Origin of the sequence: Streptomyces sp. NPDC020731, assembly GCF_044334705.1 — a bacterium.
Lineage (GTDB): Bacteria > Actinomycetota > Actinomycetes > Streptomycetales > Streptomycetaceae > Streptomyces.
On sequence record NZ_JBIRTN010000013.1, the window covers coordinates 1 to 82,906 of the forward strand.

Sequence of the window (82,906 nt, forward strand, 5' to 3'; positions counted from 1 at the left end):
GCGTCCACACCTGCGGCCGGCCCGGCTTGATGCCCCGCGGCAGAAGCGGCTCAAGCCGGGCCCACTGGCCGTTCGTCAGATCCCCACGTCCCACGAGACATGATCATGAACGAACAAGATCCACTTTCGCAACAGACCCTAGGGGGTGTCGTTGGATCAGGCCGGCTTCGGGCGACGGCGCCTCACAGCCGAGCCGGGCGGGGTCCGGTGCGTGCGGCCGCAAGGCGGAGGAGGGAGTCGACGCGGAGCGTCGAGGACCGACGACGACGCCGCAGAGGTGCGTGCCGGACCCCGCGACCCCGGCAAGATCCAAACGACATCTCCCAGCTCGGGCCGTTTCGGTTCATCGCGGGCTGCGGGCCGCCGGTGGTCGATCGCGCCCACGCGACGGAGCCGCACGTCGATACAGCCACGCGCCCCTTCGGGGCACGCTTACCGCCCCCGGTGACGGATGTCGCCGGGGGCGGTTCTACTCTGGTGCGGACGGATTGCGTACAACCTGCACGAAACGGGAGCCGGTGGATGGATCACAGCGGGCACGGCATGACCATGGATCTGCCGCCGTTCACGCTGGGGCGAGGACTCGTCTGGTCGGCGGATTCCTTCTTCCTCATCGCCTGCCTGCTGGGGCTGGCCCTGTACGGCTGGGGCGTGGCCCGTCTGGTGCGGCGCGGTGACAAGTGGCCGGTGGGGCGGACCGTCGCGTTCGTCACCGGTGTACTGAGCATCGGGCTCATGATGTGCACCAGGCTGAACGACTACGGCATGGTCATGTTCAGCGTGCACATGGTGCAGCACATGATGATCAGCATGGTGTCGCCGATCCTGATCCTGCTCGGCGCCCCGATCACCCTCGCCCTGCGCGCGCTGCCGCCGGCCGGGCGGGGCCGCAGAGGGCCGCGCGAGCTGCTGCTGATGCTGCTGCACAGCCGCTACATGCGGGTCGTCACCCACCCGGTGTTCACCATCCCGCTGTTCATCGCCAGCCTGTACGGCCTGTACTTCACCCCGCTGTTCGATTTCCTGATGGGTTCCGAGGTGGGGCACATCGCGATGATGGTGCACTTCCTCGCCGTCGGCCTGGTCTTCTTCTGGCCGATCATGGGGGTGGACCCGGGTCCGCACCGGCCGGGGTATCTGATGCGGATGCTGGAGCTGTTCGCGGGCATGCCGTTCCACGCGTTCTTCGGCATCGCGCTGATGATGGCGTCGACCCCGATGGTCACGACGTTCGAGAACCCGCCCGGCTCGCTCGGCATCGACGCGCTGTCCGACCAGAACGCGGCCGGCGGCATCGCCTGGGCGTTCAGCGAGGTCCCCTCCGTACTGGTGCTGCTGGCGCTGCTGTTCCAGTGGTACGCCTCGGACCAGCGGCAGGCGAAGCGCCAGGACCGCGCCGCCGACCGGGACGGGGACAAGGAACTCGAGGCGTACAACGCCTATCTGGCCTCATTGAACGCACGCGGGAACTGAATTCACCGTCTCCCCGGTCCCCTTGAACGGGGAATTTCCACCGGTAACATGAATGCCTCAGGGGGAACCGCCGGGGGGAGCGGTGATGGCACTTCGCGCGTTCACGCACAGGGTGGGAAAAGCAGCGATTCGGAAGATCTCCGTCCTGTCGTTGTTACTTCTCGTCGCCAGTGGGTGCGATTCGGTCACACCTTTGTTCGACGTGAAGGCGGTGGCCGCGGGGGCCGCCTCCCTCGCGCCGTTCTTCGACGAGCGCGGCGGACTCGGACGGGACGCCGACGTGCGCTCGCGGCCCGCTCACGGCGGTCTGCAGCAGGGGGACACGCCCGGCCTGTACGGGGGCACCGGCAAGGCGGCGATCTGCGACGTCGAGCGGTTGAGGCGGTATCTCGCCGAGCCGCGCAACGACCGCAGGGCGCGGGCCTGGGCCGGCGCCCTGGATCTCCGTACGGATGAGATACCGGAGTATCTCGACGGGCTCACCCCCGTTCTCCTGCGTCACGACACTCTGGTGAAGAACCACGACTACAAAAAGGAAAAGGCCGTTCCCTTCGACGCGCTGCTGCAGGCGGGAATCGCGATTCTGGTCGACGAGCATGGACTACCGGCGGTGAAGTGCTCGTGCGGAAATCCACTGCGGCCCTTCGAGGGGGACAAGAGCAGGATTTCCGTCTCGTTCGACGACGAAAACAAGAAGTGGAAGGGGTATGGCCGTTCCGAGGCCGTGGTCGTGCGGCCCGCGTCCCACGAACTGGAGCGGATCGCCCTCGTCAACGTGGAGGATCCCGACCGGGGCGTCGAGCGGCCCGTGGGGACGACGGGTGAGGAGGACACCGCCTTCGACACGCGGAAGCGGCAGGCGGTGCCGTCCCTCATCGGGACCACGTTCGGTGAGGCGAGCCGGCGGCTGGCCGGGCGAGGGCTGGCGGTCGCGTACGACGGGGAGAACGCGCCGCCGGACGGCGCGCGGGTCACGGCGTCCGATCCGGCCGCCGGGGCCGAGCTGCGGTTCGGGACGCACGTCACGCTGAGCGTGGTGGAGGACACGGGTACGTCCGCCGACGGGAGCACTCCCCCGGGTGCGGAGTCGTCTCGGGGGACGAAGGATCCCGGATCGCCGCCGCCGTCATCACCGTCCGCGTCGTCCTCCGGGCCGGCGAAGTCCGAGCGGCCGGGGGCGCGGGGCGGGACACCGGGAGACACGTCCGCACCGGCCGGCTCCGCTCCGCCGCCCCCGCCGAGCACCGGGTCCACCCCGCCTCCCGAGCGCTCCACGCCCCCTCCGACGCCCCCGAAAACCCCCGGGACCGGCTCCCCGCCTCCCGGCTCGGCCGCATCGCCACCACGGACCACCGCCTCCACTCCTCCGACCGGTGACCCCGTCACGACCGGCGCGCCCCCACCACCGACCGGCAGCCCCGCGAGCAGCGCCCCGGCCACGGGCACCCCCGCCGAGCGCCCCCGGCGAACCCGGGAGTGACCGGATGCCCTCATCACCGACGTCGGGAGTGGGCCGGGTCATCGCCGGCCGCTATCTGCTGCTGCACCGGCTGGGCAGCGGTGGCATGGGGCACGTCTGGCTCGCCCAGGACCAGAGACTCGCGTGCGAGGTCGCGCTGAAGGAGATCGTGTTCGGCGACCCGGCCGAGCCCGGCCAGGAGCGGGAGGCCCGGGTCGCCCGGGCGCGCGCGGAGGCCCGGCACGCGGCCGGTCTGCGCGGTCACCCCCATGTGGTGACCGTGCACGACGTGCTCGAGCACGAAGGGCTGCCGTGGATCGTCATGGAGTACGTGGCGGACGCCGTCGATCTGCGGGAGCTGCTCGCGCGGAGCGGTCCGCCCGCCCCCGCCGAGTGCGCCCGGATCGGGCTGGCCGTGCTGGACGCGCTGACCGCCGGGCACGAGCGGGGCGTGATGCACCGGGACGTGAAACCGGCGAACATCCTGCTGGCCCCGGACCGCACCGGATCGCCGTACGGGCGGGTACTGCTCACCGACTACGGCATCTCGGTGCGGCCGGACACCGGGGAGACGCGGTACACGATGGCGTCCGCGCTGGTCGGCACGGCGGGCTATCTGGCGCCGGAGCGGGCCACCGGCGGTCCGCCCACCCCCGCGGCCGACCTGTTCTCGCTGGGCTGCACGCTCTACCACGCGGTGGAGGGCCGCGGCCCCTTCGCGCGGGAGTCCCCGCTGGCGTCGGTCACCGCCGTGGTCATGGAGGACCCGCGTCCACCGGTGCGGGCAGGCGCGCTGGAGCCGGTGCTGCGGGGGCTGCTCACCAAGGATCCGGACCTGCGGGCGACGGCGCGTGAGGTGGAGGCCGAGCTGGCGCGCATCGTGACGCCCCTGACGGAGGCGTACGCACGGACGCGGACGGACCTCGGCTCCCAGCGGCCCTGGGCCGCCTCCGCGCGCCCGGCGCCCGGAGCGGACGCCCGTGGCCCCGTCGGCGGCGGCGCCCGTCGGCGCCCCCGCCCGCACGCGCTGCGCGCGGTCCTCACCGGCGGGCTGGGTCTGGTGCTGGCCCTGGGCGGTGCCTGGTACGCGCTGGCCGACCGCGACAGCGGCGGCGGGACGGCGGTGCCGTACGGGGAGGCCGTCGGGCTGGTCGAGCCGCTGGAAGAGGGCGACTGTGTGCTGGCCGACTGGTCCGGTGGCGTCCGGTTCACCGGCACGCCCCGGCTGGCTCTCGACCCGACCTGTGCGGACCAGGCGCCCGACGGACAGGTCGTGGCGTTCGTCCGGGCCGCCTCGGACGAGGAGGCGCGGGAGCGGGGGCCGGCCCGCTGCGAGGAGCGGACGCGGGAGCTGCGCGGCCGGCTGGCCGACGTCCGCGGCCTGGCCGTCGTACCGACGTCGGACGGGTTCGAGGCGGCCGGGGGGCGTACCGCCTGTCTGGTGCTGGGGGCGCACGGGCCGGTGTACGGACCGCTCGGGGACCGGCGCCGCCTGGGGACGGCGTTCGCCGACACGGCGACGATGCAGCGGCGGGACTGCCTGGACGTGCGGTCCCGCCGGGAGGCGCGGCTGGTGGCGTGCGACGGGACGTACGACGAGCAGGTGCTCGGGTTCACCCGGCTGGGCAAGGACGTCACGCTCGCCGAGGCGCGCACCGGGTCGGACGCGGCGTGTGCGCGCGAGGTGCCGCCGCGTGAGTACGGCTTCGACCCGTCGGTCCACGAACCCGGGTCGTGGACCAGTGAGGGGCCCTGGAAATCGGGCACACATGTCGTCGTGTGCACCGTAAGGAGGCAGAACGGGGGCACCATGGAGGGAGCCGAACCATGAGGAGGGTGCCGCGATGCCCGGTTCCACGAACGGTTCCACGTCGACGAAGACCATGGGGGTGCTCACCGTCGGCGGTCTGGTCGCCGTGACGGCGTACACGGTGGCGCTCGGCAGCAACGGCTGGCTGTGGTTCGGCTGGGTCGTCCTGGGGCTGATCACCTTGGGAATGGTCGCCACCCGCAGCACCTGAGAGGCGTCCGGGGCGGCCGGCCTCACTTCGGGGTGAGCCGCCCCGTCAGGTGCACACCCGGCTGGTACTTCGGCAGCCGGACGGTGATCTTCATGCCCGCGCCGACGGCGGTCTCGATGACGAGGCCGTGGTCGTCGCCGTAGACCTGACGGAGCCGGTCGTCGACGTTGGACAGTCCGATGCCGCCGGTGGGGCTGACCTCGCGGGCGAGGATACGGCGCAGCAGGCCGGGGTCCATTCCGGCGCCGTCGTCCTCGATGACGACGAGCGCCTCGGCTCCGGCGTCCTGCGCGGTGATCTGGATGCGGCACTTGTCGGCCTTGCCCTCCAGGCCGTGCTTGACGGCGTTCTCCACCAGTGGCTGGAGGCAGAGGAAGGGCAGCGCGACCGGCAGTACCTCGGGGGCGATCTGCAGGGTGACGGAGAGGCGGTCGCCGAAGCGTGCCCGCACCAGCGCCAGATAGTGGTCGATGGCGTGGAGTTCGTCGGCGAGGGTGGTGAAGTCGCCGTGACGGCGGAACGAGTAGCGGGTGAAGTCGGCGAACTCCAGGAGCAGTTCGCGGGCCCGCTCGGGGTCGGTGCGCACGAACGAGGCGATCACGGCGAGCGAGTTGAAGATGAAGTGCGGGGAGATCTGGGCGCGCAGGGCCCTGATCTCGGCCTCGATGAGACGGGTGCGGGACTGGTCGAGGTCGGCGAGTTCGAGCTGGACGGAGACCCAGCGGGCGACCTCCCCGGCGGCCCGGACCAGGACCGCGGACTCGCGGGGCGCGCAGGCGACGAGCGTGCCGTGCACCCGGTCGTCGACGGTGAGCGGGGCGACCACCGCCCAGCGCACCGAGCAGTCGGGGGTGTCGCAGGTGAGCGGGAACGCCTCGCCGCGGCCGGTGTCGAGGGGGCCGCCGAGGCGTTCCATGATCTCGGCGCGGTGGTGGGCGCCGGCGCCGTCCCAGACGAGGACCTGGTCGCGGTCGGTGAGGCAGAGGGCGTCCGTGCCGAGCAGGGAGCGCAGCTTGCGGGCGGACTTGCCGGCGGTCTCCTCCGTCAGGCCGGCCCGCAGCGGGGGCGTGGCCAGGGACGCGGTGTGCAGGGTCTCGAAGGTGGCGTGCTCGACGGGGGTGCCGAGTCCGGCGAGGCCGGCGGGGCGGGCGGTGCGCCGGCCGATCCAGAACCCGGCGGCCAGCAGGGGCAGGACGGCGACGAGCAGACCGGCGAGGAAACCGCTCATGCGGACACCTCCGTACGGAGTTCCTCCGGCAGGTGGAAGCGGGCCAGTACCGCCGCCGTGCCGGGCGGCACCCGGCCGGGGGTGGCCAGGGACACCAGGATCATGGTGAGGAAGCCCAGCGGCACCGACCACAGTGCGGGCCAGGCGAACAGCGCGTGCCAGGGCCCCGTGCCCGGGTAGCCGGCCATGGTCGCGGCGACGGCGGCGAACGCGGAGCCACCGCCCACCAGCATCCCGGCGGCCGCGCCGGGCGGGGTCAGCCGGCGCCACCAGATGCCGAGGACGAGCAGCGGGCAGAACGACGAGGCGGAGACGGCGAAGGCGAGTCCCACGGCGTCGGCCACCGGCAGTCCGCCGACCAGGAGGCTCGCCCCGAGGGGTACGGCCATCGCGAGGACGGTGCCGAGCCGGAAGTGCCGTACGCCGCGCGAGGGGAGCACGTCCTGGGTGAGTACGCCGGCCACGGCCATGGTGAGCCCGGAGGCCGTCGACAGGAACGCGGCGAAGGCGCCCCCGGCGACCAGCGCCCCGAGGAGGTCACCGCCCGTCCCGCCGATCATCCGGCCCGGCAGGAGCAGGACGGCGGCGTCCGCGTCGCCGGTGAGGGTGAGTTCGGGCGCGTAGAGCCGGCCGAGGGCCCCGTAGACCGGTGGCAGGAGGTAGAAGGCGCCGATCAGGCCGAGGACCGCGACGGTGGTACGGCGGGCGGCCACGCCGTGCGGGCTGGTGTAGAAGCGGACCACGACGTGCGGCAGTCCCATGGTGCCGAAGAAGGTGGCGAGGATCAGTCCGTACGTGGCGTACAGCGGGCGTTCCTCGCGGGACTCGGCGCGGGAGGGCGACAGGGCGTCGTCGGCACCGCGTCCGGCGGCGGGGACCTCGGCGCCCTCGGCGAAGGTGAGCCGGGTGCCGCCGTCGATGCGGTGGGTGCCGGCGGTCAGGCCGGTCTCGGTGCCGTCGTGGTCACGGCCGTCGACGGTGCCGTCCACCGTGACGGTGAGCGGCCGGTCGAGCCGGAGGTCGAGGGTGTCGTCGATGCGGACCACCCGTTGTTCGCGGAAGGCGGCCGGCTCGTCGAAGGCGTGGCTGGGGGCGCCGTCGCTCTGCCAGGCGGTGATCAGGAAGAGGGCGGGGACGAGCAGGGCGGTGAGTTTCAGCCAGTACTGGAAGGCCTGCACGAAGGTGATGCTGCGCATGCCGCCCGCGCCGACGATGACGGTCACCACCACGGCGACGATCACCCCGCCGAGCCAGTCGGGCGCTCCGGTGAGGACGGTCAGGGTGAGCCCCGCACCCTGGAGCTGGGGCAGCAGGTACAGCCAGCCGACGCCGACGACGGAGGCTCCCGCGAGCCGTCGTACCGTCTGGGAGGCGAGCCGGGCCTCGGCGAAATCGGGCAGGGTGTAGGCGCCGGAGCGGCGCAGCGGGGCGGCGACGAACAGCAGCAGCACCAGATAGCCGGCGGTGTAGCCGACCGGGTACCAGAGCATGTCCGGACCCTGCACGAGGACGAGTCCCGCGATGCCCAGGAAGGAGGCGGCGGAGAGGTACTCGCCGCTGATGGCGGCCGCGTTGAGTCGGGGGCCGACGGTGCGGGAGGCGACGTAGAAGTCGGAGGTGGTGCGGGAGATGCGCAGGCCGAAGGCGCCGACGAGGACGGTCGCGAGAACGACGAGGGCGACGGCGGGAACGGCGTAGGTGGAGTTCACGGCGTGGGACGTCCTGGTCTCAGCGGTCCTCGACGAGCCGCACGAAGTCGCGTTCGTTGCGTTCGGCGCGGCGCACGTACCAGCGGGCGAGCAGGACCAGCGGGGGGTAGAGCCCGAAGCCGAGCACCGCCCACTCCAGGCGGCGGGCGTCCGGGGCGGCGGCGAAGACCAGCGGGAGCGGGCCGACGAGCAGGACGAGGACGGCGAACACGGTGAGTCCGGTGCGCAGCTGGATGCGCATCAGGGAGCGGACGTAGGTGTGGCCGAGGGTGGTCTGCTCGTCGATCTCGGTGCGCGGGCGGTAGTAGCCGGAGGAGCGGCGGGCGCGGCGGGGCGGGCCGGTGACGACCACCCGGCGTTCGGTCGGGTCCTGTGGCATGTGCGCTCCCCCCCGCCTAACTCGTGGTCCGGCGCATCAGCAGGTCCCGCAGTTCGCGGGCGTGCCGCCGGCTGACCTGGAGTTCCTCGGAGCCGATCAGGACGCTCACGGCGCCCGCGTCGAGCCGGAGTTCGCCGATGTGGCGCAGGGCGACCAGATGGCGGCGGTGGATGCGGACGAAGCCGCGGGAGCGCCAGCGCTCCTCCAGGGTGGACAGCGGGATCCGTACGAGGTGGCTGCCCCGGTCGGTGTGCAGGCGGGCGTAGTCGCCCTGGGCCTCGACGTGGGTGATGCCGTCGACGGCGACGAAGCGGGTCACGCCGCCGAGTTCGACGGGTATGTGGTCGGGGTCGGGTTCGTGCACGGGGATGCGCGGGGCGGCGGTGCCGCGCTGCGCGGCGGCGCGCAGTTCGACGACGCGGCGGACCGCCTCGGCCAGCCGTTCCTTGCGCACGGGTTTGAGGACGTAGTCGGCGGCATCGAGGTCGAAGGCCTGGACGGCGAAGTCCTCGTGGGCGGTGACGAACACGATGAACGGCGGCCGGGCGAACCCGGTGAGCAGCCGGGCCAGGTCGAGGCCGTCGAGGCCGGGCATCTGGATGTCGAGGAAGACGACGTCGATGGCCTCGGGCCCGTCGGGTCCCGACTCCAGGGCACGGTTGATGCGGCGCAGCGCCTCGGTGGCGTCACCGGCACCCTCGGCGCTGCCGATGCGGGGGTCGGCGTTCAGCAGGTAGAGCAGTTCCTCCAGTGAGGGGCGTTCGTCGTCGACGGCGAGGGCGCGCAGCATGAAGGTGGAGTGTAGGGGTGATTTCCACGTCTGGACATGCCCCGGACGTGGGCGTTCGCGCTGGATACAGTGCCCGCATGAACAGCAGGCCCGCGTCGTTCGACGAACTCGACCGGAAGATCGTCACCGCGCTGATGGCGAACGCCAGGACGTCCTTCGCCGAGATCGGCGCGGCCGTCGGGCTGTCGTCGACGGCGGTCAAGCGCCGGGTGGACCGGCTGCGCGAGACCGGGGTGATCACCGGCTTCACGGCGACGGTGCGGCCGTCGGCGCTGGGCTGGCGCACCGAGGCGTATGTCGAGGTGTACTGCGAGGGGGCGGCGCCGCCCCGGCGGCTGGCGGAGGTGGTGCGCAACCATCCGGAGATCGCCGCGGCGATGACGGTGACCGGCGGCGCGGACGCGCTGCTGCACGTGCGGGCGCGGGACGTGGAGCACTTCGAGGAGGTGCTGGAGCGGATCCGCCAGGAGCCGTTCATCCGGAAGACGATCAGTGTGATGGTGCTGTCCCATCTGCTGCCGGACAGTCCTGAGGCAGGAGTGAGCCAGCCCGCGCCGGAGGGCGCACCAGACGTGCGCTGAAGGGTGCAACTGCGCAGCATTCCTGCGTGAACACGCAGCTCTTGTTCCTTGTCGCCCGTATCGCTCGCTTCCTACCGTGGTCTCACCCCTGTCGAGACCGCGTGGAAGCGGAGGAACCCCTCTGTGCCCGACTTCCGTGTGGCGTCCCGGCGGCGATACCTCGTCTGCGAACCCAGACACTTCGCCGTCCGGTACGCGATCAATCCCTGGATGCATCCCGACCGCCCCGTCGACGTCGCCCTCGCCCGAGGCCAGTGGCGGACGCTGATCGACGCCTACCGTGACCACGGTCATACCGTGGAGACCGTGAAGCCCGAGCCCGCACTGCCCGACATGGTGTTCGCCGCGAACGCGGCGGTCGTCGTGGAGGGCCGCGTCTTCGGCTCCCTGTTCCTGGCGCCCGAGCGGCGCCCGGAGTCCGTGCCGTACGAGGCCTGGTTCAAGGCCGAGGGGTACGAGGTGCACCATCCCGAGTCGGTGTGCGAGGGCGAGGGCGACCTGGTGCCCGCCGGGCGCTGGATCCTCGCCGGCACCGGCTTCCGCACCACCCGTGAGGCGCACCGCGAGGTGCAGGAGTTCTTCGGGGTGCCGGTGATCGGCCTGACGCTGGTGGATCCGTACTTCTACCACCTGGACACGGCGCTGTTCGTGCTGGACGAGGAGAACGTCGCGTACTACCCGGAGGCGTTCTCTCCGGGCAGCCGCGAGGTGCTCGCCCGGCTGTACCCGGACGCGGTGCTCGCGACCCGTGAGGACGCGACGGCGTTCGGGCTGAACTCCGTGTCCGACGGGCGCCATGTGTTCGTCTCCCCCGGGGCCACGGCCCTCGCCGCCCGGCTCGCCGACCGCGGCTACGTCCCCGTTCCCGTCGACCTGTCCGAGTTCCACAAGGCAGGCGGGGGCATCAAGTGCTGCACACAGGAGATCCGCTCATGACCTCTGTCGTCCCCGCGCGCACGTCCGCCGAGCTGATCGGTGCGGAGGAGCCGGTCCTCGCGCACAACTACCATCCGCTGCCCGTGGTCGTCGCCCGCGCGGAGGGCGCGTGGGTGGAGGACGTGGAGGGCCGGCGGTACCTCGACATGCTGGCCGGCTACTCGGCGCTCAACTTCGGCCACCGGCATCCGGCGCTGATCGAGGCGGCGCACCGCCAGCTGGACCGGCTGACGCTGACCTCGCGCGCGTTCCACAACGACCGGCTCGCCGAGTTCGCGGAGCGGCTGGCCGCGCTGACCGGTCTCGACATGGTGCTGCCCATGAACACCGGTGCGGAGGCGGTGGAGAGCGGGATCAAGGTGGCCCGCAAATGGGCCTACGACGTGAAGGGCGTCCCGGCGGACCGGGCGACGATCGTGGTGGCGGCGGACAACTTCCACGGCCGTACGACGACGATCGTGAGCTTCTCGACGGACGAGGTCGCGCGGGCCGGTTTCGGCCCCTTCACCCCTGGCTTCCGCGTGGTCCCGTACAACGATCTCGCGGCGCTGGAGGCGGCGGTCGACGAGACGACGGCGGCGGTGCTGATCGAGCCCGTCCAGGGCGAGGCGGGTGTGATCATCCCGGACGACGGTTATCTGGCCGGGGTGCGGGAGCTGACGCGCCGCGCGGGATGCCTGTTCATCGCCGACGAGATCCAGTCGGGTCTCGGCCGTACGGGCCGCACGCTCGCCGTGGAGCACGAGTCGGTCGTCCCGGACGTCGTCCTGCTCGGCAAGGCGCTGGGCGGCGGCATCGTCCCGGTGTCCGCGGTGGTGGCCCGGCGGGAGGTGCTCCAGGTGCTCCGTCCGGGTGAGCACGGGTCGACCTTCGGCGGCAATCCGCTGGCCGCGGCGGTCGGTACGGCCGTGGTGGAGCTGCTGGAGACGGGCGAGTTCCAGCGCCGGGCGGCGGAACTGGGCGGGATCCTGCGCGAGGGCCTGGAGTCGCTCCTCGGCAGGGGCGTGGTCGGCTTCCGCTCCCGCGGCCTGTGGGCGGGCGTGGACGTCGACCCGGCGCTCGGCACCGGCCGCGAGGTCAGCGAACACCTGATGCGGGAGGGCATCCTGGTCAAGGACACCCACGGCTCCACCATCCGCCTGGCCCCGCCCCTGACCGTCACGGCGGAGGAGCTGCAGAGCGCCCTGCACACCGTGGAGAAGGTGCTGGCCCGGCAGTCCTGAGCCACCGCCGTCCCCCGCCGAGGGCCCGGCGGGGGACGGCGTATCCCAGGACGTCCTCATCCCGCCCGAAGGGTGAAGATGGGGACAAGAGGGGGTAGACCACTCTCAGCGACAGAGAGGTCGGCCGTGGGCGGACACAAGGAGCAGGACGTTGCCCGGCAGGGGTTCGATGTGGCCGACGCCGTTCCCCTGCTGCTCGATCCGCACGGCATGGTGTCGAGCTGGACCGGCGGGGCCGAGCGGCTGCTGGGGTACCGCGCCTCCGAGGCCGTGGGCCGCAAGTTCGCCGAGCTGCTGGTCCCCGAGGACGCCGAGCGGGTGCCGGACCTGGTCGAGCGGGGCCGGTCGGACGGCGACTGGGCGGGCCTGATGACGGCCCGGCACCGGGACGGGCGGCCGGTCGCGTTGATGGTGCGGGTCACGCCGACCGTGGAGCCGCGAGGCCGTTCGTCGCTGCTGGTCCTGCTGTCGGAGCTGGCCGGCTCGGCCGGCTGGGACATGAGCCGCGCCGTGCTGGAGCAGATGGTCGCCGGTGCTCCGATCGGCATCGCGATCGTGGACACGGAGCTGCGCTTCGTGTGGTCCAACGCCGCGCTCGAACAGTTCGGCGGCGGTCCGGCCGGGCGGCGTCTGGGACTGCGGTTCGCGGACGTCCAGCCGGGTATGGACGCCGAGGCGGTCGAGGAGCGGATGCGGCACGTACTGGACACCGGCGAACAGGTGCTCGACTACGAGCACGTCGGCCAGGTCCGTTCGGCGCCGCTGCGCGAGACCGTGCACATGCTGTCGTTCACCCGCCTCGACGACGACCGGGGCCGTCCGATGGGCGTGTACTACACCGTCGTGGACGTCACCGAACGGCACCGCGCCCGGCAGCGCCTCGCCCTGCTCGACCGGGCCGGCGAGCACATCGGCCGCACCCTGGACATCCTGCGCACCGCGCAGGAACTGGCGGACGTGGCCGTGCCGGAACTCGCGGACTTCGTCGTCGTGGACCTGCTGGAGACGGTGCTGCGCGGCGCCGAGCTCCCGCCGGGTCCGCTCACCGATTCCGACCGGGTGCCGCTGCGCCGCGCGGGCCACCGGTCGCTGTACGAGGACCTGCCGCGGACGGTCGTGGAGACCGGGGCGGCCGTGTCGTACCTGGCGGGTTCGCCGCCGGTGCGCTCTCTGACCACGGGCCGGTCCTGGCGTCAGGAGCAGCTCGACCCGCTCGCCCTGGAGTGGGCCACGACACCGGGCGGCCGGGAGTCCACCTTCCTGGAGCTCGGCCTGCAGAGCGCGCTGATCGTCCCGGTCCGGGCCCGGGGCGTCACCCTGGGCGTCACCACGTTCTTCCGCCGCCGCCGGCAGAACCCCTTCGACGAGGACGACCTCAGTCTGGCCGAGGACCTCGTCTCCCGCGCCGCCGTCTGCGTGGACAACGCCCGGCGCTACACCCGCGAGCGGGACGCCGCGCTCGTCCTGCAGCGCAGTCTGCTGCCCCGGCGGCTGCCCGAGCAGGACGCCGTGGAGGTGTCCGCCTGCTACCGCCCGGCCGACGAGCTGACCGGTCTGGGCGGCGACTGGTACGACCTGATCCCGCTGTCCGGCGCCCGTGTCGCCCTGGTCGTCGGCGAGGTGCCGGGGCACGGCATCGACGCCGCCGCGGCCATGGGTCGGCTGCGCACCGCCGTACGGACGCTGGCCGCGATCGATCTGCCGCCCGAGGAGGTGCTCGCCCATCTGGACGACCTGGCGTCCCGGCTGGCGCAGGACGAGGGCGACGGGGAGGCCGGGGACTTCCCCGGCCGGTCCGTCGGGTCCGGCTGCCTGTACGTCGTCTACGACCCGGTGGACGGGCGGTGCACGATGGCGGCCGCCGGCCATCCCGCGCCCGCCGTGGTGGCACCCGACGGCACGGTCACCTTCGTCGACCTCCCGCAGGGACCCGCGCTCGGCGTGGGCGGCCCGCCGTTCGAGGCGGTGGAGCTGGACCTGGCCGAGGGCAGCACGCTCGCCCTGCACACGGACGGTCTGCTGGCCGGCGGGAAGCCCTCGCCCGACGGGACGGACCGCGAACGGCTGCGGCAGGCGCTGCAGGGCGCCGCGACCGCGCTCGAGCCGAGCTGCCGCGCGGTGGTCGACATGCTGGTCCCGGCCCGGCCGTACGACGACGTGGCCCTGCTGATGGCCCGCACCAAACGTCTCGACCCCGGACAGATCGCGGTCTGGGACCTGCCGGCGGATCCGGCGGTCGTGGCCGAGGCCCGCAGGACCAGCACCCGGCAGCTGGCCCACTGGGGGCTGGACGACCTGGTCTTCACCACGGAGCTGGTCGTCAGTGAACTGGTCACCAACGCCATACGGCACACCGGCGGCCCCGTGCGGCTGCGGCTGATCCGCGAGCGGGCGCTGGTGTGCGAGGTGTTCGACGGCGGCGCCACCGCACCCCATCTGCGGCACCCCCGCGCGATGGACGAGGGCGGGCGCGGGCTGCTGCTGGTCTCCCAGCTGGCTCAGCGGTGGGGCACCCGGTTCGTTCCCGACGGGAAGATCATCTGGGCGGAGCAGTCACTGACCGCGCCGCTGGAGTGAGGCGATGGCCCATGGCGGAGGCGTCGATCGACTACGCGGCGGCCTACCAGGCCCTGCCGGGCATGGTGGCGCTGCTGACCCCTGATCTGGTGTACGCGGACGTCAACGAGGCCTTCGTCCGCGGGACCGGGCGCTCGCGCGAGGCCGTGGTGGGCCGCTTCCTGTTCGACGTGTTCCCGGAGAACCCCGACGACCCGGAGGCCACGGGCGCGCACCGTCTGCGCACCTCGCTGCTGCGGGTCCTGGCCACGGGTGAGCGCGACACCATGGCGGTGCAGCGTTACGACGTGGAGAGCCCGGAACACTCCGGGCACTGGGAGGAGCGCTACTGGAGCCCGGTGAACACGCCGGTGCCCGGCCCCGACGGGCGGATCGCGCTGATCGTGCACCGGGTCGAGGAGGTCACCGAACTGATCCGGACCCGGGGCGGCACGGGTGGCGGCCGGGGGCGGGTGCTGGAGGCCGAGCTGTACGCGCGCGCCCGTGAGCTGCAGGAGCTCAACAACCGGCTGCGCCGGGCGCACGCCCGGGAGCGCGAGGTGGCCCTGGCGCTGCAGGAGGCGATGCTGCCCGCCCGCCGGCAGGTCGGCCACCACCGGGCCGCGGTGCGCTACCGGCCGGCGGTGGGCGCGCTCAACGTCTGCGGTGACTGGTACGACCTGGTCGACCTGGTGGGCGGGCACCGCATCGGCGTGTCCGTGGGCGACGTGGTGGGGCACGGGCTGACGGCGGCCGGGGTGATGGGCCAGCTGCGCAGCGCGCTGACCGCCGCCTCCCGGGTGGCGGACGGGCCCGCGCAGGCGCTGAACGTGGTGGGCCGCTACGCCCATGTGGTGGACGGCGCCGAGTCCGCGACCGCGGTGGCGACCTTCATCGACTTCGACCGGCACACCATCACCTACAGCAGCGCCGGCCATCCGCCGCCGGTGCTGCTCCATCGCGACGGACGCGTGGAGTTCCTCGACCGGGCCACCGACCCGCCGCTCGACGCCCAGCCCGACCCGGCGCCCCGGCCGGAGGCGGCCACCGGGTTCGCGCCGGGGGCGACCCTGGTGCTCTACACCGACGGGCTGATCGAACGACGCCGGGAGGACATCGACAGGGGGCTGCTGCGGCTCGCCGAGGCCCTGCGCCGTCACCGGACGCAGGATCCCGAGACGCTCGCGGACACCGTGCTGCTGGAGCTGCTGCCGCCGGGCGGCGCCACCGACGACACGGCGCTGGTCGTCGTACGGCTGTGACCGGCGGGTCCGGGGCGCGTCAGGAGCCGGTGCGCTCCCGGTCGAGGCGTTCCGTGCGTTCCACGTTGCGCCGGTCCTCCGGGTCGTCGCTGGGCGCGCCGGCGAACCAGGCGTCGAGGATCTCCGTCAGCAGCGGCCCGGACGTCAGCCGCAGGCTGAGCGCCAGCACGTTGGCGTCGTTCCAGCGGCGCGCGCCGTCCGCCGTACAGGCGTCCGTGCACAGGGCGGCCCGGACGCCGGGCACCTTGTTCGCGGCGATCGAGGCGCCCGTGCCGGTCCAGCAGCACACCACCGCCTGGTCCGCCGTCCCGTCGGCGACCTCACGGGCCGCCGCCTCGGAGCAGACGGCCCACTGCGGGTCGTCACCGGGGCTCAGGGCGCCGTGCGCGCGTACCTCGTGGCCGCGCTCGCGGAGTTCGGCGAGGAGGGCGCGGGCCACGGGTTCGTCCATGTCGGAGGAGACCGAGATCCTCATGTGTTCGAGCCTACTCCCCCGCGATGCGTCCCTGACGGGCACTCAACCGCCCCGGCACGGCGCGTTCCGTCGCGTCGAACGTGGTGCCGGGCCACGGCACCCGGTCCTAGACTGGCACCCCACGACGTGCCGGATGGCCTGCCGGGATGCGGCGGCACCGCCCGTCCGCCGGAGTCGAGGAGCGTGCCCTTGTTCTACTACCTGCTCAAGTACGTGCTGCTGGGCCCGTTGCTGCGTCTGGTCTTCCGGCCGCGAATAGAGGGCCTGGAGCACGTGCCGTCGTCCGGCGCCGCCATCGTCGCGGGGAACCATCTGTCGTTCTCGGACCACTTCCTGATGCCGGCCGTACTCAAACGGCGCATCACCTTCCTCGCCAAGGCCGAGTACTTCACCGGCCCCGGCCTCAAGGGCCGGCTGACGGCGTTCTTCTTCCACAGCGCGGGGCAGATCCCCGTCGACCGCTCCGGCAAGGAGGCCGGGCAGGCCGCCATCCGGGAGGGCCTCGGCGTGCTGGGCAAGGGGGAACTGCTCGGCATCTACCCGGAGGGCACGCGCTCGCACGACGGCCGCCTCTACAAGGGCAAGGTCGGCGTCGCGGTGATGGCTCTCAGGGCGGGCGTCCCGGTGATTCCCTGCGCGATGATCGGCACGTTCGAGGCGCAGCCGCCCGGCAGGAAGATTCCCCGGATCCACCCGGTGGTGATCCGTTTCGGCAAGCCGCTGGACTTCTCGCGCTACGCGGGGATGGAACACGAGAAGGCGGTCCTGCGCGCCGCGACCGACGAGCTCATGTACGCCATCCTCACCCTGTCCGAGCAGGAGTACGTCGACCAGTACGCGGCCGTCGCCAAGGCGGAGGACGCCGAGCGCAGGGCGGAGGACAGGCGCCGCTTCCCGCGCATGCCGCTGAACTGATCCTTGCGCGCACACGGCACGAGGGGCGGCCGGAGAGTTCCGGCCGCCCCTCGTGCCGTACGGCGTGGGCTCAGGGCTTCGGTGTGGCGTGCGGTGCGCAGGTCACGTCGGAGCGGTCCAGCTCGCCGGTGAGCAGGTAGGTGTCCACCCGGTCGTTGACGCAGGAGTTGACCAGGCCGGTGACACCGTGGGATCCGGCGTTCCTCTCGGTGATGAGGCGGGAGCCCCTGAGCCGCTGGTGCAGCTCGACGGCGCCCGCGTACGGGGTGGCCGCGTCACGCTCGGACTGGACGATCAGCACCGGCGGCAGGCCCTTGCCGGACGTGACGTCCACGGGCGTCCGCTGCTTGACCGGCCAGGTGGCGCAGGGCAGGTTCATCCAGGCGTTGGCCCAGGTCATGAACGGATGGTCCCGGTGCAGCCGGGTGTTGTCGCGGTCCCACTTGCGCCAGCTGGTGGGCCACTTGGCGTCGGTGCACTCCACGGCCGTGTAAACGGCGTTGCCGTTCTCCGAGGCCGCGTTGCCGGCGATGTCGGAGAGATCGGGGGCGGCGGCGTCGACGAGCGCCTGGGTGTCGCCGGCGACGTACTGGCTGAAGACGGTCGCGACCGGGACCCACGCGGAGTCGTAGTACGGGGCGCTCTGGAAGAAACCGATCAGCTCGGCGGGTCCGACGATCCCGCCGATCGGGTCCTTCTCGGCGGTGGCGCGCAGCTTCAGCCACTGGGCCTGGACGGCGTCGCGGGTGGTGCCCAGGTGGAAGGCGGCGTCGTTCTTCGCGACCCAGTCCTGCCAGTCCTTCCAGCGGCCCTCGAAGGCGACGTCCTGGTCCAGGTTGGCCTGGTACCAGATCTTGTCGCGGGAGGGGTTGACGACGCTGTCGACGACCATGCGGCGGACGTGGCCGGGGAAGAGGGTGGCGTAGACGGCGCCGAGGTAGGTGCCGTAGGAGACGCCGAGGAAGTTGAGCTTCTTCTCGCCGAGAGCGGCGCGGATGACGTCGAGGTCGCGCGCGGTGTTCGGCGTGGTCATGTGCGGCAGCATCTCGCCGCTGCGCTCGTGGCAGCCCTCGGCGTACTCGCGGGCGAGCTTGCGCTGGGCCCGCTTGTCGGCCTCGTCGCGGGGCACCGGGTCCATCTTGGGCGCCTTGACGAACTCCTGCGGGTCGGCGCAGGAGATGGGCGCGGACTTGCCGACGCCGCGCGGGTCGAAGCCCACGAAGTCGTAGGCCTCGGCCGTGTTGGCCCAGACCGGGTTCTTGGCGGTGACCCGGGCCGGGAAGCGCAGACCGGAACCGCCGGGACCGCCCGGGTTGTACAGGAGCGCGCCCTGGCGCTCGCCCTTGGTGCCGGTGTTGCCGATGCGGTCGACGGCGAGCTTGATCTGCTTGCCGTACGGCTTGGCGTAGTCCATCGGCACCGAGACCCAGCCGCACTGGATCGGCTTGGCCAGGTTCCAGTCGGCGGGGCAGTCCTGCCAGTCGACGCCGGTCTTCGCGGCCCGGGCGGCGGCGATCGCCACGCCCCTGGCCTCGCGGTCCTTGCCGTGGTGGGTGTCCGCCGTCGCGCTCGCCGTGGGCGCCGCGACGGCGCCGGCTATGAGCGTCGCCGTGACGAGCACTCCGGCCGAACCGAGCCCCACCGCCCGCCTCTTCGGTCTGCTGTCCCTCAAGTGGGGCCTCCCCGTTCATCGTTGCGATGGGTACGGGGGATCCTCTCTGCTGTGAGGTCACCGGGAACAGGGGCCGAGGCCGTTCTTTGCCAATCCGATAACCGGGTAATGGCACTCCGCCAATCGGACGCACTTTCAGCCCGTCCGGCGTTCGAGGACAGGACCGTCCAGGCCGAAGGGGGCCCGGGGGCGAAGCCCTCGGAGGCGGGGAACGGGAACGGGCGGCGGGGCGATCACCACCCGTCAGGTGTCCGTCCGGGCCGGCCCCATGGTCATCAGCGCCCGCAGGCCCTCGCCCAGCGTCCGCTCGGAGATCCCTCCGAAGAGGGCCATCTGGGCGGCAAAGCCCTGCACGAGCGCGATCATCGCCCGGGCCACCGCGTCGGTGTCGGCGTCGGCCGGCATCAGGCCGGCGTCCTGGTAGCTCTCGACGACCCTCCCCCAGACCGCGCGGACCTTCTGGTACCCGTCGCCCAGCACGGCCGCCAGTTCGGGGCTGCGCGTGGTCTCCGTCCACACCTGGATCATCAGCCGCGGGAACATCCACTCGCCGCCGTCCAGGGTGGCCGGCCGCTGCTCCCTCATCCGGGCCAGGGCGTGCGGGATGAGCACGTCGGGGGTGGGCGGCGGACTTTCCTGGACGGCCCGCTCGAGAATGCCGCGCACCGTGTCGAGCACATCGGTCACGATCGCGGCGATCAGTTCGTCCTTCCCGCGGAAGTACCGGTAGACGGCGCCCGCGGAGAGGTCCACCTCCTTGAGGACGTCCTGCATCGAGGTGGCGTGGAAGCCGTTGCGGGCGAAGCAGGACGCGGCGCCGTCGAGGATCTGGCGGCGGCGGGCGTCGAGGTGTTCCTGGGATACGCGGGCCATGGCCGCAATCTAAAACGAACATTCCTTCTTGACAAGGAGCGGGCGGAGCGGGACGGTGGCGGTGAACTTAAAACGAACGATCCTTCTTTTTGGTCACCGGAGTCCTCATGCCCCTCTCGACACTGTCGCCGCGCCGTCGCGTCGTCGCCGTGACGCTGCTGATCCCCGCCCTGGTGGCGCTGGCACTCTGGGCCTTCGCCTGGCCCGCGGCCCGTACGGCGCCACATGACCTGCCGCTCGGCGTGGCCGGCTCCGCCGCCGCGACCGCACCGGTGGAGCAGCGACTGGAAGGCCAGGAGGGCGCCTTCGACCTCCACCACTACGCCGACGAGGCCGCCGCCCGGGAAGCGGTCGAGGACCGCGAGGTGTACGGCGCGGTCGTCGTCACCGGGCAGGGGCCGAAACTGCTCACCGCGTCCGCCGCGAGCCCGGTCGTGGCCCAGTTGCTGCAGCAGGCGGTGACCCACCATGCCTCCGCCTCCGGCAACCAGGTCGCCACCGTGGACGTGGTGCCCGCCGCCGAGGCGGATCCGCGCGGCGCGGTCCTGAACACCAGCGTGCTGCCCCTGGCCCTGGCCGGGATCGGCGCCGGCTCTGCGGTGACGCTGCTGGGGCTGCGCGGCGTCCGCGCGGTGGCCGCGCTGGCCGGGTCCGCCGCCCTGGTCGGCGCGGTGGCCGCGGCGCTGGCGCACAGCTGGCTGGAGGCCGTTCCGGGGAACTGGTGGACGGTGGCCGGTACGTTCGCGCTGGCCGCGCTGGCCATGGGTGCGGCGGTCGCCGGACTCGCGGCGCTGTTCGGACGGGCGGGCATCGCGCTCGGCGGCTTGGTGATCATGCTGCTCGGCAACCCCTTCTCGGGGGCGTCCTCGGCGCCGGAGATGCTGCCCGAGCCGGCCGGGGCGATCGGCCGGTGGCTGCCGCCGGGGGCGGGCGTGTCGCTGCTGCGCTCGGTGTCCTTCTTCGACGGCGCGGCGGCGGCCGGCCCCGCCCTGACACTGACCTGGTGGGCGGTGCTGGGCCTGGGCGCCGTACTGGCCGGCGGCGCGCCGAGGGAACGCATGAGGGACGCGGAGCCCGCCACCGAGCCGAGTCCGGCTCCCGTCGGCTGACCGGCCGCACGACCACCCGTCTCCGGCGCACGGACCGACCGCGCACCCCGCCGTGGCGGACGGGGGTGCGCGGTCCTGTCGTACGGGCTTACGAGGTGGCCGTCCCCCGGTGCTCCGCCGCGATGCCGAAGCGCTGCCGTTCGCGGGGAGCGGACGTGACCTCGCGGACGCCGGCCACCGCACTGATCACCTGCTCCTCGGCGGGCTCCTGCGCCTCCCTGAGTTCTTCGAGTCGTCGCAGGTCATCGGCGGACACGAGGGCGACGAGGGGCTTTCCGTGCCGGGTCACGACGACGCGCTCACCGCCGTACACCACGCGGTTGATGAGGTCGGCGAGCTCAGCCCTGGCTTGGGTAACCGGAATCTCGTAGGCCATGGACCCATCATAACGTCACGTACGTCCTGTACATTTTTTACAGAGACGACCAGACAGGAGGGGCTCTCATGACCCGACCGTCCGCCCGCCACGTCCTGCCCGAGCTCACCGAACGCACGGCATCGGGGAACCGGACGCCGGACCCCTGCTCGAAGCTGCTCGAGGAACGGATCGTCATCCTCGGGACACAGATCGACGAGACCTCCGCCAACGACGTCATGGCGCAGTTCATGTACCTGGAGCACCACTCCCCCGACCGGGACATCTCGCTCTACGTCAACTCCCCCGGCGGCTCCTTCCACGCCATGTCGGCGATCTACGACACGCTGCGCCACGTCTCCTGCGACGTGGAGACGGTCTGCCTGGGCCGGGCGGAGGGCGCCGCCGCGCTGCTGCTGGCCGCCGGCACCCCGGGCAAGCGACTGCTGCTGCCCGGCTCCCGTCTGGTGCTCCGTCAGCCCTCCCTCCCGGAGCCGGTCGAGGGACAGGCCGGCGATCCGGTGATCCGGGCCGAGGAGTCGACCCGTGTCCGGTCACGGATGGGGGAGATCCTGGTCCGGCACACGGGCCGCACCGCGGAGCGGGTCCGGGCGGACGTCGAGCGGGACAAGGTCCTCGACGCGCAGGCGGCGGTGGAGTACGGCCTGGCGGACCGGATCGTGCCCGGCCGCAGGAGCACCTCCCCCGTCACCGGCACGAGGTGAGCCGCGGATGCTGCCACCGGAGCTGCCGCCGCTGCCCGCGCTGACCCGCGCGGAGGCCGAGCTGATCGACCGTTACCTCGAGGCCGTCGACCTGCTCGGCCGGGTCAACCCGGCCCTGGGCGGTGACACCTACCGCGGACTGCGCGCGGCTCAGGCGCTGGTCGGCAAGGCCGTCGCGCTGCGCGACGCGCTGACCCTGATGCACCGGCGCGGCGAGAGCGAACTGCACTCCGGCACGCTGGCCCGGGCCCTGCGGGCGCTGGACGGCGAACGGCGCACGGCCAGGGTCACACTGCCGCCGGACCCCGGCAGTTGACGCCCGCGGGCGCCGGACAGCGGCCCCGGCCGGCGGTGCACCCCGGCCGGGGTTGAAACGGACCGAACGGCGTACCCCCGTCCGGCGTAGACGAACCTGCTGTTTTCGAGCCCTCGAAGTTGCGCAACGCACGTACCGCACGACCGGAACGGTGCTTTTCATCCCTGGTCCGCGGCTCCTCCGGGCCTCGGCGAAGGTCCGAACAGAGAGGTGTCCACCCGAACGGGTGAGTGGTGAGTAACAACACAAATCCCACGTTCCGTTGGGATTTCGATCGCGTCATGAGCCAAGATCCCTGACTGACGACAAGACCCCGCCGCCGCGGCGGGGCGATCCGGGCGGACGCCGAGTCCTGCCGCCGCCCGGATGACCGGTCGACAGGAGTGGATCGGCAGGAGTGGAGGACCCAATCACGACGGGCCGCCGGGACGTCAGTTCCGAGCAGTCCTTGGGGTGAAGCCGCACGTGTGCGGCCGGGCAACTTCGCCAGCCCGAATCCGACAGGTCATCCTTCACAGGCGGCTGACGAAGGGTTGCGCATGACTGCGCTCAATCGTGTCCCGTCTCTCATGGCCCGGGCCGGCACGGCCTCGGCCCTCACCCTGGCCGCCGTGGGCGGCTCCATCGTGGTCCCCGGAGCCGCCTCGGAGGCGGCCGCCGCGACCTCGGCCACCAAGGCGCTGCACATCGCCGCCTCCAAGAAGGGCTCGCCCTACAAGTGGGGCGCCACGGGGCCGTACAGGTTCGACTGCTCGGGTCTGACGCTGTACTCGTTCAAGAAGGCGGGCAAGAAGCTGCCGCGCACCGCCGCCCAGCAGTACAACAAGACGCGCCACGTCTCCGCCAAGAGCCGCAAGGCGGGAGACCTGGTGTTCTTCCATTCGGGCAGCTACGTCTACCACGTCGGCATCTACGCGGGTAAGGGCAAGATCTGGCACGCCCCGAAGACCGGGGACGTGGTGCGCCTGCAGAAGATCTGGACCCGCAGCGTCTGGTACGGCCGGGTGAGGTGACCGCGGGGGGGGGGGGGGGGGGGGGGGGCCCCCCCCCCCCCCCCCCCCCCCCCCCCCCCCGGAACCCGGTGGTTGTCGGCCCTGCGGCGGACGGGGGCGGGCATGGGGTTTTCGCCCCCGCCGCCCCTTCCCGTCCCTGGGGGCTGCGCCCCCGGACCCCCTTTGTCCTCAAACGCCGGACGGGCCGGCCGAGGGGGCCCGACGGTCTGGATCAGCCCCTCAGGACCGCCCCGGTGCGGTCGCCCGCGAGGGTGACCGCCGATTCGCGGGCCGCCGACGCCTCGTCGACGGTCAGCGTGCGGTCGGTCGCACGGAACCGCAGTGCGTACGCCAGGGACTTGCGGCCCTCGCCGAGCTGCTCGGCGTTCTCGTACACGTCGAACAGGCGGATGGACTCCAGCAGTTCACCGGCGCCCTCGCGCAGCGCCGCCTCGACATCCGAGGCGGGCACGAACGCGTCGACGACCAGCGCGACGTCCTGCGTGGCGACCGGGAAGGTGGAGATGCCCGGCGCCTGCGGGGTGTCGTCGCCGACCTGCTCCAGGGCGTCCAGGTCCAGCTCCATCGCACAGCTGCGCGCGGGCAGGCCCAGGGTCTTCAGGACGCGCGGGTGCAGCTCGCCGGCGTGGCCGATGATCCGGTCCTCGCCGTCGACGGTGACGGTCAGCTCGGCGCAGCGGCCCGGGTGCCACGGCCCGTACTGGCCCTTGCGGACGCCCAGTTCGGCGCCGGCCTCACGGGCGACGGTCCGGGCGGCCTCGACCGCGTCGGCCCAGTCGGCCGCGCGGCCCCTGCCCCACCAGCCGGCCTGCTCGCGGGCGCCGGTCAGCACGACGGCGACGTGCCGCGGCTGGTCGGGCAGCGCGGCGTTCAGCGCGGCGATGTCCGCCTCGCTGGGCCGCCGGTCGACGGGCAGGTTCGCGGCGACCCGCTGCTCCTCGCGCGGCTGGAAGACCAGGCCGGTCTCGAACAGCGCGAGGTCGTGCGAACCCCGGCCGTCGTTGCGGCGCAGCGCGCCGAGCAGGCCCGGCAGCAGCGTGGTGCGCAGCGCGGGCTCCTCGTCGCTGAGCGGGTTGACCAGCTTGACGACACGGCGGGCCGGGTCGTCGGCCTCCAGGCCGAGCTGGTCGAAGACCTGCTCGCCGACGAACGGGTAGTTCAGCGCCTCGACGTAACCGGCCCCGGCCAGGGCCCGGCCGATACGGCGGTGCAGTCGCTGGCGGGCGGTCAGACCCCGGCCGGCGGGCGGCCTGGGCAGGGTGGAGGGCAGGTTCTCGTAGCCCTCGAGCCGGATGACCTCCTCGGCCAGGTCGTTCGGGTCGGTGAGGTCGGGCCGCCAGGACGGCACGGTGACGATCAGCTCGTCCTGCCCGTACACGTCGCAGCCGACCTCCTGGAGGCGGCGTACGACGGTCTCGCGGCCGTACGCCACGCCCGCGACCTTGTCCGGGTGGTCGGCCGGGGCGGTGATGGTGTGCGGCGCGGTCGGGGCGACGACCTCGGTGACGCCGGCCTCGGCGGTGCCGCCCGCGAGCAGCACCAGCAGGTCGACGGTGCGCTGCGCGGCAGCGGCGGCGGCCGCCGGGTCGACGCCGCGCTCGAAGCGGCGGGACGCCTCGGAGGACAGCTTGTGGCGGCGGGCGGTGCGCGCGACGGACACCTGGTCGAAGTGGGCGGCCTCGATGACCACGTCACTCGTCGCGTTCCCGGTGTCGCCGTGGTCCGCGATCTCCGTGTCGGCGCCGCCCATGACGCCGGCGAGGCCGATGGGGCCGCGGTCGTCGGTGATGACGAGGTCCTCGGCGTGCAGCGTGCGCTCGACGCCGTCGAGGGTGACGATCTTCTCGCCCTCGGCGGCCCGGCGCACGCCGATGGTGCCCTGGACCAGGGAGCGGTCGTAGGCGTGCAGCGGCTGGCCGAGCTCCATCATCACGTAGTTGGTGACGTCGACGGCGAGCGAGATCGGGCGCATGCCGACCTTCTGCAGCCGGCGCTTCAGCCAGATCGGGGAGCGCGCCTCGGGGCTGAGGCCGGTCACCGTACGGGCGGTGAAGCGGTCGCAGCCGGCCGGGTCGGACACCTTCACCGGGTAGCCGAACGCGTTCGGGCCGGGCACGTCGAGGAGGGCCGGGTCGCGCAGCGGCAGGCCGTAGGCGATGGCGGTCTCGCGGGCGACGCCACGGAGGGAGAGGCAGTCGCCGCGGTTGGCGGTGACGGCGATGTCCAGGACCTCGTCGACGAGTTCGAGGAGCTCGATGGCGTCCTTGGCGACCTCGGTCTCCGGCGGCAGCACGATGATGCCGTGCGTGCCTCCCCCAGACTCCGTCCGGGGGGACCCCCAGTCGCCCATGCCCAGCTCGTCGGCGGAGCAGATCATGCCGTGGGACGTCCTGCCGTACGTCTTGCGGGCGCTGATCGAGAAGCCGCCGGGCAGGGTGGCGCCGGGGAGGACCACGACGACCTTGTCGCCGACGGCGAAGTTGCGGGCGCCGCAGACGATCTCCTGCGGCTCACCGGTGCCGTTGGCCCGCCCCACGTTCACCGTGCAGAAGCGGATCGGCTTCTTGAAGCCCTCCAGCTCCTCAATGGTCAGTACCTGGCCGACGACGAGGGGGCCCTTGAGGTCGGCGCCGAGGTGCTCGACGGTCTCGACCTCCAGGCCGGCCGAAATGAGCTTGGCCTGTACGTCACGGCCGGTCTCCGTCGCCGGCAGGTCGACGTACTCCCGCAGCCAAGAAAGCGGGATCCGCATCAGATCTCCATCCCGAACGGCCGGGTGAACCGGACGTCACCCTCGACCATGTCTCGCATGTCCTCGACGTTGTGGCGGAACATCAGCATCCGCTCGATGCCGAACCCGAAGGCGAAGCCGCTGTACTTCTCCGGGTCGACGCCGCAGGCGGTGAGCACCCGCGGGTTGACCATGCCGCAGCCGCCGAGCTCGATCCATCCCTCGGACGAGCAGGTGCGGCAGGGCCGGTCGGGGTCGCCGACGGACGCGCCCTTGCAGACGTAGCAGAGCATGTCCATCTCGGCGCTCGGCTCGGTGAAGGGGAAGAAGTTCGGCCGCAGCCGGGTCTTCATCTCCGCGCCGAACAGCGACTGGACCATGTGGTCCAGGGTGCCCTTGAGGTCCGCCATGGTCAGTCCCTCGTCCACGGCGAGCAGCTCGACCTGGTGGAAGACGGGGGTGTGCGTGGCGTCCAGCTCGTCGGTGCGGTACACGCGGCCGGGGCAGATCACGTAGACCGGCAGCTCGCGGTCGAGCGCCGAGCGGATCTGCACGGGCGAGGTGTGGGTGCGCAGCACGACACCGGACTCGGTGCCGCCCTCGGGGCCTTCCACGAAGAACGTGTCGGCCTCGCCGCGGGCCGGGTGGTCCGGGCCGATGTTCAGGGCGTCGAAGTTGAACCACTCGGCCTCGGCCTCGGGGCCCTCGGCGACCTCGTAGCCCATGGCCACGAAGACGTCCTCGATGCGCTCCGACAGTGTGGTGAGCGGGTGGCGGGCGCCGGCCGGGACGCGGTCGTAGGGCAGCGTGACGTCCACGGCCTCCTCGACCAGGACGCGCGCGTCGCGCTCGGCCTCGAGTTCGGTCTGGCGGGCGGCGAGGCCCTTGTTCACGGCACCGCGCGCCTGGCCGACGCGCTTGCCGGCCTCGGCCTTGGCGTGCGGCGGCAACGCGCCGATCTCTCGGTTGGCCAGCGCCAGCGGGGAGGTGCCGCCGGTGTGGGCGACCTTGGCCTCCTGGAGCGCGTCGAGGGAGTCCGCAGCGGCGAAGGCGGCGAGCGCCTCGTCCCGCATGCGCTCGATCTCTTCCGGTTTCAACGTCTCGACCTCGACAGGGTCGTACGACTTATTCGGTGCCGACATCTCTTCCCGTACTTCCGATTGTCCCCCAGCTACCACTGGGAGGTGCCCCCGGGCTGATGGTCCCCGTACCGACTCCTGGACGGTGCGTCCAGGTTTTTGGGACACAAAGGTGCCAAAGGCCGAGTCTAACGGTGTGGTGGTGAGCGAATGCGCCCGTGGGGCCGGGCCCGGATCTCAGGTGAGATACGCGGGTGCCGCCACGGGCAACGTAAATCGGAACTGCGCGCCGCCTTCGGGGGCGCGTCCGACCGTGATGGTGCCGCCGTGGGCCTCGACGATGCCCTTGACGATGTACAGCCCGAGGCCCGTCCCGCCGCGCTTGCTGCCCCGCCAGAAGCGTGTGAAGACGCGGTTCATGGACTCCTCCGGAATGCCGGGCCCCTCGTCGCTCACCGTGACCGACGTAGCTGCGTTCTCGGCGTTCTCCCGTTCACGGGGGGACACCGAGGGCGTGATGTCGATGGTGACGGTTCCCTCGCCGTGCCGCACCGCATTTTCCAGCAGGTTGCTGAGCACCTGGTCGACCTTGTCGGGGTCGGCCCACAGGTCGGGCAGCGGGTGCTGCACCCGCAGCAGGAAGCGGTCGGCCTGCTGCCCGGCGGCGACGTAGGCCTGGATGTGCCGTCCGACGGCGGCCCCGATGTCGACGGGCTGACGGCGCACCTCCAGGCGCCCGGAGTCGATGCGGGATATGTCGAGCAGCTCGGCGATGAGCCGGGTGACCCGGTCGGCGTCGGCGTCGACGGTCTCCAGCATCAGCCGTTTCTGGTCGTCGGTGAACCGCTCCCACTTGGCGAGCAGGGTGGCGGTGAAGCCCTTGACGGAGGTGAGCGGGGAGCGCAGTTCGTGGGCGACGGTGGCGATCAGCTCGGCGTGGCTGCGCTCGGTGCGGCGGCGGGCCTCGGTGTCGCGCAGGGTGACGACGACGCGGCGGACGGGACCGGCGGGCCCGGTGCGGACGTAGCGGGCGGAGACGAGGACTTCCCGGCCTCCGGGGAGCAGCAGGTTGCGTTCGGGCTGGCGGACGCGGATGGCGAGGCCACCGTAGGGGTCGGTGAGCTGCCACCAGCGGCGGCCCTCCAGGTCCTCTAACGGCAGGGCGGTCTCCAGCGGCCGGCCGAGGGCCTGCTCGGCGGAGACGGCCGCGATGCGGACGGCTGCCGCGTTGAAGCAGATCACCCGTCCGTGCTCGTCGGCGACGACCAGTCCGTCGGGCAACTGGTCGGGGTCGATGCCGAGTTCGGCGAGATCACCGGGCCGGGGCGCGGGCGGGCGCGCCGCCCGCTGTGCGCCCGGTGCGCTGCTCGTGCCGACGCTCATCCCCGTACCCCACCTCTCGGAACTTCCCCGGGGCGCCCCGAGCTCGAGCCCTGCCGAGAGCTTGGGGAGGGTCCCCGGGCTGGTCACCCTACTAGTTCCCGGTGACGGAGCGGCACCCTCCGGCGGCGCGCTGTGCACGGGCCGACGCGTAGAGACATACGGCGGCGGCGGTGGCGAGGTTCAGGCTCTCCGCCTTTCCGTGGATCGGTACGCGGACGACGGCATCGGTGAGGGCGCGGGTCTCCTCGGGCAGGCCCCAGGCCTCGTTGCCGAAGACCCAGGCGGTGGGCCCGCCCATGGTGCCCTTGTCGAGCTCGTCGTCGAGGTCGCGGTCCCCGGCGCCGTCGGCGGCGAGCAGCCGCACGCCCGCGTCCCGCAGTCCGGTCACGGCCTGTTCGACGGGGACGCCGACGGCGACGGGCAGATGGAACAGGGAGCCGACGGAGGCGCGGACGGCCTTGGGGTTGTACAGGTCGACGGAGGCGTCGGTGAGGACGACGGCCTCGGCTCCGGCGGCGTCGGCGCACCGCAGCACGGTGCCGGCGTTCCCGGGGTCGCGCACGTGGGCGAGGACGGCGACCAGCCTGGGCCGGGCGGCGAGGATCTCCTCGAACGGCGTGTCCAGGAACCGGCACACCCCGACGAGCCCCTGCGGGGTGACGGTGGTGGAGATGTCGGCGATGACGTCCTCGGAGGCCAGGTGCACCCGGGCCCCGGCATCCCGCGCCGCCCCGACGATGTCGGCGTACCGCTCGGCGGCCTCCACGGTGGCGAACAGTTCGACGAGCGTCGCGGTGTCCTCGCCCCGGTGCGCAGCGGCCTCCCGCACGGCCTGCGGTCCCTCGGCGAGAAACAGCCGCTCCTTTCCCCGGAAGTTCCGCTTACCGAGCCGACGAGCGGCACTCACACGGGTGGAACGGGGAGAAATCAGCTCGGGGCTGACGGGGGGCATCTTCTTGTTCACCTTCGGGAGATCTCAACACGCGGCAGTGCAGTCCCCGGGGGCGGGGCTGTGTCGGCATGCGGCTCCGCCGCGTGGGCGCGGCCGGCCGCAACGGGCCCGCAGCCGGATGACCGACCGGCGAACGGCAACAGCAGGACCCGCAAGCCACGAAGCCTGCGGGTCCTCGAAACTCACGTCGGTCTCAAGCCGACGCAGTGCTCACGCCGCCTTGGGGGCGTTCACGTCCGCCGGCAGCGCCTTCTGCGCAACCTCGACGAGCGCCGCGAAGGCGGTCGCGTCGTTGACGGCCAGCTCGGCCAGGATCTTGCGGTCGACCTCGACGTTCGCGGCCTTCAGACCCTGGATGAAGCGGTTGTACGTGATGCCGTTGGCGCGGGCAGCGGCGTTGATGCGCTGGATCCACAGCTGGCGGAAGTCACCCTTGCGCTTCTTGCGGTCGTTGTAGTTGTAGACCAGCGAGTGGGTGACCTGCTCCTTGGCCTTGCGGTACAGGCGCGAGCGCTGACCGCGGTAGCCGGAGGCCTGCTCGAGGATCGCCCGGCGCTTCTTGTGGGCGTTGACTGCCCGCTTGACGCGTGCCACTTGTTAACTCCTTGTAGCGGGGCCGTGGTTGTCCTCACACGGCCCGGAAACGATTGGGTCCCGGTGGAGGTGGATCAGGCGCTGGGCGCCCGGTCTCACTTGCCGAGAAGCTTCTTGATCTTCGCGGCGTCGCCCGGGGCCATCTCGGCGTTGCCGGTGAGGCGACGCGTCACGCGGGACGACTTGTGCTCGAGCAGGTGGCGCTTGCCGGCGCGCTCACGGAGCACCTTGCCGGAGCCGGTGACCTTGAAGCGCTTGCTGGCACCGCTGTGCGACTTGTTCTTCGGCATAGCGCCGTTCTCTCCTCGTCGGTGGCGCTCCGGTGCCCGGCCATGAGAACCGGGCACGGTGGAGCGTCGTACTTGTATCGGTTACGTCCTGGGGACTCGCGTCCCCCGGGGGTCACGCCTCGGCGGAAGCCTCCGCCGGAGCGTCGACGTTCGCGGCGTCGGCATTCGCGGCGTCGACGTTCGCAGCGTCGGCGTTCGCGGCGTCGGGGTCCGCGGCGTTCATCGAACGGCCGGGGTTGGCCTTCGCCTCCGCCTTGCGGGCTTCCTGCGCCTGGCGAGCCTCGGCCATCGCCTCGGTCTTCTTCTTGTGCGGACCGAGAACCATGATCATGTTGCGGCCGTCCTGCTTCGGGTTCGACTCCACGAACCCGAGGTCGGCCACGTCCTCCGCGAGACGCTGCAGCAGTCGGTAGCCGAGTTCCGGCCGGGACTGCTCGCGACCACGGAACATGATCGTGATCTTGACCTTGTCGCCCTGCTTGAGGAACCGGACGACGTGACCCTTCTTGGTGTCATAGTCGTGCGGGTCGATCTTCGGCCGGAGCTTCATCTCCTTGATGACCGTGTGCGCCTGGTTCTTGCGCGCCTCACGGGCCTTCATGGCCGACTCGTACTTGAACTTCCCGTAGTCCATGAGCTTGCACACGGGCGGACGGGCGGTCGCCGCGACCTCGACGAGGTCGAGGTCGTACTCCTGCGCAAGCTCCAGGGCCTTGGCAAGCGGGACAATCCCGACCTGCTCGCCGCTGGGGCCGACAAGTCGCACCTCGGGAACGCGAATCCGGTCGTTGATGCGGGGCTCGGCGCTGATGGATCCTCCTCGGTAGCACCACGCGACGGTCTGGCGGACAGCCGCGTAACGTCTCTGTTCGTGAGACCTAACCGCACCGGCGCACAAAAAATGCCCCGGACGATCACAGGCGGGGTTCCTCGAACTACCGGAACACCGCCGCGATGACCGCGGGGCGCGCTTTCGGACGGATCGCCGCCTCGGGGACGGGACCGCCTGACCGGTGACCCGCCGCCCTGAGGGCGGTCAGGTGGGAGTTCGAAGCCTCCACTTGTGGGCCGGACACGCGAGCCACGAGGCATACGGGTCCGACCGGTCGTTACACAAGGTTAGCAGCTCCCGGTGAGGCGCACCAACCGGCCGTCCCCGCCTCCTGCCGTCAAGGGGGCGTCCCGCTGCGCCTATCGTGTGGGGCATGAGTGACACCTCCCCCTCGGACACCCCCGAGACCCCCGGCAACCCCGACTTCGACGCCATGGCCCGCGACATCGCCGAGGTCCCGGCCGTCGAGGTGATCGTGACGGTCGCCGTCAACCTGATGAGCGCCGCCGCCGTGAAGCTCGGTCTGACCGAGGAGGGCGACACGTTCAAGGACCTGGACGAGGCCCGCAAGCTGGTGCACGCGCTGGCCGGTCTGCTGGACGCCTCCGCGACCGAGATCAGCTCGTTCCACGCGGCGCCGCTGCGCGACGGCCTGAAGTCGCTCCAGCTGGCGTTCCGCGAGGCCTCCCTGGTTCCGGACGAGCCCGGTCAGGGCCCGGGCGAGAAGTACACCGGGCCGCTCTACGGCTAGGACGTCAGGGACGTACGTACAGGGGCTCGCCCGGAGGCGTGGTCCCGGCCGGCAGGACTGCCAGGTCGAGGCCGCGCACCAGGCGGGCCCTCAGTGTTTCGTCGGCGGCCAGCCGCCGGGCCACGGCGCGGGCGGCTTCCGCGGCGGGCGCCGCCGGGTCGAGGACCAGGGCGAGGGTGCCGTCGGCCTGGCCCGGCCCGAGGTGGGCGCGCAGCACGGCGGGCTCCGCGGCGACGGCGGCCCGTACGGCCTCGACGACGGCCGGGTCGGCGAGCGGGGCGGTGCTCGTGCGGCCCTCGGCGAGTGCGAGCAGCGTGGGACCGGTCAGTTCGAAGGGCACGGGCCCGGCCAGGTCCAGGACGACCGTGTCCGCCTTCTCGTGCGCGGCGGCCTGCAGGGCCTGGTGCAGCGGTACGGCGACGGGGCGGGCCGCCGGATCCCAGCGGGCGAGCGACCCGGTGGACGTGAAGGCGGGCAGGGCGGTGCGCCCACCGGCCTTCAGGGTCGGTACGGCCATGTCGCTGGTCTTCTCCCGGCGCAGCCCGTTCTCGTCCTCCTCCGCCTCGCCGAGCAGGGCCACGACGGGAACGAGCAGCCGGGCGCCCTTGAGGGCCTCCAGGACGGGGCCGACGGCGTTGCCGTCCTCGGCCCAGGCGGCGAGCGCGGCGCTCAGCCGGGGGTCGGCGGAGCCGTCGTCGTCGCGGAACGGGGAGTCGGGAATGTTCTTGTTCGCCACGGTCACCGACCCTATCGGGGGGTGGACGGCGTTCCTCACCGGCCTCTCACCGGAATCTGAGCCGGCTCTCAGCTCCGTCCAACGGTCCGCACAGCCACCGCCCCGACCATCGCGGCCATGGACTCCTGCAGCAGACCGCGGCGGTGCCGTCGTGCCCGTCGGTTCCGGCGTCGTGCCCTGTTGTCCCTCGCCCTCGCCTTGATCACCGTCGGGTGCGGTACGGCGACGGGGATGATGTACATGACCACGTGGGCGCACCCGCGGGCGGAGACCGTATCCTCGTCGGCCTCGCGGGCGGCGGACGGGGAGGAAGCGGTGGAGAGCGCGACGGAGGCGGCGGTGGACCGGGACGCGCTGCTGGCGGCGGCCATGGCGTCGGTGGACGTGGCGGAGGGCGCCGAGGTGTCGGTGGCGGTGCTCGACCCGGACTCCGGGGAGAGCGCCTCGTACGGAGGGGGCGTCTTCGACACGGCGAGCATCGTCAAGGTCGACATCCTGGCGGCGCTGCTGCTCCGGGCGCAGGACGCGGGGCGGACACCGACCGTCGAGGAGAAGACGTACGCCGTCGCCATGATCGAGAACAGTGACAACGACTCCACGTCGGCGCTGTGGCGGGCGATCGGGGCGGCGGACGGGCTCGACGCCGCGAACGAGCGGTTCGGACTGACGGGGACGGCGGGCGGGGACGGCCCGCTGTGGGGGCTGACGCAGACCACGGCCGCCGACCAGCTCACGCTGCTGCGGCAGGTGTTCGACACGACGGGTTCAAAGCTGGACGAGGCCTCGCGGGCGTACGTGCGGGAGCTGATGGAACGGATCGCCGTGGGGCAGCGGTGGGGTGTGTCGGCGGCGGCCGACGGTGCGGCATGGGCGTTGAAGAACGGCTGGCTGCGGCGCAGCACCACCGGACTGTGGGTGATCAACAGCATCGGGCGGGTGACGGCCGGCGGCCACGGCTACCTGGTGGCGGTGCTGTCGCGGGGCAACGCGACCCAGGAGGAGGGGATCGCGCTGACCGAGACCGTGGCGCGGGCGGCGGTGTCCGTGTTCACCGGGGACACCGCGGGCGACGCTGCCGGGGCTCAGCCCTCGTCGTAGCGGGTGCGGCGCCCTCGCCACAGGACCACCGCGGCGACCAGCAGCACACCGCCGGCGCTGCCCGCCAGGGGGGCCGCCCAGTCGGCGGTGTCGTCGTCGGAGTCGGCGGTGTCCGGGCCGGGGCCGAAGTACTTGTCGCCGTACGCCGCCGACTCCAGGCCCTCCGGCTTCAGCCGGGACGCGGCCTCGATCGCGGCGGCCGGGTCGATGAAGCCGAAGCCTCGGGAGTCGTCGCGGCCGTCGGCGGGCGCGTTGCGGGCGGTGTCCTCGAGGAGCCGCTTGATCTGGGCCGGGGCCAGGTCCGGGTGGGCCGCCTTGACCAGGGCGACGGCGCCGGAGACGAACGCGGCGGCGGCGCTGGTGCCCCAGCCCTCGTAGTACTTGTGGTCGGGGTCGGCGATGATCACGTCGACGCCGGGGGCGCTGACCGTGGCGTACCAGCGGCGGGTGGAGAACGGGGCGCGGGTGCCGTAGCGGTCGACGGCGGTGGCGGCGACGACGCCCGGGTAGGCGGCCGGGTAGGAGACGTGGTCACCCTTCTCGCCGCCGTTCCCGGCGGAGGCGACGACGGTCACGCCCTTGCGCAGGGCGTACTGGATGGCCTGGTCCTCGCCGGGTTCGGGGTGCGCGGAGGCGGAGTCGTCGCCCAGGGAGAGGTTGATGACGTCGGCGCCGTGGTCGGCGGCCCAGCGGATGCCTTCGGCGAGGGCGTTGCCGCGGGTGCTGCGGGCCTTGGCGCGGGAGGGGTCGCCGTCCTCCAGGATCACGCGGACGGGGAGGATCTTCGCCTCGGGGGCGATGCCCATGACGCCGTCGGCGCCGCCGGGGCCGTGTCCGTGGCCGGCGATGATCCCGGCCATGGCGGTGCCGTGGCGGGCCCAGGCGCGGTCGCCCTCGCTCGCGCCGAAGCCGACGAGGTCCTTGCCGGTGAGGACGTTGCCGTCGAGGTCGGGGTGGTCGGCCTCGACACCGGTGTCCAGGACGGCGACGGTGACGCCGGCGCCCTTCGTGGTCCGCCACACCTCCTCGGTGTGCATGGCCTCCAGGGACCACTGCCGGGCGCGGATGCCGTCGGCGTGCGCGGCGGTGGCGGGGACGAGGACGAGGGCGGTGGCGAGGAGGCCGCCGAGTGCCGCCGCGGCGGGGCGCCGGCCGGTGACGGGCTTCATGACGGCTGCTCCGTGACGGTGCCGGCCTTCTTGCGCAGGCCGCGTTCGACACGGTCGGCGAGGCCCTGGGCCTCGTGGCCGAGGCCTGCCTGGGCGGGGGCGGTGGTGGCTCCGGACTCCATGGCGTCCTCGGCGGGCTGCGGGGTGTCGACACTGCGGCCGTCGGTCCATCCGGAGACGGTCCAGACGACGACGGGGGCGTCCGTGAGGACGGAGATCGCCCAGGTGGCGCGCTGCTCGGCGCCGAACCCGGCGGCGGCGGTGCCCTTCGCCGCGTACGGCAGGGGCATCAGGTCGGTACGGCGGTCCAGGCGTTCGGCGTCGAACCGGCGGGCGAGGGAGGTCATGGCGGCGGCGTCGGCCTTGGTGAACAGCAGGCCGACGGTGGTGACGTGGCTCTGGGTGGCGTCGGTGTAGGTGGCGCGCAGCAGGCGCTCGCAGCCGACGGGGGCGAGGACCTTGCGCAGCAGGGCGTCGAAGGCGTCCTTGCAGCCGCTGTCGGGGGCCACGGCGATACGGGTCCAGGACCGGTCGGCGCCGCCGGGGCCCGCGCCCTTGCCCTGCACGGTGGGCGGGAACAGCTGGTCGACCGGGATGTCGTGCCACATGTCCTGGGCGGCGGCGAAGCCGTGCCGGGCGCCGGGCCCGTCGGAGTCCCCGGCGAGCCAGCTTCCGGTGACGGCACCGCCGATGAGTCCCGTCCCGAGGACGAGACAGGCGGCGGCCACGACGGCCTGCGACCGTCCCCGCCGCCCGAGCGGTCGCGCCCGCGCCCCCTCGTCGTACCCCTCCGGCTCCCCGAACGACACGACGGGCCGCCCCGCTCCGGGCGTACCGCCCGGCGCCATGGGGGCACTCCAGGAGAGAGCGGGATCGGGACCGCCCGTCGAGCCCGCGCCGGCACCCGGCCGTACGTCGGCCGCCGCCTCGCCGGCAGGGGGCCGCCACGTGGGGCGGGGGGCATCGGCGGGCGCGTACGCCGGGCGCGCGTCCGGGGCCGGGTCGCCGGGGCCGGGCCGCCACGTGGGGCGGGGAGCATCGGTCGGCGCGTACGCCGGGTCCGCCCCGGCACGGCCCGTACCGCCGGTGCCCGGGCGCGCGTCGGACGCCGTGCCCGAACGGCGCGCTTCGCCCGTGCCCGGTCGTGCGGGCGGCACGGCGCGCAGGCGGGTGGTGGTCTCCGACGGGGTTTCGGGAGGGGTGCCCGTGCCGCGCGGGGTGGGCCGGTGGGTGGGCTGCGGCGGTACGGAGGGTGAGCCGCCCGGGGGCCGCGCGCCCCGGCCGGCGGTCGGCTGCGTGTCGGGGAAGCGGGCGGAGGCACGCGGAGGCGGAGGCGCGACGGGGTCCGTACCGGCGGGCACGCCCTCACCGAAGCTCGGGAAACGCGGCCGGGGTGCCGAAGGGCCGCCGGAACCGGCGTCCCCGGCCGACGGCCGCGCGGGCTCCCGGATCCCGGACGCGCCGGAGGTGCGCCCACGGGGCACGCCCGCGCCGTCGGCGTCCGTACGCGCGGGCTCGCGGGGCTCGAACGCGCCCGCGCCGCGCGAGGTCTCCCCGCGGGGGCCCTCGGCGTCCGTACGGGCCGGTTCGCGGGGGGCGAAGGGGCCGGAGCCGCCGGAGGTGCGGCCCCGGGGGACGCCGGCCTCCGGGGCCGTGGGGCGGGCCGGGTTCTCCGGGCCCTCCCGTTCGTCCGTGTCGGGTCCGGCCGGTTCCGGCGGATGCGCGGGACGCGGAGGGACGGTGGGGCGCGGGGGGTGGGAGGCGCGGCGCGCTTCCGTGCTCATGCACCCCCCGTTTCGTCGTGCCCGCCCGGCACGGACTCGTCCCGGGCACAGATACCCGCACGGACGGCGCGTCATCCCGGTCCGGCCCTCCGGCCGGCCCCGTTCCGCCGTGCGTGCGCGTCACTCTACGGCGTGGTCCGTGTCGAACGGGAACCAGTCCGCAGGGCCGCGGCATCTGCCCGGAACATCCCCTACCGTGCGGTAATCCCGTCTGGCAGGCTGCGCTCATGACTGCGCGCGCCGCCGACCGGGCCCGTTACGACAGGGCCACCGCCCACCTCGACGCCCCCTTCGCGATCGTGGATCTGGAGGCCTTCGACGCCAACGCGGACAATCTGGTCCGCAGGGCGGACGGGAAGCCGATCCGGGTCGCGAGCAAGTCCGTACGCTGCCGTGCCCTGCTCGAACGGGTTCTCGCCCGGGACGGTTTCGCGGGCATCATGTCGTTCACCCTCGCCGAGTCCCTGTGGCTGGCCCGCTCCGGTTTCGACGACGTCCTGCTGGCCTACCCGTCCGCCGACCGCGCCCGCTACGCCGAGCTCGCCGCCGATCCCGAGCTCGCCGCCGCCGTCACGGTCATGGTCGACGATCCGGCGCAGCTGGACCTGATCGACGCCTCGCGCGCGGGCGGTGGTGAAGTGGTGCGCGTCTGCCTGGAGCTGGACACGTCCCTGAAGCTGTTCGGCGGGCGGGTACGGATCGGCGCCCGGCGTTCCCCGCTGCACTCCCCCGCCCAGGTCGCCGAGTTCGCGCGCGCGGTTGTCCGGCGGCCCGGGTTCGAGGTCGTCGGGATCATGGCGTACGAGGGTCATGTGGCCGGTGTCGGCGACGCGGTGGCCGGGCGGCCGCTGCGGTCGCGGGCGGTGCGGCTGATGCAGACCGCCGCGCGCCGTGAACTCGCCGAGCGGCGGGCCGCGGTGGTGCGGGCGGTGCGGGAGGTCGTACCGGCTCTGGAGTACGTCAACGGCGGCGGTACGGGCAGTGTCCAGCACACCGCCGCGGAGGACGCGGTCACCGAGATCGCGGCCGGTTCGGGGCTGTACGTGCCGCGGCTGTTCGACAACTACACGTCGTTCACGGGCCGTCCGGCGGCCCTGTTCGCCCTGCCCGTCGTACGGCGGCCCGGCGTCGGCGTGGTGACGGTGCTGGGCGGGGGCTATCCGGCGTCGGGCGCGCCCGGCGCGGACCGGCTGCCGGTGCCGTATCTGCCCGAGGGACTGCGGTACGACCCGCAGGAGGGGCCCGGCGAGGTGCAGACGCCGTTGCTGGGCTCACCCGCCGACGATCTGCTGATCGGCGACAAGGTGTGGTTCCGGCACGCCAAGGCGGGCGAGCTGTGCGAGCGGTTCGACGCGCTGCACCTGGTGGAGGGCGACGCGGTGACGGCGACCGTGCCGACGTACCGCGGCGAGGGCCGCACGTTCCTGTGACCGCTCAGTCCGCCGGGCCGATGCTGCTGCCGACGCCGCCGCCGGAGGCCGTGTCGGTGACCGAGCGGATGCCCTCGGTGATGCGGTCCATGTCGGCCGGGGGCGGGCCGTCCGCCCCGGCGTCGAAGACGTAGCGGACGAGGACCGGGGACTCGGTGCCGACGCTGGACGGGAACACCAGCGACTGCACGTACCCGCCGGGTCCCTCGGCGGTGGTGACGCGCCAGCGCACGAAGTACCCGGCGCGGCCCGCCACCGCGACCGGGCCCGACTTCACCACCTCGTGGGACTCCAGGCCGCCGTAGGGGCGTTGGCCGAGGACGTCCTTGTCGAAGGCGGCGTCGGCCGCCTCGGAGATGTCCTCCTCGGCGAGCGCCTCGGGCGAGGTCTCGTCGTTCTCGGTGACGGTGCGGGAGATGACGAGACCGTGCCGGCAGACGCTGCCGTCGCCGGGGCAGTCGTAGGTGCCGTCGGTGGTCATGACGACGTCGTCCTGGGCCACGTTCTCGGGGCGGACCCAGCCGTCGAGGAGCGGGAAGGTGATCCCGTTGAGCTGGTCCTCGACCCCGTTCGGGTCCCCGGCGGGCGGCTCGGACGCGGACGGTGACGACGGCGTGGGCCCGGGGGCCGACGTGGTGGCCGTCGGACCGGTGCGCGTCCTCGGGCCGCCGTCGTCCCCGCCGAGGAGCGCCGCGCCGGTGACGATCGCCGCGACCAGCACGGCCCCGGCGGAGGTGAGGGCGATCGCCTTGGCGCGTCCGGTACCGCCCGTGCCGCCCGGGGACGGGGCCGGCGGCACGGCGGGGGCCCCGGGCGTGCGCCGGTGCTCGGTCCAGGCCGCGCCGTCCCACCAGCGTTCCAGGTGCGGGGCGTGCGGGTCGCGGTACCAGCCGGGCGGGGGCGTCATGCTCATCCGGGCACTGTAGGGCGCGGCTCACAGCGGTGTGACGTACGCCCCCGAGATCCCGCCGTCCACCAGGAAGTCGGTGGCGTTGACGAAGGAGGAGTCGTCGCTGGCCAGGAAGGCGACGGCGGCGGCGATCTCCTCGGCCTCGGCGAACCGGCCGAGCGGGATGTGCACCAGGCGGCGGGCCGCGCGCTCGGGATCCTTGGCGAACAGTTCCCGCAGCAGCGGGGTGTCGACGGGGCCGGGGCACAGGGCGTTGACGCGGATGCCCTCGCGGGCGAACTGCACGCCGAGTTCCCGGGACATGGCGAGGACACCGCCCTTGGAGGCGGTGTACGAGATCTGGCTGGTGGCCGCCCCCATCCGGGCCACGAAGGACGCGGTGTTGATGATGGAACCCTTGCCCTGGCGCCGCATGTAGGGGATGGCGGCCTTGCAGCACAGGTAGACGGAGGTGAGGTTGACCTCCTGGACGCGCTTCCAGGCGTCGAGGCCGGTCTCCAGGATGGAGTCGTCGTCGGGCGGGGAGATGCCGGCGTTGTTGAACGCGATGTCGACGCTGCCGTAGGTGTCGTACGCCGTGCGGAACAGCGCCTCGACCCGCTCGGGGTCGGTGACATCGACGTCGACGAAGATGCCGCCGGTCTCCTCGGCGGCGGCCTTTCCGCGTGCCTCGTCCACGTCCCCGCAGACGACGTGCGCGCCCTCGGAGGCGAAGCGGCGGGCGGTGGCGAGGCCGATGCCGCTGCCGGCTCCGGTGACGACGGCGGTGCGGCCGACCAGTCGGCGGCAGATCTTCTCTTCACTCATGTGCCCTCAGGCCTCCGTGCTGATGAAGACGTTCTTGGTTTCGGTGAAGGCGGTCAGCGCGTCCGGGCCGAGCTCGCGCCCGACGCCGGACTGCTTGAACCCGCCGAAGGGGGTCCAGTAGCGGACGCTGGAGTGGGAGTTGACGGACAGGTTCCCGGCGCGGACCGCCCGGGAGACGCGCAGGGCGCGGCCGACGTCCCGGGTCCAGACCGAGCCCGAGAGGCCGTAGTCGGTGGCGTTGGCCAGGCGTACGGCGTCGGCCTCGTCGTCGAAGGGGAGGACGACGGCGACGGGGCCGAACACCTCCTCGACGGCCACGCGCGCGCGGGGGTCGACGCCGGTGAGGACGGTGGGCGGGAACCAGTGGCCGGGGCCCCCGGGGGCCTTGCCGCGGATGCCGTCGAGGTCGTCGGTGACGTAGGAGCGGACACGGTCCAGCTGGGCGCGGGAGATCAGCGGGCCCATGTCCACGGTCTCGTCGGCCGGGTCACCCACCCGGACCGCCTCGATCGCGGGGGCGAGCAGGTCCAGGAACCGGTCGTGCACGGAGCGCTCGACGAGGATGCGGGTGCGGGCGCAGCAGTCCTGGCCGGCGTTGTCGAGGAAGGCCATGGGGGCGGCCGCCGCGGCGGCCTCCAGGTCGGCGTCGGCGAAGACGATGTTGGGGCTCTTGCCGCCGAGTTCGAGGGTGACGCGCTTGAGGCGGTCCGCGCCCTTGGCCCACACCCGCTTGCCCACGGCCGTCGACCCGGTGAACACGATCTTGGCGACGCCGGGGTGTTCCACGAGGGCGTTCCCGGCGACGGGGCCGTGTCCGGGGAGCACCTGGAACAGGCCCTCGGGCAGACCTGCCTCCAGGGCGAGTCCGGCCAGGCGGAGGGCGGTGAGGGGGGTGGTCTCGGCGGGTTTGAGGAGCACCGCGTTGCCGGCGGCGAGGGCGGGTGCGGTGCCCCAGGCCGCGATGGGCATCGGGAAGTTCCAGGGGGCGATGACGCCGACGACGCCGAGGGGTTCGAGGAAGGTGACGTTCACCCCGCCGGGGACCGGGATCTGGTGGCCGGTGAGGCGTTCCACTCCCCCGGCCGCGTAGTCGAGCAGGTCGCGGACGTTGCCCGCCTCCCAGCGGGCGTTGCCGAGGGTGTGGCCGGCCTCGCGGACCTCCAGCCGGGCCAGTTCCTCGATGTGCTCGTCGACCGTGGCGGCGAACCGGCGCAGCAGCCGGGCCCGGTCGCCTGGCGCGAGGGCGGCCCAGGAGGTCTGCGCGCGGGCGGCGCGTACGACGGCGGCGTCGACGTCGGCGGGGCCGGCGGCCGGGACGGTGGCGATCACCTCCTCGGTCGCGGGGTTGCGTACCCGGAGTTCGGGGGGCTGCTCGGACACGAAGGACCTCACATGCGTTCGAAGGAGCGGCGCAGCTCCCAGTCGGTGACCGCGGCGTCGAAGGCATCGGTCTCGACGCGCGCCATGTTGCGGTAGTGCGCGACGACCTCGTCTCCGAAGGCGGCCTTGGCGATCGCGCTGTTCTCCCACAGTTCGGCGGCCTCGCGCAGGGTGGTGGGGACGTGCTCGAAGCCGGCGGTGTAGGCGTTGCCGGGGCAGGGCTCGGGCAGTTCCAGCTTCTGCTCGATGCCGTACAGCCCCGCCGCGACCATGCCGGCCACGGCGAGGTGCGGGTTGACGTCACCGCCGGGCAGCCGGTTCTCGAAGCGCAGGGAGCGGCCGTGGCCGACCACGCGCAGGGCGCAGGTGCGGTTGTCGCGGCCCCAGGCGACGGCCGTCGGGGCGAAGGATCCGGGCTGGAACCGCTTGTAGGAGTTGATGTGCGGGGCGTAGAGCAGGGAGAACTCACGGAGCGCGGCGAGCTGCCCGGCGAGGAAGTGGCGCATGACCTCGGACATGGCGTCCGGCTCCGCGGCGGAGTCCGGCATGGCGCTGTCGCCGGCCGCGTCCGCGAGGGAGAGGTGGATGTGGCAGGAGTTGCCCTCGCGCTCGTTGTACTTGGCCATGAAGGTGATCGAGACGCCCTCCTGGGCGGCGATCTCCTTGGCGCCGGTCTTGTAGATCGCGTGCTGGTCGCAGGTGACCAGGGCCTCGTCGTAGCGGAAGGCGATCTCGTGCTGGCCGGGGTTGCACTCGCCCTTGGCGGACTCGACGGTGAGTCCGGCGCCGGCCATCTCGTTGCGGATGCGGCGCAGCAGGGGCTCGATGCGGCCGGTGCCGAGCACCGAGTAGTCGACGTTGTACTGGTTGGCGGGGGTCAGCCCGCGGTAGCCGGCGTCCCAGGCCTGTTCGTAGGTGTCCTTGAAGACGATGAACTCCAGCTCGGTGCCGACCTGTGCGGTGTGGCCGAGGGCGGCGAGGCGGTCCAGCTGGCGGCGCAGTACCTGCCGGGGGGCGGCGACGACCGGGGACCCGTCGGCCCAGGCGAGGTCGGCGACGACCATGGCGGTGCCCTCGTTCCAGGGCACCCGGCGCAGGGTGTCGAGGTCGGGGTACATGGCGAAGTCGCCGTAGCCGGTCTCCCAGGAGGACATGGCGTAGCCGTCGACGGTGTTCATGTCGGCGTCGACGGCGAGCAGGTAGTTGCAGCCCTCGGTGCCGTGCCGGAGCACCTCGTCGAGGAAGAAGCGCGCGGCGAACCGCTTGCCCTGGAGCCGTCCCTGCATGTCGGGGAAGGCCAGGACGACGGTGTCGATCTCACCGCCGGCGACGAGGGTGTGCAGCTCCTCGACGGAGAGCGGGGGTGTGCGGTCTGCCACGGGAGGGCCTCCTCGGGCTTCTTCGGTCACGCCGGGAGCCATAAGGTATTGCCGAGAACCATTGCTTGGGAAGGGGGCACGGCCGGATGCCACACGAAGCGGTCGGCGCGGTCGGGGACCGCCTGGCGCCGGTGCTGCGGCAGGTCCGCGCGGGCAACGGCTTCGAGGAGGCGCTGGAGCAGATCCTCCAGGTGGTGCGGCTGGGTCTGGTGGCGGGCGGGGAGCGGTTGCCGGCCGAGCGGGAGCTGGCGGAGCGGCTGGGGATCAGCCGGGTGACGCTGCGCGAGGTGCTGAAGGTGCTCCAGGACCAGGGGCTCGTGGAGTCGCGGCGCGGCCGGTACGGCGGAACGTTCGTGCTGCCCCGTCCGACGGACACCGGCGAGGAGGAGCTGCGGCGGCGGATCGCCGAGGTCGACATCGAGGACGTGCTGCGCTTCCGTGAGGTGCTGGAGGTGGGCGCGGCGGGGCTGTGCGCGGCGCACGGGCTGACGGAGGAACAGGCGGCGCGGCTGCGTGAGGCGCTGTCCGGCACCCGGGAGGCGCCGCTGACGGACTACCGGCGTCAGGACACGCTGTTCCACCTCACCCTGGCCGAGCTGTGCGGCTCGCCGACGCTGACCGCGCAGTACGCGGCGGTACGGGCGACGGTGAACGACCTGCTGGACTGCATCCCGCTGCTGGTGCGCAACCTGGAGCACTCCCAGCGGCAGCACACCGCGCTGGTCGAGGCGGTGCTGGAGGGGGACGCGGACGGGGCGCGGGAGATGACGCGCGAGCACTGCGCGGGGACGGCGGCGCTGCTGCGGGGGTTCCTGGCGTGAGGGCGTGACGCCGCACGGACGGTTCACCGCGGCTTCACGCCGGGGGCTTGCGCTCACGGTGTCCGCGCCACGAAGGTATGGGCCCACAAAGGTCTGGATCCGTTCCATTGTCCCCTCCGTCGCCGCCCTCTGGGGAGTCGCCTCGTGAGCCTTCCGTCCGCGTCCCATGAATCCGCCGGTGAGGCGGACGACTACCTCGAGCGCAGGAAGCTGCGCCGCGGCAGCGCCGGCTGGCTGCTGCTGACCGGCCTCGGTGTCGCCTACGTCGTGTCCGGCGACTACTCGGGCTGGAACTTCGGCCTGGCCGAGGGCGGTTTCGGCGGCCTGGCGATCGCCATGGTGCTGATGGGCGCCATGTACACCTGCATGGTCTTCGCCCTGGCCGAGCTGTCGTCGATCCTGCCCACGGCCGGCGGCGGCTACGGCTTCGCCCGCCGGGCGCTCGGACCGTGGGGCGGGTTCCTCACCGGGACCGCGATCCTCATCGAGTACGTGCTCGCGCCCGCCGCGATCTCCATCTTCATCGGCGACTACGTCGAGTCGCTGGGCCTGTTCGGGCTGGAGTCCGGCTGGCCGGTGTACCTGGCCTGCTTCATCGTCTTCATCGGCATCCACCTGTGGGGCGTGGGCGAGGCGCTGCGCTTCAGCTTCGTCGTGACGGGCATCGCGGTGGCGGCGCTGGTGGTGTTCGCGCTGGGGGCGCTGCCCGAGTTCGACGCCTCCTCGCTGGACGACATCCCGGTCGACCCCTCGGCGTTCGGCTCGAACTCCTGGCTGCCGATGGGGCTGCTGGGCATCTGGGCGGCGTTCCCGTTCGGGATGTGGTTCTTCCTGGGCGTGGAGGGCGTACCGCTGGCCGCCGAGGAGACCAGGGAACCGGCCCGTACGCTGCCGAAGGCGATCCGCTGGTCCATGGGCATCCTGGTGATGCTGGCCGTGGTGACCTTCGTCGCGGCGGCCGGGGCGCGGGGCTCGGCCGCGGTCCAGGACGCGGGCAACCCGCTGGTGGAGGCGCTCCAGCCGGACGGCGGGGCGACAACGCTGAGCCGGATCGTGAACTACGCGGGCCTCGCGGGGCTGGTCGCGTCGTTCTTCTCGCTGATCTACGCCGGTTCGCGCCAGCTGTTCGCGCTGTCCCGGGCGGGCTACCTGCCGAAGTTCCTGTCCCTCACCAGCGGCCGCAGGGCGCCGTACCTCGGTCTGCTGGTGCCGGGGGCGATCGGCTTCGCGCTGGCCGCCGGGACGGGCGACGGCGCGCGCATGCTGAACATCGCCGTCTTCGGCGCGACGATCTCGTACGCGCTGATGTCCCTCTCCCACATCGTGCTGCGCCGCCGGGAGCCGGAACTGCCCCGGCCGTACCGCACGCCGGGCGGTGTGCTCACCTCGTCGGTGGCGCTGGTGCTGGCCTGTACGGCGCTGGTGGCGACGTTCCTGGTGGACGTGACGGCGGCGTTCATCGCACTGGCCGTGTACATCGTGGCGGTGGCGTACTTCGGGCTGTACAGCCGCAAGCATCTGGTGGCGAAGGCGCCGGAGGAGGAATTCGCGGCGTTGGCGGCGGCCGAGGCGGAGTTGTCGCGGGACTGAAAGCAGAGGGGGTGCCCGACGTGTCGGCCAGACCACTGATCGGCATCAGCACGTACGCGGAGTCCGGTGTGCGCTGGGGAGTGTGGCGACTGGACGCCGCGCTGCTGCCGGCCGGCTATCCGCGGCTGGTGCAGCGGGCGGGCGGACTGGCCGCGATGCTCCCGCCGGACGCGCCGGAGCAGGCGGCGGCGACCGTGGCCCGGCTCGACGGCCTGGTCGTCGCGGGCGGCCCGGACGTGGAACCCGTCCGCTACGGCGCCGAGCCCGACCCGCGCACCGGGCCGCCCGCCCGGGCCAGGGACGCCTGGGAACTCGCCCTGATCGAGGCGGCCCTGGACCGCGGGGTCCCCCTGCTGGGCATCTGCCGGGGCATGCAACTGCTGAACGTCGCCCTGGGCGGCACCCTCGTCCAGCACATCGACGGCCACGCGGAGGAACCGGGCGCCTTCGGCCACCACCCGGTCAAGCCGGCCCCCGGCACCCGCTACGCCGACATCGTCCCGGAACAGACCTCCGTACCCACCTACCACCACCAGTCGGTGGACCGCCTGGGCACGGACCTGATCCCCTCGGCGTACGCGGAGGACGGCACGGTGGAAGCAATCGAACTTCCGGCACCTGCTTGGGCCCTGGGCGTCCAGTGGCACCCGGAGATGGGCACCGACGTACGCGTGATGCGAGCTCTGATCAAGGCCACACAGCCGCGAACCGCGGGCAGCCGTGCCTCCCCCAGTGTCTGAAGGGCCTGGGAGGTACCCCCAGGGGCGGCACGGGCGGGCGGTGGGGGTGTGTCCCCCCGCTGGAGCGAAGCCGAGAGCGGGGGAGGCATCCCGTGAGCGCCGGGCCACGCGCCCCGCCCCCGCTCGGCCCCGACCGGGCTCACCCCCGCGTCAGCGACAGCAGATCCCGCGCCGGCCCGGTGGGCCGATGTCCCGTGGGCCACACCGCACGCAGATCCCGGGCCAGGGCGATCCCGTTGACGGGGATCCGCACCAGCCGCCGCATCGCCAGCTCCTCCCCCACCGCGAGCTCGCTCAGAACCGCCGGCCCGGCACCGCCGACCGCCGCCGCCTTCACCGCCGTGGTCGAGGACAGCTCGATCAGCGGCCGGGCCAGCCCGCCCAGCGCCGCGTCCAGAACCTGCCGCGTCCCGGACCCCTTCTCCCGCAGGATCAACGGCGTACTCGCCAACTCCTCCGCCGCGATCGGCCGCCGCCGACGGGCCCACACATGCGACGGCGCGGTCACCACGATCAGCCGGTCATGAGCGATCACCGCGGAATCCAGCCCCGCCGACACCGTGAGCCCCTCCACGAACCCCACGTCCGCCTCCCCCGACAGCAGCCGCTCCGCCACCGCCGCCGAGTTCCCGGCCAGCAGTGACACCGCCGTGTCCGGCCGGTCCGCACGCAGCGCGAGCAGCCACCCCGGCAGCAGGTACTCGGCGATCGTCATGCTCGCCGCCACCCGCAGCCGTGAGTCCCTGCGGTCCCGCAGCGCCTGCGCGCCCGCGTCGAAGGCCTCCGCCGCCTCCACGATCCGCCGCGCCCAGTCGGTGACCAGCGCACCCGCGTCCGTCAGCCGCGACCCGCGCGGCGACCGGTCGACCAGGGCCACACCGAGCTGCCGTTCCATCGACCGGATCCGGCTGCTGGCGGCGGGCTGGGTGATGCCCAGCTCCCGTGCCGCCCCGCCCAGACTCCCCAGCCGCGCCACCGCCAGCAGCAGCTCCAGCGCCCCGAGGTCCGGCACCCGGTGAGCCAGGGACCCCGGGCTCGCGGAGCGGTGCCCTGGATGGTCGTGGTCATCCGTTGTGCTCATAAGCCCAGCTTATGCCGCCATAGAGAGGTGCTCCCTGGTGACGGCACCCCACCGGCCCGACCGTATGACCATGGTCACCGCAACCCGGCCCCTGCCACCCCTCCCCCGTGCCACCGCACGGCCCCCGCGTGCCGACGCCGTCCGTCACCTCGGACCCAACTGGTACGCCTGCGTGATGGGCACCGCCATCGTCGCCGGAGCGGGCGCCGCGCTCCCCGTGCACACCACGGGCCCGCGCCCCGCGCTCACCGCCGTCTGGGCACTGTCCCTCGTCCTCCTGCTGGTCCTGCTCGCCGCCCGCGCCCTGCACTGGGCCCACCACCGCGACCGGGCCCGCGCCCACCTCCTCGACCCCGCCACGGCCCCCTTCTACGGCTGCCTCTCCATGGCCCTGCTGGCCGTCGGCGGCGGCACGCCCGTCCTCGGACGGGACTGGATCGGACTGCGCGCGGCCGTCTTCCTCGACGCCGTGCTGTTCACCGCCGGTACGGCCGTCGGGCTGGCCGCCGCCGTGGCCGTCCCGTACCTCATGGCCGTACGCCACCGGGTGACGGCACAGGAGGCGACGCCCGTCTGGCTGCTGCCGCTGGTCGCGCCCATGGTGTCCGCCGCGCTCGGGCCCCGCCTGGTGCCGTACCTCCCGGCGGGCCAGCCCCGCGCGACCCTGCTGCTCGCCTGCTTCGCGATGTTCGGGCTCAGCCTCCTCGCCACCCTGATGACGCTGCCGCTGGTCTTCGGCCGGCTGATCACCCGCGGTCCACTGCCCCTCGCCCTCACCCCGACGCTGTTCCTGGTGCTCGGGCCGCTCGGCCAGTCCACGACCGCCGTCGGCGCCTTCGCGGACGCCGCCCCGGGGGTCGTACCGGCGCCGTACGCCGAGGGCTTCCGCGTCCTCACCGTCCTGTACGGGGTACCCGTCATGGGGTTCGCGCTGCTGTGGCTCTGCCTCGCCGCCGCGCATGTCGTACGGGCATGGCGGCGGGGCATGCGCTTCGCGATGACGTGGTGGTCGTTCACGTTCCCGGTCGGCACCTGTGTCACCGGCGCCGGGGTCCTCGCCTCGCACACCGGGCTGCTCGCCTACGACGCCCTGGCGCTCGCCCTGTACGCCCTGCTGGCCGGCGCCTGGGCCACCGCCGCCTGGTGCACGGCGCGTGGCCTGTTCAGCGGAGCGCTGCTCGCAGGGCCCGCCCCAGCACCGCCGGCGCCTCGGCCAGTGACGGCCCGTACCAGGTGAGGTGCCGGCCGTCGACGAGTGCGCAGGGCAGCCCGGGGAAGGCCTCCGGGCCGTCGTCGGCGGTGAAGCGGTAGGGCTCGTCGGGGAGCACGACGAGGTCCGGACCGGCCGCGCGCAGCGCGTCGAGCGGGACGCGCGGATAGCGCTCCGGGTGGCTCGCGTACAGGTGGTCGACGCCGAGACGGGACAGCAGGTCACCGGCGAAGGTGTCCCGGCCCAGCACCATCCAGGGCCGCCGCCAGACGGGCACGACCGCCGTCCGCCGTTCCGCGGGCGTGGGTACCGCGGCCCAGGCCGCCTCGGCCTCGTCCAGCCGGCGGGGGCGGGCCCGCACCCCGCACGCCGTGAGCACCCGGTCCAGTTCGCGGAAGGCCTGGGGCAGCGTCCGCACCTCGGTCACCAGCACGTCGAGACCCGCCGCGCGCAGGGCCGCCAGGTCGGGCTCGCGGTTCTCCTCCTCGTTGGCGATCACCAGATCGGGGGCGAGCGCGGCGATCCGGTCCACCTTCGGGTTCTTCGTGCCGCCGACGCGTACGACGTCCAGCCCGGCCGGGTGCGTGCACCAGTCGGTGGCGCCGGCCAGGGAGCCGGGAGCGAAGAGCGCCACGGCCTCCGTCAGCGACGGGACGAGGGAGACGACCCTGACGTGACTCATCGGCGCGGCTTGTCCCGCACCGCCTCGATGTGCTCGGCGACGGCGACGACCAGCAGTCGTGTCTCCGGGACCGTGGCCCGCCAGCGGTGCCGGACGCCTCCGGTGAGGTACAGGGTGTCGCCGCGGCCGAGACGGTACGCGCGGCCCTCCGCCTCGATCTCCACGGCGCCGTCCGCCACATACATCAACTGGTCGTTGCGGAACTGGAGTTCGCGGCCGGCGTCATGGTCGCCGGTGAACTCGGAGGCGTACATCTGGTGGTGACCGCGCACCAGGGAGCGCACGTGCGGTTCCCCCCACGGCTCGGTGCCCTCGACGCGGACGACGTCCACACTGCACGCCGGGTCGGCGGCCGCGAGGAGCTCCACGGCGGTGGTGCGCAGCGCGTCGGCGACCTTCTCCAGGGAGCTCTGGCTGGGACGCGCCCGCTCGTTCTCGATCTGGCTGAGGAACGGGACCGACAGGCCGCTGCGCTCGGCCACGACGGCGAGGGTGAGGTCCAGCGCGCGGCGTCGCCGCCGCACGGCCGCGCCCACCCGCAAGGGCTGTTCCTTGTGATCGCCCATCGCTCCGGCTCCCTCCTCCGCCGATCGTCCCGCACCCCGTGCGCCGCCGACCCGGCGCACTCCTCGTCGTGAGTTGTCTGCACCCTACGCATGTTCGGCAAACCGTTTCAGGCGCCTGTCACGTCGCCGTCGCACGCGACCGGCGCCGACCCGCCAGTTCGCGCCAGTCGCCCTGCCGGGCCCCTCGGTTCCTCCCGTGCGCGATAAGGGGTGTTCCCGCCATTGTTCCCCTCGCCCGGCGGAAGGTCACGGGGAGGTCCGGGGAGGACATCGCGCTGCGTGGTTGTCCGGATTCCTACCGTGTTCCCGCCCGGCTCCGGACATGCCCGAGGGGCGGGCCCGGCCGCGCCGTCAGGTGCGGGTCCGGGCCCGCCCCTCGGGAGGCGGCCGGTACGGCGGTTACCGCGGGGTCATCCGCTCCACCATGTCCGGGTGCTCCTCCAGCCAGGCCGCGACGGCCTCTTCCTCGTGGCCCTGGCCGCGGTCCTTGATCTCGGCCTCCAGGGTGCCGAGCTCGTCCTCGCTCATCCGGAAGTCCTTGATCCACTCGGTCAGCTGCGGATACTGCTCCGGGAACTTCTTGCTCGCGATGGTGCGGATCGTGTTGCCCTCGCCGAATGCCTTCCTGGGGTCCTTCAGCTTGGTCAGCTCGTAGTCGCTGTACGCCCAGTGCGGCGACCACAGGGTGACCGCGACGGGCTCCTTCTTGGCGAGAGCCCGCTTGAGCTCGGCCAGCATCGCCGGCGTGGAGCCGTCGACGACCTCGTACTCGTCCTCCAGGCCGTATCCCGGCATGACCTCGGTCTTGAGCAGGTTCATCTCACCGGTGCCCGGCTCGATGCCGATGATCCGCCCGTCGAAGAGGTCGGCCTTGCCCTTGAGGTCCTCCAGGGACTTGACGTCCTTGACGTAGGAGGGGACGGCGATCTCCAGCGAGGTGGGCTCGTACCAGGTGCCCAGGTCGGTGAGGTCGTCCTTGCTCTTGTCCCAGTAGTTCTTCTGCGCGTACGGCAGCCAGGCGTCGAAGTTGAGGTCGAGGTCACCGGAGGCGAGGCCGGTGTAGACCGGGCCGACGTCCATCTGCTTGAGGTTCATCGTGTAACCGCGACGCTCGAGGACGTTCTTCCACAGGTAGGTGACGGCGACGTCCTCCTCCCAGGGGAACCAGGCCACGTCCAGCGGGCGCTTCGCCTCGGCGGGCGTGGTGCCCGAGCCGGACTCCACCGGGGCCAGCTTGTCGACGATGCCCGGGTTGTCCTTCAGCCAGGTCCGGACGGCGTCCTGCTGCCTGCCCTTGCCTGCCTTGTTGATCTCGGCTTCCAGGCCGGTGAGTTCCTTCTCGGTCATCGAGAAGTCCTTCAGCCACTTCCCGACGGTCGGGTGGTCGCCGGCGAAGCCCTTGCGCGACACCGTGTGCACGCCGTCGCCCTTGCCCCAGCTGCCCTTGGGGTCCTTCAGCTTCTTCAGGTCGTAGTCGCTGTACGCCCAGTGCGGCGACCAGAGGGTGACGACGACCGGTTCCTTCTTGCTGTAGGCCCGCTTGAGCTCGGCCAGCATCGCCGGCGTGGAGCTGTCGACGACCTTGTACTCCTTGTCCAGGCCGTACTCCTTGAGGACCTTGCTCTTCAGCAGGCCCATCATGCCGGCGCTGGACTCGATGCCGGTGATCTCCCCGCCGAAGGCGGACGCCTTGCCCTTGAGGTCCTCCAGGCTGTCGACGTCCTCCATGTACGCCGGGACGGTCAGCTCCAGCGAGGTCTCGTCGTACCAGGAGCCGAGGTCGTCGAGCTGCTCGCCGTACTTCTTCCAGTACGCCTCGTGGGTGGTGGGCAGCCAGGAGTCCGTCTGGAAGTCGACGTTGCCCTGCGCGAGGGCGGTGTAGAGCGGGCCGGCCTCGAACTGCTCGGCCTCGACCTCGAAACCGCGCTGCTCGAGGACCTCCTTCCACAGGAAGGTGGAGGCGACGCCCTCGTCCCAGGGGATGTAGCCGATGGTGACCTTCTTGCCCTCACCGACGTTCTCGCCGTCGGCGGTGGTGCCGGAGCCGCCGGCGTTGCCGCCGAAGATCCCCATGCCGCCCGCCACCAGGGCGAGGACGACGACACCGATCACGGCGACCTGCGGGCGGGGCCGGTAGGACCAGATCCTCAGTCCCTGCGCGGCACGTGCCTTGGCGGCGGCGCGCCGGCCGAGCGGGGAGACCTGGGTGCCCAGGGCGCTGGTCATGCGGTCCAGGTAGATCGCCAGGATGACGATGGCGATGCCGGATTCGGCACCGAGACCGATGTTGAGCTGCCCGATGGCCTCGATGACCGCGCCGCCGAGTCCGCCGGTGCCGACCATGCCGGCGATCGCGGCCATGGACAGGCCCAGCATGATGACCTGGTTGACGCCCGCCATCACCGTGGGCAGCGCCAGCGGCAGCTGCACGCGCAGCAGGGTGTTGCGGGGTGTGGTGCCGAACGCCTCGGCCGCCTCGACCAGTTCCTTGTCGACCTGGCGGATGCCCAGCTCGGTCATGCGCACGCCCGGGGCGAGCGCGAAGATCAGGGTGGCGACGATGCCCGGGGCGGAGCCGGTCCCGAAGAACAGGATCGCCGGGATGAGGTAGATCATCGCGGGCAGCGTCTGCATGAAGTCCAGGACCGGCCGGACCACGGCGCTGACCCGGTCCGAGCGGGCCGCCCAGATCCCCACCGGCACCGATATGACCAGCGCGATCACCGTGGCGACGATGACCAGCGCCAGTGTCACCATCGAGTCCTCCCACAGTTCGAGGGAGTCCAGGAAGGCGAAGCCGGCGAAGGTGAGGACACCCGCGAAGGTGCCTCGCAGCCAGAAGGCGATCACCGCGAAAATGCCGCAGAGGATCAGCGGTTCGGGGGCCTGGAGGACGGCGTTGACGCCGTCGTAGGCGCCGGTGAAGACGGCCTTGAAGAAGTCGAACAGCCAGGTGACGTTGGCGAGCAGCCAGTCGACGGCGCTGTTGACCCAGTCACCGAGCGGAATCCTAGGCACGGGCCATCACCTTCTCGCCGCCCTTGTCCCGCGGGGTGTCGCAGACGCCGGGATCGGACTCCTCGTCGCCGAGGAAGCCGACGAGGCGCTGCCGGGGCACGACGCCGACGAGCGTGCCCTCCTTGTCCAGCACCGCCACGGGGTGCGGTACGCGGGCACTGATCGCGCACAGGTCGGTGAACGGCGTCTCGGGCGTCGCGGTCTCGCAGCCGCAGTCGGCCTCGTCGCCGCGGACCTCGCGCTCCATCACGGCGCCGGCTGTGAGCACGCGGGAGCGGTCGACGTCCTGGGTGAAGGAGGCGACGTAGTCGTTGGCGGGACGGATCAGGATGTCCTGCGCGGTGCCGATCTGCACGATGCGGCCGTCGCGCATCACCGCGATCCGGTCACCCAGGCGCATGGCCTCGTTGAGGTCGTGGGTGATGAAGACGATCGTCTTCTTCAGCTTCTTCTGCAGTTCGATCAGCTGGTCCTGCATGTCGCGGCGGATCAGCGGGTCGAGCGCGCTGAAGGACTCGTCCATCAGCAGCAGGTCGGCGTCGGTGGCGAGCGCGCGGGCGAGCCCCACGCGCTGCTGCATGCCGCCCGACAGCTCGTCGGGCCACGACTTCTCCCAGCCGGCCAGGCCGCACAGGGCGAGCGCCTCGTCGGCGCGGCGTTCGCGCTCGGCGCGGGGCACGCCCTGCACTTCAAGACCGTAGGCGGCGTTGTCACGGACGCTGCGGTGCGGGAACAGCGCGAAGTGCTGGAAGACCATGCTGATCTTCTTGGAGCGGACCTTGCGCAGCTCCCGGTCGGGCAGCGCGGTCAGGTCCTGGCCGTCGAAGCGCACGTGTCCGGCGGTGGGCTCGAGCAGGCCGTTCAGCATCCGCAGCAGGGTGGACTTGCCGGAGCCCGACAGGCCCATGACGACGAAGATCTCGCCCGGCTCCACCGTGAACGAGGCGTCGATGACGGCGGCGGTGGTGCCGTCGGCGCGCAGCTCCTCCCGGTCGGTCTTCTTCTGGCGCAGTCGTTCGACCGCCTGGTCCGGTCGTCTGCCGAACACCTTGAACAGATGCTCGGCCTCAAGCCTGGAGGACACGCGTACCTCTTGTCTCGACGGCAAATGACAGAAGCGATGTCCGGCGGACGGCTCACGCGGCCCACAACAGTTGAATCTGTAACCGGCATCGCTCCGGGCCCGCGCCTCCCCGGTTTCGCACAGGGCAAACTTGTTCGTGTGACGCCTCACACTGATGGCGCAGGACGCAACGTGTTGCGTGGGGCGCACCCGCGCGCTTCTGCGGAGCGCTGTCAGTGGTGTGCGGCATGATGCGGGACGTGACCGGACGACTGATGCTCCTCGACACCGCTTCCCTGTACTTCCGCGCCTACTTCGGCGTCCCGGAGTCCGTCAGGGCCCCGGACGGCACTCCGGTGAACGCCGTGCGCGGGCTGCTCGACTTCATCGACCGCCTGGTCAAGGACCACCGCCCCGACCACCTGGTGGCCTGCATGGACGCCGACTGGCGCCCGAAGTGGCGGGTGGAGCTGATCCCCTCCTACAAGGCGCACCGCGTCGCCGAGGAGCGCGCGGCGGGCCCGGACGAGGAGGAGGTGCCCGACACGCTGTCCCCGCAGGTGCCGGTCATCGAGAGCGTGCTCGACGCGGTGGGCATCGCGCGGGTGGGGGTCGCCGGGTACGAGGCGGACGACGTGATCGGCACGTTCACCGCCCGCGCCGGCGGACCGGTCGACATCGTCACCGGCGACCGCGATCTGTACCAGCTGGTGGACGACGCGCGCGGGGTGCGCGTGCTGTATCCGCTGAAGGGCGTCGGCACGCTCCAGGTCACCGACGAGGCCGTGCTGCGCGAGAAGTATGGGGTGGACGGCAGGGGGTACGCGGACCTGGCGCTGCTGCGCGGTGATCCGAGCGACGGCCTGCCGGGCGTGCCGGGCATCGGGGAGAAGACGGCGGCCAAGCTGCTGGCCGAGTTCGGCGACCTGGCCGGGATCCTGGCGGCCGTGGACGACCGGCAGGCCCGGCTCACGCCGTCGCAGCGCAAGCGTCTGGACGAGGCGCGGCCGTATCTCGCGGTCGCTCCCAAGGTCGTCCGGGTCGCGGACGACGTCCCGCTCCCGGACGTCGACACGGCGCTGCCGCACGGGCCGCGCGATCCGGCCGGGACGGAGTCCCTGGCCGCGCGGTGGGGTCTGGGCGGCTCGCTGCAGCGCCTGCTGACGACCCTCTCGGCGTGAGCCGCATCCATCACCGAACCGGACGGACCGTCCACCGACGAGGTGCCGGCCGAGATCGAGGTGCTAACTTAGGTAACCCTAACTGTGGTAGCTGGGAGGCTTCTCATGGCAGAGCGACCGGTACGCGCCCCGCACACCGCCGAGGTCGTCCGCACCGAGCGGCTGACCCCTCACATGCAGCGTGTGGTGCTCGGTGGTGAGGGGCTCTCCGACTTCTCGGCGGACAACTGCACCGATCACTACGTCAAGCTGCTGTTCCCGGCCGCGGGGGCGACGTATCCGGAGCCCTTCGACCTGCAGCGCATCCGCGAGGAGTTCCCGCGCGAGCAGTGGCCGGTGACCCGGACGTACACGGTGCGTCAGTGGGACGCCGAGCACCGTGAGCTGACCCTGGACTTCGTGGTCCACGGCGACGAGGGCCTGGCCGGCCCCTGGGCGGCGAACGCCCGGCCGGGCGAGGTCGTGCGGTTCCAGGGTCCCGGCGGTGCCTACGCGCCCGACCCGGCCGCCGACTGGCATCTGCTCGCCGGCGACGAGAGCGCGCTGCCCGCGATCGCCCGCTCGCTGGAGGCGCTGCCGCACGGCGCCAGGGCGTTCGCCTTCGTGGAGATCTCCGGCCCCGACGAGGAGCAGAAGATCGACTCCGATGTGGAGGTCCGCTGGCTGCACCGCGGCGGCCGGCCCGTCGGCGAGGCCCTGGTGGAGGCCGTCCGGAATCTCGACTTCCCGGAGGGACGGGTGCACGCCTTCGTCCACGGCGAGGCCCACTTCGTGAAGGAGCTGCGCCGTCTGCTGCGCGTGGAGCGCGGCATTTCGCGCGAGGACCTGTCGATCTCCGGTTACTGGCGGCTCGGCCACGACGAGGACGGCTGGCAGGCCTCCAAGCGCGACTGGAACGCCCGCGTCGAGGCCGAACAGGAAGGCACGGAACCCTCCGCCTGAGCACCCACGGCCGACGGACGGGACGGAGCCGCGGGCAATCGTTCCGCGGGCTTTCGCTCCCGCGGGCTTCGCTCCCAGGGACCATCGATCCCACGGGCTGTCGCCCCCAGGGGCTTTCGCTCCCGCGGGCTTCGCTCCCACGGGCTTCCGATCCCACGGGCAGTCGTGCCCCCCAGTGTCTCAAGGGCCTGGGAGGTGCCCCAGGGCGGCACGGGTGGGCTGGGGGTACCCCCTCTGGGGGGAAGCACCCCGCAGGCGCCGGGCCGCGCGAGCACCCCCGGCTCACACCGGCGCGAGGCACCTCCCGAACACCGGGCCGCGCAGCACACCCCCGGCCCGCACCGACACCGCGCACGTCCGCCGGACGGGGGAACCGTGACCCCTCGCCCCGGGCACGGCGGCGTGGCGAGCCCGCCGGGGCGGGGCACTGCCGCAGGATCCGGGCCCGTGGCACACACCTTCGACGAACTCGTGGCCAAGCAGCGCGCGGCGGACGAGGCGCACACCCGGGTCCGGCAGCTGCGGGACGTCTACGGCCCGCCCAACCGGACCAAGTGGAGCGGGCGCCAGACCGCCACCTGGGAGACCGCCCGGCGGGCCTGGCGCGACCTCGCCCGTGACGTCAGGCTCGCGGTGGCCGAGTACGCCCGGGCCGAGGGCAGACCGCTCCACGAGATCGAGGCGGAGCTGAAACGGGCGACCGGGAACCACGGCTGAGCGGCCCCGTACGCTTGCCCGATGTGAGACGCAGACGGCCGATTCCACCCTCTCCCCTGCCGCAGCGCGACGGTGTGGACCCGGTGCGGGTGCGGCTGCCCGCCGGCACCCGGTGGGCCACGGTGCGCGAACATCTGGTGCAGCGGCTCTCGGCCGGTCCCGGAGTCGTGGACGGGATGTTCGCCGCGGGGCTGATCGTCGGGGCGGACGGACGGGCCGTACCGGCGGACACACCGTACGCGCCCGGCATGTTCCTGTGGTTCCACCGGGAGCTGCCCGCCGAGGTGCCGGTGCCGTTCCCGCTGGAGGTCGTCCACCGGGACGAGCACATCGTCGTCGTGGACAAGCCCCACTTCCTGGCCACCACCCCGCGCGGCAGCCACGTCACCCAGACCGCGCTCGCCCGGCTCCGCCGTGAGCTGGGCATCCCGGAACTCGGCGCCGCGCACCGCCTCGACCGGCTCACCGCGGGCCTGGTGCTGTTCACGGTACGGCCCGAGGAGCGCGGGGCCTACCAGACGCTGTTCCGCGACCGGCTGGTGCGCAAGGAGTACGAGGCCGTCGCCCCGTACGACCCGGCGCTGGACCTGCCCCGGACCGTACGCAGCCGGATCGTGAAGGAGCGCGGGGTGCTGACCGCCGAAGAGGTCGAGGGCGAGCCGAACGCCCTGACCCGCGTCGAGCTCGCCGGTCACCGGGCCGACGGCCTCGGCCGGTACCGGCTGGTGCCCGGCACCGGGCAGACCCATCAGCTGCGGGTGCACATGAACGCCCTGGGCGTGCCGATCCTCGGCGATCCGCTGTATCCCGAGGTGGCCGCCCCCGTCCCGGCCGGTGACTTCCGGCGTCCGCTGCAACTACTGGCGCGGAAGCTGGAGTTCACCGATCCGGTGACGGGCGTGGAGCACCGGTTCACCAGCGGCCGGATGCTCACGGCATGGTCCTCGTACGAGGGGTGGGCGGCCGGTCAGTAGCCGCGCCACCAGCGCAGGAAGCGCTGCCAGGCGCCCGGCGCCGGGGCCGGGCGCGACTCCGGCGGAGGCGGTGGCACCGGCGCGGGAGGCTCGACGCCCGGCTCGGGCGACGCGGAGGCCGCGGGGGCCGTCGGCCGGGTCGCGCCGATGTGCCAGTCCTGCTGCGGGGGCGCGTCGTTCTCGTGGCTGGGCCGCTGCAGCACGTCCTGCTGCGGCCGGGGCGTGAAGTGGACGGGCAGTTCCACGAGATGCCGCGAGGCGATGGACTCGGTGAAGGACAACTCCTCCTCGTCGACGCTGAGCTCCACGTCGGGCAGCCGCATGAGCAGTGCGTCGACACCGACTTCGGCGACGATACGGCCGATGTCCTGGCCGGGGCACTCGTGCGAGCCGCCGCCGAAGGCGAGGTGCGAGCGGTTGCCCTGCATGTCGGCGGACGGGTCGGGACGCACCCGGGGATCGACGTTGGCCGGCGCGGGCGCGAACAGCAGTCCGTCACCCTTGCGGATGCGTTGGCCGCCGAGCTCCGTGTCCTGCTTGGCGAAGTAGGCGAAGATGGTGCTGAACGGCGGCTCGTCCCAGAGCAGTTGCTCCACCCCCTGAGGCACGGTCATCTGACCGCCGTTGAGCTGGGAGCGGAAGCGCGGGTCGATCAGCACCTGGCGCAGCACGTTGGCGAGGAGGTTGGCGGTGGCCTCGTAGGCGGCGATGAGCACCACTCTGAGGTGCTGGCTGACCTCCTCGTCGGTCAGCCCGGCCGGGTGCCTGACGAGGTGGCCGGCGAAGTCGTCCAGCGGCTGGGCCCGGCTGCGGGCCGTGAGGCGTTCCAGGGCCTCCATGACGTAGGCGTTGCTGGCGATCGCGGTCTCGGTGCCCCTGATCATGTCGCGGGCGGCCTCGACGATCCGGTCGTCGTACTCGTCGGGCATGCCGAGGACGTGGCACATCACGGCCATCGGCAGATGCTCGGCGTACTGGCCGACCAGGTCGGCCTCGCCCGCCTCGCAGAACCGGTTGACGACGCGCTGGACGCTGCGGTTGACGTGCCGGCGCAGGCTTCGGAAGTCGGTGGCCGCCACGGCGGCGTCGAGGGCGCCGCGCAGCCGCCGGTGCTCGTCGCCCTCGGCGTGGGCGCACATCGGCTGCCAGGCGATGTGCGGCATCAGCGGGTGGTCGGGCTTGACCAGGCCTTCTCCGAGCGCGGACCAGATCCGGCTGTCCTTGCAGTACTGCGCGGGGCTGCGCACCAGTTGCTGGTTCTCGGCGTGGCCCAGGACCACCCACACCGGCACGTCGTCGTGGACCAGCGCGGGTGCCACCGCTCCGTGCTCGGCCCGCAGTTTCTCGTACAGCTTCTTCAGGTCCTCCGACTCGTGCAGCCGGCTCAGCCCGCCGGGGCCCGGGCCGTGCGCGGGGCAGCCGGGGGGCGGGCCGGACCGGGGGGTGTCCGTTCCGGCCGGGAAGTCTCCCGTCGGGGAGTGGGGTTCAGGCGTCACAGTGGTCGCTCCGAGGGGGGAAAGCGGGGTCTGGGGGCGGGAGGGATCCCGGGGTCAGGTGAGCGAGCCCGTCATGGCGAGCGAGTGCAGGAACCGCATCAGGGTCATCAGCACGTCACGGCTGGAGGCGCGGCGCCGCACATCGCAGTCCACGATGGGGATCTGCTCGGACAGGTCGAGGGCGGACCGCAGGTCCGCGACGGGGTAACGCGGGCCGTCCGGGAAGGAGTTGACCGCGACGACGAACGGCACACCGCGCTCCTCCAGCCGCCCCATGACGTCGAAGCTGACTTCGAGGCGGCGGGTGTCGACCAGCACGACCGCGCCGAGCGCCCCCTCGAACAGCCCGTTCCACAGGAACCAGAAGCGCTCCTGGCCGGGGGTGCCGAACAGGTACAGCACCAGCTGGTCCGTGATCTTGATGCGGCCGAAGTCCATGGCGACCGTGGTGGCCGTCTTGGACGCGGAACCGAAGTTGTCGTCGACCCCGATGCCGGCCTGCGTCATGGTCTCCTCGGTGGTCAGCGGTTTGATCTCGCTGACCGAGCCGACCATGGTCGTCTTGCCGACCCCGAATCCACCCACGATCACGATCTTCACCGCGGCCTGTGCCGTGTGCGGCAACTGGTCCTCGGCGCGGGGGCCCGGGATGGTCTCAGAGCCTTTGAAGTCCATGCATCACCGCTTCGAGAAGGGAACGGTCGGGCAGCGCCTTGCGGACGATCGGGAGACGCGCCTGGACCAGTTCCGCCGCCAGCATCTCGGTGAGCAGCACGGTCACCACACTGAACGGCAGGTTGAGATAGGCCGACAGTTCGGCCACGGACAGGGGGGCGGCACAGAGCCGGAGCAGCGCCGCCTGCTCGGGGGTGGCGGAGGGCGGGGGATCCGGGGAGCCGGCCACGATCAGCGTGACGAGATCGATGTCCGCACGTTCGCCGTCCGGTCCGGCGACGACGTACAACCGTTCCGGGTTGCCCCCCTCACCCTCCTTCCTGGCCGGCTCGGCCGACTGCGGAGGGGGACCGTCCTGGGGGAAGCGCCTCTGGCGTTGCGGAGGAGTCATACGGTCTGCCCGTTCCGTCGGGGCGGACTGGTCAGATGGGCGCCGATGCGGACGACGAGGTCGCGCATCATGCCGCCCATGCGGCCCGGTTCGCAGGTCATGTCGGAGAGCACCGCGAGATAGGCGTTGGCGCCGGCCGCCATCAGATAGAAGTAGCCCTCGTCGATCTCGATGAGCACCAGCTTCATCTCGCCGTTGCCGTACGGGAGTTCCTGGGCGACGGCCCCGGCGAGGCTCTGTACGCCCGCGCAGGCCGCGGCGACCCGGTCGGCGGCGTCCGGCTCGCCGCCGTGGCGGGCGATGCGCAGACCGTCGGCGGAGAGCACCACGATCATCTCGACGCCGGGTACGCCGTCGGCGAGCTCCTTGAGCATCCAGTCGAAGTTGGCTCGTTGCTGGATCACTTGAGGTCCCCCTCGTCATCGGCCTCGGTGCGGGCCGGTTCGTTGATGAGATGCAGGTAGGCGGTCGGGTTCCGGGTGAAGTCGGTGGTGTGGACGCCGGGGTCGAGGCCCTTCTTCATGCCCTCCCAGAAGGCGTCGACCCACAGCCCGGGCTCGCGGTCGTCCTGCTTCTTCTTCTCGGGTTCGGGCCTGGCCCAGATGTCGTGGTACTCCTCGCCCCGTTCCCTGGCCTCCTGTTCGGCCCGTTCGGCGGCCGCCTGCTCGGCGTACCGCTGGGTGATCGGGGTCTTCACCCGGCTGCGGCGCTGCGGCAGTCCGCCCGCGGTCCACTCGGTGACCTCGGGGACGTCGTCCTCCAGGGAGACCGTGTCGGGGATGCGGGGACTGGTGGGGCGACGCTTCTTGGGAGTGCGCTCCGGGCCCGGCAGGGCGTCGACCGGGCGGGGCACGGAGGTCGCCCCGATGCCGTGGGCGAGGCCGACGCCGGGCTGGTCGGTGATCATCTCGCTGGGCACGACGAGGACGGCGCGGACGCCGCCGTAGGCGGAGGCGCGCAGCGATACCTGCATGTTGAACGCGGTGCAGAGCCGGCCGACGACGGCGAGGCCGAGGCGCGGGTTCTCCCCGATCTCCTGGAGGTCGGAGCCCTTCTGGGCCAGTTCGAGGATGCCTTCGATGCGGGCGCGGGCCTGCTCGTCGAGGCTGACGCCGGCGTCCTCGATCTCGATGGCGACGCCGGTCTGCACCTCCGTGGCGGTGACGCTCACCTTGGAGGTCGGCGGCGAGTAGCGGGTGGCGTTGTCGAGGAGCTCGGCGGCGGCGTGGATGACCGGCTCGACGTAGATGCCCTTGATGTTGACCTTGGCGATCGACTTCAGGTCGATGCGGCGGTACTCGAGGATGCGGGACATGGCACCGCGCAGCACGCTGTAGAGCGCGACGGGCTTGGGCCACTGGCGTCCGGGACGGCCACCGCCGAGGACGGAGATGGAGTCGGCGAGGCGGCCGATCAGCGCGGTGCCGTGGTCGATGCGCAGCAGGTCGTCGAAGACCTCGGGGTTGCGGCCGTGGTCCTCCTCCATCTCGCGGAGTTCCTTGGCCTGCTGGTGGACGATCGCCTGGACGCGGCGGGCGATGCTGACGAAGGAGCGCTGGGCGGAATCGCGCAGGTTCTCCTCGTCGTCAATGATCTTGAGCATCGTCCGCAGCATCTGGAGCTGGTACTTCGGCAGATCGCTCCAGGCCGGGTTGAGCCGGGGCAGGGCGCGCAGCACCTCATCGGGTTCGTTCCCGCTGTGCAGGTAGTCCAGGGCCGCGGGGGCGACCTGGCGGATGAAGTAGTCCGTCTCCGTGTCGTGGGCGGCGATCCGGGACTCCAGATACGCACGGTGACGTTCGTGCTCGGCCCGCGCCTCCCGCAGGACCCGGCCGCGGCGCACCGCCTCGGTCGCGGCGGCGGTCACCAGCAGGGTCGCGACGGCGCCGCACACGCCGACGGCGATCCGGGCGGGCTCCGTCACCAGGGCGACGGCGGCTCCGGTCGCCGCGGCCATCACTATGGCCGGCAGCAACAGCACACGCGTGTAGGAAAGTTGGACACTCGCCATGTGAGCCCTCTGAAACGAATCGTCTGACGGTCGGGGAAGATACACATAGGGGAACAAGCGCACGAATTCATCTCAACTCGGTGCGCTGCGGGCGAGCCTAGTCCGACAGGATCATCGCCATGTCATATTCAGCAAGTGCCGGAAACGACCCCTGGGGCAGGAGTACGCTCAGGTCGTTTATACGCTGAGCGGCTGTTCGAACACAGCGTGTCACTGCGCCCGGGCGTACGAAAAGCACTCACCGTCACGGGTGAGGAAGGTCCCGGACTCCATGCTCCTGCCCACGAACCCGGGCGGTGACGCTCCCTGGTGAGGGCGCACGGAAGGCGGAAGCCCGGCGCGCACGGGGCGCGCCGGGCTTCTCCGAGGCTCCGGTCCGGGCGGTTCAGCCCACGGACGAGTAGGCGACCACGCCGCGCAGCAGTCCGTCGACCGCCTTGCGGGCGTTCTTGGCGACCGTCGAACCCTCGGCGGACGGCGCGGCGGCCGAGATCTGCCCCAGCACGTCGATGACCTGCTTGCACCAGCGCACGAAGTCGCCGGCCGGCATCTCCGCCTCGCGCAGCACCTCGTCCAGGCCCTTGCCCGACGCCCACATGTAGGCGGCCCAGGCGAAGCCGAGGTCGGGCTCGCGCTGGCCCACGCCCTCGGTCTGACTGATCCGGAAATCCTCCTCCAGGGCGTCCAGCCGGCCCCAGATGCGGACCATCTCGCCGAGTGCCGCCTTCGCCCTGCCCGAGGGCAGCTTGGGCGCCATCGCGTCGTCGGCGGCCCGGGCCTCGTACACCAACGCCGACACGCACGCGGCGAGTTCGGCGGGGGCGAGCCCCTCCCAGACGCCCTCGCGCAGGCATTCGCTGGCCAGCAGGTCGAGTTCACCGTACAGCCGGGCCAGCCGCTTGCCGTGCACGGTGACCTCGTCGCCACGCAGATAGTCCATCTCGGTCAGCAGCGCGACGATCCGGTCGAAGGTGCGGGCGATGGTGTTCGTCCGGCCCTCGATGCGCCGCTCCAGCTGCGAGGTGTCGCGCAGCAGCCTGTGGTAGCGCTCGGCCCAGCGGGCGTGGTCCTCACGGTCCTGGCAGCCGTGGCACGGGTGCGCCCTCAGCGCCGTGCGCAGCCGCGCGATCTCCCGGTCGTCGGCCGCCTGGGCACGCTTCTTGTGATGCCGCTCCGGCGCGATGTGCCCGGCCTTGGTGCGCAGCGCGGAGGCGAGGTCCCGGCGGGACTGCGGGGAACGCGGGTTGAAGGACTTCGGGATCCTCATCCGCTCCAGCGCCTCGACCGGCACCGGGAAGTCGATCGACGCCAGCCGCTTCACCTGCCGCTCCGCGGTCAGCACCAGCGGGCGCGGACCGTCGTGCTGCTCGAAGCCGCGGTGGCCGTTGGAGCGGCCCGCCGGCAGCCCCGGGTCGAGGACCAGCGCCAGCCCCGCGTACTTGCCGGTGGGTACGTGGATGACGTCACCGGGCTTGAGCTTCTCCAGCGCGACGGCGGCCTCCGCGCGGCGCTGCGCCGTGCCCTGCCGGGCCAGCTCGGTCTCCCTGTCCTTCAGCTCGCGGCGCAGCCGCGCGTACTCCTCGAAGTCACCGAGGTGGCAGGTCATGGAGGCCTTGTAGCCCTCGAGCCCTTCCTCGTTGCGCTGCACCTGCCGGGAGATGCCCACGACCGACTTGTCCGCCTGGAACTGCGCGAAGGACGTCTCGAGGAGCTCGCGCGAGCGGTGCCGGCCGAACTGCTCGACCAGGTTGACCGCCATGTTGTACGACGGCCTGAAGCTGGAGCGCAGCGGATACGTGCGCGTGCCGGCCAGTCCCGCCAGGTGGTCGGGGTTCATGGCGCGCTGCCACAGCACGACCGCGTGACCCTCGACGTCGATGCCGCGCCGGCCGGCCCGGCCGGTCAGCTGGGTGTACTCGCCGGGGGTGATGTCGGCGTGCTGCTCGCCGTTCCACTTGACGAGCTTCTCCAGGACGACCGAGCGGGCGGGCATGTTGATGCCCAGGGCGAGGGTCTCGGTCGCGAACACGGCCTTCACCAGACCGCGTACGAAGAGCTCCTCGACGACCTCCTTGAACGTCGGCAGCATGCCCGCGTGGTGGGCCGCGATGCCGCGCTCCAGGCCCTCCAGCCACTCGTAGTAGCCCAGGACGTGCAGATCCTCGGCCGGGATGGAGGAGGTGCGCTCCTCGACGAGGGAGCGGACCTTCGCCCGCGCCTCCTCGTCGTTGAGCCGCAGACCCGCGTACAGGCACTGCTGGACGGCGGCCTCGCAGGCGGCGCGGCTGAAGATGAAGGTGATCGCGGGCAGCAGGCCCTCGGCGTCCAGCCGCTCGATGACCTCCGGCCGGCTCGGCGTCCACACCCGGGAGCGCTGTCTGCGCTCCCGCTCCCGGTCCGCCTCGCGCATGTTGCCCCGCCCGCGCTTGCGGTCGCCCCAGGACGGGCGGCTCGCCTCCAGGCGTGCCATGCGCGTGAGGTCCGGGTTGACAGCCTTCTTGCGGCCCTCCCCCTCCTCGAACAGGTCGTATATCCGGCGGCCGGCGAGCACGTGCTGGAACAGCGGCACCGGCCGGTGCTCGGAGACGATCACCTGGGTGTCGCCGCGGACGGTGTCCAGCCAGTCGCCGAACTCCTCCGCGTTCGACACCGTCGCCGACAGGGAGACCAGGGTCACGGACTCGGGGAGGTGGATGATCACTTCCTCCCAGACGGCACCGCGGAAGCGGTCGGAGAGGTAGTGCACCTCGTCCATCACCACGTAGCCGAGGCCGAGGAGGGTCTGAGACCCGGCGTACAGCATGTTCCGCAGCACCTCGGTGGTCATCACGACCACCGGGGCGTCGGAGTTGACACTGTTGTCGCCGGTGAGCAGGCCGACCTTGTCGGTGCCGTAGCGACGGCACAGGTCGGCGTACTTCTGGTTCGACAGCGCCTTGATGGGTGTCGTGTAGAAGCACTTCTTGCCCTGCTGGAGGGCGAGGTGGACGGCGAACTCGCCGACGATCGTCTTGCCGGATCCGGTGGGCGCGGCGACCAGTACGCCCTTCCCCGTCTCGAGCGCCTGGCAGGCCTCGATCTGGAAGGGGTCGAGGCCGAAGTCGTACATCTCGCGGAAGGAAGCGAGCGAGGTGGCCTGCTCGGCAGCGCGCCTGCGTGCTGCCGCGTACCGCTCGGCCGGTGAGAGGTCCTCTGTCATCGTGCTTTCGAGCGTACCGGGCCGCACCGACAACAGGACGATCATTATCCGGAACCGTCCCTGTGAGCAGCGGGGCCGCCCGGTTCAGGGGCCGACGACCCGCAGGGCGCCCGGTACGCACCGCGCGGTCAGCGGCAGCGGCCCGACCGGCTCCCCGTCCGCGTAGCCGGTGACCTGGTCGGCGACCAGCTCCACACTCGCCGCCCGCAGCACGGTGATCGCGGGATGGCCGACGTGCGTCCCCCGGTAGACCCTCGGGAACACCCGCAGCAGCGTGGCCCGGCTGCACTCGCCCACCACCGTGATGTCGAACAGCCCGTCGGTGAGATCCGCTCCGGGGCATATCCGCATGCCGCCGCCGTACGACGGCCCGTTCCCGACGGCCACCAGGGTCGCCTCGACCTCGCGGACCTCGCCCCCGTCGAGGGTGATCCGGTACGGCAGCGGGCGGAAGGCGGCCAGCTCGGCGACCATGGCGACGTCGTACTTCAGGCGCCCGAGGGGCAGCCGCATCCGGTTGCCGCGGTCGTTGACCCGGGAGTCGAAGCCGGAGGCGAGCACGGCGCCGAACCAGCGGTCGCCGACCCGGCCGAGGTCGATGTCGCGGACCCGGCCGCACTTGAGGGCGTCGGCGATCATCCGGCCGGCCGCGGCCGGTTCCCGCAGGGGCATGCCGAGCGCGCGGGCGAAGTCGTTGCCGGTTCCGGCGGCGACCAGCCCGAACGGGGTGCCGGTGCCGACGACGGCCTGCAGGGCGAGGTTCGCCATGCCGTCGCCGCCGACGGCGATCAGGGCGCCGGTGCCCTCCTCGACGGCGGCGCGCGCCCGGTCGAGGGCGTCCTGCGGGTCGTCGCCGAGCACGGTCCGCACCGAGAAGCCGGCGTCCCGCAACGCGGAAGCGGCCGGCCGCGCCGCGCGGGCGCCCCGGCCGCGGCCCGCGGTGGGGTTGACGAAGAGGGTGATCTCGCTGGTCACGGGAGTGACCCTACGAGTTGCGGCCCGGTCTTCAGGTCACGTCGTCATAACCGTTGACCCGGTCCCTGGTCGCCTGCTCGGGCAGGGCGGCCACGGGCTCCACCGGTTCGATGGACTCGGGTGTGAGATCCAGCTCGGACGCCTCGTCGTCGGCGGGGCCCTGGGACTCCTTGCGGGCGCGCCGTTTGTCGTTGAGCAGCGAGATCGCCACAGCGACGAAGTAGAGGACGACGATCGGTCCGGAGAGCGCGATCATCCCCACCGGGTCGGTGGTGGGTGTCGCGACCGCGCCGAAGACGAAGACGCCCATGACGACACCGCGCCACCAGCCGATCATGCGGCGGCCGGAGACGATGCCGACCATGTTCAGCATGATGAGCAGCAGGGGAAGCTCGAAGGCCAGGCCGAAGACCAGCACCATCCTGATGGTGAAGTCGAGGACCTCGTCGAGCGAGAGGATGTTGGCCGATCCCCCGGGTGTGAGGCTGAGCAGCACCTTGATGCTGACGGGGAGGATGACGTACGACAGGTAGGCGCCGCCGACGAACAACGGAACCGCGGCCGAGACGAAGGCGTAGGTGTACTTCTTCTCGTGCTTGTGCAGCCCGGGGGCGATGAAGGCCCAGAGCTGGTAGAGCCACACAGGGCTGGAGACGATCAGGCCGGCCATGAGGCTCACCTTGATCGTCGTGGTGAACGGCGATGTCAGAGTGTTGAAGGAGACGATGGCGCAGTTGCCGCCGTCGCTGTTCGCCAGGTCCTCACATTTCGGCACCGGCTCCGCGAGGAACTGCATGAGCTGCTCGCTGTAGAACGCGGCCACGATCATCACCACGACGATCGCGAGCACAGCCTTGGCGAGCCGGTTGCGCAGCTCACGCAGGTGTTCCACAAGGGGCATGCGCCCCTCGGGATCCCTCTCCTCTTTGCGGGCAGACTTGGGCAACCCACGTTCCCATCTCGTGCGGCGGGCCGGAGATCACCGGCCCTGCGTCAGCGCTTGGTCGTGTCCGTCGGCTCGGTGACCGGGCGGGAGCTGGTCACGTCACCGGGGGCCGCCTGGATGGTGCGCTGCGCCGGGGGCTGCTCGCCGGTGGCCGGCGGGTCGGCCGGGGCGGAGGACTTGTTCTCGTCCTTCATCGCCTTGGCCTCGCTCTTGAGGATGCGCGCGGACTTGCCGAGCGACCGCGCCATGTCCGGAAGCTTCTTCGCGCCGAACAGCAGGATGACGACGACGAGGATCAGAATGATCTCGGTGGGTCCGAGCCGTCCCATAAGTCTTTACCTTCTCACCGAGGCGGTTGGGTGGGTGGCTGTCCGACCGGTCGGACATGCGTCCGAACGACGGTGCTGGCAGCGATCGTAACGCTCAGGGGTAAACGTCCGGCAATCCCCGTGCGTACTCCCGTCCGCGATCCGGGCCTCGTTCTCCGGGCCGCGATCAGCAGCGTACCTGCCGGAACCCGCAAGGTGACAGGGCGAAGCCGCGCCGGGGGTGGCCGGGACCACTCAGAGGGACTCGGCGGAGCGGGTCGCGGCGGCCGCCGCGTGCTCCAGGTCCTCCGCGGCGCGGCTGATACGGCGCGCCGAGTCCGTGACCTGCCTGCCGAGCCGTTCCGCCTCGACGAAGACCCGGACGGCGAGCACCCCGAGCACCAGCAGACCCAGGAACCCCACGGCAACCGCGAACATCGGCCAGAACATGAGGGCGAGCCTAGACGGTCGAGTGCAGCCGCAGCGTCCGGACCCCGCCGCCGGTGAGCAGCTCCACGATCCGCTCCCCCGCCGGCTTGCGGACGGCCGCCCCGCACTCGGGGCAGGTGAAGGAGTAGAAGGTGGTGCGGCTGCTGGCGCCGATGGCCAGGCGCAGCGCGCTCGCGGTGAGCTCGAAGCGCTCCCGGCAGTCCGGGCAGCCCGCCCGGAACATCACCGGGGCCACGCTCCTCATCCCCGCGAACGCGGACGCCGCCGTCATGGTCCGCGCACCGGACGTCACCGACTCGCTCAAAGCCCTCGCTCCTGCCTGTCGTCCTGTCCGTGCGGCCCCGGTCGTCCGGCCGCCTCGACCCCGTCGTACGCCGCGAGCGCCTCGCGGGCCGCCTGCCGGGCGCTGTCGGCCAGCGCGTGCGGCTCGACGATGCGGCCGTCGCGGCCGAGCCGTAGGGCCAGCCGTCTGAGCGAGGCCGGGTCGGGCGTGCGCAGGGTGATACGCAGCCCGCCCTCGGGAAGCTCGTCCGCGCTGTCGTGCGGGTAGTACTCGGCGACCCAGCGCCCGCCCGGTCCGACCTCGACCACGACCTCGGGGTCCTCGGCCGCGGGCTGCACCAGCCCTTCCGACAGGTCCCGCAGCTCGACCTCGGGCGGCGCGGACGGCTCGTCGAGGATGCGGATCTCGGCGACCCGGTCGAGCCGGAAGGTGCGTCGTGCCTCGGAGCGCCGGCACCAGGCCTCGACGTACGTGTGCCCGACGCTGACCAGACGGATGGGGTCGATCTCCCGCTCGGTGACCTCGTCGCGCGCGGGCGAGTAGTAGCGGATCCACAGTCTGCGGCGCTCGGCGATGGCCCGGTCGACGTCCGCGAAGACGCCGCCCTCGGACTCGAAGGTCACCGAGAGCCGGGAGCTGGCACCGGCCGTCTCACCGGCCGCGGTCTCCACCTTCGCGGTGGCCCGCAGCAGCGCCTGCCGGTCGCCCTCGCGCAGCCCGGGCAGCGTGGCCACGGCACGGGCGGCGACCAGCAGCGCGGTGGCCTCGTCGGCGGCGAGCCGCAGCGGCTCGGCGGCCTCCGCGCCGAGGGCGGCCGGGTTGTGCCACCAGATGCGCTCGCCGTCGGTGTCGATGTCCAGCAGATCGCCGCCGCGGAAGCTGGTGCCGCACATGGGCAGCACATCGAGGTCGGAGACCAGCTCGTCCTCGGTGATGCCGAAGGCGCGCGCCACGTCCTCGATCCGGGCGCCGGGGCGCTCCCGCAGATACGTCACCAGGGACAGCATCCGCCGGGTCTGGTCGATGGCGTTCACGGGCCTGACCGGTTTGCCTGCCACGTTCTTGTCCGCTCCCCCTCAGCCCTTGGCCACGGCACGCAGCCGGTCCATCACGTCGGCCCGCAGCTCGGCGGGGGCCAGGACCACCACGTCGGGTCCGAACTCCACCAGCCAGGCGTCCAGGCCGTGCCCGTACGGAATCTCCAACTCGTCCCAGCCGTCGCCGAGTTCCCGCACCACGGTGGCCTTCGCCCGAAGGGGGTAACCGGCGTCGGAGCGCAGCCGGATGCGCGCCGAGCGGTCGGCACTCTCCCCGGCCCAGCTCGCCACGGTCTCCCGCACGGTGACGACGTCCGGAACCGGGACGGTGAACCGGCCGCTGCGCGAGCGCACCTTCCCGGTGATCCGGGAGAGCCGGAAGACCCGCTCGGCGCCCCGGTCGCGGTCCCAGCCGGCCAGGTACCAGTGGCCGCGCCAGCACTCCAGTGCCCACGGTTCGACGTGCCGCTGTCCGGGCTGGGCCGCGCTGGCCTTGCGGTAGTCGAAGACGACCGGCCGGCGATCGCGGCAGGCCAGCATCAGCGGCTCGAACGCGGCCTCGTGCACGGGGATGCGCGGCTCCAGCGCGCCATGGGCGCCGTACGGGTCGACGTCCTCGGGGAGGCCGGCCGCGCGCAGTTTCTGCAGGGCGCCGCTGGCCGCTCCGGCGAGCCGGGCCTGCTGCCACACCTTGGCGGCGAGCCCGAGGGCGGCGGCCTCCTCGGCGTCGAGGGTGATGGGCGGCAGCCGGTTGCTGTCACGGCGGGCCAGATAGCCGACCTCGCCGTCGAGGTTCTCCACGGTCTCGATGACCAGTCCGAGTTCGCGCAGGTCGTCCTTGTCGCGCTCGAACATGCGGTTGAAGGAGTCGTCCGAGCCCGCTTCGAGATAGGCCTCGATCGACTCGCGCAGCTCGCGCTTGCTGAGCGGTCGCCGCGTCCCGAGCAGACACAGCGCCAGATTCATCAGCCGCTCGGCCTTGGCAATGGCCATCGACCCGCTTCGCCTCCCTATGGTGCTTACGAGCGATGACCGTACCGCTCCGAGGTGGCGCGGTAAAAGCCGAGGGCCCATGCCCGGACAGGCATGGGCCCTGGACGATCGACTCCGGTCGGATCAGACGCCGAGCAGGTCGACCACGAAGATCAGGGTCTCACCGGGCTTGATCGCCGGGGTGGGGCTCTGGTTGCCGTAGGCGAGGTGGGCGGGGATGGTCAGCTGACGGCGACCGCCGACCTTCATGCCCTGCACGCCCTGGTCCCAGCCCTTGATGACCCGGCCGCCGCCCAGCGGGAAGCGGAACGGGGTGCCACGGTTCCAGCTGGCGTCGAACTCCTCGCCCGTGCTGAAAGCCACGCCGACGTAGTGCACGGTGACGGTCTGGCCCGCCTGCGCCACCTCGCCGTCGCCCTCCCAGATGTCCTTGATCTCGAGGTCCGCCGGGGGCTCGCCGCCCGGGAAGTCGATCTCGGGCTTGTCGATGCTCACGTCTAACGCTCCTGCTTGTCTGCGGAAAGGCGAACACGCACAGTCTTACATCCTCACGGCGTCACAGCTTCGCGAGGATGTCCACCGAGAAGACCAGTGTCGAGTCCTTCTTGATGCCGCTGTCCTGCGGCGGGTTGTCGCCGTAGCCCAGCTCCGGCGGGATGACGATGAGGACCCGGCTGCCGACCTTCTTGCCGGTCAGTCCCTGCGCCCAGCCCTTGACGACCTGCTGCAGCGAGAACGACGTCAGCTGACCCCGGTCGTACGTGGAGTCGAACTCCTTGCCGCCGTCCCACAGCACGCCCTTGTACTGCACGAGGACGCTGTTCTCGGCGCCGACCTCCTCGCCGTCGCCCTCGATGACGTAGCTCGACACGAGCTTCTTCGGGGCGTCCGCGTCGGGCACCTCGACGGAGGGGGCCTTGCCGTCGGTGTTGGTGCCGACCTTGGGCAGGTCTGTGTCGTCCTGGGCCACCTCGGTGCCCTTGGCGGAGCTCTTGGCGTTGAACGTGTCCTGCACGTCGACCACGAACACCAGCGTGTCGGTGCCCTTGATGCCCGCCTGCTCGTTGCCCTGCTCGCCGTACCCCCACGTGGGCGGGACGGCCATCTGGACGCGGCTGCCGGTCTTCTTGCCGGTCAGCGCGTACCGCCAGCCGTCGATGATGGTGCCCTGGGCGAGCTGGATGGCCAGCGGGCTCTTGCGGTCGTAGGAGTTGTCGAACACCTTCGCGGTGCTCCACACCTGGCCCAGGTAGTGGGCCACGATGAAGTCGTTCTCCGCGACCGTCCTGCCGCCGCCCGCGATGACCGTCTTGACCGCGAGGTCCTTGGAGGGGTCCCCGCTGCCCTTGGCGATCGTCGGCTTCTCTCCGAACTTCGTGCCCGCCGTGATCGCCGGCAGCGGTCCGTCGACGATCTTCGGCGACGGCGCCGCGGACGTCCGAGGCGCCGAGGGTGACGCGCTGTCGCTGGCCTTGCCCGAGTCGGACTTGTCGTCGCCGCACGCGGCGAGGGTGGCCAGTCCAGCGGGAACGGCAATGAGAAGTGAGCGTCGGCGCACGGTGGGGGCCTCGTAATCATCGATCTTGTGGATGGCGTCCGCGCAACTCTACGGCGTGAGAAGGGCGCCGCACGGTGTAACGTACGGCGCCCGTGTGACGTTCCGGGAATTTTGGGATCCCCTGGTGGAACGTGTCTCTCACATTCCGGCGATCAGCTTCTCCACCCGCTCGTCCACCGAACGGAACGGGTCCTTGCACAACACCGTGCGCTGGGCCTGGTCGTTGAGCTTGAGGTGCACCCAGTCGACGGTGAAGTCGCGGCGCTGTTCCTGGGCCCGTCGGATGAAGTCGCCCCGCAGCCGGGCCCGAGTGGTCTGCGGCGGAACGGACTTGCCCTCGAAGATCTTCAAATCGTTGCAGATCCGGGCCGCTTGTCCCTTTTTCTCCAGCAGGTAGTACAGACCCCGCCGACGGTGGATGTCGTGGTAGGCGAGGTCTATCTGCGCGACCCTCGGGTGCGACATCGTCATGTTGTGCTTGGCCCGGTACCGCTCGAGGAGCTTGTACTTCATGACCCAGTCGATCTCGGTGCCGATGCGGTCGAGGTCCTCGGCCTCGATCGAATCCAGCGTACGGCCCCACAGCTCCAGCACCTGCTCGACGGTGCCGGTGCGGATGCCGCGCCGCTCGCAGAAGTCCACCGCCTTCTCGTAGTACTCGCGCTGCACCTCCAGTGCGGAGGCCTCCCGGCCGCTGGCCAGACGCACCTTCCTGCGCCCGGTGATGTCGTGGCTGACCTCGCGGATCGCCCGGATCGGGTTCTCCAGGGTGAGGTCACGCATGACGGTGCCCGCCTCGATCATGCGCAGCACCAGGTCGGTGGCGCCGACCTTGAGCAGCATGGTCGTCTCGGACATGTTCGAGTCGCCCACGATGACGTGCAGCCGGCGGTAGCGCTCGGCGTCCGCGTGCGGCTCGTCGCGCGTGTTGATGATGGGCCTCGAGCGGGTCGTCGCCGAGGAGACGCCCTCCCAGATGTGCTCGGCCCGCTGGCTGACGCAGTACACGGCGCCGCGCGGCGTCTGCAGCACCTTGCCGGCGCCGCACAGCAACTGCCTGGTCACCAGGAACGGAATGAGGATGTCCGCGAGCCGCGAGAACTCCCCGTGCCGGGTCACCAGATAATTCTCGTGGCAGCCGTAGGAGTTGCCGGCGGAGTCGGTGTTGTTCTTGAAGAGGTAGACGTCGCCCGCGATTCCCTCCTCGTGCAGGCGTCGTTCGGCGTCCACCAGGAGTCCCTCGAGAATGCGCTCGCCGGCCTTGTCGTGGGTGACCAGTTCGGTCACGTTGTCACATTCCGGCGTTGCGTATTCCGGATGCGACCCCACGTCGAGATAGAGGCGGGCGCCGTTCCGCAGAAAGACATTGCTGCTTCGGCCCCATGACACGACACGGCGGAAGAGGTACCGCGCCACCTCGTCAGGCGACAGGCGGCGCTGTCCCCTGAACGTGCACGTGACGCCGTACTCGTTCTCCAGCCCGAAAATGCGGCGGTCCATGAGGGAACATTACGCCCGATCCCCCGAGCTGAAACGAGGTTCGACGGCACGATTTGGATCATTTTCCGAACGGGCCGCGACCACCGCCCTCCCGGCGGGAACTGCCAATACCCGTCCGGTGGCGATCAAAACCAGCAGCGACACCCCACCCGCGACCCCCGGCACGGCGAATCCCCACAGTGCCCCGCCCGCCTCGACGACCGGGCCGGTGAGGCCCGTTCCGACCGACGCGCCGACGGTGAAGGTGGTCACCAGCCAGGAGAACGCCTCCGTGACCGTGCCGCGCGGCGCGTGCCGGTCGACCAGCACGAAGGCGCAGGCGATGGCCGGGGCGAGGAAGAGACCGGCGACCACGGTGAGCAACGTCATGGCCACCGCGCCCGGCATCAGCATCAGCGGCAGATAACACACCGCCAGAAGGGCCACCAGCACCCGCAGTCGCCGCGCGGGCTCACCGGCCCACTGCCGCGCCCCGTACGCCATACCGCCGATCAGGGCACCCAGCCCGATCCCCGCCATCAGCCAGCCGTACACATGGTCACCGCCGTGCTCGTCCGCGTACGTCACGGACGCCACGGTGATGGATCCCAGCGCCATCCCCACGGACAGGAAGGCACCCAGCAGCGCGAGCAGCCCCGGCGAGCGCAGCGCGCCCAGCCAGTGCGCCTCGCGCGGCGCCGACCGCCAGGCGCGCGAGGGCGGCGAGACGACCACGGAGAGGGCGCCCAGCACACCGATGACGTTCAGCACGAGCAGCGCGGCCTGCGCCGACCACAACGAGGCGCACACCGTCACCAGCAGCGGCCCGACGGTGAACATGACCTCCTGGGCCACGGCATCCATGGCGTACGCCCGGTGGACGTGGTCCTCCTCGGGCAGCACGGAGGACCACAGGGCACGCAGCCCGCCCTCCAGGGGCGGAGTGAAGAGGCCCGCCGCGGCCACCGCGCCGTAGGCGGCCGCGAGCGACCCGGTCCCCACGAAGGCGAACAGCGCCATCGCCAGCGCCGACAGCACGGCGGCCGGCAACTGCACCCGCGGCTGCCCGCGCAGATCCACCAGCCGCCCCAGCACCGGCTGCCCCACCGCGTTGGCGACGCCGTACACCGCCGCCAGGGCGCCGGCCAGGCTGTACGTACCGCCCTCCGCGCGCACGAACAGCACGATCGCGATGGCGGCGGTCGCGTTGGGCAGCCGTCCCACGAGCGTGCCCACGAGCAGCCGGGTGGCGTGCCGTGCCCGGAGGATCTCCAGGTATCCCGTGGCCATGCGGGCCCCTTCACTGGAAGTTTTACGTATAACTAAGGCCTCCATACGTACCATGTCCGCTGTTCACCAGTCCAGACGAAGGAGCGGTCCGACGATGCCCCGAGCCGGCACCCGCCCTACGAGCCGGGACGTCGCCCAGGCCGCCGGCGTCTCGCAGGCCGCGGTCTCCCTGGTCCTCGGCGACAAGTGGCGCGGCCGGGTGTCCGAGGCCACGGCGGAACGCGTCCGCGAGGCCGCGCGCACCCTGGGCTACCGTCCCAACCTGGCCGCCCGCAACCTCCGGCTGGGCCGCACCCGTACGGTCCTCCTGGTCGTCCCCGCGCTCACCACGGAGTTCTTCGCCGGCGTCTACACCGGGGCCGCCCGAGTGGCCTCCCGGCACGGCTTCGGCGTGGTCCTGTACCCCTCCCCCGAGGGCATCGGCCCCGCCCGCGACCCCTTCGCGTCCGCGCAGGCGGCCCTGGACGGCGTCATCGCCTCCTCCATGGCCGCGGAGGCCCTCACCGCGATCCGCGGCGACCAGCTGCCACTGGTGATGCTGGACAGCGACCCCGGAGGCAGTGTCGGCGCGGCCACGGTCAACCTCGACATCGCCGACGGTGTCCGCCAGGTCACGGACCACCTCCTGGCGCTGGGCCACCGCCACTTCCTCCATCTGGCGGCGGATGTGGCGTCCTGGACCTTCGAGGTACGCGCACGGGAGCTGGCGGAGCGGCTGCGGGAGGTTCCGGGGACCTCGTTGCGCACGGCGCGGGCGCCCATCTCGATCAAGGGCGCGGAGGCCTCGGCCGAGGCCGCGCTCTCCGGGGCGCCGATGCCTCGTCCGACTGCCGTGATCTGTGACGACGACCAGCTGGCCGCCGGTACGTACAAGGCGGCGCGGCGGCTGGGGCTGCGGATCCCGGAGGAGCTGTCCGTCACCGGGCTGGACGATCTGGCTCTGGCGACGGCGATCGATCCGGAGCTGACGACGGTCCGGCTGGACGCGGAACTGTTCGGGGAGCGGGGGATGCAGGCGCTGTTGGCGGTCCTGGAGGGCCGCGCGCCCTCGGCGGGCGACATCCAGGTCGAGCTGGTGGTACGAGGCTCCACGGCCCCGGCACGATCCCCGCGCTGACGGCCTGCAGCCGGCCGGGGGTGGATCCGCGCAGCCCGGCGCTCACGGGTGCCCCGTGTCGGTGCGGACCGGGGGAGGTTGCGCAGCCCGGCGCCAACGGGGTCCCTCCCCCGGAGGGGGTACCCCCGGAGGGGGTACCCCCGGCCCACCCGTGCCGCCCTGCGGCACGACTGCCCGCGGTAGCGGTTGCTCGCGGAGGCGGCGGCGGGTGGCCGCCTACGGCGTGGAGGGGACGGGGCCGAGGTGGCCGCCCGCAGCGGCCGGCGCGTCCGCGCCCCTCCGAGTCACCGATTCCGTGCCAGTCCGAGGACGGGCACCATCGGCGCGGCCCCGACCCGCCCACCGACCGTGGGCGCCGCCCCGGCCCTCACCACCGAAACCGCGCAGGCGCCGCAGGCCGCTACTCGACGTCTCCGCCGGAGTCCTGCTCGGCCTCCGCCTCGGAGGCCGTTTCCGCGCCACCGGCTTCCAGCAGACGGGACAGCTGACGCCCCCCGATCCGCTTGAACTTGCGCTTCTGCGGACGCGTACGGTCCAACACCGCCACCTCCAGCCGCTCCGCGGGAATCTCCCGCTCACTGCCGTTGGTGTCGCGGGACAGCGACTGCACCGCCAGCTCCAGCGCCTCCGCCAGCGTCATCCCGTCCCGGTGCCGCTGATCCAGGTACCCGCTGATCTGCTCCGCGTTGCCCCCCACCGCCACCGAGCCGTGCTCGTCCACAATGGACCCGTCGTGCGGCAACCGGTAGATCTGGTCACCCTCCGGGGTCTCCCCGACCTCGGCCACCACCAGCTCCACCTCGTACGGCTTCTCCGCCGCACTCGAGAAGATCGTTCCCAGCGTCTGCGCGTACACGTTCGCCAGACCCCGGGCCGTCACATCGTCCCGGTCATAGGTGTAACCCCGCAGATCGGCGTACCGCACGCCCCCGATCCGCAGATTCTCGTACTCGTTGTACTTACCGGCCGCGGCGAACCCGATCCGGTCATAGATCTCGCTGAACTTGTGCAGCGCACGGGACGGGTTCTCACCGACGAACACGATCCCGTCGGCATACTGCAGCACAACAAGGCTGCGACCACGGGCGATGCCCTTACGGGCGTACTCCGCCCGGTCCGCCATCGCCTGCTGGGGTGAGACATAGAACGGCGTCGACACCGGTTATCCGTCCCTTTCTGTCGAAGTCACTGGACCACCCTGGAAACAACCGAACCGCCCGCGCCGCGACTACAGCAGCGGGGCCCGTGGACCGTCCGGCTGCTCCAGCCGCCGCTCCAGCACCGACCGGGCGATGTCGGAGGACTCGTCCTCGGCGAGCCGGCGGAAGCCGTCGTCGGTGATCACGGTGACGATCGGGTAGATCCTGCGGGCGACGTCGGGACCACCGGTCGCCGAGTCGTCGTCTGCCGCGTCGTACAGCGCCTGCACCACCAGCGTGGTGGCCTCGGCCTCACTCAGATCGCCCCGGAACAGCTTCTTCATCGCACCGCGCGCGAAGATCGACCCGGAACCGGTCGCGGCGTACCCCTGCTCCTCCGAACGCCCGCCCGTGACGTCGTAGGAGAAGATCCGCCCCTTCCCCCGGTCCACGTCGTACCCCGCGAACAGCGGAACCACGGCGAGGCCCTGCATCGCCATGCCCAGATTCGACCGGATCATCGTCGACAGCCGGTTCGCCTTGCCCTCCAGCGACAGCTGCGCGCCCTCGACCTTCTCGAAGTGCTCCAGCTCCAGCTGGAACAGCTTCACCATCTCCACGGCCAGCCCGGCCGTACCGGCGATCCCCACCGCCGAGTACTCGTCCGCCGGGAACACCTTCTCGATGTCCCGCTGCGCGATGACGTTCCCCATGGTGGCCCGCCGGTCGCCGGCGAGCACGACCCCACCGGGAAACGTGACGGCCACGATGGTCGTGCCGTGCGGCGCCTCGATCACACCCTTCACGGGCGGCAACGACCTCTTGCCCGGCAGCAGTTCCGGCTGGTGCTCGGAGAGGAAGTCCATGAAGGAGGAGGACCCGGGCGTCAGGAAGGCGGCCGGCAGACGCCCGGTGCTACGAGTGTTCGCTTCCACGAAGTTCCTTCCAGGTAGGCGGCTGCCCGACGAACGGCGTCGGGATCATCTCCCAACTCGCCGATGGCCGAATTGCAGTTGAAGCACGGTACGCCACGGACCCTACCCGTCCTGCGGCAATGATCCACATATACGGCGGAGGCTTTCCGGCAGCTCCCGCAACGCGAACGCTGCCCGCGGCCGGCCCATCCCGCACCACGGACAGCGCCCCGCGCCGTCTTCGACTCTCACCCCGGACGCCCCCACGACCTTCGATACGAAGGCTACTGGCCGCCCTTCTGCACGAAGCTTCGAACGAAGTCCTCGGCGTTGGCCTCGAGCACGTCGTCGATCTCGTCGAGGACATCGTCCACGTCGTCGCTCAGCTTTTCCTGACGCTCCTTGAGGTCCTCCGAAGCCTGCGTCTCCGCCGCCTGCTCCTCGACCTCCTCCGTGGACCGGGTGGCCTTCTGCTGTCCGCCGCCGGTGTCCTTGGTCGCCATCACCCTCACCCCGCTCGGTTCGCCCGACACACTTGCTCCGTCAAGATCAGACCCTACAAGCCGGGTCCGACAATGCCCCCGCAGTTGCTCCAACGTACGGGGACCACCTCGATGATTCCCGGACCCGGCGTTTTCCACCCTGCCCGGCCGGCCCTTCCCGGGTACCCCCGGTACCCGCTCAGTTCCCCGACAACACCCTGACCAGGTCTTCTGCCGTGCGGCAGCGGTCCAGGAGCTCCTTGACGTGATTACGCGTTCCGCGAAGCGGTTCCAGGGTTGGGACCCTCTGCAGCGAGTCCCGGCCCGGCAGATCGAAGATCACCGAGTCCCAGGAGGCCGCCGCGACGTCGTCCGCGTACTGCTCCAGACAGCGCCCGCGGAAGTACGCCCGGGTGTCCTCCGGAGGCTTCGTACGGGCCCGCTCGACCTCTCCCTCGTCCAGCAGCCGCTTCATCCGCCCCCGCGCCACCAGACGGTTGTACAGGCCCTTCTCGGACCGTACGTCGGCGTACTGCAGGTCCACCAGATGCAGTCGGGCGGCGTCCCAGTCCAGGCCGTCCCTGCGCCGGTAGCCCTCCATGAGCTCCCGCTTGGCGACCCAGTCCAGCTCGCCGGCCAGGCTCATCGGGTCGTTCTCCAGGCGGGTGAGGGTGTCCTCCCAGCGCGCGAGGACGTCCTTGGTCTGCTCGTCGACGTCCGCCCCGAACCGCTCCTCGACGTACTTGCGGGACAGCTCGTAGTACTCCATCTGGAGCTGTACGGCGGTCAGCGTGCGACCGCTGCGCAGCGTGACAAGCCGCTTCAGGGTCGGATCGTGCGAGACCTGGTGCAGGGTGCGCACCGGCTGGTCGACCGCCAGGTCCACCGCGATGAACCCGTCCTCGATCATGGACAGGACCAGCGCCGTCGTACCCAGCTTCAGGTACGTCGAGATCTCGGACAGGTTCGCGTCGCCGATGATCACATGCAGCCGCCGGTACTTCTCCGCGTCGGCGTGCGGCTCGTCCCGGGTATTGATGATCGGGCGCTTCAGCGTCGTCTCCAGGCCCACCTCGACCTCGAAGTAGTCCGCCCGCTGGCTGAGCTGGAAGCCGTGCTCGTGGCCGTCCTGGCCGATGCCGACGCGGCCGGCGCCGGTGAAGACCTGACGGGAGACGAAGAACGGCGTCAGGTGGCGCACGATGTCCGAGAAGGGGGTCTCCCGCTTCATCAGGTAGTTCTCGTGCGTGCCGTAGGACGCGCCCTTGTTGTCGGTGTTGTTCTTGTACAGGTGGATCGGCTGGGCGCCGGGAAGCTGGCCGGCCCGTTCCGCCGCCTCGGCCATGATCCGCTCGCCGGCCTTGTCCCAGAGCACGGCGTCGCGCGGGTTGGTGACCTCGGGGGCGCTGTACTCCGGATGGGCGTGGTCCACGTAGAGCCGCGCGCCGTTGGTGAGGATGACGTTGGCCAGGCCGATGTCCTCGTCGGTGAGCTGGCTGGCGTCGGCGGCCTCACGGGCGAGGTCGAAGCCTCGCGCGTCCCGCAGCGGGTTCTCCTCCTCGAAGTCCCAGCGGGCCCGGCGGGCCCGGTGCATCGCCGCCGCGTAGGCGTTCACGATCTGGGACGAGGTGAGCATGGCATTGGCGTTGGGGTGGCCGGGAACGGAGATGCCGTACTCCGTCTCGATGCCCATTACTCGCCGTACGGTCATGCGGCCCTCCTTGCCCGGCGGCGTCCCCGGTCGGGGGCGCTGCTGTACCGCCGGCGCTCCGGTGCGTGTGCGGTGCCCGTCCCCGCACTGCGCGACTCGGCGGTACGGAAGAGCCTAGAACGCCTTTGCGCTGGTGGGGAGATCATTTGCGTCATTGCTGTGCTCCAGCCGTGGCCCGAAAAGCAGTCGGCTGCGGGTACCCGTCGAGGACACCCGCAGCCGCCCTGGCTTTTACAGGTACTGACCGGTATTCGCCACCGTGTCGATGGAGCGTCCGGTGTCCGCGCCCTGCTTTCCGGTGATGAGCGTACGGATGTAGACGATCCGCTCGCCCTTCTTTCCGGAGATTCGGGCCCAGTCGTCCGGATTGGTGGTGTTGGGCAGGTCCTCGTTCTCCTTGAACTCGTCCACGCAGGCCTGGAGCAGGTGGGAGACGCGGAGGCCCTTCTGGTTCTTCTCCAGGAAGTCCTTGATCGCCATCTTCTTGGCGCGGCCCACGATGTTCTCGATCATGGCGCCGGAATTGAAGTCCTTGAAATAGAGGACTTCCTTGTCGCCGTTGGCGTAGGTGACTTCCAGGAAGCGGTTCTCCTCGGATTCGGCGTACATCTGTTCCACGGCGGTCCGGATCATGCTCTGGACCGTCATGGACCGGTCGCTGCCGTGCTCGGTGAGGTCGTCGCCGTGCAGCGGGAGGCGTTCGGTGAGGTACTTGCCGAAGATGTCCTGGGCCGCCTCGGCGTCCGGACGCTCGATCTTGATCTTCACGTCCAGCCGGCCGGGCCGCAGGATGGCGGGATCGATCATGTCCTCGCGGTTGGAGGCGCCGATCACGACCACGTTCTGCAGGCCTTCCACGCCGTCGATCTCGGCGAGCAGCTGCGGGACGATGGTGTTCTCCACGTCCGAGCTGACGCCGGAGCCACGGGTGCGGAAGAGGGACTCCATCTCGTCGAAGAAGACGATGACGGGGGTGCCCTCGCTGGCCTTCTCCCGGGCCCGCTGGAAGACCAGGCGGATCTGCCGCTCGGTCTCGCCGACGTACTTGTTCAGCAGCTCGGGGCCCTTGATGTTGAGGAAGAAGCTCTTGCCCGCGGCCTGGCCGGTGACCTCGGCGACCTTCTTGGCCAGCGAGTTGGCGACGGCCTTGGCGATGAGCGTCTTCCCGCATCCGGGGGGCCCGTACAGCAGCACACCCTTGGGCGGCCGCAGTTCGTGCTCCCTGAACAGGTCCGGGTAGAGGTAGGGCAGCTCGACCGCGTCGCGGATGGCCTCGATCTGGTTGCCGAGGCCGCCGATCTGCTCGTAGCCGATGTCGGGGACTTCCTCGAGGACGAGTTCCTCGACCTCGCTCTTGGGGACGACCTCGTAGACGTATCCGGAGCGGGGCTCCATGAGCAGGGCGTCGCCGGGGCGGATGGTGACGTCCAGCAGCGGCTCGGCGAGCCGCACCACCCGCTCCTCGTCGGTGTGCCCGAGCACCAGGGCCCGCTCACCGTCCTCGAGGATCTCCTTGAGTGTGACGATGTCACCGACCCGCTCGAACTCCATGGCCTCGACCACGTTGAGCGCTTCGTTGAGCATCACTTCCTGGCCGCGCCGGAGCTCGTCGAGCTCGACGCCGGGGCTGACGTTCACCCGCAGTTTGCGGCCGCCGGTGAAGATGTCGGCCGTGCCGTCCTCGTTCGCCGTGAGGAAGACCCCGAAGCCGGCCGGGGGCTGTGCGAGCCGGTCGACCTCCTCCTTGAGGGCCACGATCTGGTCGCGGGCCTCACGGAGCGTACCGGCGAGTCGTTCGTTCTGGGCGGACACGCCGGCCAGGTTGGTCTGCAGCTCGACGATCCGCTCTTCGAGAATCCTCGTGTGTCGCGGAGAGTCGGCGAGCTTGCGTCGCAGGACGGCGATCTCCTGCTCAAGGTAGGCAATCTGCCCGGCCGGGTCGTCGGACCCGCGTCCTGGGCGGATGCCGCGGTTCATGTCGTCGTCGTGGGCTGCCACGGTCCTCACCTCCTCCAAGGGGAGCTGGACGCTTCCAGACCCTACCTGGGCGGGTGTCGATTGAAACCCCTAGATCACAAAGACGGTCGGGGTGTGTCCGATCTTCACCCTTGCGCTCTCCCTCACGCCAGGGGAATACCCACCGAAGATGATTGGAACCCAGGCGAAGGTAGGGTCGAAGTGTTCAACACCCGTCAGAGCTGGCCGGATTCCCGTTCGGTTCGACGCAGGAAACGGCAGGAGAGATGAGCGTGCAGCAGGAGGCCGGAGTCGACGGCGAGGCCCTGGAGGTCTGGATCGACCAGGACCTGTGTACCGGCGACGGCATCTGCGCCCAGTACGCGCCCGAGGTGTTCGAGCTGGACATCGACGGTCTGGCCTATGTGAAGAGCCCGCAGGACGAGTTGTTGCAGGACAAGGGGGCGACCACGCCCGTGCCGCTGCCGCTCCTCACGGACGTGGTCGACTCGGCGAAGGAGTGTCCGGGCGAGTGCATCCACGTCCGCCGGGTTTCGGACAGCGTCGAGGTGTACGGGCCGGACGCCGGGTGATTGATTTGATACGCCGCGTCACGTCTGACTGATTCCCCACACGCCGGGGTGCGCGCCTCGCCGCACGCCCGCGCGCGGGTCACACACTCCTGGCGCCGGACGGGGTGGACCGCACGAACGCGCCGTTCTCCCACCGCCATTTCACGTTCTCGCGCACATCGGGGCAGCAACTGGGCACGTCCGCGGAGGAGTAGCCGAAGAGGGCGGCGGTGACCTCGCCGTCACGTACGGCGAAGTCGTCGACGTTGGTGCGGTCCCCGGGGTCGACGAGGGTGGCGACCACGCTCGGTCCGGTGCCGCCCACGGCCCGGGTGAGGACGTACACGCCGTCGGGCGGGGTGCCCATCGCGGTGTCGCAGTGGACCACGGCCACCGTCTCCGGACGGCCGTCGCCGTCGAGGTCGCCGGACGCCTTCTTCTTCACCACAAGCTTCGCCCGGCCGCAGTCGAGGGGGAACTCGGCGGCCGCGGGGTCGGGCGGGGCGGTGTGCGCCGGGGCGCTCTTCGTGTGCGGTCCGGGCGTCGGGGCCGCGGTGGCGGCGTCGGGCCCCAGGAGCGGGGAGAGGGCCACGACACCGGCGAGAGCCGTGGCGGTGGCGACCCAGTGGATGGGCCGGGTGTGCGTGTGGGCGAGCTCCGGAACGGCGGAAGGCTGCACTAGGAGTTTCTCCTGTGAGGACTGTGCCGGTGGGGGGTGGCCAGCATCGTGCCACACGTCACAGTACGGAGGGAACGGCGGGGGTGTGCGGTTCCGGTGCGGGGGAACCGGGAAGGGTTTCGCTCTCCGTGCCGTCGGACCGGTCGCCGGGCCAACGCGAAGGCGCCGGGGGGGGGGGGCGGGGGGGGGCGGGGGGGGGCGCCCCCCCCCCCGGGCGGGGGGGGGGGGGGGGGGCCCCGGACCCGGGGGGGGCCCCCGCGGGGGGGGGGGGCCGGGTTTTCCCCC

Annotated in this window: 78 protein-coding genes and 1 riboswitch; of the genes, 27 read left to right on the forward strand and 51 right to left on the reverse strand. The window is 71.9% G+C overall.

The genetic code is table 11. The features are described from left to right. Positions 1-522: 522 nt before the first annotated feature. From ACH4VX_RS20685 to ACH4VX_RS20700, 4 genes are all read left to right on the forward strand, one after another. On the forward strand, positions 523-1,473 hold the full coding sequence (locus ACH4VX_RS20685; RefSeq protein ID WP_398368910.1) for a cytochrome c oxidase assembly protein: 951 nt from the start codon (positions 523-525) through the stop codon (positions 1,471-1,473). Between the two features lie 202 nt (positions 1,474-1,675). Next, positions 1,676-2,953 carry a DUF6777 domain-containing protein gene (locus ACH4VX_RS20690; protein ID WP_398369252.1) on the forward strand — a complete coding sequence of 426 codons (1,278 nt, stop codon included), beginning with the start codon at positions 1,676-1,678 and terminating at the stop codon, positions 2,951-2,953. A 4-nt stretch (positions 2,954-2,957) separates the two neighbouring features. Beyond that, positions 2,958-4,763, forward strand: a complete 1,806-nt coding sequence (locus ACH4VX_RS20695; protein WP_398368911.1) for a protein kinase — start codon at positions 2,958-2,960, stop codon at positions 4,761-4,763. A 13-nt stretch (positions 4,764-4,776) separates the two neighbouring features. Beyond that, positions 4,777-4,953: a membrane protein gene (locus ACH4VX_RS20700; RefSeq protein ID WP_030865508.1), complete on the forward strand. Its 177-nt coding sequence runs from the start codon at positions 4,777-4,779 to the stop codon at positions 4,951-4,953. 22 nt (positions 4,954-4,975) lie between these two features. On the opposite strand, the gene ACH4VX_RS20705 is transcribed toward ACH4VX_RS20700, so the two are convergent. From ACH4VX_RS20705 to ACH4VX_RS20720, 4 genes are read right to left on the reverse strand one after another with little or no spacing between them, the layout of a single operon-like run. Further along, positions 4,976-6,181 (reverse strand): sensor histidine kinase, encoded by a 1,206-nt coding sequence (locus ACH4VX_RS20705; RefSeq protein ID WP_398368912.1) that lies wholly within the window; start codon positions 6,179-6,181, stop codon positions 4,976-4,978. Continuing rightward, positions 6,178-7,890 (reverse strand): cation acetate symporter, encoded by a 1,713-nt coding sequence (locus tag ACH4VX_RS20710; protein ID WP_398368914.1) that lies wholly within the window; start codon positions 7,888-7,890, stop codon positions 6,178-6,180. The genes ACH4VX_RS20705 and ACH4VX_RS20710 overlap by 4 nt, the downstream gene beginning before the upstream one ends. A 19-nt stretch (positions 7,891-7,909) precedes the next feature. Then, positions 7,910-8,269, reverse strand: a complete 360-nt coding sequence (locus ACH4VX_RS20715) for a hypothetical protein (RefSeq protein ID WP_398368916.1) — start codon at positions 8,267-8,269, stop codon at positions 7,910-7,912. 16 nt (positions 8,270-8,285) lie between these two features. Beyond that, positions 8,286-9,059 (reverse strand): LytR/AlgR family response regulator transcription factor, encoded by a 774-nt coding sequence (locus ACH4VX_RS20720; RefSeq protein WP_398368917.1) that lies wholly within the window; start codon positions 9,057-9,059, stop codon positions 8,286-8,288. 77 nt (positions 9,060-9,136) lie between these two features. Between ACH4VX_RS20720 and ACH4VX_RS20725 the strand changes: the two genes are divergently transcribed. The 5 genes from ACH4VX_RS20725 to ACH4VX_RS20745 all read left to right on the forward strand — a co-directional run bounded on the left by ACH4VX_RS20725 (position 9,137) and on the right by ACH4VX_RS20745 (position 15,617). Further along, positions 9,137-9,640 (forward strand): Lrp/AsnC family transcriptional regulator, encoded by a 504-nt coding sequence (locus ACH4VX_RS20725; protein ID WP_398368919.1) that lies wholly within the window; start codon positions 9,137-9,139, stop codon positions 9,638-9,640. A 123-nt stretch (positions 9,641-9,763) separates the two neighbouring features. Continuing rightward, entirely contained in the window at positions 9,764-10,576 is an 813-nt protein-coding gene (ddaH, locus tag ACH4VX_RS20730; protein ID WP_398368921.1) for a dimethylargininase, read from the forward strand. Beyond that, positions 10,573-11,799, forward strand: a complete 1,227-nt coding sequence (gene rocD, locus ACH4VX_RS20735) for an ornithine--oxo-acid transaminase (protein WP_398368923.1) — start codon at positions 10,573-10,575, stop codon at positions 11,797-11,799. The genes ddaH and rocD overlap by 4 nt, the downstream gene beginning before the upstream one ends. Before the next feature lie 126 nt (positions 11,800-11,925). Further along, positions 11,926-14,376, forward strand: a complete 2,451-nt coding sequence (locus ACH4VX_RS20740) for a SpoIIE family protein phosphatase (RefSeq protein ID WP_398368924.1) — start codon at positions 11,926-11,928, stop codon at positions 14,374-14,376. 11 nt (positions 14,377-14,387) lie between these two features. Continuing rightward, on the forward strand, positions 14,388-15,617 hold the full coding sequence (locus ACH4VX_RS20745) for a PP2C family protein-serine/threonine phosphatase (RefSeq protein WP_398368926.1): 1,230 nt from the start codon (positions 14,388-14,390) through the stop codon (positions 15,615-15,617). A 19-nt stretch (positions 15,618-15,636) separates the two neighbouring features. Here the strand turns inward: ACH4VX_RS20745 and ACH4VX_RS20750 are convergent, their stop codons facing one another. After that, entirely contained in the window at positions 15,637-16,092 is a 456-nt protein-coding gene (locus tag ACH4VX_RS20750; protein WP_398368928.1) for an RpiB/LacA/LacB family sugar-phosphate isomerase, read from the reverse strand. Between the two features lie 189 nt (positions 16,093-16,281). Here ACH4VX_RS20750 and ACH4VX_RS20755 point away from each other — a divergent pair, with 189 nt between their 5' ends. Continuing rightward, positions 16,282-17,007 carry a lysophospholipid acyltransferase family protein gene (locus ACH4VX_RS20755; RefSeq protein ID WP_398368929.1) on the forward strand — a complete coding sequence of 242 codons (726 nt, stop codon included), beginning with the start codon at positions 16,282-16,284 and terminating at the stop codon, positions 17,005-17,007. A gap of 70 nt (positions 17,008-17,077) precedes the next feature. Here the strand turns inward: ACH4VX_RS20755 and ACH4VX_RS20760 are convergent, their stop codons facing one another. Next, complete coding sequence (locus ACH4VX_RS20760; protein WP_398368930.1) at positions 17,078-18,679, reverse strand: alpha/beta hydrolase; 1,602 nt, start codon at positions 18,677-18,679, stop codon at positions 17,078-17,080. A 243-nt stretch (positions 18,680-18,922) separates the two neighbouring features. After that, on the reverse strand, positions 18,923-19,552 hold the full coding sequence (locus tag ACH4VX_RS20765; RefSeq protein ID WP_398368932.1) for a TetR/AcrR family transcriptional regulator: 630 nt from the start codon (positions 19,550-19,552) through the stop codon (positions 18,923-18,925). Between the two features lie 107 nt (positions 19,553-19,659). On the opposite strand from ACH4VX_RS20765, the gene ACH4VX_RS20770 reads away from it, so the two are divergent. Beyond that, positions 19,660-20,661: an ABC transporter permease gene (locus ACH4VX_RS20770; protein ID WP_398368934.1), complete on the forward strand. Its 1,002-nt coding sequence runs from the start codon at positions 19,660-19,662 to the stop codon at positions 20,659-20,661. 88 nt (positions 20,662-20,749) lie between these two features. Here ACH4VX_RS20770 and ACH4VX_RS20775 read toward each other — a convergent pair whose 3' ends face one another. Then, positions 20,750-21,037, reverse strand: a complete 288-nt coding sequence (locus ACH4VX_RS20775) for a type II toxin-antitoxin system Phd/YefM family antitoxin (protein WP_398368936.1) — start codon at positions 21,035-21,037, stop codon at positions 20,750-20,752. 68 nt (positions 21,038-21,105) lie between these two features. Here ACH4VX_RS20775 and ACH4VX_RS20780 point away from each other — a divergent pair, with 68 nt between their 5' ends. The 3 genes from ACH4VX_RS20780 to ACH4VX_RS20790 all read left to right on the forward strand — a co-directional run bounded on the left by ACH4VX_RS20780 (position 21,106) and on the right by ACH4VX_RS20790 (position 23,070). Then, a complete protein-coding gene (locus tag ACH4VX_RS20780; protein WP_398368937.1) occupies positions 21,106-21,741 on the forward strand; it encodes an ATP-dependent Clp protease proteolytic subunit in 636 nt (211 codons plus the stop codon). Positions 21,742-21,748: 7 nt separating this feature from the next. Beyond that, the gene (locus ACH4VX_RS20785; RefSeq protein ID WP_398368939.1) at positions 21,749-22,057 is read left to right on the forward strand and encodes a hypothetical protein; all 309 of its coding nucleotides are present in this window, start codon (positions 21,749-21,751) and stop codon (positions 22,055-22,057) included. A gap of 333 nt (positions 22,058-22,390) precedes the next feature. Further along, positions 22,391-22,593: riboswitch (cyclic di-AMP (ydaO/yuaA leader) on the forward strand. A 3-nt stretch (positions 22,594-22,596) separates the two neighbouring features. Beyond that, a complete protein-coding gene (locus ACH4VX_RS20790) occupies positions 22,597-23,070 on the forward strand; it encodes a C40 family peptidase (RefSeq protein ID WP_398368941.1) in 474 nt (157 codons plus the stop codon). 211 nt (positions 23,071-23,281) lie between these two features. Here ACH4VX_RS20790 and pheT read toward each other — a convergent pair whose 3' ends face one another. The 7 genes from pheT to infC all read right to left on the reverse strand — a co-directional run bounded on the left by pheT (position 23,282) and on the right by infC (position 30,910). Further along, the gene (pheT, locus tag ACH4VX_RS20795) at positions 23,282-25,822 is read right to left on the reverse strand and encodes a phenylalanine--tRNA ligase subunit beta (RefSeq protein ID WP_398368943.1); all 2,541 of its coding nucleotides are present in this window, start codon (positions 25,820-25,822) and stop codon (positions 23,282-23,284) included. Continuing rightward, the gene (gene pheS / locus ACH4VX_RS20800; protein WP_398368944.1) at positions 25,822-26,943 is read right to left on the reverse strand and encodes a phenylalanine--tRNA ligase subunit alpha; all 1,122 of its coding nucleotides are present in this window, start codon (positions 26,941-26,943) and stop codon (positions 25,822-25,824) included. The genes pheT and pheS overlap by 1 nt, the downstream gene beginning before the upstream one ends. Positions 26,944-27,117: 174 nt before the next feature. After that, entirely contained in the window at positions 27,118-28,263 is a 1,146-nt protein-coding gene (locus ACH4VX_RS20805) for an ATP-binding protein (protein ID WP_398368946.1), read from the reverse strand. 91 nt (positions 28,264-28,354) lie between these two features. Further along, on the reverse strand, positions 28,355-29,215 hold the full coding sequence (locus ACH4VX_RS20810) for a TrmH family RNA methyltransferase (protein WP_398368948.1): 861 nt from the start codon (positions 29,213-29,215) through the stop codon (positions 28,355-28,357). A gap of 210 nt (positions 29,216-29,425) precedes the next feature. After that, positions 29,426-29,809, reverse strand: a complete 384-nt coding sequence (gene rplT, locus ACH4VX_RS20815) for a 50S ribosomal protein L20 (RefSeq protein ID WP_004933571.1) — start codon at positions 29,807-29,809, stop codon at positions 29,426-29,428. A gap of 95 nt (positions 29,810-29,904) precedes the next feature. After that, positions 29,905-30,099 carry a 50S ribosomal protein L35 gene (gene rpmI / locus ACH4VX_RS20820; RefSeq protein WP_004933563.1) on the reverse strand — a complete coding sequence of 65 codons (195 nt, stop codon included), beginning with the start codon at positions 30,097-30,099 and terminating at the stop codon, positions 29,905-29,907. 112 nt (positions 30,100-30,211) lie between these two features. Beyond that, the gene (gene infC, locus ACH4VX_RS20825) at positions 30,212-30,910 is read right to left on the reverse strand and encodes a translation initiation factor IF-3 (protein WP_398369254.1); all 699 of its coding nucleotides are present in this window, start codon (positions 30,908-30,910) and stop codon (positions 30,212-30,214) included. 394 nt (positions 30,911-31,304) lie between these two features. Here infC and ACH4VX_RS20830 point away from each other — a divergent pair, with 394 nt between their 5' ends. Next, the gene (locus ACH4VX_RS20830) at positions 31,305-31,682 is read left to right on the forward strand and encodes a DUF1844 domain-containing protein (RefSeq protein ID WP_381231002.1); all 378 of its coding nucleotides are present in this window, start codon (positions 31,305-31,307) and stop codon (positions 31,680-31,682) included. Between the two features lie 4 nt (positions 31,683-31,686). Here the strand turns inward: ACH4VX_RS20830 and ACH4VX_RS20835 are convergent, their stop codons facing one another. Beyond that, the gene (locus ACH4VX_RS20835; RefSeq protein WP_398368950.1) at positions 31,687-32,418 is read right to left on the reverse strand and encodes an SseB family protein; all 732 of its coding nucleotides are present in this window, start codon (positions 32,416-32,418) and stop codon (positions 31,687-31,689) included. 117 nt (positions 32,419-32,535) lie between these two features. On the opposite strand from ACH4VX_RS20835, the gene ACH4VX_RS20840 reads away from it, so the two are divergent. Continuing rightward, a complete protein-coding gene (locus ACH4VX_RS20840; protein WP_398368951.1) occupies positions 32,536-33,516 on the forward strand; it encodes a serine hydrolase in 981 nt (326 codons plus the stop codon). Here the strand turns inward: ACH4VX_RS20840 and mycP are convergent. Together mycP and ACH4VX_RS20850 are read right to left on the reverse strand one after the other, a co-directional pair. Further along, positions 33,501-34,685 carry a type VII secretion-associated serine protease mycosin gene (mycP, locus tag ACH4VX_RS20845; RefSeq protein WP_398368953.1) on the reverse strand — a complete coding sequence of 395 codons (1,185 nt, stop codon included), beginning with the start codon at positions 34,683-34,685 and terminating at the stop codon, positions 33,501-33,503. The genes ACH4VX_RS20840 and mycP overlap by 16 nt on opposite strands. Further along, entirely contained in the window at positions 34,682-36,469 is a 1,788-nt protein-coding gene (locus ACH4VX_RS20850; protein WP_398368955.1) for a hypothetical protein, read from the reverse strand. Before ACH4VX_RS20850 ends, mycP begins: the two co-directional genes overlap by 4 nt. 227 nt (positions 36,470-36,696) lie before the next feature. Here ACH4VX_RS20850 and ACH4VX_RS20855 point away from each other — a divergent pair, with 227 nt between their 5' ends. Then, positions 36,697-37,899: an amino acid deaminase/aldolase gene (locus ACH4VX_RS20855; protein ID WP_398368956.1), complete on the forward strand. Its 1,203-nt coding sequence runs from the start codon at positions 36,697-36,699 to the stop codon at positions 37,897-37,899. A 4-nt stretch (positions 37,900-37,903) separates the two neighbouring features. Here ACH4VX_RS20855 and ACH4VX_RS20860 read toward each other — a convergent pair whose 3' ends face one another. From ACH4VX_RS20860 to ACH4VX_RS20875, 4 genes are read right to left on the reverse strand one after another with little or no spacing between them, the layout of a single operon-like run. Further along, positions 37,904-38,806 carry a DUF2510 domain-containing protein gene (locus ACH4VX_RS20860; RefSeq protein WP_398369256.1) on the reverse strand — a complete coding sequence of 301 codons (903 nt, stop codon included), beginning with the start codon at positions 38,804-38,806 and terminating at the stop codon, positions 37,904-37,906. 27 nt (positions 38,807-38,833) lie between these two features. Further along, positions 38,834-39,616: a 3-oxoacyl-ACP reductase gene (locus ACH4VX_RS20865; protein ID WP_398368958.1), complete on the reverse strand. Its 783-nt coding sequence runs from the start codon at positions 39,614-39,616 to the stop codon at positions 38,834-38,836. Between the two features lie 6 nt (positions 39,617-39,622). Continuing rightward, a complete protein-coding gene (locus tag ACH4VX_RS20870) occupies positions 39,623-40,996 on the reverse strand; it encodes an aldehyde dehydrogenase family protein (RefSeq protein WP_398368959.1) in 1,374 nt (457 codons plus the stop codon). Positions 40,997-41,004: 8 nt separating this feature from the next. Continuing rightward, complete coding sequence (locus tag ACH4VX_RS20875) at positions 41,005-42,375, reverse strand: glutamine synthetase family protein (protein WP_398368961.1); 1,371 nt, start codon at positions 42,373-42,375, stop codon at positions 41,005-41,007. A gap of 86 nt (positions 42,376-42,461) precedes the next feature. Between ACH4VX_RS20875 and ACH4VX_RS20880 the strand changes: the two genes are divergently transcribed. The 3 genes from ACH4VX_RS20880 (at position 42,462) to ACH4VX_RS20890 (ending at position 45,526) form a co-directional block, all read left to right on the forward strand. Further along, positions 42,462-43,196 (forward strand): FadR/GntR family transcriptional regulator, encoded by a 735-nt coding sequence (locus tag ACH4VX_RS20880; protein WP_398368962.1) that lies wholly within the window; start codon positions 42,462-42,464, stop codon positions 43,194-43,196. Between the two features lie 144 nt (positions 43,197-43,340). Beyond that, complete coding sequence (gene eat / locus ACH4VX_RS20885; RefSeq protein WP_398368964.1) at positions 43,341-44,786, forward strand: ethanolamine permease; 1,446 nt, start codon at positions 43,341-43,343, stop codon at positions 44,784-44,786. Between the two features lie 20 nt (positions 44,787-44,806). Continuing rightward, positions 44,807-45,526: a gamma-glutamyl-gamma-aminobutyrate hydrolase family protein gene (locus ACH4VX_RS20890; protein ID WP_398368966.1), complete on the forward strand. Its 720-nt coding sequence runs from the start codon at positions 44,807-44,809 to the stop codon at positions 45,524-45,526. A 139-nt stretch (positions 45,527-45,665) separates the two neighbouring features. Here the strand turns inward: ACH4VX_RS20890 and ACH4VX_RS20895 are convergent, their stop codons facing one another. Further along, positions 45,666-46,607 (reverse strand): LysR family transcriptional regulator, encoded by a 942-nt coding sequence (locus tag ACH4VX_RS20895; RefSeq protein WP_398368968.1) that lies wholly within the window; start codon positions 46,605-46,607, stop codon positions 45,666-45,668. A gap of 70 nt (positions 46,608-46,677) precedes the next feature. Here ACH4VX_RS20895 and ACH4VX_RS20900 point away from each other — a divergent pair, with 70 nt between their 5' ends. Then, a complete protein-coding gene (locus tag ACH4VX_RS20900; protein WP_398368969.1) occupies positions 46,678-47,844 on the forward strand; it encodes a TDT family transporter in 1,167 nt (388 codons plus the stop codon). Here ACH4VX_RS20900 and ACH4VX_RS20905 read toward each other — a convergent pair. The 4 genes from ACH4VX_RS20905 to ACH4VX_RS20920 all read right to left on the reverse strand — a co-directional run bounded on the left by ACH4VX_RS20905 (position 47,771) and on the right by ACH4VX_RS20920 (position 53,167). Then, the gene (locus ACH4VX_RS20905; protein ID WP_398368971.1) at positions 47,771-48,499 is read right to left on the reverse strand and encodes a helical backbone metal receptor; all 729 of its coding nucleotides are present in this window, start codon (positions 48,497-48,499) and stop codon (positions 47,771-47,773) included. The two genes, ACH4VX_RS20900 and ACH4VX_RS20905, sit on opposite strands and share 74 nt — an antisense overlap. Then, a complete protein-coding gene (locus ACH4VX_RS20910; protein WP_398368973.1) occupies positions 48,496-49,065 on the reverse strand; it encodes a helix-turn-helix domain-containing protein in 570 nt (189 codons plus the stop codon). The genes ACH4VX_RS20905 and ACH4VX_RS20910 overlap by 4 nt, the downstream gene beginning before the upstream one ends. A 399-nt stretch (positions 49,066-49,464) precedes the next feature. Then, on the reverse strand, positions 49,465-52,083 hold the full coding sequence (locus ACH4VX_RS20915) for an ABC transporter permease/substrate binding protein (protein WP_398368975.1): 2,619 nt from the start codon (positions 52,081-52,083) through the stop codon (positions 49,465-49,467). Beyond that, positions 52,076-53,167 carry a glycine betaine/L-proline ABC transporter ATP-binding protein gene (locus tag ACH4VX_RS20920; RefSeq protein WP_398368976.1) on the reverse strand — a complete coding sequence of 364 codons (1,092 nt, stop codon included), beginning with the start codon at positions 53,165-53,167 and terminating at the stop codon, positions 52,076-52,078. The genes ACH4VX_RS20915 and ACH4VX_RS20920 overlap by 8 nt, the downstream gene beginning before the upstream one ends. Before the next feature lie 254 nt (positions 53,168-53,421). Here ACH4VX_RS20920 and ACH4VX_RS20925 point away from each other — a divergent pair, with 254 nt between their 5' ends. The 4 genes from ACH4VX_RS20925 to ACH4VX_RS20940 all read left to right on the forward strand — a co-directional run bounded on the left by ACH4VX_RS20925 (position 53,422) and on the right by ACH4VX_RS20940 (position 56,960). Beyond that, on the forward strand, positions 53,422-54,327 hold the full coding sequence (locus tag ACH4VX_RS20925) for a 5'-3' exonuclease H3TH domain-containing protein (RefSeq protein ID WP_398369258.1): 906 nt from the start codon (positions 53,422-53,424) through the stop codon (positions 54,325-54,327). A gap of 105 nt (positions 54,328-54,432) precedes the next feature. Continuing rightward, on the forward strand, positions 54,433-55,269 hold the full coding sequence (locus ACH4VX_RS20930) for a siderophore-interacting protein (protein ID WP_398368977.1): 837 nt from the start codon (positions 54,433-54,435) through the stop codon (positions 55,267-55,269). Between the two features lie 447 nt (positions 55,270-55,716). Beyond that, positions 55,717-55,986, forward strand: a complete 270-nt coding sequence (locus tag ACH4VX_RS20935; RefSeq protein WP_398368979.1) for a hypothetical protein — start codon at positions 55,717-55,719, stop codon at positions 55,984-55,986. A 23-nt stretch (positions 55,987-56,009) separates the two neighbouring features. Beyond that, a complete protein-coding gene (locus ACH4VX_RS20940) occupies positions 56,010-56,960 on the forward strand; it encodes an RluA family pseudouridine synthase (protein ID WP_398368980.1) in 951 nt (316 codons plus the stop codon). Here ACH4VX_RS20940 and ACH4VX_RS20945 read toward each other — a convergent pair. The 17 genes from ACH4VX_RS20945 to ACH4VX_RS21025 all read right to left on the reverse strand — a co-directional run bounded on the left by ACH4VX_RS20945 (position 56,954) and on the right by ACH4VX_RS21025 (position 74,051). Next, positions 56,954-58,456, reverse strand: coding sequence for a cytochrome P450 (locus ACH4VX_RS20945; RefSeq protein ID WP_398368982.1), 1,503 nt, complete (start codon positions 58,454-58,456; stop codon positions 56,954-56,956). The two genes, ACH4VX_RS20940 and ACH4VX_RS20945, sit on opposite strands and share 7 nt — an antisense overlap. Positions 58,457-58,510: 54 nt before the next feature. After that, positions 58,511-59,131 carry a GTP-binding protein gene (locus tag ACH4VX_RS20950; protein WP_398368984.1) on the reverse strand — a complete coding sequence of 207 codons (621 nt, stop codon included), beginning with the start codon at positions 59,129-59,131 and terminating at the stop codon, positions 58,511-58,513. Continuing rightward, positions 59,112-59,522, reverse strand: coding sequence for a DUF742 domain-containing protein (locus ACH4VX_RS20955; RefSeq protein WP_398368985.1), 411 nt, complete (start codon positions 59,520-59,522; stop codon positions 59,112-59,114). Before ACH4VX_RS20955 ends, ACH4VX_RS20950 begins: the two co-directional genes overlap by 20 nt. Next, complete coding sequence (locus ACH4VX_RS20960) at positions 59,519-59,926, reverse strand: roadblock/LC7 domain-containing protein (RefSeq protein ID WP_398368986.1); 408 nt, start codon at positions 59,924-59,926, stop codon at positions 59,519-59,521. Before ACH4VX_RS20960 ends, ACH4VX_RS20955 begins: the two co-directional genes overlap by 4 nt. Next, complete coding sequence (locus ACH4VX_RS20965; RefSeq protein WP_398368988.1) at positions 59,923-61,533, reverse strand: ATP-binding protein; 1,611 nt, start codon at positions 61,531-61,533, stop codon at positions 59,923-59,925. The genes ACH4VX_RS20960 and ACH4VX_RS20965 overlap by 4 nt, the downstream gene beginning before the upstream one ends. A gap of 385 nt (positions 61,534-61,918) precedes the next feature. After that, the gene (locus ACH4VX_RS20970; RefSeq protein ID WP_398368990.1) at positions 61,919-64,777 is read right to left on the reverse strand and encodes a DEAD/DEAH box helicase; all 2,859 of its coding nucleotides are present in this window, start codon (positions 64,775-64,777) and stop codon (positions 61,919-61,921) included. 39 nt (positions 64,778-64,816) lie between these two features. After that, positions 64,817-65,707: a diacylglycerol kinase gene (locus ACH4VX_RS20975; protein ID WP_398368992.1), complete on the reverse strand. Its 891-nt coding sequence runs from the start codon at positions 65,705-65,707 to the stop codon at positions 64,817-64,819. A 31-nt stretch (positions 65,708-65,738) separates the two neighbouring features. Further along, complete coding sequence (gene tatC, locus ACH4VX_RS20980) at positions 65,739-66,608, reverse strand: twin-arginine translocase subunit TatC (RefSeq protein WP_398368994.1); 870 nt, start codon at positions 66,606-66,608, stop codon at positions 65,739-65,741. A gap of 92 nt (positions 66,609-66,700) precedes the next feature. After that, complete coding sequence (gene tatA, locus ACH4VX_RS20985) at positions 66,701-66,982, reverse strand: Sec-independent protein translocase subunit TatA (protein ID WP_398368996.1); 282 nt, start codon at positions 66,980-66,982, stop codon at positions 66,701-66,703. 234 nt (positions 66,983-67,216) lie between these two features. Continuing rightward, complete coding sequence (locus ACH4VX_RS20990; RefSeq protein ID WP_398368997.1) at positions 67,217-67,411, reverse strand: hypothetical protein; 195 nt, start codon at positions 67,409-67,411, stop codon at positions 67,217-67,219. A 10-nt stretch (positions 67,412-67,421) separates the two neighbouring features. Then, entirely contained in the window at positions 67,422-67,715 is a 294-nt protein-coding gene (locus ACH4VX_RS20995) for a hypothetical protein (RefSeq protein ID WP_398368998.1), read from the reverse strand. Then, positions 67,712-68,752 (reverse strand): helix-turn-helix transcriptional regulator, encoded by a 1,041-nt coding sequence (locus tag ACH4VX_RS21000; protein ID WP_398369000.1) that lies wholly within the window; start codon positions 68,750-68,752, stop codon positions 67,712-67,714. Before ACH4VX_RS21000 ends, ACH4VX_RS20995 begins: the two co-directional genes overlap by 4 nt. A gap of 18 nt (positions 68,753-68,770) precedes the next feature. Further along, on the reverse strand, positions 68,771-69,724 hold the full coding sequence (locus ACH4VX_RS21005; RefSeq protein ID WP_398369001.1) for a helix-turn-helix transcriptional regulator: 954 nt from the start codon (positions 69,722-69,724) through the stop codon (positions 68,771-68,773). 123 nt (positions 69,725-69,847) lie between these two features. Then, positions 69,848-70,219, reverse strand: coding sequence for an FKBP-type peptidyl-prolyl cis-trans isomerase (locus ACH4VX_RS21010; protein ID WP_030835713.1), 372 nt, complete (start codon positions 70,217-70,219; stop codon positions 69,848-69,850). 61 nt (positions 70,220-70,280) lie between these two features. Next, positions 70,281-71,282 (reverse strand): FKBP-type peptidyl-prolyl cis-trans isomerase, encoded by a 1,002-nt coding sequence (locus ACH4VX_RS21015; protein ID WP_398369003.1) that lies wholly within the window; start codon positions 71,280-71,282, stop codon positions 70,281-70,283. A gap of 138 nt (positions 71,283-71,420) precedes the next feature. Next, positions 71,421-72,782, reverse strand: coding sequence for a Pup--protein ligase (pafA, locus tag ACH4VX_RS21020; protein ID WP_398369004.1), 1,362 nt, complete (start codon positions 72,780-72,782; stop codon positions 71,421-71,423). Positions 72,783-72,791: 9 nt separating this feature from the next. After that, on the reverse strand, positions 72,792-74,051 hold the full coding sequence (locus ACH4VX_RS21025; RefSeq protein ID WP_398369006.1) for an MFS transporter: 1,260 nt from the start codon (positions 74,049-74,051) through the stop codon (positions 72,792-72,794). Between the two features lie 94 nt (positions 74,052-74,145). Between ACH4VX_RS21025 and ACH4VX_RS21030 the strand changes: the two genes are divergently transcribed. Further along, complete coding sequence (locus ACH4VX_RS21030) at positions 74,146-75,168, forward strand: LacI family DNA-binding transcriptional regulator (protein ID WP_398369008.1); 1,023 nt, start codon at positions 74,146-74,148, stop codon at positions 75,166-75,168. 400 nt (positions 75,169-75,568) lie between these two features. Here the strand turns inward: ACH4VX_RS21030 and prcA are convergent, their stop codons facing one another. From prcA to arc, 6 genes are all read right to left on the reverse strand, one after another. After that, entirely contained in the window at positions 75,569-76,327 is a 759-nt protein-coding gene (prcA, locus tag ACH4VX_RS21035) for a proteasome subunit alpha (RefSeq protein WP_398369009.1), read from the reverse strand. Between the two features lie 69 nt (positions 76,328-76,396). Next, positions 76,397-77,242 carry a proteasome subunit beta gene (prcB, locus tag ACH4VX_RS21040; protein WP_398369011.1) on the reverse strand — a complete coding sequence of 282 codons (846 nt, stop codon included), beginning with the start codon at positions 77,240-77,242 and terminating at the stop codon, positions 76,397-76,399. After that, a complete protein-coding gene (locus ACH4VX_RS21045; protein WP_398369013.1) occupies positions 77,194-77,370 on the reverse strand; it encodes an endonuclease domain-containing protein in 177 nt (58 codons plus the stop codon). Before ACH4VX_RS21045 ends, prcB begins: the two co-directional genes overlap by 49 nt. Before the next feature lie 135 nt (positions 77,371-77,505). After that, positions 77,506-77,724, reverse strand: a complete 219-nt coding sequence (locus tag ACH4VX_RS21050; RefSeq protein ID WP_398369014.1) for a ubiquitin-like protein Pup — start codon at positions 77,722-77,724, stop codon at positions 77,506-77,508. 178 nt (positions 77,725-77,902) lie between these two features. Next, positions 77,903-79,414: a depupylase/deamidase Dop gene (dop, locus tag ACH4VX_RS21055; protein ID WP_398369016.1), complete on the reverse strand. Its 1,512-nt coding sequence runs from the start codon at positions 79,412-79,414 to the stop codon at positions 77,903-77,905. Positions 79,415-79,645: 231 nt separating this feature from the next. After that, the gene (gene arc, locus ACH4VX_RS21060) at positions 79,646-81,412 is read right to left on the reverse strand and encodes a proteasome ATPase (RefSeq protein ID WP_398369018.1); all 1,767 of its coding nucleotides are present in this window, start codon (positions 81,410-81,412) and stop codon (positions 79,646-79,648) included. A gap of 245 nt (positions 81,413-81,657) precedes the next feature. Between arc and ACH4VX_RS21065 the strand changes: the two genes are divergently transcribed. Next, positions 81,658-81,963, forward strand: coding sequence for a ferredoxin (locus ACH4VX_RS21065; RefSeq protein ID WP_398369020.1), 306 nt, complete (start codon positions 81,658-81,660; stop codon positions 81,961-81,963). A 79-nt stretch (positions 81,964-82,042) separates the two neighbouring features. Here ACH4VX_RS21065 and ACH4VX_RS21070 read toward each other — a convergent pair whose 3' ends face one another. Continuing rightward, complete coding sequence (locus tag ACH4VX_RS21070) at positions 82,043-82,621, reverse strand: hypothetical protein (RefSeq protein WP_398369022.1); 579 nt, start codon at positions 82,619-82,621, stop codon at positions 82,043-82,045. Positions 82,622-82,906: the final 285 nt, after the last annotated feature.

Bases quoted from the DNA above. Each gene is read 5' to 3' on its own strand.
- ACH4VX_RS20685 (WP_398368910.1), top strand. From the start codon at position 523: ATGGATCACAGCGGGCACGGCATGACCATGGATCTGCCGCCGTTCACG.
- ACH4VX_RS20695 (WP_398368911.1), top strand. From the start codon at position 2,958: ATGCCCTCATCACCGACGTCGGGAGTGGGCCGGGTCATCGCCGGCCGC.
- ACH4VX_RS20700 (WP_030865508.1), top strand. From the start codon at position 4,777: ATGCCCGGTTCCACGAACGGTTCCACGTCGACGAAGACCATGGGGGTG.
- ACH4VX_RS20705 (WP_398368912.1), bottom strand. From the start codon at position 6,181: ATGAGCGGTTTCCTCGCCGGTCTGCTCGTCGCCGTCCTGCCCCTGCTG.
- ACH4VX_RS20715 (WP_398368916.1), bottom strand. From the start codon at position 8,269: ATGCCACAGGACCCGACCGAACGCCGGGTGGTCGTCACCGGCCCGCCC.
- ACH4VX_RS20720 (WP_398368917.1), bottom strand. From the start codon at position 9,059: ATGCTGCGCGCCCTCGCCGTCGACGACGAACGCCCCTCACTGGAGGAA.
- ACH4VX_RS20725 (WP_398368919.1), top strand. From the start codon at position 9,137: ATGAACAGCAGGCCCGCGTCGTTCGACGAACTCGACCGGAAGATCGTC.
- rocD (WP_398368923.1), top strand. From the start codon at position 10,573: ATGACCTCTGTCGTCCCCGCGCGCACGTCCGCCGAGCTGATCGGTGCG.
- ACH4VX_RS20745 (WP_398368926.1), top strand. From the start codon at position 14,388: ATGGCGGAGGCGTCGATCGACTACGCGGCGGCCTACCAGGCCCTGCCG.
- ACH4VX_RS20750 (WP_398368928.1), bottom strand. From the start codon at position 16,092: ATGAGGATCTCGGTCTCCTCCGACATGGACGAACCCGTGGCCCGCGCC.
- ACH4VX_RS20765 (WP_398368932.1), bottom strand. From the start codon at position 19,552: ATGGCCCGCGTATCCCAGGAACACCTCGACGCCCGCCGCCGCCAGATC.
- ACH4VX_RS20770 (WP_398368934.1), top strand. From the start codon at position 19,660: ATGCCCCTCTCGACACTGTCGCCGCGCCGTCGCGTCGTCGCCGTGACG.
- ACH4VX_RS20775 (WP_398368936.1), bottom strand. From the start codon at position 21,037: ATGGCCTACGAGATTCCGGTTACCCAAGCCAGGGCTGAGCTCGCCGAC.
- ACH4VX_RS20780 (WP_398368937.1), top strand. From the start codon at position 21,106: ATGACCCGACCGTCCGCCCGCCACGTCCTGCCCGAGCTCACCGAACGC.
- ACH4VX_RS20785 (WP_398368939.1), top strand. From the start codon at position 21,749: ATGCTGCCACCGGAGCTGCCGCCGCTGCCCGCGCTGACCCGCGCGGAG.
- ACH4VX_RS20790 (WP_398368941.1), top strand. From the start codon at position 22,597: ATGACTGCGCTCAATCGTGTCCCGTCTCTCATGGCCCGGGCCGGCACG.
- pheT (WP_398368943.1), bottom strand. From the start codon at position 25,822: ATGCGGATCCCGCTTTCTTGGCTGCGGGAGTACGTCGACCTGCCGGCG.
- pheS (WP_398368944.1), bottom strand. From the start codon at position 26,943: ATGTCGGCACCGAATAAGTCGTACGACCCTGTCGAGGTCGAGACGTTG.
- ACH4VX_RS20805 (WP_398368946.1), bottom strand. From the start codon at position 28,263: ATGAGCGTCGGCACGAGCAGCGCACCGGGCGCACAGCGGGCGGCGCGC.
- ACH4VX_RS20810 (WP_398368948.1), bottom strand. From the start codon at position 29,215: ATGCCCCCCGTCAGCCCCGAGCTGATTTCTCCCCGTTCCACCCGTGTG.
- rpmI (WP_004933563.1), bottom strand. From the start codon at position 30,099: ATGCCGAAGAACAAGTCGCACAGCGGTGCCAGCAAGCGCTTCAAGGTC.
- ACH4VX_RS20830 (WP_381231002.1), top strand. From the start codon at position 31,305: ATGAGTGACACCTCCCCCTCGGACACCCCCGAGACCCCCGGCAACCCC.
- ACH4VX_RS20840 (WP_398368951.1), top strand. From the start codon at position 32,536: ATGGACTCCTGCAGCAGACCGCGGCGGTGCCGTCGTGCCCGTCGGTTC.
- mycP (WP_398368953.1), bottom strand. From the start codon at position 34,685: ATGAAGCCCGTCACCGGCCGGCGCCCCGCCGCGGCGGCACTCGGCGGC.
- ACH4VX_RS20850 (WP_398368955.1), bottom strand. From the start codon at position 36,469: ATGAGCACGGAAGCGCGCCGCGCCTCCCACCCCCCGCGCCCCACCGTC.
- ACH4VX_RS20855 (WP_398368956.1), top strand. From the start codon at position 36,697: ATGACTGCGCGCGCCGCCGACCGGGCCCGTTACGACAGGGCCACCGCC.
- ACH4VX_RS20860 (WP_398369256.1), bottom strand. From the start codon at position 38,806: ATGACGCCCCCGCCCGGCTGGTACCGCGACCCGCACGCCCCGCACCTG.
- ACH4VX_RS20865 (WP_398368958.1), bottom strand. From the start codon at position 39,616: ATGAGTGAAGAGAAGATCTGCCGCCGACTGGTCGGCCGCACCGCCGTC.
- ACH4VX_RS20880 (WP_398368962.1), top strand. From the start codon at position 42,462: ATGCCACACGAAGCGGTCGGCGCGGTCGGGGACCGCCTGGCGCCGGTG.
- ACH4VX_RS20895 (WP_398368968.1), bottom strand. From the start codon at position 46,607: ATGAGCACAACGGATGACCACGACCATCCAGGGCACCGCTCCGCGAGC.
- ACH4VX_RS20900 (WP_398368969.1), top strand. From the start codon at position 46,678: ATGGTCACCGCAACCCGGCCCCTGCCACCCCTCCCCCGTGCCACCGCA.
- ACH4VX_RS20905 (WP_398368971.1), bottom strand. From the start codon at position 48,499: ATGAGTCACGTCAGGGTCGTCTCCCTCGTCCCGTCGCTGACGGAGGCC.
- ACH4VX_RS20910 (WP_398368973.1), bottom strand. From the start codon at position 49,065: ATGGGCGATCACAAGGAACAGCCCTTGCGGGTGGGCGCGGCCGTGCGG.
- ACH4VX_RS20925 (WP_398369258.1), top strand. From the start codon at position 53,422: ATGCTCCTCGACACCGCTTCCCTGTACTTCCGCGCCTACTTCGGCGTC.
- ACH4VX_RS20930 (WP_398368977.1), top strand. From the start codon at position 54,433: ATGGCAGAGCGACCGGTACGCGCCCCGCACACCGCCGAGGTCGTCCGC.
- ACH4VX_RS20950 (WP_398368984.1), bottom strand. From the start codon at position 59,131: ATGGACTTCAAAGGCTCTGAGACCATCCCGGGCCCCCGCGCCGAGGAC.
- ACH4VX_RS20955 (WP_398368985.1), bottom strand. From the start codon at position 59,522: ATGACTCCTCCGCAACGCCAGAGGCGCTTCCCCCAGGACGGTCCCCCT.
- ACH4VX_RS20965 (WP_398368988.1), bottom strand. From the start codon at position 61,533: ATGGCGAGTGTCCAACTTTCCTACACGCGTGTGCTGTTGCTGCCGGCC.
- ACH4VX_RS20970 (WP_398368990.1), bottom strand. From the start codon at position 64,777: ATGATCGTCCTGTTGTCGGTGCGGCCCGGTACGCTCGAAAGCACGATG.
- tatC (WP_398368994.1), bottom strand. From the start codon at position 66,608: ATGCCCCTTGTGGAACACCTGCGTGAGCTGCGCAACCGGCTCGCCAAG.
- tatA (WP_398368996.1), bottom strand. From the start codon at position 66,982: ATGGGACGGCTCGGACCCACCGAGATCATTCTGATCCTCGTCGTCGTC.
- ACH4VX_RS20990 (WP_398368997.1), bottom strand. From the start codon at position 67,411: ATGTTCTGGCCGATGTTCGCGGTTGCCGTGGGGTTCCTGGGTCTGCTG.
- ACH4VX_RS21005 (WP_398369001.1), bottom strand. From the start codon at position 69,724: ATGGCCATTGCCAAGGCCGAGCGGCTGATGAATCTGGCGCTGTGTCTG.
- pafA (WP_398369004.1), bottom strand. From the start codon at position 72,782: ATGGACCGCCGCATTTTCGGGCTGGAGAACGAGTACGGCGTCACGTGC.
- ACH4VX_RS21025 (WP_398369006.1), bottom strand. From the start codon at position 74,051: ATGGCCACGGGATACCTGGAGATCCTCCGGGCACGGCACGCCACCCGG.
- ACH4VX_RS21030 (WP_398369008.1), top strand. From the start codon at position 74,146: ATGCCCCGAGCCGGCACCCGCCCTACGAGCCGGGACGTCGCCCAGGCC.
- ACH4VX_RS21050 (WP_398369014.1), bottom strand. From the start codon at position 77,724: ATGGCGACCAAGGACACCGGCGGCGGACAGCAGAAGGCCACCCGGTCC.
- dop (WP_398369016.1), bottom strand. From the start codon at position 79,414: ATGACCGTACGGCGAGTAATGGGCATCGAGACGGAGTACGGCATCTCC.
- ACH4VX_RS21065 (WP_398369020.1), top strand. From the start codon at position 81,658: ATGAGCGTGCAGCAGGAGGCCGGAGTCGACGGCGAGGCCCTGGAGGTC.